The sequence below is a fragment of the Alloscardovia macacae genome (assembly GCF_002259705.1).
In the GTDB taxonomy this organism is placed as follows: domain Bacteria; phylum Actinomycetota; class Actinomycetes; order Actinomycetales; family Bifidobacteriaceae; genus Alloscardovia; species Alloscardovia macacae.
In genome coordinates this window covers 56,921-172,263 of record NZ_MWWT01000005.1, presented here as the reverse complement: position 1 = coordinate 172,263, position 115,343 = coordinate 56,921, and the positions used below count along the sequence as shown (strand labels likewise).

92 protein-coding genes and 3 tRNA genes (2 of these 95 running past the window's edge) are annotated in these 115,343 nt (G+C 54.9%); 20 read left to right on the top strand and 75 right to left on the bottom strand.

The genetic code is table 11. The features are described 5' to 3' along the window. From ALMA_RS03525 to ALMA_RS03515, 3 genes are all read right to left on the bottom strand, one after another. Positions 1–3,295, bottom strand: partial view of a UvrD-helicase domain-containing protein gene (locus ALMA_RS03525; RefSeq protein WP_158520648.1) — the 5' portion only. Its footprint begins 779 nt before the window's first position; only the first 3,295 of its 4,074 coding nucleotides appear in the window; it begins with the start codon at positions 3,293–3,295; the stop codon falls past the left edge of the window. A gap of 1 nt (position 3,296) precedes the next feature. Beyond that, positions 3,297–7,331, bottom strand: coding sequence for a PD-(D/E)XK nuclease family protein (locus ALMA_RS03520; protein ID WP_094726636.1), 4,035 nt, complete (start codon positions 7,329–7,331; stop codon positions 3,297–3,299). A 282-nt stretch (positions 7,332–7,613) separates the two neighbouring features. Beyond that, positions 7,614–8,054: a holo-ACP synthase gene (locus tag ALMA_RS03515; protein ID WP_244568849.1), complete on the bottom strand. Its 441-nt coding sequence runs from the start codon at positions 8,052–8,054 to the stop codon at positions 7,614–7,616. 105 nt (positions 8,055–8,159) lie between these two features. Between ALMA_RS03515 and fucO the strand changes: the two genes are divergently transcribed. Beyond that, a complete protein-coding gene (gene fucO, locus ALMA_RS03510) occupies positions 8,160–9,317 on the top strand; it encodes a lactaldehyde reductase (protein ID WP_094726385.1) in 1,158 nt (385 codons plus the stop codon). 182 nt (positions 9,318–9,499) lie between these two features. Here the strand turns inward: fucO and ALMA_RS03505 are convergent, their stop codons facing one another. The 7 genes from ALMA_RS03505 to ALMA_RS03475 form a co-directional block, all read right to left on the bottom strand. Beyond that, positions 9,500–13,792, bottom strand: coding sequence for a mucin-binding protein (locus ALMA_RS03505; protein ID WP_158520647.1), 4,293 nt, complete (start codon positions 13,790–13,792; stop codon positions 9,500–9,502). A 357-nt stretch (positions 13,793–14,149) separates the two neighbouring features. Continuing rightward, positions 14,150–17,365, bottom strand: a complete 3,216-nt coding sequence (locus ALMA_RS03500; RefSeq protein ID WP_158520646.1) for a mucin-binding protein — start codon at positions 17,363–17,365, stop codon at positions 14,150–14,152. A gap of 434 nt (positions 17,366–17,799) precedes the next feature. Further along, entirely contained in the window at positions 17,800–18,303 is a 504-nt protein-coding gene (locus tag ALMA_RS08050) for a hypothetical protein (RefSeq protein WP_148140245.1), read from the bottom strand. 263 nt (positions 18,304–18,566) lie between these two features. Next, positions 18,567–28,112, bottom strand: coding sequence for a type I polyketide synthase (locus ALMA_RS03490; RefSeq protein ID WP_094726381.1), 9,546 nt, complete (start codon positions 28,110–28,112; stop codon positions 18,567–18,569). Between the two features lie 38 nt (positions 28,113–28,150). Continuing rightward, positions 28,151–29,767 (bottom strand): acyl-CoA carboxylase subunit beta, encoded by a 1,617-nt coding sequence (locus ALMA_RS03485; RefSeq protein WP_094726380.1) that lies wholly within the window; start codon positions 29,765–29,767, stop codon positions 28,151–28,153. Next, positions 29,768–31,726, bottom strand: a complete 1,959-nt coding sequence (locus ALMA_RS03480) for an ATP-binding protein (protein WP_094726379.1) — start codon at positions 31,724–31,726, stop codon at positions 29,768–29,770. It lies immediately after the preceding gene. After that, positions 31,723–32,484 (bottom strand): biotin--[acetyl-CoA-carboxylase] ligase, encoded by a 762-nt coding sequence (locus tag ALMA_RS03475; protein ID WP_158520645.1) that lies wholly within the window; start codon positions 32,482–32,484, stop codon positions 31,723–31,725. Before ALMA_RS03475 ends, ALMA_RS03480 begins: the two co-directional genes overlap by 4 nt. Positions 32,485–32,690: 206 nt before the next feature. Between ALMA_RS03475 and ALMA_RS03470 the strand changes: the two genes are divergently transcribed. Together ALMA_RS03470 and ALMA_RS03465 are read left to right on the top strand one after the other, a co-directional pair. Further along, the gene (locus ALMA_RS03470; protein WP_158520644.1) at positions 32,691–33,293 is read left to right on the top strand and encodes a biotin transporter BioY; all 603 of its coding nucleotides are present in this window, start codon (positions 32,691–32,693) and stop codon (positions 33,291–33,293) included. A gap of 118 nt (positions 33,294–33,411) precedes the next feature. Beyond that, positions 33,412–34,722 (top strand): PucR family transcriptional regulator, encoded by a 1,311-nt coding sequence (locus tag ALMA_RS03465; RefSeq protein WP_094726376.1) that lies wholly within the window; start codon positions 33,412–33,414, stop codon positions 34,720–34,722. Between the two features lie 207 nt (positions 34,723–34,929). Here the strand turns inward: ALMA_RS03465 and ychF are convergent, their stop codons facing one another. From ychF to ALMA_RS03445, 4 genes are all read right to left on the bottom strand, one after another. After that, the gene (gene ychF, locus ALMA_RS03460) at positions 34,930–36,015 is read right to left on the bottom strand and encodes a redox-regulated ATPase YchF (RefSeq protein ID WP_094726375.1); all 1,086 of its coding nucleotides are present in this window, start codon (positions 36,013–36,015) and stop codon (positions 34,930–34,932) included. Between the two features lie 95 nt (positions 36,016–36,110). Further along, positions 36,111–36,902, bottom strand: a complete 792-nt coding sequence (proC, locus tag ALMA_RS03455; protein WP_094726374.1) for a pyrroline-5-carboxylate reductase — start codon at positions 36,900–36,902, stop codon at positions 36,111–36,113. Positions 36,903–36,915: 13 nt separating this feature from the next. Continuing rightward, on the bottom strand, positions 36,916–38,280 hold the full coding sequence (locus tag ALMA_RS03450) for an alpha/beta fold hydrolase (RefSeq protein WP_094726373.1): 1,365 nt from the start codon (positions 38,278–38,280) through the stop codon (positions 36,916–36,918). Between the two features lie 38 nt (positions 38,281–38,318). Beyond that, the gene (locus tag ALMA_RS03445; RefSeq protein WP_094726372.1) at positions 38,319–39,239 is read right to left on the bottom strand and encodes an exonuclease domain-containing protein; all 921 of its coding nucleotides are present in this window, start codon (positions 39,237–39,239) and stop codon (positions 38,319–38,321) included. Positions 39,240–39,354: 115 nt separating this feature from the next. Here ALMA_RS03445 and ALMA_RS03440 point away from each other — a divergent pair, with 115 nt between their 5' ends. From ALMA_RS03440 to ALMA_RS03430, 3 genes are all read left to right on the top strand, one after another. After that, the gene (locus ALMA_RS03440) at positions 39,355–40,329 is read left to right on the top strand and encodes a response regulator transcription factor (RefSeq protein ID WP_094726371.1); all 975 of its coding nucleotides are present in this window, start codon (positions 39,355–39,357) and stop codon (positions 40,327–40,329) included. 583 nt (positions 40,330–40,912) lie between these two features. Further along, the gene (locus ALMA_RS03435; RefSeq protein WP_158520643.1) at positions 40,913–42,130 is read left to right on the top strand and encodes an ROK family transcriptional regulator; all 1,218 of its coding nucleotides are present in this window, start codon (positions 40,913–40,915) and stop codon (positions 42,128–42,130) included. 83 nt (positions 42,131–42,213) lie between these two features. Next, on the top strand, positions 42,214–42,420 hold the full coding sequence (locus ALMA_RS03430; protein WP_148140244.1) for a hypothetical protein: 207 nt from the start codon (positions 42,214–42,216) through the stop codon (positions 42,418–42,420). Between the two features lie 195 nt (positions 42,421–42,615). Here ALMA_RS03430 and ALMA_RS03425 read toward each other — a convergent pair whose 3' ends face one another. After that, complete coding sequence (locus tag ALMA_RS03425) at positions 42,616–43,938, bottom strand: O-acetylhomoserine aminocarboxypropyltransferase/cysteine synthase family protein (RefSeq protein WP_094726634.1); 1,323 nt, start codon at positions 43,936–43,938, stop codon at positions 42,616–42,618. A 268-nt stretch (positions 43,939–44,206) separates the two neighbouring features. Here ALMA_RS03425 and ALMA_RS03420 point away from each other — a divergent pair, with 268 nt between their 5' ends. The 4 genes from ALMA_RS03420 to ALMA_RS03405 all read left to right on the top strand — a co-directional run bounded on the left by ALMA_RS03420 (position 44,207) and on the right by ALMA_RS03405 (position 48,632). Further along, positions 44,207–45,079, top strand: a complete 873-nt coding sequence (locus ALMA_RS03420) for a pyridoxamine kinase (RefSeq protein ID WP_094726368.1) — start codon at positions 44,207–44,209, stop codon at positions 45,077–45,079. A gap of 185 nt (positions 45,080–45,264) precedes the next feature. Then, positions 45,265–45,714, top strand: coding sequence for a YraN family protein (locus ALMA_RS03415; RefSeq protein WP_211278331.1), 450 nt, complete (start codon positions 45,265–45,267; stop codon positions 45,712–45,714). Then, a complete protein-coding gene (locus tag ALMA_RS03410) occupies positions 45,711–47,333 on the top strand; it encodes a YifB family Mg chelatase-like AAA ATPase (RefSeq protein WP_158520642.1) in 1,623 nt (540 codons plus the stop codon). The genes ALMA_RS03415 and ALMA_RS03410 overlap by 4 nt, the downstream gene beginning before the upstream one ends. 51 nt (positions 47,334–47,384) lie before the next feature. Then, positions 47,385–48,632 carry a DNA-processing protein DprA gene (locus tag ALMA_RS03405; RefSeq protein ID WP_094726366.1) on the top strand — a complete coding sequence of 416 codons (1,248 nt, stop codon included), beginning with the start codon at positions 47,385–47,387 and terminating at the stop codon, positions 48,630–48,632. Here the strand turns inward: ALMA_RS03405 and ALMA_RS03400 are convergent. The 3 genes from ALMA_RS03400 to ALMA_RS03390 form a co-directional block, all read right to left on the bottom strand. Continuing rightward, positions 48,589–48,909: an MGMT family protein gene (locus ALMA_RS03400; RefSeq protein ID WP_094726633.1), complete on the bottom strand. Its 321-nt coding sequence runs from the start codon at positions 48,907–48,909 to the stop codon at positions 48,589–48,591. The two genes, ALMA_RS03405 and ALMA_RS03400, sit on opposite strands and share 44 nt — an antisense overlap. Positions 48,910–49,030: 121 nt before the next feature. Continuing rightward, positions 49,031–49,714: an LOG family protein gene (locus tag ALMA_RS03395; protein WP_094726365.1), complete on the bottom strand. Its 684-nt coding sequence runs from the start codon at positions 49,712–49,714 to the stop codon at positions 49,031–49,033. Between the two features lie 3 nt (positions 49,715–49,717). Further along, positions 49,718–51,079 (bottom strand): Na+/H+ antiporter NhaA, encoded by a 1,362-nt coding sequence (locus ALMA_RS03390; RefSeq protein ID WP_094726364.1) that lies wholly within the window; start codon positions 51,077–51,079, stop codon positions 49,718–49,720. Between the two features lie 272 nt (positions 51,080–51,351). Here ALMA_RS03390 and ALMA_RS03385 point away from each other — a divergent pair. Together ALMA_RS03385 and ALMA_RS03380 are read left to right on the top strand one after the other, a co-directional pair. Beyond that, positions 51,352–51,425: transfer RNA gene (locus ALMA_RS03385), tRNA-Arg, on the top strand. A gap of 176 nt (positions 51,426–51,601) precedes the next feature. Continuing rightward, positions 51,602–51,675 (top strand) — tRNA-Arg (locus tag ALMA_RS03380). Between the two features lie 177 nt (positions 51,676–51,852). Here ALMA_RS03380 and tsaD read toward each other — a convergent pair. From tsaD to rpoB, 12 genes are all read right to left on the bottom strand, one after another. Next, a complete protein-coding gene (gene tsaD, locus ALMA_RS03375; RefSeq protein ID WP_086107044.1) occupies positions 51,853–52,899 on the bottom strand; it encodes a tRNA (adenosine(37)-N6)-threonylcarbamoyltransferase complex transferase subunit TsaD in 1,047 nt (348 codons plus the stop codon). 45 nt (positions 52,900–52,944) lie between these two features. Further along, positions 52,945–53,499, bottom strand: coding sequence for a ribosomal protein S18-alanine N-acetyltransferase (gene rimI, locus ALMA_RS03370; RefSeq protein ID WP_094726363.1), 555 nt, complete (start codon positions 53,497–53,499; stop codon positions 52,945–52,947). Further along, positions 53,499–54,374, bottom strand: a complete 876-nt coding sequence (tsaB, locus tag ALMA_RS03365) for a tRNA (adenosine(37)-N6)-threonylcarbamoyltransferase complex dimerization subunit type 1 TsaB (protein ID WP_244568848.1) — start codon at positions 54,372–54,374, stop codon at positions 53,499–53,501. The genes rimI and tsaB overlap by 1 nt, the downstream gene beginning before the upstream one ends. Positions 54,375–54,406: 32 nt before the next feature. Beyond that, positions 54,407–55,003, bottom strand: coding sequence for a tRNA (adenosine(37)-N6)-threonylcarbamoyltransferase complex ATPase subunit type 1 TsaE (gene tsaE / locus ALMA_RS03360; RefSeq protein ID WP_094726631.1), 597 nt, complete (start codon positions 55,001–55,003; stop codon positions 54,407–54,409). A 5-nt stretch (positions 55,004–55,008) separates the two neighbouring features. Beyond that, a complete protein-coding gene (gene holA / locus ALMA_RS03355) occupies positions 55,009–55,995 on the bottom strand; it encodes a DNA polymerase III subunit delta (RefSeq protein WP_094726362.1) in 987 nt (328 codons plus the stop codon). Positions 55,996–56,058: 63 nt separating this feature from the next. Continuing rightward, complete coding sequence (locus ALMA_RS03350) at positions 56,059–57,819, bottom strand: ComEC/Rec2 family competence protein (protein ID WP_094726361.1); 1,761 nt, start codon at positions 57,817–57,819, stop codon at positions 56,059–56,061. After that, a complete protein-coding gene (locus tag ALMA_RS08310) occupies positions 57,803–58,567 on the bottom strand; it encodes a ComEA family DNA-binding protein (RefSeq protein WP_158520641.1) in 765 nt (254 codons plus the stop codon). The genes ALMA_RS03350 and ALMA_RS08310 overlap by 17 nt, the downstream gene beginning before the upstream one ends. Before the next feature lie 206 nt (positions 58,568–58,773). Then, positions 58,774–61,812: a leucine--tRNA ligase gene (gene leuS / locus ALMA_RS03340; RefSeq protein WP_094726630.1), complete on the bottom strand. Its 3,039-nt coding sequence runs from the start codon at positions 61,810–61,812 to the stop codon at positions 58,774–58,776. Positions 61,813–61,993: 181 nt separating this feature from the next. Then, on the bottom strand, positions 61,994–62,932 hold the full coding sequence (locus tag ALMA_RS03335; RefSeq protein WP_158520640.1) for a transporter substrate-binding domain-containing protein: 939 nt from the start codon (positions 62,930–62,932) through the stop codon (positions 61,994–61,996). A gap of 52 nt (positions 62,933–62,984) precedes the next feature. Beyond that, complete coding sequence (locus ALMA_RS03330; protein WP_094726358.1) at positions 62,985–63,923, bottom strand: magnesium transporter CorA family protein; 939 nt, start codon at positions 63,921–63,923, stop codon at positions 62,985–62,987. A gap of 199 nt (positions 63,924–64,122) precedes the next feature. Further along, entirely contained in the window at positions 64,123–68,172 is a 4,050-nt protein-coding gene (locus ALMA_RS03325; protein ID WP_086107036.1) for a DNA-directed RNA polymerase subunit beta', read from the bottom strand. Between the two features lie 180 nt (positions 68,173–68,352). Then, a complete protein-coding gene (rpoB, locus tag ALMA_RS03320) occupies positions 68,353–71,925 on the bottom strand; it encodes a DNA-directed RNA polymerase subunit beta (RefSeq protein WP_094726357.1) in 3,573 nt (1,190 codons plus the stop codon). A 288-nt stretch (positions 71,926–72,213) separates the two neighbouring features. Here rpoB and ALMA_RS03315 point away from each other — a divergent pair, with 288 nt between their 5' ends. From ALMA_RS03315 to ALMA_RS03305, 3 genes are all read left to right on the top strand, one after another. Then, a complete protein-coding gene (locus ALMA_RS03315; protein WP_094726356.1) occupies positions 72,214–72,873 on the top strand; it encodes a TetR/AcrR family transcriptional regulator in 660 nt (219 codons plus the stop codon). Positions 72,874–72,899: 26 nt separating this feature from the next. After that, positions 72,900–74,381, top strand: coding sequence for an MATE family efflux transporter (locus ALMA_RS03310; protein ID WP_094726355.1), 1,482 nt, complete (start codon positions 72,900–72,902; stop codon positions 74,379–74,381). A gap of 169 nt (positions 74,382–74,550) precedes the next feature. Next, positions 74,551–75,120 (top strand): NADPH-dependent F420 reductase, encoded by a 570-nt coding sequence (locus ALMA_RS03305; protein ID WP_086107032.1) that lies wholly within the window; start codon positions 74,551–74,553, stop codon positions 75,118–75,120. A 114-nt stretch (positions 75,121–75,234) separates the two neighbouring features. Here ALMA_RS03305 and ALMA_RS03300 read toward each other — a convergent pair whose 3' ends face one another. From ALMA_RS03300 to ALMA_RS03275, 6 genes are all read right to left on the bottom strand, one after another. Next, positions 75,235–76,743, bottom strand: coding sequence for a galactose-1-phosphate uridylyltransferase (locus tag ALMA_RS03300; RefSeq protein WP_094726629.1), 1,509 nt, complete (start codon positions 76,741–76,743; stop codon positions 75,235–75,237). Continuing rightward, complete coding sequence (locus ALMA_RS03295) at positions 76,743–77,834, bottom strand: phosphotransferase enzyme family protein (protein WP_094726354.1); 1,092 nt, start codon at positions 77,832–77,834, stop codon at positions 76,743–76,745. The genes ALMA_RS03300 and ALMA_RS03295 overlap by 1 nt, the downstream gene beginning before the upstream one ends. 104 nt (positions 77,835–77,938) lie before the next feature. Beyond that, the gene (gnpA, locus tag ALMA_RS03290) at positions 77,939–80,110 is read right to left on the bottom strand and encodes a 1,3-beta-galactosyl-N-acetylhexosamine phosphorylase (RefSeq protein WP_094726353.1); all 2,172 of its coding nucleotides are present in this window, start codon (positions 80,108–80,110) and stop codon (positions 77,939–77,941) included. Between the two features lie 25 nt (positions 80,111–80,135). Continuing rightward, positions 80,136–81,107, bottom strand: a complete 972-nt coding sequence (locus ALMA_RS03285; RefSeq protein ID WP_086107029.1) for a carbohydrate ABC transporter permease — start codon at positions 81,105–81,107, stop codon at positions 80,136–80,138. Further along, complete coding sequence (locus ALMA_RS03280) at positions 81,104–82,048, bottom strand: carbohydrate ABC transporter permease (protein ID WP_094726352.1); 945 nt, start codon at positions 82,046–82,048, stop codon at positions 81,104–81,106. Before ALMA_RS03280 ends, ALMA_RS03285 begins: the two co-directional genes overlap by 4 nt. Positions 82,049–82,247: 199 nt before the next feature. Then, entirely contained in the window at positions 82,248–83,555 is a 1,308-nt protein-coding gene (locus ALMA_RS03275; RefSeq protein WP_094726351.1) for an ABC transporter substrate-binding protein, read from the bottom strand. Between the two features lie 253 nt (positions 83,556–83,808). Here ALMA_RS03275 and ALMA_RS03270 point away from each other — a divergent pair, with 253 nt between their 5' ends. The 3 genes from ALMA_RS03270 to ALMA_RS03260 all read left to right on the top strand — a co-directional run bounded on the left by ALMA_RS03270 (position 83,809) and on the right by ALMA_RS03260 (position 86,718). Continuing rightward, positions 83,809–85,275, top strand: coding sequence for a glycosyltransferase family protein (locus ALMA_RS03270; RefSeq protein WP_094726350.1), 1,467 nt, complete (start codon positions 83,809–83,811; stop codon positions 85,273–85,275). Continuing rightward, positions 85,262–86,515: an ROK family protein gene (locus ALMA_RS03265; protein WP_094726349.1), complete on the top strand. Its 1,254-nt coding sequence runs from the start codon at positions 85,262–85,264 to the stop codon at positions 86,513–86,515. Before ALMA_RS03270 ends, ALMA_RS03265 begins: the two co-directional genes overlap by 14 nt. A 114-nt stretch (positions 86,516–86,629) precedes the next feature. Further along, positions 86,630–86,718: transfer RNA gene (locus ALMA_RS03260), tRNA-Ser, on the top strand. A gap of 41 nt (positions 86,719–86,759) precedes the next feature. On the opposite strand, the gene ALMA_RS03255 is transcribed toward ALMA_RS03260, so the two are convergent. The 39 genes from ALMA_RS03255 to ALMA_RS03065 form a co-directional block, all read right to left on the bottom strand. Continuing rightward, positions 86,760–87,725: a tRNA pseudouridine synthase A gene (locus ALMA_RS03255; RefSeq protein WP_211278336.1), complete on the bottom strand. Its 966-nt coding sequence runs from the start codon at positions 87,723–87,725 to the stop codon at positions 86,760–86,762. A 153-nt stretch (positions 87,726–87,878) separates the two neighbouring features. Then, positions 87,879–88,370 carry a 50S ribosomal protein L17 gene (gene rplQ, locus ALMA_RS03250; protein ID WP_086106522.1) on the bottom strand — a complete coding sequence of 164 codons (492 nt, stop codon included), beginning with the start codon at positions 88,368–88,370 and terminating at the stop codon, positions 87,879–87,881. A 166-nt stretch (positions 88,371–88,536) separates the two neighbouring features. Then, the gene (locus ALMA_RS03245) at positions 88,537–89,532 is read right to left on the bottom strand and encodes a DNA-directed RNA polymerase subunit alpha (RefSeq protein ID WP_086106523.1); all 996 of its coding nucleotides are present in this window, start codon (positions 89,530–89,532) and stop codon (positions 88,537–88,539) included. 78 nt (positions 89,533–89,610) lie between these two features. After that, positions 89,611–90,009: a 30S ribosomal protein S11 gene (rpsK, locus tag ALMA_RS03240; RefSeq protein ID WP_018143440.1), complete on the bottom strand. Its 399-nt coding sequence runs from the start codon at positions 90,007–90,009 to the stop codon at positions 89,611–89,613. A gap of 90 nt (positions 90,010–90,099) precedes the next feature. Beyond that, positions 90,100–90,477, bottom strand: a complete 378-nt coding sequence (rpsM, locus tag ALMA_RS03235; protein WP_086106524.1) for a 30S ribosomal protein S13 — start codon at positions 90,475–90,477, stop codon at positions 90,100–90,102. 157 nt (positions 90,478–90,634) lie between these two features. After that, positions 90,635–90,751 carry a 50S ribosomal protein L36 gene (gene rpmJ / locus ALMA_RS03230; RefSeq protein ID WP_021618597.1) on the bottom strand — a complete coding sequence of 39 codons (117 nt, stop codon included), beginning with the start codon at positions 90,749–90,751 and terminating at the stop codon, positions 90,635–90,637. An 11-nt stretch (positions 90,752–90,762) separates the two neighbouring features. Continuing rightward, complete coding sequence (gene infA, locus ALMA_RS03225; protein WP_003827269.1) at positions 90,763–90,981, bottom strand: translation initiation factor IF-1; 219 nt, start codon at positions 90,979–90,981, stop codon at positions 90,763–90,765. 166 nt (positions 90,982–91,147) lie between these two features. Further along, positions 91,148–93,460 carry a DUF2207 domain-containing protein gene (locus tag ALMA_RS03220; protein WP_094726347.1) on the bottom strand — a complete coding sequence of 771 codons (2,313 nt, stop codon included), beginning with the start codon at positions 93,458–93,460 and terminating at the stop codon, positions 91,148–91,150. A gap of 29 nt (positions 93,461–93,489) precedes the next feature. Continuing rightward, positions 93,490–94,062, bottom strand: coding sequence for a LemA family protein (locus ALMA_RS03215; RefSeq protein ID WP_094726346.1), 573 nt, complete (start codon positions 94,060–94,062; stop codon positions 93,490–93,492). Between the two features lie 89 nt (positions 94,063–94,151). Then, positions 94,152–94,715: an adenylate kinase gene (locus ALMA_RS03210; protein ID WP_086106526.1), complete on the bottom strand. Its 564-nt coding sequence runs from the start codon at positions 94,713–94,715 to the stop codon at positions 94,152–94,154. A 9-nt stretch (positions 94,716–94,724) separates the two neighbouring features. Next, the gene (gene secY, locus ALMA_RS03205) at positions 94,725–96,050 is read right to left on the bottom strand and encodes a preprotein translocase subunit SecY (RefSeq protein WP_086106527.1); all 1,326 of its coding nucleotides are present in this window, start codon (positions 96,048–96,050) and stop codon (positions 94,725–94,727) included. Positions 96,051–96,204: 154 nt separating this feature from the next. Continuing rightward, positions 96,205–96,660 carry a 50S ribosomal protein L15 gene (rplO, locus tag ALMA_RS03200; protein ID WP_086106528.1) on the bottom strand — a complete coding sequence of 152 codons (456 nt, stop codon included), beginning with the start codon at positions 96,658–96,660 and terminating at the stop codon, positions 96,205–96,207. Further along, positions 96,660–96,845 carry a 50S ribosomal protein L30 gene (gene rpmD / locus ALMA_RS03195; protein WP_086106529.1) on the bottom strand — a complete coding sequence of 62 codons (186 nt, stop codon included), beginning with the start codon at positions 96,843–96,845 and terminating at the stop codon, positions 96,660–96,662. The genes rplO and rpmD overlap by 1 nt, the downstream gene beginning before the upstream one ends. Then, a complete protein-coding gene (gene rpsE / locus ALMA_RS03190) occupies positions 96,845–97,561 on the bottom strand; it encodes a 30S ribosomal protein S5 (protein ID WP_086106530.1) in 717 nt (238 codons plus the stop codon). The genes rpmD and rpsE overlap by 1 nt, the downstream gene beginning before the upstream one ends. Continuing rightward, a complete protein-coding gene (gene rplR / locus ALMA_RS03185) occupies positions 97,558–97,929 on the bottom strand; it encodes a 50S ribosomal protein L18 (protein WP_086106531.1) in 372 nt (123 codons plus the stop codon). The genes rpsE and rplR overlap by 4 nt, the downstream gene beginning before the upstream one ends. Continuing rightward, positions 97,930–98,469, bottom strand: coding sequence for a 50S ribosomal protein L6 (gene rplF, locus ALMA_RS03180; protein WP_086106532.1), 540 nt, complete (start codon positions 98,467–98,469; stop codon positions 97,930–97,932). Between the two features lie 17 nt (positions 98,470–98,486). Then, on the bottom strand, positions 98,487–98,885 hold the full coding sequence (gene rpsH / locus ALMA_RS03175) for a 30S ribosomal protein S8 (protein WP_086106533.1): 399 nt from the start codon (positions 98,883–98,885) through the stop codon (positions 98,487–98,489). Positions 98,886–98,957: 72 nt separating this feature from the next. Then, positions 98,958–99,143, bottom strand: a complete 186-nt coding sequence (locus tag ALMA_RS03170) for a type Z 30S ribosomal protein S14 (protein WP_086106534.1) — start codon at positions 99,141–99,143, stop codon at positions 98,958–98,960. Between the two features lie 3 nt (positions 99,144–99,146). Further along, positions 99,147–99,719: a 50S ribosomal protein L5 gene (gene rplE, locus ALMA_RS03165; protein ID WP_094726345.1), complete on the bottom strand. Its 573-nt coding sequence runs from the start codon at positions 99,717–99,719 to the stop codon at positions 99,147–99,149. Continuing rightward, on the bottom strand, positions 99,720–100,052 hold the full coding sequence (gene rplX / locus ALMA_RS03160; RefSeq protein ID WP_086106536.1) for a 50S ribosomal protein L24: 333 nt from the start codon (positions 100,050–100,052) through the stop codon (positions 99,720–99,722). It abuts the gene before it with no gap. Beyond that, entirely contained in the window at positions 100,052–100,420 is a 369-nt protein-coding gene (rplN, locus tag ALMA_RS03155; RefSeq protein ID WP_021618612.1) for a 50S ribosomal protein L14, read from the bottom strand. The genes rplX and rplN overlap by 1 nt, the downstream gene beginning before the upstream one ends. 140 nt (positions 100,421–100,560) lie before the next feature. Continuing rightward, complete coding sequence (gene rpsQ, locus ALMA_RS03150) at positions 100,561–100,827, bottom strand: 30S ribosomal protein S17 (protein ID WP_021618613.1); 267 nt, start codon at positions 100,825–100,827, stop codon at positions 100,561–100,563. An 18-nt stretch (positions 100,828–100,845) separates the two neighbouring features. Beyond that, on the bottom strand, positions 100,846–101,079 hold the full coding sequence (gene rpmC, locus ALMA_RS03145; protein WP_086106537.1) for a 50S ribosomal protein L29: 234 nt from the start codon (positions 101,077–101,079) through the stop codon (positions 100,846–100,848). Continuing rightward, positions 101,080–101,499 (bottom strand): 50S ribosomal protein L16, encoded by a 420-nt coding sequence (rplP, locus tag ALMA_RS03140; protein WP_086106538.1) that lies wholly within the window; start codon positions 101,497–101,499, stop codon positions 101,080–101,082. A 6-nt stretch (positions 101,500–101,505) separates the two neighbouring features. Further along, a complete protein-coding gene (gene rpsC / locus ALMA_RS03135; RefSeq protein WP_086106539.1) occupies positions 101,506–102,318 on the bottom strand; it encodes a 30S ribosomal protein S3 in 813 nt (270 codons plus the stop codon). Next, positions 102,318–102,677 (bottom strand): 50S ribosomal protein L22, encoded by a 360-nt coding sequence (gene rplV, locus ALMA_RS03130; protein WP_086106540.1) that lies wholly within the window; start codon positions 102,675–102,677, stop codon positions 102,318–102,320. The genes rpsC and rplV overlap by 1 nt, the downstream gene beginning before the upstream one ends. After that, the gene (gene rpsS / locus ALMA_RS03125) at positions 102,678–102,956 is read right to left on the bottom strand and encodes a 30S ribosomal protein S19 (RefSeq protein WP_086106541.1); all 279 of its coding nucleotides are present in this window, start codon (positions 102,954–102,956) and stop codon (positions 102,678–102,680) included. Positions 102,957–102,971: 15 nt separating this feature from the next. Continuing rightward, entirely contained in the window at positions 102,972–103,802 is an 831-nt protein-coding gene (gene rplB / locus ALMA_RS03120; protein WP_086106542.1) for a 50S ribosomal protein L2, read from the bottom strand. A gap of 34 nt (positions 103,803–103,836) precedes the next feature. Further along, positions 103,837–104,133 (bottom strand): 50S ribosomal protein L23, encoded by a 297-nt coding sequence (gene rplW / locus ALMA_RS03115; RefSeq protein WP_086106543.1) that lies wholly within the window; start codon positions 104,131–104,133, stop codon positions 103,837–103,839. A 5-nt stretch (positions 104,134–104,138) separates the two neighbouring features. Then, a complete protein-coding gene (gene rplD, locus ALMA_RS03110; RefSeq protein WP_086106544.1) occupies positions 104,139–104,792 on the bottom strand; it encodes a 50S ribosomal protein L4 in 654 nt (217 codons plus the stop codon). A 3-nt stretch (positions 104,793–104,795) separates the two neighbouring features. Continuing rightward, positions 104,796–105,446 (bottom strand): 50S ribosomal protein L3, encoded by a 651-nt coding sequence (rplC, locus tag ALMA_RS03105; protein ID WP_086106545.1) that lies wholly within the window; start codon positions 105,444–105,446, stop codon positions 104,796–104,798. Positions 105,447–105,458: 12 nt separating this feature from the next. Next, positions 105,459–105,767, bottom strand: coding sequence for a 30S ribosomal protein S10 (gene rpsJ / locus ALMA_RS03100; protein WP_006288664.1), 309 nt, complete (start codon positions 105,765–105,767; stop codon positions 105,459–105,461). Positions 105,768–106,360: 593 nt separating this feature from the next. Then, a complete protein-coding gene (gene adhE / locus ALMA_RS03095) occupies positions 106,361–109,021 on the bottom strand; it encodes a bifunctional acetaldehyde-CoA/alcohol dehydrogenase (protein WP_094726628.1) in 2,661 nt (886 codons plus the stop codon). A gap of 371 nt (positions 109,022–109,392) precedes the next feature. Then, positions 109,393–110,052: a TM2 domain-containing protein gene (locus ALMA_RS03090; protein WP_094726344.1), complete on the bottom strand. Its 660-nt coding sequence runs from the start codon at positions 110,050–110,052 to the stop codon at positions 109,393–109,395. Positions 110,053–110,229: 177 nt separating this feature from the next. Beyond that, positions 110,230–110,718 (bottom strand): 30S ribosomal protein S9, encoded by a 489-nt coding sequence (gene rpsI, locus ALMA_RS03085; protein WP_086106547.1) that lies wholly within the window; start codon positions 110,716–110,718, stop codon positions 110,230–110,232. 20 nt (positions 110,719–110,738) lie between these two features. Further along, positions 110,739–111,188, bottom strand: coding sequence for a 50S ribosomal protein L13 (rplM, locus tag ALMA_RS03080; RefSeq protein ID WP_086106584.1), 450 nt, complete (start codon positions 111,186–111,188; stop codon positions 110,739–110,741). A gap of 162 nt (positions 111,189–111,350) precedes the next feature. Beyond that, positions 111,351–111,947: an AbrB family transcriptional regulator gene (locus tag ALMA_RS03075; RefSeq protein WP_094726343.1), complete on the bottom strand. Its 597-nt coding sequence runs from the start codon at positions 111,945–111,947 to the stop codon at positions 111,351–111,353. A gap of 9 nt (positions 111,948–111,956) precedes the next feature. Beyond that, a complete protein-coding gene (locus tag ALMA_RS03070; protein ID WP_094726342.1) occupies positions 111,957–112,589 on the bottom strand; it encodes an IMPACT family protein in 633 nt (210 codons plus the stop codon). Continuing rightward, positions 112,589–113,890 (bottom strand): Mbeg1-like protein, encoded by a 1,302-nt coding sequence (locus tag ALMA_RS03065; protein WP_158520639.1) that lies wholly within the window; start codon positions 113,888–113,890, stop codon positions 112,589–112,591. Before ALMA_RS03065 ends, ALMA_RS03070 begins: the two co-directional genes overlap by 1 nt. Before the next feature lie 147 nt (positions 113,891–114,037). Between ALMA_RS03065 and ALMA_RS03060 the strand changes: the two genes are divergently transcribed. Together ALMA_RS03060 and ALMA_RS03055 are read left to right on the top strand one after the other, a co-directional pair. Next, on the top strand, positions 114,038–114,799 hold the full coding sequence (locus ALMA_RS03060; protein ID WP_094726340.1) for an acetoin reductase: 762 nt from the start codon (positions 114,038–114,040) through the stop codon (positions 114,797–114,799). Positions 114,800–115,213: 414 nt separating this feature from the next. Continuing rightward, positions 115,214–115,343, top strand: the beginning of a protein-coding gene (locus ALMA_RS03055) for a DHH family phosphoesterase (protein WP_094726339.1). It continues 1,589 nt past the right edge of the window; only the first 130 of its 1,719 coding nucleotides appear in the window; the start codon lies at positions 115,214–115,216; its stop codon lies beyond the right edge, outside the window.

Genomic DNA, 115,343 nt, shown 5'->3' with positions numbered 1-115,343 from the left:
CAGAGGAACTGTGTGCCAGTCCGAGACTCACCGCAGTAGCCGCCGCACGCTCAGCGATCTCACGCAAAGAGCCAGCTTCACCCGTATCCGTCAGAGTCTCATCAGAAACCAAACGAGCCGTCTGCTGGAGAGGGGTGGAAAGGTGAGGATGAATTGACCGAGGATGCGCGAACTCAGCAGATGCCACAGCCGGCACTGCAGTCTCGGACGCGTCGAAAGCAGCCTGCACGGTAGCTGCCGCATACTCAGCAGCATCCTGGCCCGCGAAAACGCCTAAAGGTGAATCGTCTAAACTTTCCGTTTCCACACATACTGCACCTTCAAGCCCCTTCAGATAGGTATACGCCTCCTTCCAGAACGCGGATACCTGAGATGGTGCGACTTTCTGGCACTTAGAGTCAGCAGGTCGAGAAGCATCCGCAGGGGTGTACCGAACGGGCTCATAGGCATCCGTCAGAGGGTCGTTCTGCGCACACGATGACGTCATGAACACATCTCGGCGAGCGCGTGTGACAGCTACGTAAATGAGGCGTCGTTCTTCCTCGAGAATGACCTGAGCGCTTTCTTCGCGAAGACACATAGCATTCGGAAGCTCATCTTCGTCACACCGAAGATTCCCGTCGATAACGCGCTCGAGGGAACGAGCATCCGGAACGAAGTGCTCGAACTCGTCCTTATCCGCAGCAAACCCATACAAAGCGTCACTCTGGGCATGCACCGGATACGGAACCGCAGTAGACTCAGTCAGCCACGTACGAGCCGTAGCTACATACGAACCATCCGATTCATAACCTCCCTCCTTCGGATCCGGGTCTATGATTTTCAAGCTCGGCTTTCGGCCCGATGGGAAGGTATCTCCATTCATGGCCGGAATGATGACGCTATCCCACTCCAGGCCCTTCGAATGGTGTATGGTGCACAGGAGAACGTCCGCATGCGCTGAGCCGATGATGGTAGGATCTGTGACGCCATCTGCGCCAGACGTCTTCCCCCCATCCACCCAGGAGAGGAAGCCAGCCAGTGTAGGCTTCTGACCTTCGGCCAGCTCGGTAGTGTAGCTCTGCGCGAGGTCTATGAAGGAGTCCACGCTAGAAACCGGGAGAGCGTCACGCACGGTGGCAGCAGCTGCAGAAGCAGCCGCAGAGACTTCTCCACTCTTCTCAGCTTTCTCCCGCTGAGCACTCTGACGAACACTCTGACGAACACTCTGAACAGTTCTCGTCAGGCCATACGCCACAGCCACGTCCACATCAAGCCCGAGTGCACATCCAGCAGTGCGCAGGACAGATTCGAGACCGGATACGACTGCTGCATTCACACGGGCGAGAGCATCCCCACAGCGCATAATCTGAGCCAGTCCAGCCGCTGATATACGCCCACTCGTCAGGATTTTTTCTCGTGCAGGGCCGTCCATGAGCAGGACGTCTGCGAGGCTGATGACTGGCTGGATCTTCCAGGCGTCATCACTCTCTCGGCTCGGCGCTTCCATCCCCACGGTGTCGAGAAGTCGCTTCTGCACACGCTTATTATATGCTGTCACAGTATCCGAGAATGCTTGCAAGTCTGCCGCACTCAGACCGAAGCGTGTACTCGCGAGGAGGTTCAGAACGGATACCGAGTCGCTATGATCTGCCACTGCGCGCAGCGTATGCAGCAGGTCTTTCGCATCCGGCCGCTCAAGCAGTGAGCTCACCCCATCCATCTGTACACGCAGCCCCGCCTTTTGAAGTGCTTCAGCATATTCAGCCATATGCATTTTCGTCCTGAGCAGTACAGCCACATACGGACCATCTTTTCTCGGTTTTCCGGCAGTTTCGCGCGCGGCATTTTCAGCTTTACTCTTCGCCACAGCCGCCTGAGCGTAGCGTACCACACCGTCGCGCTCCTGCTTCGCTGTGGCGTATGCCACTGCGGCCACGGACCCGGCTGCTGCTGGACGCGACTCAGTCTCATGAACACTGAGTTTTTTTACAGATACCTCGCCGAGCTTTATAGAACCTCGCCTTCCATATTTATCCACGTGTCCACGACGAAGTGGAGCTGTCAGCTCATTAGCCGTATCGAGTACGAGACGCGAATTACGCATAGACGCGCTCAGCGACAGCTCTTTCGCCAGAGGTACGTCCTTGAGGAATGTAGCGAAGGCTCCTGGAGCTGCTCCACGCCACGCATAAAGTGCCTGGTAGGGATCTCCCACAGCCGTCAGTGAAACGTTCTCTTCTCGCAGCGCTCCGCTAGGCGCGAAAAGCTGCACGATGAGGCTCGCCTGCACGCTCGAGGAATCCTGGTATTCGTCGAGGAAGACGTGCGAGAAACGCGCACGGTACTGCTCTCCTATCCACGGGAAGCGCTGGACGAGCTGCATGGTAGCTATGGTGAAGTCTGAGAACTGGGCCATACGCAGCTCGCGTTTCTGCGCGACGAATAGACGCACGAAACGCAAGTAGACCGAGCGCATTCGCGTGCTTTCGCGCAGCTCTATGAGGAAGTGCGCAAGGTAATCGCGCCCCTTATCATTCATCCATTTTTCGAAGCTTTTTACCGTTTTGCGTGCTGCTGCAGTCAGATCTTTTGCTTCTTTCCCAAAATCTGCCAATTCCCTCTCTTCTGGATATTCCTTCTTCACGATGGAATCCAGATGCGCGATGAAGCTCGCATCCCAGCTCTCCACACGGTCTATGGCCTCATCCATGGAGGTACACGTACCGTCGATAACGCTGGAGCCTATAGCTTCAGCAAGGTTCAGTACATTACTCGCAAAAGTAGAGAAGGTGCCGATGTCCTCGAGTCGTATCTTTTCACTCTCTTCATCATCGTCTGCCGCATTCGCCAGACCTACACGTTCTATCTCCTCATGAATAACATCACTCATGAGCTGGTACGCTCCGGCTTCGCTGAGTGGAGTAGCATTCGGGTCCACACCCACGAGCAAGCCATACTGGCGCACGATGCTCTGGAAGAAAGCATCATAGGTATAGACTTCTGGCTTCATGAAGGAAGTATCCACAGCCTCATCTGTGTCCCCCGCTTCAGCATCTCCATTCCCGGATGTAGCACGTTCCTTACTCACTGCAGCACTGACACGTGTAAGCAGCTCGGTAGCTGCTGCCTTCGTAAAAGTAAGGCCTAGTATCTTCTGCGGTTCTATACCCTCGCGGATGAGTTCTATGATGCGCTGGGTCATAGTAAACGTCTTACCTGAGCCTGCACCTGCTACGATGAGCATAGTCTGGTCGAGGCCAGCGTGAACGATGTCCGACTGTTCCTGTGTAAGGATGAGTTTCTGGTCTGCCATATTAAAGCCACTCCTCCATAACCGAGTTTTCTGCATTCGCGCATGCTGTGCAGATGTCCTTATACTTACAGTTTTTAGTATTATGCTCAGAATGAACCTCGTGCACAGTGATAGTCGGCGAGCGCAGTGCTGATGCTGCATAAAATACGCGCGCTATCATACTCAGCGCCCATAGGGTTCGGTCTGTATCCTGTGCTAAAAGTTCATCGGCTATCCGCTCATAGGCTTGTCTGCTTATACGATCGGTATCAACGAGTGCAGCTATCACATCTTGTTCAAAGGCCACCCCCTTCCAGAGCTTTGCTCTATGACGAGGGCACTGAGTGCGCGTCGCTGATGAAAACGCAAGGTGTCCATCTTCGAAAAGTGATGGCTGATACTTCATGAACCCTTCGCTATAAGAGAAAGCAGGAACATTTTCTTCCTTTACATCGAAAAGCACTGACATAGGTATATCTGGCGCCGTAGCGAGAAGTGCTGCACGCTCTTCTTCCGTATCATGCGCGCCACGCGACTTGTCAAAGACAAGTCCCAGTTGGTAGCACACGAGCTGCAGATTCGTGAATTGCTGCGCAAACCCATGACCTTTTTCCCCTGTTTTAAAGTCCACAAGATAGAAGACATTTCCATGCTCTTCAACTCGGTCTATAAAACCGTGCAACTGGACCTGAATATCAGAAGAGAAACCGGACGGCATACCCCCTACAAGAAGTTCCATGAGTGTAACAAAATCTTTACGGTTCAATGCGGAACGATCTGGTATCGAGTTATAGGCATAACGGATATCCTCGAGCGTAATAATCGCATCAAATTCCTTCTCTGTTTGTACTCCAGTCAGAGGTAAATACTCTCGATGTTTCTTTATATCAGTCGCTAAATCCACCTCATGCGAGTGCACAAAGTAGTGTGCGATGTTCGAGAAGATTTCGCTGGCTTGGCGATCATTCGTCACTTCTTTCAGATATGTGTCCACTCCGTCGTCGAGAGATGGTTCAGTGCGAAGCTTCTCATACTGCTCGAGCATGAGATGAGCCACGTGAGCTTCCACAGCACCAGCAGACCCCAGCTCCTTCATACCAGACTCATAGACATCCTGCGAGTCCAGACGCTCCTCAGAGCTCGCCCACTCGGCGACATCGTGGATGAGCGTTCCGAAGGACGTAGCAGTAGTATTCCCCTGAGGGCCAGAGAACTTCTTGTCGAGTCGGAAGCAGATAGGGCACCCCCACATGCTTTCTACTGCGGATGGGGATAAGCGTACAGGGGCATTATCCTGAGCTTTTTCCTTCTCGTCAGGCTCTGTAGTAAAGTTCCACGTCTGAGGATCCGCATCTGTATATCCCTGCTCTCTCAGGTAGACGAGCGCTGCGAGCGCATCCCTCCCTCGCTCAGAGAGTTCCTCTCCCCCGAGAGCTACTTCTTCACTCAGGGTCACTCGCGCCTGGCGAATGACGTCAGACACGTTCGAGAGTCCCTCAGCCTCATCTGCATTCTCATCATCATGCAGATGAACTACAGGTACATCCGTAAACTCAGCATCAGACAGACTACTCACCCGTTCGAAGACTTCTGGCATAAAAGTAAAGAGGAAGTCCGATGGCGCGTTTTCATCATCCCAGACAGCACTACAGTGGACGCGTTCACTCGCTCTCGTCATAGCCACAAGGAAGCTGCGCTTTTCTGCATGAAGTACATCGAGCATATGGTCACGCGGCCCTTTCGCACTGCTACCTGTCAGCATGAGATCTGCGAGGTCATCAGCACCGAACATGGTGTTTCGCACAGCGAGGTTCGGCCATGTCCCCTGCTGAAGTCCAGGCATCCAGACTTCTGCCCATGCACGTCCTGCAGTGGATGCTGGAGTCGTAATGGTCAGCGCTTCCTGGACTGGAGCGAGCTCAGCAAGCGAATCCGCAGCTATCTCGAGTCCCTGCACATGCCTCATAAACGCGGCGACATCCAGAACATTCGTCTTCTGATCTGCATAGTCGAAAAGACGCATGGCGCTATCCAGCCACGCATTATACGTCAGGCGCGCTGCGAAATCACTGAAGTCCAGAGCTTTGCTCTGCCACGTCTGTGCCACATCTGCTGCCTGCCACACATTCCAGAGCGTCATGATAGCGTCCGCTTCATTAGCAGCACTCGTACGAGCAGCGTCCACCATCCTCAGCATCCTCTCGAGCATCTGCATGTCCGGCGACTGCTGAGTATCCATGGCGTGAAGAAGGCTCAGAACCTCCTGCCTCGCTTCCTTACTACCCACGATAAGCAAAGCTTTGAGTGCACCTGAATCCATGCCACGGTCAGCTCCCCACTCATGACATATCGTGTCCCACTCTTCAGCAAGTTTTTCGAAAGCTTCCGGATTTTGTGCTACAGCCTGCTTGCTCTGGTATGCATGGACGACGTTTTCCACGGCATGCAGGAGTGCATCGATATGGCGGTCATTCATCTGATGATGAGGGCCTGCTTTCGCATAACTACGCCCGAATGGACTCGCAGCAAACTCGTGAATAAGAAGTGAAATGCGGCGTATGCTAGCCTCAAGCCCCTCATCCTGAACGCTCATCCGCCCGAGCTCTATGGGAGCAAAGAGACCCTGAACGACAGGATCTTCACTCAACGGTGTAGATACGTCGGAGAACTGAACTGGTATACCTTCCTGCTGTAGGCGCGCGCCGAGACTGCGTGCAGTCACATTATCGTGGACAATGATGGCCATATCATTCCAGCTACGGTTCTTTTCACCCCGCTCAGCCATAATTTGCCGCAGTAAGTACTCCGTCTCCTCCCGCTTCGAGTGGAAGAGATGACCGTCTGCAGACCCATCCAGAGCATGTGAAGTACGCACGAGAGAAGCATTCTCATCAGGGAACTTCTGCGCACGCTTCGGCAGTGGGATGTCCGTAGGATACTGTGCAGGAATGTTAAGAGCCACACGAGCTGCTATAGTTTCACGATAATTCAGATCTGCAGGATTACCATACCCACTTTCGAGGTCGAGTCTGGTAGCATGCAGATGAGCGAAATGCTCCGGAAGGAATCCCTCCTTCGACGTCACTTCAGTACCGCGTGATGCTTTATCCCATACGAAGTCCCCGAAAGCTCCACGGAAGCCGAGTACCGATTCATCCGGATTACCTAAGAGAACGAGTCGAGTTCCAGCCTTCTGCAGCTCACCTATGAGGAATGCCCCTGCTAGGGTGAGCTCCTGAGCATCATCCACGATGAGCAGTTTCGGAATGCTCCGCGTTATTCCCTCATCATCTCGCACGCTCAGTGCTGCCTCGCGCAGGAGTCGCGAAGCATCAAAGCGCGCTTCATCTGGATACAGCTTCCCTATCTCAGAAACATACTCTGCTCGCAGAGCATATGCCATGCGCAGCTGAAGAGCCAGATGCTCACTGTGATGCCGGCGCTGAGGATCCACTTCCCCCGTCTGCACCGCAGCGAGAATATCCTTTTCGAGAGTGTGTGAGGCTCCCAGTTCATTCATGCGCGCGAACATATCACGCAGCTGGAGAAGGAACACAGGCGTGATGTAGTTTTCGAAGAGGGAGAGCGTCGTAGAATCTTCCCCCGACCGAGTCCCCACAAAGTATTCCCGTAAGAGCATGCACGTTTCACACAGTTCACCCGTACGTGCGTGATGCGTATGCCGGTCGAAGATGGAATGCAGGACTGCTGTCTGCTCGGCACCATTCAGAAGGCGCGGTGCAGTCTTTCCCAGCAGCAGCTGGCGTTCCTGGAGAATGCGAAAAGCCACAGCACTGAGTGTGGTAGCTAAACGCCGCTGACCGGACACACGCAGCTCACGCAGAATGGTGCGGTTCGCCTCATCCGCTACCACCCTATTCGACACTGCGAGTGTCACGCACTCGGAACCAAACTTCCGCGCCCCTTCCACAGCCAGTGTGAGTGCGAGAGTGGTTTTCCCGCTGCGTGGTGCGCCGGTGATGAGAAAGCTTGCTTCCTCATTTTCAAGCGCTTCGAGAACCTGTTCCCGGACTGAGTTTACCGATGTCTTGTGCATCGTATCCTCCTTTTTCCTGCGACGATTTTTCTCGTCGCGACACACACCATCCTAGCAACTTGCTTTTGTCCTACGCTTATGCTATAGTATATATTTAGTGTATATAAAATCGGTTTTTCCTTGTAATTCCAAGGGTTGTAGCGCTACAAAGATTTTTCTTTATTTTTTCCGAGACACCACCACGCCGGCGTGTCGCATCTCCTCACGTGCCAGCTCGCCTCGATATCCGGATGCAGCTTCGCATTCGCTGTCCCCGCAACGTGGGCTGCACGTCCACGATAATCAGCGCGCGCATACGTCCTCCAGTATGACGACCGCGCTGGCCATACGTCCGTCATGACTGAGCGAGACGTGGATGCGCGGATTTTTTATACATTCTGTCAATTTCCCCTCAACCTCGCGCCCGAGCACGAGCGATGGTCGGTGACTATGATCACTGAGGATTTCTATGTGCGACCAGGGAAAATTATCCATAGTATACGGAGCCCCAGCAGAGCCCAGAGCGTGCGACCAGGCCTTCACAAACGCTTCCTTCCCCGCCCAGCGCACAGCCAGATGCTCCGCATACTCGCCGGACTCGCGCGCACGGCACTGCGCCTTTTCTCGTGCAGAAAAAAGCGCCTCAAAGCGTGTACCCGTGACCGCCAGCTGCTGAGCAAAAAGAGGAATATCCACGACGTCATGCCCCATACCCGCTATGTACGGAATATTCTGTATATCCATACGAATACTCTAGCGTAACCGCAAAAACTACGCGACACATCAGTCATCAGACGACACATCGCGCTATGATAGACAGTGCATATACCTGATACCAAAGGAGGCATAATGGTCTACCGCATGATATTTAACCAGGAATCGTACTTCGGACGTGGAGCTGTCCAGAACATTCCAGCAGTGGCGAAGGCGCACGGCTTCACGAAGGCGTTCATCGTCACAGACCCTACTCTCGCAGACCCGGCAGTAGGCACAGTGGAGCGCATCACGAAGATTCTCGACGAGGAAGAACTTCCGTATGAGGTCTTTACGAATGTGAAGCCAAACCCGCCTGTGGAGAACGTGCTCGACGGCGTGGAGAAGTTTAAGGAGTCGGGAGCGGACTTCCTCATCGGCCTGGGTGGCGGCTCGCCACAGGATACGTGTAAGGGAATCGGCATCATCGTGACGAATCCTGAGTTTGGCGACGTGCTCAGCCTCGAAGGCGTAGCGGATACAAAGAATCCATCCGTGCCTATCTTCGGCGTGCCGACTACGGCAGGCACCGCTTCGGAGACCACGATTAACTATGTCATCACGGACACAGCGAACCAGCGCAAGTTCGTGGCTGTGGACCCGCACGATATTCCTGTAGTAGCTTTCGTAGATCCAGACCTTATGGACGGCATGCCACGCGCACTGAAGGTGGCTACCGGCCTGGACGCTCTCACACATGCCATCGAAGGCTTCATCACACCTGGTGGCTGGGAGCTTTCGGACGCTCTGAGCCTCAAAGCCATAGAGATGATAGCGCAGAATCTCGCGAAGTCTGCCGAAGGTGACGTGCCAGCTGGCGAGAACATGGCCTACGCTTCATACATTACCGGCATGGCATACTCGAACGTGGGTCTGGGACTCGTACACGGCATGGCTCACCCTCTCGGCGGCCGCCTCGATGTGCCTCACGGCGTGGCGAATGGCATTCTGCTCGCACCTGTGATGGAGTATAACAAGGAGTACACGGGCGAAAAGTACCGCGACATCGCTCATGCGTTCGGCGTGGAGGACGCATACACGGGGGCGCTCGACGTGGTGCGCGACGAGGCTGTGCAGGCTGTGCGTGACCTGACCGCCACCCTCGGAAATCCTACGACCATCTCGGAAGTGGGCGCTACTGAGGCTGACCTCGAGCTTCTCGCGCGCGACGCTTTCGCAGATGTGTGCACGCCGGGAAATCCTCGTCCTGCTACTGAGGCGGATATTCTGGGGATGTATACGGCGCTGATGTAAAGTACGTTTTCAGATACTGCTATACTACGATATAGAAAAGTCCATTCTCGAACAGTCACCCGCCGGTGCGCGTGCCGTCTCACGAAGAGACGGCTAGAGAATGGACTTTTCTGTTTTGAGTGCGAGAGGGGAAGCGCACACGCGAGCTTCCCCTCTCACTTTTTGTCAATTTTTCCTCTGCCTTACGCGCGGCTCTTTCGAACGGTGAGCGCTATGCCTGCGGCTGTAGCCAGCAGGACCATGAGAGAGATGAATTGGATGTCCGTACCCGTGCGAGCCAGAGTGGAGACGCGGGTCTTCTGCGTGCCAGCCGGGCGAGTCTCAGCCCATGACTTCGGCTCATCCTTCGGCTGCGTCCGAATCTGTGCCTGTGGCTGGTCTGGCGTCTTTTCATACTCCACAGCAACCCTCAGAGCACTCGCCTCATCACCCGTCACCGTAAGCTCGGCAGCCCCCTGAGAAAGCGGCGTATACCCCGAGATAGTCAGAGCCGCTACAGCTGGCAGATCACCCGTCGACCAGGTACCAGAAGTCACGACCTCACCCGTGACGAGATTCACCGTATTCTCACGAGTCAGCTCTACCCTCTGCTCCACAGGATTACCAAGCTGGTCGCCCGTCTCCTTCGCGATGAAGGTCACCTCACGCGTCACCGTCTTCGACTCCTTCACCGTACCCGTGCCCTGAGGGTAGGAGACAGTCACAGGATTATCGCTCGCAGTGTCCCCGTTCACGTGGAGGGCAGCTACCTCCTTCACACTCGCAGCAGCATACTTCGCAAAGACTGGAGACTCGACAGCAGCGAGCGGCTCCGTCGACCACTTGCCTGGAGTCACCTGGCCGGTCACTTCATCGCGCACATTCGTACGCTTCAGCGTCACCTTCTGAGACACATTCTGCTTCTCATCGATAGACTTACCCGTTACCGCATCCACATACCTGATAGTACGGGTCACATCACGAGTCTCGTCTACTGGAGTCTTCACGTGATCATACTGAATGGTCACAGCGTCTGCATCTGCTGGATTTGTATCCAGAACACGCACAGCTGACACGCGCTTCACACTCGGATTCGTATAGTTCTTCACTTCTGGAGCATCCACAGCTGGGAAACTACGATCAGCATCAGTTACCGTCGACCATGCGCCTTCAGACAGAACACCCGTCGTAGCGTTGACCGTGTCGGTGCGCTGCCAGTTCACAGACTGCGTCGTATCCTCATGTATCTGCTTGCTCGTGTTTTCTGCGTCTACGTAGTGAATCACACGCTTGATCGTTTTCTTCTCCACGTTACCCACTGCTACCACGCGCTCTACAGGATCCTTACTACGCGACGTCGAATCCTTCGCTTCGATGCGACCCTGAGCATTCAGCGAATACGAAGTCGTTATCGTGTCTTCCCCGTTCACACCAGCTGTACGCTCCACCTGCTTCGCATAGTCGACAGATGGGTCAGCGACATAGCGAGTACCAAACGCTACAGGCTTCGTCGACTTCACATCCACAGGAACATACACGTATTCCACGACCACCGGGTCAGCAGACGAGATAGTCCCCTTCGCATTATCCGGAGTGACAGCAAGCTTAAAACCATCCACATCGAGCGCAGATGTCTCATACGAGTCACCCACATTCTTCTCCAGCTTCTGGCTCTGAACCGTACGGCGAGCATCCTGCGCATCGACCGTCACATAACGCACAGTGATATCAGCAGGAACCACCAGAGCACGCACACGACGAGACACCATCAGAGATGCACCATCTTCCACATCAGAAATCTGTGCAGGCGCAGGATCGGTAGACTCCCACGCATAGCCTTGCGGAGCAGACACTGGAGCCTGCATCGTCAGAGTACAGTCGCTATGCTTCCACACGTTCACAGTCTTGCTTGCCTCACTCTGTCCTTTCTTCACGCGAAGCGTGACAGGTACATCATCCTGAGTCGCGCACGAGAGCACACCAGTGAACTCCACATCAGCTGGAGCACCCTGAGCAGACAGTCCTTCGATACGCTGAGTCAGCGTCACAGGTACCTTCTCATTCGCATAGCTTATGGTCGCCTGAGAGGAGTTCGTTCCGGTCGTGTCTCCTTCGGACACGGTACTCGTGGTAAATGCTCCAGAGTCCACCGTCGTCGGAACTACACCAGACTTACCCACCAGCGACACTTCCAGCGCACCAGCAGCCGCCAGGCGTGGCACTGTACCTGTAATCAGCTTCTTAGCTGCATCCCACTTCAGGTCCGTAGGGCACACAGCGTCGCCCGAGACGACACGGCATGATGGCTGAGCATCTGCACTTGCGACGAAAGTGCGAGCTGGAGTCTGCACCTGCACAGCCACATTTTCAGCCGTTCCCACACTATTTGATATGCGGGAAACCACCGTCAGGTTCGTGTCTGGATCCGTCTGAGATACGCTACGACCATCACGCAGAAGATTAGTCTGCGAGGAGACATCGTTACAGGAAATCGTCGATGAGATATCGTCATTACCCCTGTACTCCGTGGCATTTCTCGTGTTATCCGGCATTTGGGTAAACGTGATTAACTTCATGGGGTATGATCCATTAGCGGGGCAGTCTACAGTTACCACTGCTTTAGTCGTAAAGACCAGAGCTGAATGGGCAGCTATATCTATGCTTTGCTCAGTACCAGACCGTGTCGGATATACCATCTCGTAGTACTTATGCTCCCAGTACCCTGTACCATTTTTTAACGGATAACCACTAGGGCATACTGCATTACCTTCAGTGGTACACGTAGTGACGTAATCAGCACTATATTTCGCGACGAGACTCAAGTATTTAGCTATCTTTATCCCGTTGACAGCAGTATCTCCATGATTCTCATAGCGCACGACATAGGTATGCTCTTTACCCGAGTAGACTGGCTGAGAATCGGTAGACTTTACGACACGGATATCAGTATTAGCGACTGTGCATCGAGTACCCAGTACATCGACATTCCGGTCTTTATACTCTGGTACTTCCTCTTTTACTGTGAGGGCTACACCCTTCTGTGATAACTCCTGATAATAGAAACCAAAGCCTGTAAATTTTGCTGGAATGCAGGAGCCAAAGTCAGCATCGAATTCGATAGTAAAGGCAAGCTTACCATGCACCGGTAAGTTCATAGACGAATCCGGAGAAACAAAGTCGAAGATACCTCCTGGTAATCCTCTCCAGTCCGACATACTGCGGGTCTTTCCATCTGCAGTCTCTGGACAGACTGCTCCGCCCTCTCCCACGCAGGAAAGTGAGTACTGCGCTCCAGGAGCAAAAGTCACATTAGAAGGACCATCTACACTTATCGGAAAACGTAAATTAGGGAGATCCACACCCTCGTCATTCGTCAGAGAAAAAGTATAGCGAACCTTATCTCCGCTATTTACAGGGGTTTTCACGGGATCCATATGTAAGGTCACCGTGGCTTTATCAGACAGAATCGTCGAGGCCCCTACGATGGCACCCTCTACCTTTTTCTCCATAAGAGTACTTGTTAATAATCCAGCTTTAAATGTCACTGGCACAGAAAGCTGTTCAGCTTCTTTCTCCGATGCGGTAGTCTGCATCTCGTAGCTGAACTCGTAAGTCAGAGAGTCACCTGAAGGAATGGAGACATTACTATCATATAGCTTAACTCTGTTTTCCATATTATGAGCCAGACCGTTTAGTTCAGACTCTGACACACACTGAGCCTTACCCGTAGGAGTACAGGAGAAGTTCTTTCGCAGGACCTTTACGCTTACATTACTATCGCGGCTGCGAGAAACGCCGAACTCTAAGCCAGCCGTAGCCTCAGCATCGACGATAGTGGCAGGACCACGATTCGTATAGGTTACTGTATAGCGACGGATTTCACCCGACTGAGTCTGCTCTTTATCCTGATGGACGTCGATGCTGACATCTGACTTCGTGTCTAAACTTACTTGCTGCTGTGCAGTATTACTCGATGGCTCCGAGTCTGTATCTCCGGCCTGTGGCTGTATGCTAACATCTACTGACCCTGACGGCATGAACGGATAGCGGCCCGTTACCTTATACACGAGAGTAGAATTCGCCGGAAGGTTTACAGTCGCACGAGCAGCCTTGTTATATACAGACGAAAGACCATTGAGATGATCGTCCTCTGCCGTAAGCTGTATCGTCGCAGGACCTTCAGCACCACCCTCGGCACTGACCTGCTCGATGTGCACAGCGCTAAACCGGTCTTTAAACTGCAGAGAGAAAGCTGCATTCTGCGCAGGCGCAGACGAAATATTACGCAGGATGACTCGCGCTTCGAAGTCGCTTCCTGCAGGCGCGCTCGACTGCAGGCCTTCCAGAGTAGCCGTCAGGTCCACAGTCTGACCTTCTGCACGCGCGACCGGAAGAATACCTGACACACAGGTCATTACCATAGCCACTACAGCCACGAGCGCCACGACTATCCCGCGTACGCCACTGGCGGAAGTGCCTCTTCTTAGAGCACTCATTTGCTCCCACTCCTTCTCAAAAAAAGCATATGCTTCGCTAAGCCCCACCACAGGCATACTTCTACCCGGGCGAGGTTCTGTTATACGAATATGAGTTATGTAATACCCGAGAAAATTGGGAACACCAGAAAGAAAAAAGCAGAAACGCGCGACGCCCTCTGCACTTTTCTCTAAAAGTGCACTCTCTCGAGTAGTGTCCACTATCTTCCGCCTTCGTGGACACAGCCTATATTACCCCCCCCCCCGCGGTCACATGCAGCACGTTTCGGCGTACTGTGTGCAAGCTCACACTCGATATATACGACGAGAGGGGAAGCACGCGTAAGGCGCTTCCCCTCTTGCCTATGTCAATTTTTCTTATTCCTTCGTATGTTCTCTCATCTTCATTTGGAGCGTGACTCCTGTCGCGGCCAGAAGGAGAATCATGACGAAACCAGTCGCGACGTTCACGCCTGTCTTCGCTAGTACTGGCTTCTTCTGAGGAGTGTCCGTCTTCACGGTCGGGACCTGAGTTACAGGCTCAGCTACAGGCGTATACTCGACTGTCACCTCTGTATCTTTTATCGCCTTCGCCTCTGGCACACTCTCGAGAGATGCCGTGTATCCATCGAGTGTCTCCACCGATAGCTTCGCGAACATGCCTTCAGACCAAACACCCTCCGACACTTCGCTCGTGGCCAGATCCTTCTCATTCACACGACTCAATTCCGCGGTCTGCACCACGTCATCCTTCAGCTTCTTGCCCGAAAGCTTATCGCGGAAGTGGATACGACGGGTGAGAGTCTTCGACTCTGCCACACTCTCATGCACATGATCAAACTCCACCGTCACCTCGAGATCCTCAGTAGCCTTGATTTCTGGAACCTCTGCCACGCTCGCCGTATAATTCACAATCGGATCTACAGTAAGCTTCGCGAACACACCCTCAGACCAGGCGCCCTCACTCACCTCGCTCGTAGCGAGATCCTTCTCATTCACGCGAGTCAGCTCCACAGTCTGAAGAGCATCATCCCTCAGCTTCTTACCCGTGAGCTTATCCACGAAATGGACACGACGCGTATGAGACTGCTTCTGCTCGACACTGACCACAGCATGATCAAACCAGACCGTAAACTCAGTATCCTCCGTCGCCGAAGAATCAGACAAGCCAGGCACATCCGCAATCGAACGCACATACCGCTCACTCGACGGAACACGCACCACAGGCCACACACCCGTCGACCACGAATCCCCCTCAAGCGCACCCGACTGAGCATTCACTCGAGCAGAATGCGTCAACTCCACCGAATCCTTCTGATCAGGCGCTACACTATCATTCGTCGCCCGATCACGGAAATGCACGATACGCATCACCCGCTTCATCTCGCGGTTCCCCACACCCACGACACGAGTCACCGGACGAGAAACCGTACGCTGCGCACTCGTCGACACGAGCTTTCCAGACTGTCGGTCAAACGCATACGAGGTCACTTTCTCAGACTGACCCTGCTGGCCCTCAGTCTTCACCTTCTGCACACCATATGCGAGGCTCGCATCCGGCTCATAGCGCGTCTCGAACTCTAGAGGCGACTGCTCAGTCGAATCCTTCGGAATATAATAGAACACCACACTCACAGAATCAGAGGGCACAGTTCCTTTCGCATTATCTGGCATAAATGCCAACCTATAGCCCTCAGGAACCTTCCCCTCATCCAAAGGCTTAGCCTCATACGAGTCACCCACATGAGTATCCAGCTTCACCGGATCGACAATATCAGACTGAGTATTATCCGCCTTCACCTGCACAAAGCGAGCAGACACATCACCAGCAGTCCACCCATACTCCACAGGAACATGAGCCGTATTATCCGTCGTATCCACATCACCCAATGCACTAATACTCGCAGTCAAATCATACGAGGCTTTCGGAAGATCCTTATCCGCCACCGCGACCAGCGACACATCCAGGCTTCCACCAATAGGTAAGAACGGAACACTACCCGTCATCGTTCCCTTATCAGCATCCCACTGCCAGTCAGACGGACACTGCGCACCACTATGTGCAACACACTGCGGCTTCACAGCAGGATCCTTCACACTCAACCCAGCAGTCGGAACTGTCAACGACAACGGCGCATTACGCACAAAACCAGCCGAATTACGCACCGTCGACGACAGTGTCACATCTTCACCACGCTTCGGAGAACGAGTCGAGGCAGAAGCAGAAATGGATGGAGAATTACAGATAAACGTAGTCTTTTTTTCTCCCGGTGTGTTATATGACTCATACCATTTATTCCACACGACATTACTCGTATATGTATCCACCTGTCCATCTGCGCGACATGGCGCTGAGATAGTACGCTTTATCGTGAAAACAAGCTTAGAATGTGCTGGCATAGCGAGCTTATTACCATCATTCCAGTCTAGAATCATACCTTGGTAATGATAATCGTAAACATCCGATTTCCTCAGATATGCGTTATAAATGTTATTCCCCGAAACGGTCTTTTCAGCGAATGGGCAGTGTGCCCCATTCACGCTCGTACACGAAATCTCGGCAGAATACGAATCTAAGATATCTGAAGATACAAACTTCTGCCCACTTTCTATATCTGCAGGAGAGTCTGTAGCATTTTCGTATTCGACAGTATATACCATAGGTTGTCCGAGAATAGGAAGAGAATCTGTAGCAGCAGTAGACTTAACTGTTATTTTAGGAGCAGGACAACTGTCCGCATCAAAGTACCCGAACATTTTATTATCGTATTCATGCCCCGGCTGCCTATGGTAATCAAAGCTACGTGGACCGCCCAGTTCAAAAGACGTATCTGTATGCCAGTCATAGAACGCCGAGTCAAGTGCAGCCTCGTATCCTACCCACTGAACTCCACACGGATAATTCATAGTGATAGCCACCGAAAGTACGATGCTACTATGAGCAGGAAGATTTACAGAATAGTTGCTTTTCTTTCCAAAAAGACTAATTCCCTTATGCTCCTGAAGATCTGCATTCAAATTTTCTGCTGGAATAGGCCTATCCGTATTATCTACCCACTCAGGGCATTTAGCAGTACCTGTACTGTTTTTACATGTTATGCGGTAATGCGAGTCATTTCTGTAGGTAGTCGATGAAACATAAAGCTGATCAGAAACAGGTAAGTCAGTATAGTCTCTATCGCTTTTATTTGTGAAAGTCACTTCATATTCGTGAGTGTTCCCAGATTCTCCAGACGGGATGTGCATATTCGGAGTACTTCTTTTTGCTGATACATCCACATCTTGATTCGGAATGCAGGAGGAACTCTTATCTATGGTGGTCGTTACTTCACCATGAATCACCCGTGATAACTGTTCTTCGATAGTTCCATTCTCATACCCGTTATCATCTCCCAGTCCCGGACCTATTTCATCATCAAATGGCGCTATAAGCTTTACTTTCACAGCATCATGCGGATACCCACAATCAATAGCAATTCTGCTTGTTACATTAAACGTTACAGAAGAATGAGGAGCAAGGGATATGCCCTGACTGATTACTATTCTATCTTCACGTCCCGCTCCAGGATCAAAGTAAGAATCCCAGTGTGGCATATATAACCCATTACCATCTAACACACCAAAATTTGCACCATATGTGCTCTCATATACTCCGCATTTTGCTGCACCTGTAGTGGTACAAGTACGAGTAATACGCATACTTCCACCAAGTGCATCCGTTGAACCATCCACTAAGAAATACGCTTGCACTGGTACTGACGTATACGACTCTTCACCATCGTTCGTATATGTAATCGCATACTTATTAGTGGAACCAGAAGCTACAGTAGAATTCGACTGTGTAATTTTGACAGAAACGTTTTTTGAAGATGTTAGAACACTATCCGCAGTGTCTGTATTATCAGAAATATTCGCATCAGTTTGACTAGAATTTGGATTAACCGTAGCTGTAATGTGTACTTGGTACGAGTTGCCTTCATAATTAGTATTATTGATTTGTGCTGGATAATTTCCATAGAGTGTAAAAACTATCTTTTTCCAGCAGGTAAGGTGAAACGTGCTGAAGGAGTATCGGGAATATAATAAGGCCTTTCCAATTCCTGCGGATTTTCGACATTATCGACATAGGAAACTCCATCATCGACATACGTATTCGCCATCCGTATATTCGAAAATTCTGCTAGCCGAGCTTCGCTCTGAATTTTCAATTTTAACTCAGCATTTTCAGCTTTTTCAGTACCTTTATTTTCTATAGTTATCTCGCGAGTAAATTCAACACCCATGAGTGCAGTATCTTGTTTCTGTATTTGTACGGAAAGATCCACACCAGTAGAACGTTCTTCTGTCCCCTCAGCAGCATGTGCCACCTCAGGACTCAAGCTCGGTACCGCACTTGAAATTGGACCAGACACCAGGCCCACTCCTAAAGTAGCCACTGCAGACATGACTGCAAGCGCCCTTCTATACATTCGAGTATGGCTACGCCATCCCCCAGATACACTCCTCCACAGGTTTCCATCTACGCGCTTCATAGTATCTTTCTCCTCATCGCGTTTATGTACTATAAAGTCTCTTCCGCCTCTGGTTAGTCATTCTACGAAGTTTCACCCCCCCCGCAACTCGAGGTCACTCGTGTCTCAGTAGGCTATGAAAACCCTGTATACGCGTAAAAATGGGGCTGGTAAAATCCCCATAGGAATCCTTACCAGCCCCATTTTTAGCTGACCTTCCTTACATTCGCTCGAATTTTCATCCGGAATCGAACTAGATTTCGAGCCTCACGCCACCTTCTTGCTTACTTCTCGAAGTACCCACTCTCCCCCAGCCGAGCCGAAGGATCGAGGAGCATGGCTTTCTCCACTTCATGCGCGTCGTACCTCTGACCTCCTCGAGAACCGCCACGAGAAGAATCCTCACGATACCTACGGTTATCTATCTGCTCATACAGCGCTTCTTCCCCGCGCATACCCCGCTCGAGGTGGCGTGCGCCTTCAGCGAGGCGTTCGTTTGCACGAGTACGCCATGCTTCGAGAGCTTCTTCACCATACGCAGCACGCACAGATGCTTCGAAGGCACCCGGATGGACGAGAGCGACGAATCCAGACACGTGTCCGAAGCCGAGAGAGGTGACGAGGCCCGCCTTCACGTCGCGACCGCCGTGCACATCATGACCGCCGTGACCGCCACGTCCGTCACTCCCCTCGCCGAACCCCACACGCAGCGGCTTCCTCAGCCACACCATGTGCTCATCGCGCTCAAGCTTCGGGTCCACCACGTCGAGCGAAGCATTGCCTGGAAGCACACCTGTCCTGAACACATCCGTCAGACCATGCATCTGGAAGACGGCCGCACCACCCTTTGCGTGACCCGTCAGGCTCTTCTGGGAGATGACGTACAGTGGGTTACCCACTGAGCGCCCCAGTGCCCGTGCCACGGTGTTATGCAGCTCCGACTCGTTCGGGTCGTTTGCATTCGTAGAAGTATCGTGCTTCGAGACCACGGCTATATCATCCACGCTCACACCCAGCTCGCCGAGCTGACGCGCCAGCACAGACTGAGAACCACCCTGAGCGGCTGCGAGCGCGCCGAGGCCAGGAGCTGGGATGGAGGTATGTGCACCGTCCGCGAAGGACCGCACGTACCCGACCACTCCCGCCACCGGCAGACCCAGCTTCATAGCGATGTCGCCGCGCGTGAGCAGCACGGTACCACCGCCCTGCGCTTCCACGAATCCACCACGGCGGCGGTCATTTGCCCGCGAGAAGAAGCGCGCGTCGATGCCCTTCGCATACATGTCAGCAGAATTGGCTGTCGCATTCATGTATCCGAAGCCATTTACCGACTCGGTGCCGATGTCATCGATAGCGCCCGCCACGACGAAGTCTGCCTTTCCGAGGCGGATCTTATCGTAGCCTTCTTCCACCGATACTGCTGCCGTCGCGCACGCAGATACTGGCTGGACCATGGATCCATATCCGCCGATGTACGACTGCATGACGTGTGCGGCCACCACATTCGGCAGAGCTTCCTGGAGTATGTCGCTCGGATAGTCCTTATTCAGGTAGCGCTCGAGGTAGAGCTTACGCATGGATGCCATGCCACCAAAACCTGTACCCTGCGTACTGGCCACCTGGGACGGGTGGACGGCCTGCAGGATTTCTGCTGGGCTGAAGCCTGCTCCTATAAAGGAGTCCACTGCGGTGACGATGTTCCATAGAGCGATAGGATCCACGTCTTCCACCATGGAGCTTGGGATGCCCCAGCGTGTCGGGTCGAAGCCACGTGGGAATTGACCTCCCACAGTACGCGTCATGACGGTGCGGCGCGGCACGTGTACGCGCGAACCGGCAGCACGCGTGACGAGCCACTCGCCAGACTGCTCATCGAAGTGCACGGAGGTCCGCTCGGCATCCGCGTCCGCGTATTCGCGCGCGGTCTTCTCGTCCGCCACGGCGAACGTGACGTCGTGGTCGAGGAAGATCTCCGCGGCATCCTCGTTCGTCCCATGCAGGAAATCCGCACCCATGCCGTCGTCGAATTCGCGGATACCGCTGCGCGCCACGACCTCGTCATGGAAGCGCTCCCAGATGTCCTCTTCCGGCACGAGAGCGCCGTCCGCGTCATACCAGCCCGGCTTCGGCGCATCTGCCCAGGAGATAAGACCCATATTCCACGCGAGCTCTATGACGCCCGTCGCGTTCAGGTCCACGCTGCCGTCCGCGCGAATGCCCAGCTCAGCTTGCAGGCGCGTGCGGCCGAAGCCCCACGTTCCCAGCTCGCCGATGTTCACGATGACCACTTCATCCTCCGGACGCGCGGTGACGTTCTGCCAGTCTGCCGCGTGGACGGCTGGCTGAGCAGGCACGTGTGGCGTCGGCAGCGCTTTGAGCTCGAGGGCGGCGGGAGCGTCCGACTTTTGTGCAGGTCGTTCCACGCCGCCCGCACCCTCCTCAGCCACACGCCGCTGCGCCTCAGCCCGCAGCCCACTGAGGTCCAGCTTCTGCGCACCGAGTCCGCCCGTGAGGTCCACGCTCAGCGCCCCGGATGCGTCCGTCAGCGCGCGCACGGCAGCTGCCCGCGCCTCACGCGAGCACAGCGTCAGCAGCTCGCGCGCCATCTCAGCGGTGGTATACGTGCGAATTCCGCGCTCTTCGACCACATCCACGAGCGGATCGTTTCCACCCATAAGCCCGGTGCCGCGCACCCAGCCGATGAGCGGATGCGCGAAGCTGACATGCTCGGACCAGTCACGCTCGGCCTGTGCTCGGCGCACGATGGCGTCGAAGGCGGCCTTCACCTCGCCATACGCTCCGTCACCGCCGAAGATTCCTCGGTTCGGAGAGCCTGGAAGGATCACGTGCAGACGGTGCGCGATGTTCGTGTCCGCTCCGAGCGGTGCGAGACCTGCTATGGCGCGCTCCACACCCCAGAGCATGAGCCGCGCCTGGGATTCGAAGAGTTCGCCCGAATCGGCGAGCGTGCCGTGCACAGGCGGCGCTGCGAACGGGAAGAAGAGCGTCGGGCTGAGCCCAGGCTTGATCACGTCAGTCGTCGCGCCGTGCGTTTCCTTCTGCTCGGACCCTATCCACGCTACGAGCGCGTCCACGTCGCGGAAGCTCGAGAGATTCGCTGGAACGAGCCAGAGCTTCGCGCCCGAGACAGCGTGCGCACGGTAGACGTCTTTCGCCCACTGCTTGACTGCCGGAGAGAAGCTGTGACTCGTGGCGATGACGCTCGCTCCGCCTTCGAGTAGTCCCGCGACGACCTCGCCCGCGATGGAGTGTGCGGACACGCCGGTGACCACGGCCACGTCATGCATATACGGCGCGTTCTGCTCGTCGAGCTGCTCGAGAGCGCTCTGCGCTATCGTCTCGAAGACGTCCTTCTGCTCGCCCGAGCTGAGGCCCGCGTACCAGCGCGCCTGCTCGGCTATGGTCTGGCCGAGGCCCGTAAAGTGATGCGCTGCTGCTTCAGCATCCTTCTCGTGATAGATGCGTGCGAGGTCTTCGCGCGCGCTCGCCCAGCGGTCGTCCAGGAGGATGGCTTTGCGTTCGTCGAAGCGCGGGCTGACCTGCTCCACCCAGTTCGCACCGAGTTCAGCTTCCACCGCCTCGATGAGCGCTGCGTCCGCGTTTTCGCTCGGCGTGCTTTCGGCTTCTCGGATGCCCAATTCTTCCAGAACCGTGCGAGCCATCGTCGCGAGCACTCCGTTTTCTCCGGTGACTTTCTCCGCGAAAGCATTCAGAGCTGCCGAATCCACCACAGCACCGGCCGCATTCGAGCTCGTCGAGGCGAGCGAAACCGTCACCCCACGGCGTGCAGCCACCTGCTGGACAGCCTGGTCGATGAGCTGATCAGCACCAGCAGCATTCGCTACCGCGTCGGTAGGCAGAGATGTAAGCTCTCCCCCGCGTGTGCTCGAGCCCTCGCGCGTGGCGAGGAGAATCTCAGCCGTCACAGCTGCCACCCAGCCCTCGCCGAGTCCCCATGCAGTGCTGACACGCTGAGCGATGCGCGTGGCCTTCACTCCAGCTGCGCCGAAGAGCGCGTGGAGGCGCTCACGGATGGCATCACTGAGCACAGGGCCAAACGCACTATAGCGTGGAGCCACCGACTGGACGATGCCGTAGAGTGCGCTCACACTCGCTTCGGCTGCGCCTTCCACACTGGCCACACCGAGCTCTGTGGAGATGTCCATAAGAAGCTGGTTACGCTTCGAGGAGACTCCGTTCGTGAGAGTATCTGTGGTGTCCGCATCGCCTATCTGATCCGGGCGGATCTTCGCACTGAAGGCCAGCAGAGTGGCGATGGCGTCCGCCGCAGTGAAGTGGATGTCTGCTACTGGCTCGGCGGAGGCGGCAGAGACAGAGGCGGACACTGGCGCTGGGGATACAGGAGCTACGTCTTCCTGCGGGGCCTCGTGCGCGACCTTCTCGGCGTCTTCTACCTCCACGTCCTGCGGTACGAGCGAATCCGCATCCGTATCCGTCAGGTAGACGCGAGACGCATCGCGGCCCACGTTCCAGACCTGTGTGGTCCGATGTGCAAAATCTGGAAGAGCGAGAGTGCGCGACCCCATATTCGCGAGAGTAGGAGCCTTCCCCAGCCCCACTTCCACATAGTTCTCCACACCCAGCGTGCCGAACAGCAAAGCCTGCGTCTCTATCCAGCGCACCGGAGAGGCAAATTGCCAGCTCAGAAGCTCGGTGAGCAGCAGACGTCCGAGCTTCTGCTCGTCTGCAGCATACTCAGCCCAGAGCGCGTCGTCGTCCAGCGCAGCCTGAATGCGCGCAGACGGCACGACGTCCAGAATAGAGCGCGCGAAGTCCTTCGTCAGCTCGAACGGACGCGCCACGAGATTCGGAATGTAGCGCCCCACGAGCACGGAATAATCCATATGAGCCGGAAGCAGCGCGTCCAGCTTATCGCGGAACTCCGGCACCCCGGACCGCAGCTTCGTAGAGTGGAACGGTACGTCGATGCCCGGAACATACATGAACGGACGCTTGCCGCCAGCCGCAGCTGCGCGCGCAGACGCATCGCGGTTCAGATACTCGAGACCAGCTATGGTGCCCGCTACGGCATACTGCGAGCCAGCGAGGTTAAAGTTCACTATCTCGAGGAACTCGCCCGACTCCTTCGCCACCTGAGCGATATACTGCTTCACCGTGGCATCCGTCACGCCGAACTGGTTCGGACGCAGCGCTCCCATGCGGTAATTCGAACGGCCGCGCGCATCGCGCTCGATGAGGTGATGCATAGTCGAGCCGCGGTGGAAGACGAGCTCCACCACCGTCTCCAGCGGGATAATCTGCGCGAACGCACCCAGCGCGTTATACTCGCCGAGCGAATGCCCAGCGAAGTATGCCGGCTCGAAGGTTACACCCGCCTCACGCATGCGCGCACTCTGTGCGAACGCTACCGTGGCCAGCGCCACCTGCGTAAACTGCGTAAGATTCAGCAGACCCTCTGGATGGCGGTACGTCACGCCCTTCGCGGTGAGCTCGGTAGGATTATCTCGTACGACGGTGAGGATGGAGAAGCCGAGCTTCTCACGCGTCACCTTATCCGCACGCTCCCAGACTTCGCGCGCTGCAGGAGACTGCGCGCGCTCGTCTAAGACCATGCCCTGGCTCTGCACGCCCTGGCCTGGGTAGACGTACGCGCTTACTGGTGGGCGCACGATGGCCGTGGCCACGGAGACGACGGTTTTTTCGCCAGATGAGCCGTTCGCACCGTCCGAACCAGATACGCGGCACGTCACCTCGAGCACGAGGCCGCCACGCGCCACCTTCCCCACGCGCTCCACGGACACTTCTACAGTGTCGCCCAGCTGTACCATGCCATACATGGCATATGTCCAGCCTTCCACCTGCCAGTGCGCGCCCTTCACATCCGTGCTCTGCACGGCATGCTGAGCCACAGCAGACAGCCACATGCCATGCACGATAGGTGCATTCAGACCGCTGACGCGTGCAGCACGAACAGACGTGTGGATAGGATTAAAATCTCCCGATGTGCGCGCGAAGGCAGTCATATCGCTCGGAGCAGTGACGGTGACGCGGCGCAGGAGACGGCGTGGAGTGTCCCGGATGTCGATGTCCGCGACCTGGGCGCCCGCGTCTGCGCTACCCTGTCCCAGTCCACCATATGGCGCTGCTGGCTCAGGAAGCGCGCTCGAATATGCTCGACCGCGAATGGCCAGGCGCTCGGTCTGACGCGCGACGAGAGTACCGTCAGCGAGTCGGTGCTCCACATGCACAGTGATGACGCGGCCCGATGCAGTTTCCTCGTACGCGTCTGCCCAGCTGGTGAGCTGAATGCGCTCGCCCGCATGCTCGAGCAGCTGCTCCTCGCTGACCGCGAGCGCGATGCTGTGGTCCAGATGCACAGTATTCAGCAGGCCTTCGATCACAGGCATGTCTCCCACGTACACGCTCCCGAGTGCCGCGTAAATGGCTGGCCAGGCCGGACCTACGAGCGCATCTGGAGCCAGTGCGCTCGGCGCGAGATTCTCCGGAAGGGCCGCTCCCGCGACTGCCCAGTGATCCATGCCGAGGTTCGCGCTGAAAGTGTAATCTGCGCGGACGGTTCCGTATGGATGCACATCATCCCTGTCTGACCTATCCACGCGTGGCAGCTCAGTGATTTCGTCACCGGTTATCGCGGTATGCCCCACGCCCGCGGTTCCGGCGAGCATGGCATAGACGTGCTCGCTCAGGCGTTCGGCATCCACCACCGGCATACGGCTTGGCTCAGATGGGTTCAGTTTCAGCGGGATGACGATGTTCCGCACGGCGTGCTTGGCTAGGCCACCGTCCGCGTCACCGTCCCAGTGCGTGTCGAGATGAATGTCAAGGTCGTAGCTGTCTGCAGTATCCGAAACCGCGCGGATTTCGTAATACCCGTCCTCTGCGCTCGAGCCGTAGGCTGGGTTCTCCATGACGTGGCCGAGCCAGGAGATAGTCGGCGCGTTTCGGATGAATGCGTCTGGCGTAGCGCTGTCCTGCAGGCCTGAGTAGAGCTCTGCTGGTTCCGCTTCTGCTTCGTCTGCGGCGCGCTGGACGCATGCCTGCTCGAAACGGCCGAGAATAGTGCCAATTTTCTCGTTCTTTTCAGTAATCCCTGCCACAGACACTGGTCCTGGGATAATGCGGACAGCATCCGCACTGTAGCGTTCATCTTCTGACTGCCACAGCTGGTCGCGCCCCCACCAGCGCAGCAGGTCACCGTCGATGACGGGAACGAACGGCACCGGCTTCGCGGATTCGTTACACAGCGCAGGAAGCCACGCAGCATCCGCAGGCGTAACCTTCAGAGCATCCACCTGTGGATAATGCTCGCGCAGGGATGCGATGGCCGTCGCTGGATTTTCTACGGTGTGAAGAGACGGGAAGATTGAGATAAAAGTCCCATGATCCACGTCCACCACGCGCGCCTCCACGCGCTGCAGCAGATGCCAGAAGCGCGTCGCATACGACGGATCCGCCCACGGGAAGCTGAGCGCGGCGAAACGCTCGGCCCACTGCGCATACGTCATATCCTCCGAGTCGCCGAAATACGGCTTCGACGTCTGGCCGATGGCCTCGATGACCTCCGCACGGCGCGCCTGAAGCTCCTCCGGATGTTTCTCCAGGTATGCGATGAGCCGTCCCGCGCGCGACGACGCATTCTCTATCTCGTAGATATCCGCGTGCAGATGCGACATACCCGACGAGACACCACCGATCTCACCGCCCGCAGGAACCCAGCGCTCAGCCGGAGCGAACGGATCCGCGCTCTGATCGCTCGTTTGAGCAGGAACGGACACGACGCCCGGCGTGGCCACGAGCAAATCCTTCACCTGCTCACTCGTATGCGCTTCCTTCGCTACCATAGCGGCCGTGCCCACGAGCACGCCATCCACAGGCATACGCGCCACACCATAGCCCTCTGACCAGCTTCCCGACATGTAATCCGCCGCGCGCTCAGGCGTGCCTATGCCACCGCCCACCACGAGAACGACGTTCCCCGTCTCACGAATCTGACCATAAGTCTCGAGGAGCATGTCATCGAGGCTCTCCCAGGAGTGGTGTCCCCCGGCGAGGCCACCCTCCACTTCCATGAGAATCTGCAAAGGCTGAACGGCACGCGCGATGCGCAGCACATTCTGAATCTGCGCCACCGTGCCCGGCTTAAAGCCCACATACGGGAAACCATCAGCCTGCAGAGAATGCACGAGCTCGACGCCTTCCTCGAACTCGGGGATGCCTGCGGAGATAATGACGCCGTCTATGGCAGCACCCGACGCGCGCTTTTTCGAGACGATCCGCTGCGTACCGAACTGGAGATTCCACAGATAGCGGTCCATGAACATGGTGTTAAATTCGATGGATCGACCCTCGTCGAGCAGCTCGTCGAGGTCTGCCATGTTCTGGTTAAAGATGTCTTCGGTCACTTGGCCGCCGCCAGCCATCTCAGCCCAGTAGCCGGCGTTTGCCGCTGCTGCCACGAGCTCGGCGTCCACCGTGGTCGGCGTCATGCCGGCCAGGAGGATAGGCGGGCGGCCCGTCAGACGCGTGAAAGCGGTGCTGATGTGGGTGGCCTGCGGCGTCCGTGCGTTCTGCGCGGTCTGAGTGGTCTGAGTGGCCTGCGTGACCCGCGCTGCCTGCGCAGTCTGCGAGGTCAAGCCCGTGCGGATGACGCGCGGCGCGAAGCGCGACCAGTCTGCCGTACGCTCGAACTTTTCACCGTCTGTGATGAGCTTCACGCGGTCTTCAGCACTAGCAGCCGAGACCACACCTGCTCCCGTACCATCCACGAGAGCGGTGGTGAGCTTCGCCATAGTGCTGCCCGGGCCGAGGTCCACGAACCAGAGGGCATCGGCGTTCTCAGACTGCGAAGTACTGTTCGCCTGAGCCACATCCGCCGCCCAGTCCACGTGGTCCACGAGCACATGCTGTGCGAGGCTGCGAGCGCGCTCCACGCTCGCAGCGCTCAGGTCACACTCCTTCGCCCAGCGCTCCACGAGGCCCACAGCCTCCGTCATGAGCGGGCTGTGGAATGGCGCAGTGACCTCCAGATACTCCATCTGTGGAGTAAAGACACTGCCACCACGCTTTTTCTCCTCACGCTGCTTCGCTTGCTTCGCACTTTCCCTCTGAGCTGCCGCCTGAACAGCTTCGAGATCTGCTGGATAGCCCGACAGTACGACGTGTGTGGCCGAGTTCTGCACTGCCACGGATACTGGGCCACGCAGTGCGTGCCCTGTGCCAGCGCGGCGGATGAGCTCGTCTGCCTGGGCACGCGTGATGCCCTTGATGGAGAGCATCGGCGTGGAGGTGTGCGCGGTGGCCATGCCGAGTGTGCGTGCAGTGCGTGTGGCTGCCAGGCCTATGAGACGCGCGGTGGCGAGGATAGTGGCGATGTCTTCGTCCGAACTGTCCGTACTCTCCGTCTGCAGTGTGCGCACCACCTCCACAGCGAGCATACCCTGCGAGTGGCCGAGCACTGCGCGCAGCTGTGGCGAGCGCACATCGAGCCCTAAGTCCATAAGGTCGAGCAGAACACCTATCTGTGCGGTGAGGATGCCTGGCACGGAGACTGCTGCTTCTGCGGCGCGTCCGAGCGTGAGCGCTGGGCTCGCATAACTGAGGATGTCCACGTCACGCCCCGTAATGGCGAGCGCGTCGGATGCCACCGGGCTGATGATCTGTGCCGAGCGCGTCAGGAGCTGCGCTAGGCGCTCGGTGACCTGCGGGTTTGCTTTGAGGTCCTCGAGCGTGTTCGTCCATGGGGTGGACTGCCCGCCGAAGATGAGAGCGTATGGTTCTGCGTTAAATCGGTTCATGAGGGAAGTCATAGGTATCCTTGTGTCGAGAGTGAGTGAGTGAGAATGGCTTACAGTGGCTGATTTCCGTGCTTGCGCTGGTGCGTGCGCCGACCGCGTTTGTTCTGAAGGAGCACGAGCGAACGTTCGATGGTCTCACGAGTTTGCGCCGGATCTATCATGGCGTCTATCTCGCCTTTTTCGAGAGACAGGTTTGCGTTCACCGTGCTTTTTTCGTAGTCCGCGATGAGCTGGGCGCGCACCTCGTCCACGTTCTGCCCGTTATCCTGAGCTTTTCTCAATTCTTTGCGGTGAATAATATTCACCGCTCCTGCGGCTCCGAGTACCGCTATCTGTGAGTGAGGCCAGGCGAAGTTAAAGTCTGCGCCCATGGACTTCGAGCCCATGACGATGTATGCGCCACCGAACGCTTTTCTTAAGATGACAGTGATGAGTGGCACGCTCGCATTCGCGTAGGCGTAGATGACTTTCGCTCCCCTGCGGATGATGCCCGCATGTTCCTGGTCACTGCCCGGCTTATATCCCGGCACATCCACGAGAGTAATGACAGGAAGATTAAACGCATCGCACAAGCGCACGAAGCGAGCCAGCTTTTCGGAGGCATCCACGTCCAGAATGCCAGCGCGTACCGCAGGCTGGTTCGCCACGATGCCCACACTCTGCCCCTTAATGCATGCAAATCCCACCACCACGGAAGGGGCAAAGAGCTCATGCACTTCGAGAAACTCTCCATAATCCACGAGACAGTGGATGACGTCCACCACATCATAGGGCTGGCGGTCACTTTCTGGGATAATGCTTCCTATGCGGCGCGCTGCTTCCTCTTCGGCATGGCCGTTTGAGTAGGGATACACCGGAGCTTTCTCTTCGCTGCTGTCGGGCAGATAAGCGAGCACTGTGCGTACATAGTCGATGGCGTCCGCCTCATCCTCGCCGAGGTAGTGCGCCACGCCAGATGTGGCATTATGGACATATCCGCCACCGAGTTCATCCATAGAGATCTGCTCGCCGGTGGCTGCCTTGACCACATCGGGACCGGTGACGAACATGTAGGAATTGTCCTTCGTCATGACGATCATATCTGTCAGCGCCGGACAGTACACCGCGCCACCCGCACACGGTCCGAGGATAAGCGAAATCTGCGGGATAACACCCGAGGCTTCGCACGTCTTCGAAAAAATCCGGCCGTACTGCGTCAGCGCGCTCACGCCTTCCTGGATACGCGCGCCACCCGAGTCGATGAGCGCGACGACGGGCACTTTCAGCTCCATGGCCATGTCCAGAAGATGGCAGATCTTCTGCCCCTCGGCCTCTCCCATGGTGCCGCCGCGCACAGAAAAGTCCTGCGCATAGACGCCCACTTTACGCCCGCGAATCATGCCGAAGCCTGTGACGACGGCGCTTCCTGCCACGCCAGCGTTAATATTTCCGCCGGCGAAGCGGCCCATCTCCACGAAAGAGTCGCGGTCGAACAGCATGTCGAGACGTTCGCGCGCGGTGTACTTTCCCTTCGGGTGCTGACGAGCGCGCGCATGATCTTCCGCATCATGAGCAAGCTGAGCCGCGCGACGGATTTCAGCACGCAGCGGCTGAGAGGAGTCCGTCTTTTCAGCTCCTTCGATGATGGAGGAGGATGCCCATTCGAGCCTGTCGAGAGTCGTAATCATTTATTTCTCCTCCTTCTTAGCTGACGTCGTACCTGCCGTCGTACTTGCCGTCACATCCACCTTCAGCAAGCCTTCACCCGCATCCACACCGTCTGCCGGCCCTACGTATATCTCCGAAATGACTCCAGCCACGGGCGCGTACACGTAGTTTTCCATCTTCATAGATTCGAGCACCACGAGGAGGTCTCCCTTCGAAACTTTCTGCCCCACAGCCACATTCACGCGAGTGACCACGGCCTGCATAGGAGCCTTGATCTCGCCATTCGAGCCGACGAGGCCACCATCTGCTGGATTCGCGCCCGTGCCTGAGCCCGAGCCAGCCCCGAGCACACCCATGCCCTTACCGCGCAAAGGCTGCGTGCGCCTCGAAGCGATAGGCCTGTGGGAGGTGGACACTGCAGCGATGACATACTCTGGCACGGATATCTTCATGCGACGGTCATCCACTTCCACCACGAAAGTGGTATTCGCCACATCACGCGAGCTGCCCAGCTGCGAGTTCGCACGAAGCGTGCCCAGCTCGCTCGGCTCGACGGAATTCACCTCCCGGTTCACTCCCCCACTCAAGCCAGCGCTCGCCGGCTGACCTGCCCGCGCTGCCTGCGCATGCGTATTCAGGAATGTCGTCTCCAGCCACTTCGTCGTCACGTTAAACTGTCCAGAGCGTCCCCGAGCAGTGAAGTCATCATGTGCGAAAATCTCGTCGTACAGTCCCACCGGCGTAGGCACGCCCTCGAGGGAGAACTCCGAAATAGCGCGATGCACGCGTGCCAGAGCGAGGTCTCGCGTGGCAGCCGTAACGATGAGCTTTCCCATCATGGAGTCATACTTCGGCGAGATAGTATCCCCCGCTGAGACTCCGAAGTCCACGCGGATGCCTGGACCTTCCGGGAAGTGAAGGCTTTCTATAACGCCCGAGCCTGGAGTGAGATTCTTCGCCGGATCTTCGCTCGTTATGCGTAGCTCAAAGCTGTGCCCACGCGTCGCCGCACGCCCCTGAACGCTCACCCCACCACCGTCTGCTATAACGAGCTGCTCGCGCACGAGGTCTATGCCGCACACTTCTTCGGATACCGTGTGCTCCACCTGCAGGCGTGGATTTACTTCGAGGAAGTACACATCCTGCTGCGCAGTCACCATGAACTCGCAGGTTCCCAGTCCCACATAGTCCGCTGCCTCGAAGAGACGCTGGGAGAAGAGATACAGCGTCTCTTCTACAGAGTCACTGAGGAATGGCGCTGGCGCTTCTTCGATGAGTTTCTGGTTTCGCCGCTGTACCGAGCAGTCGCGCGTGGAGTACACGGTAAAGTGACCTGCCGCATCTCGCCCGCACTGGGTTTCCACGTGGCGCGCTTCACTCACGAATTTTTCTATAAAGTATTTATCCAGATCCCCGCCTTGCAGAGCATCGTGGCTCATAAAGAAGGCACGCACATCATCTTCTGTGCGTACCACGGTTATGCCGCGCCCGCCGCCACCATCGGCACGCTTCAGCATAGCCGGGTAGCCATGCGTCGAGCAGAAGTGCAGCAGCGTGTGCACGTCCGAGACAGGCTCAGAGATGCCCGGGACAGGAGTCACCTGAGCACGCTCGGCGAAGCGACGCGCAGTTATCTTATCTCCCAGCTCGTGAAGCGCTTCAGGCCGTGGGCCCACCCAGGTCAGACCCGCGTCGAGCACGCGGCGTGCGAAGTCCGGGTTTTCGGACAGGAAGCCGTAGCCTGGATGAATGGCGTCAGCATGCGCGCGTTCAGCTATCTCGAGGATGCGTTCCACGTTCAGATACGTTTCGTTATACGTATCCCCTGGCATGTGGTAGGCCTCGCTGGCACGCTGAACGTACGGCGCGAGCCGGTCCTGGTCCGAGTAGATGGCCACGGTCTGGATACCCATCTCCTGTGCTGTGCGGATGACGCGTAGCGCTATCTCGCCGCGGTTTGCTATGAGCAGCTTCTTCATGCGTTTTCCCTTCCGAAGGTCTGTGCGTGGAGCACATCTCCCACGTTCACTTCGTATGCGCCGTCGAGCTCGAGGCGTGCGCTCGGCGTGATGTCTGTGGCTTTTCCTATGTGCGTGGTGCCGTCTGCGAGCTGCACACGCACGGCTCGTCCGAGTATGCAGCTTTCGTTTTTCGCCCGCGCTCTGAGTTCGTTCGCGTTCATGCGTGTGAGTGCTGCGTGTATTTTTCTGCCAATTCTTCCTCTGAGCTCCTCTCGCACATCCACGCTCTGATTCAGACTCGTAGCGGCATACAGACCGTCTAATTCTTCAGGCGCTGGAGCGCTGGAAAGGTTTAGTCCTATGCCCATGATGACTGCGAGAGTATCCGGGGTAGGCAGCTCCACGACTTCACAGAGGATGCCGCCGAGCTTCTTCTCGTTCAGGTAGAGGTCATTCGGCCACTTGAGGCGCACAGGAAGCTCAGGATCTATCTGCTCGCGAAGGGCGTCGAGTGTGGCGAGTCCTGCCAGCGTGGGGAGCCAGGAGCCCTGTGTCCCATACAGCCCTCGTGGCACTTCACATACATAGGATGCATAAAAATTCTGCGTATCCGAGCTCACCCACGTGCGGCCGAGGCGGCCGCGGCCTGCTGTCTGCATATCTGCGCTTACGATGGCTCTCAGGCCACTCGAGCCCTGCAGATGCAGGCTGGAGAGCAGAGTGCGCGCCTTAGTATTCGTGGAATCCACGACGTGGTAATGTTCGTTTACTGTCACATATTCTCCTAACAGACTTTATATAAATTACCAATTTTTTCGCCATTTGCCTAGAAAGATTCCTACAAAGTTTCTCTGGCGTTTCTTATAGGTTTCATACAACTATATTTTTTACTATGTGGGTTTTTCACACTTCGTCGTGCGCATTTTGTAGCATAACATACAAGTCTTTCATTTGTACTGACGCACTATCGAAGGAGAAAGAATTGTTTATCACCTCTAATATCTTTGCTCGTTTCCACAGTATATCGTGGGGAAAGTATGCGCTGTTCACTCTGCTTCTCACCGCAGCTGGCATGGCAGGAAAAGTGACTATCCCCGGAACCCAGGTGGGGATAACCATGCAGACTTTCGTCCTCATGCTCGTCGCGCTGAATCTCACACGTACTGAAGGTCTGAGCGTTCTGACCACCTACATCGCTCTCGGATCTGCTGGACTTCCCGTCTTCTCCGGAGGCATGAGCACCGCAGCACTGGTGGGTCCGAGCGCAGGATTCATCTGGGGCTTTATCCCCGCGCTACTCATCTGCGAAAAGCTCGCACGCTCCACACGCGAAAATACTCAGAGCCTTACTGTCCGTTTCCTCGGGTATAGCGCAGCGCTCACTGCCGGCATGATGGTCTTCCTCTACCTCTTCGGCGTCAGCGTGCAAAGTGCCATCACGGGCCTGAGCTGGACAGCACTGATGAGCGCATCCCTGGCGTTCATTCCACTCGACATCGTGAAAACACTGGTCGCAGTGGCTCTCACGTTAGGAATAAAGGGACTCGCGCGTACAGTGAGAACGCTGAAAAAGAAGCAAGAATAAAAATAAAAAGAAAATGGCCGGAAGAAAACTCTCCGGCCATTTTCGCGCAGAAATAGTATAAAATAAAAGGAGGAAGAAACTGCGACAGTTCACCGAAAAGACAGAAAGCGAGACGCTCATGATAGCACCGCCACAGCTCGATAATCTCGACACTCCTGCGCGCGCGGCAGTAGAACTCATCGTTAACGAATGTCTCACCGAATGCGCCGAAAAAACGGACTGGTACCTTACGCTCGGTGAAAATGAAGCCTACTATCTGCGCGTTATACTGCTGACTGCAGTAGCAGATTACATCACTTTCGCACGCGAGCACGCACTGAACACTGCTTACGACGAGGGTGTGTCTGCAGATGAACTCTTCACGCTCGCTCCGCTGGAGACGACCACGAAAATAACACTCGAAAACGTCATCGACGCTATCCGCATAGCAGTAAAAAACGTAGAAAAGCACGTCTCATCTTTCGCACCAGAAGGACAGGAAGCTGCCTACGTGCGTGCAGCCATGTACTTCTCACGCGAAGTAGCCTTCTCCGCTGCGCAAATATACAGCCGTGTAGCAGTAACGCGCACCATCTGGGACACACGCGACGAAGCATTCATCATCGAATCCCTCTTAAACTGCGACTACTCACCGTCCCTCCAGTCTCGCGTGGCGAACTTTAAATGGCAGCCAGACGAGAACTTCTTCGCCATCGTGGGAGACTTCGACACATCCTCCAGTCTGCGCTCCGGATTCGTTCAGGGCGACCTTAGAAACGCCGTCCTTCAGCTCGGCGGACAGGTGTGCATATCCTCACACGATGATTTCACCATACTGCTCATAGGCATGGGAGCAGAAAAGTCTCGCAGACCATTCCTCGAGCTCGCCGCTACACTCTTCGATGAGATTCCTACGGCTTGCATCGGCCCGACGCGCTCTCGCCTCGAAGGAGCTTCTGCCACTCTGCGCGCTGCACTAAACGGCTTTAATGCTCGCTTTGCTTATCCTGAGCATCCGAATCCTATGTTCGCAGAGGATTTGCTCGCTGAGCGCGCACTCTTCGGAGATGATGACGCGCAGCAGGAGCTCTATGAGAAGGTGTACCAGCCTCTCAAGCAGTATGAGCGTAAAACGCAGATACTCAGCACTTTACAGGCCTTCCTCTTCTCGGGGTCTTCTCTCGAACACACTGCACAGGTTCTGAATGTGCATCCAAATACCATACGTTATCGCTTAAAAAAGTCCGCCGAAGTAACCGAATGGGATGCGACGAACGCTCGCGAAGCCTATATCCTCACCACTGCCATAAAGATAGGTCGGTATAAGGATTCACTTCGCGAAGCAGAGGAACGTGCAGCAGCTGCTCGTGAGGAACGTGCTGAAGCTCAGCGCGAAGCACAGTCGGTGGCACGCACGCTCGAGCAGGTGATGGATCAGATGCGCGAATAGGTAAAGGCTACTCAAACGCAGAGTCATCCAGCCGCAGCACTATCCACGGTCATAAAAAGCCTCGGGCATGTATGACCGAGAACTCAAGACTTTACCCCATACGCCAGAGGGCAGCTAGCACCGTGAAAAGCACCAGCTGCCCTCTAGAAGAATGTGCAGGGAACGGTTCACCCGAGTTAAAATCCCCACATTATAGTCTCACGCCCATCACACGTTAAACTTAAACTCCACGACGTCGCCGTCCTGCATCACGTAATCTTTACCTTCGAGGCGCATCTTTCCTTCTTCCTTCACCTTCGCGTAGGAGCCTGCCTCCACGAGGTCGTCGAAGGATACGATGGCAGCCTTAATGAAGCCACGCTCGAAGTCCGAGTGAATCACGCCTGCAGCCTGAGGAGCAGTCCAGCCCTTATGAATAGTCCACGCACGCACTTCCTTCTCACCTGCAGTCAGGTACGTCTGCAGCCCGAGAGTGTCGAAGCCCACGCGCGCCAGCTGGTCGAGGCCGGACTCGCTCAGTCCTGCATCCGCAAGCATCTCGCGTGCGTCATCCTCATCCAGTTCCGTCAGGTCAGACTCGAACTGTGCATTCAGGAAGATGGCCTTCGCTGGAGCCACCATCTCAGACAAACGCGTCTTCAGCGCATCATCCGTCAGCTCATCATCATCCATGTTAAAGACGTAGATGAATGGCTTCGCCGTCAGCAGCTGCAGCTCACGCAGCTCTGCTGGGTCGATGCGACCAGCCTTCGCAGCCTGGTCGATGGTCAGACCTTCTTCGAGCACAGCCTGCGCCTTCTTCACCTCATCGAGGTACTCCGGCTTAATCTTCTTTCCACGCAGATCCTTTTCGAGGCGCGGGATAGCATTCTCGATGGTCTGCAGGTCTGCGAGGATGAGCTCAGTGTTAATGGTCTCGATGTCATCAGTCGGATCTACTTTACCGTTCACGTGGACGATGTCATCATCACTGAACACGCGCGTCACTTCGCAGATGGCGTCTGCTTCACGGATATTCGCGAGGAACTGGTTCCCCAGACCTTCGCCTTCCGAAGCTCCCTTCACTATGCCAGCGATGTCCACGAAGGTAACCGTAGCCGGCACGAGCTTCGTGGTATTCACGATGGGCGCGAGTGCTGCCAGACGCGCATCAGGAAGTGGCACTATACCCGTATTTGGTTCGATGGTGGCGAAGGGATAGTTCTCCGCGAGCACGTTATTCCGAGTTAATGCATTAAACAGTGTGGACTTACCGACGTTCGGCAGGCCCACGATTCCTATAGTTAAAGCCATACTTCTATCTTACCTTCTGCCCTACCGCGGCGTTTTCTGTGGTCGCGGACCCGTCCGCGCTGCCACCGCGCTTCTGGCACGCTTCTACCGCGAGCCTACCTCGAACTTTCCACAGCGTCGATGGCGCTGATCACGCTCCCCCGGAACCCCGTCTGCTCGAGCGCTGCTACACCCTGAATGGTAGTGCCGCCCGGCGAGCAGACTGCGTCCTTCATGACAGCCGGAGCGAGCCCCGTGCTCAGCTGGAGAGCACCCGTCCCTGCGATCATTCCTGCTGCGAGGCGATATGCCGTGGCGCGCTGGAGACCATACTTCACGCCTGCGTCAGCAAGCGCTTCCATGAACATGGCCGCATATGCTGGGCCGCACCCCGCCAGAGTTCCTGCCACAGAGACGTGCGCGCTGTCCACGAATTCGAGCGTCGAGATAGGCTCGAAGAGCGCGCGCACCGTCTCGAGGTCTGCATCTGTGAGCGTGTGCGCATCTTCTGCCACGACCACACCCTGGCCTATGGCTATAGGCGTGTTCGGAATAGTGGAGATATGCCGCGCGCCATCTGGAAGGAGTTCGTTCCAGAATGAGTTTAGCTTTCCTGCTGCCAGCGAGATGATGAGCTTTGTGGACCAGTCTACGTCCGCGAGGAACTCGCTGAAAATGCCTTCTATCTGGTATGGCTTAACCGCCACGATGAGTACGTCTGCTGCATCGACCACGTCGCGCGCTGTCCGCACTGCTTCTACTCCGCGCTGCTGCGCTTTATCCTGGAGAGCGTCGAAGTGCGCGGCACACGCGAGGATGCGCGCGTCTTCAGCAGTGTGCGTGGAGCGCCATCCGTCCACGATAGCTGTGGCCATGTTCCCAAATCCGAGGAATCCTACTGTCGTCATTCTGCTTCTTTCTTTAGAGAAGATTTTCGAGGTCGCCGAGACTGAGCGCTTCCTCATACAGGTGCTGGAAAACGTTCCCGCTTCTGGCTCCGTCATGCTCGAATTCGTTCGTCACCCACGCGTGAGAGTTCCCCACGCGTGAGAGCGTGTCGAGCTGGAGTCCGGAGTCCACGTACATGTCGTCGAAGTAGACGGCCGCGCGTAGAGGTACTGTATTTTCTGCCAATTTTTCCTCATCATAGACCTTCCCCCAGCTCGTGTCAGCCATGAGAAGATCCATAGCAGGTGCGAATGGACGTAATGCGGCGTCCTGCTCAAACATCTCCGGAAGAGCGGCTTCGCCTATGAGCATGAGTGGACGCGCGTCCTCGCTCATCGCTGGCGTGTCGCGTAAGACCTGATTCGCTGCCCAGGAAATTGGGCTTATATTCTCGTTCGCATAGATAAACTCCTGCAGAACCCAGTACAGCTCATCTCCATACGAGGTCGTCCGCGCGAACAGCTCCATGAGGAAGCCGTCGGTCAGAATACCGGACGCCTCATCTGCCGGGCTCGCAAACGCCGTATCCACAGTCCAGTGCATCCGCTCAAAGCTCGGCTTTATACCGAAATCTCCGCCCAGCATCTGCAGACGGCGCACACTGACCAGATCCCCGTTCGGGAGCTGAACCCCGCCCGAAGCGATGATGTCTGCGATGTGCGCGAGCTTCGCCTCATCCTCGGGATAGCGCGCGTAATACTGCTGAGTCTTCGTTATCATGCGCGGAACCGTGTGCTCGTAGACCTCACGCGGATTCATAGGGATGTGCGGAATACCACCCGTCACGAAACTCACCGCGAGCGCGTGTGGGAAGAGGGAAAGATAAGCCATGGTGAGGAAGCCGCCATAGCTCTGCCCGAGCGTGGCCCACTTCTGACCGCCGAACTGGGTCAGACGCAGATACTCGCAGTCATGAATAATGGAGTCCGCAAGGAAATTCTTCAAGAAGTCCGCTATCTGCCGAGCAGTCTCACCATTCTTCGTGCGCCGAGTGATGCTCGACGCATCCACGCGCGAGGACCGACCCGTACCTCGCTGGTCGATGAGTACCACACGGAAATGCTTTACAGCCTCAGCGAGCCACGGAATAGAATCCGCAGACATAGGCCGCGGCCCCATACCGCCAGGGCCACCCTGAAGGAAGAGAAGCAGAGGAAGCTCACGCTTCGCATTCTCAGCAGACGTCACCACACGGTAGAACAGCTGAATCTGCTCCCCGGCGAAACTCTCCTGCTCAGGCTCTTCTGCACCATCCTTCCACTGCCAGTGCAGTGGCACGTTTATCACATGATCATCCACGTGCAGCCCCGGCACGTAGTAGCGCGAAATATCTGTCATACCTCTAGAGTAGCGAGAGCGGAGGATGGGGATAGATTCTACGCAAACTCCCTACTCACTTCCCGCAGCGCGCGCATGAACTCATCCTCGTTCATGATGGATATGCTCACGCCACTATGCTGCAGGTCGAGTGCTTTACGCACTTTCGCCGAGCTTCCATCTGCCCTGTTCGGACCGACGAGGAGGATGTTCGTTTTTGTCGTCACTGCTGCAGATACTTCGCCGCCGAGGGAACATATAAGCGCTTCTACCTGTCCACGCGAGCCATAGCTCAGCGTTCCCGTGATGGCCACGCGCGAGCCACGGAGGAATTGACCTTTCGGCGAAATGTACGGCATGGCATACGCCTTACGACGGTCTATGCGCGGACGCTGCGAGCGCGGACTGCGAGTAGCAGACGCCGAGCGAGAGCCGTTCGCCATGATGTCCTCCACAGCATCAGCTCCGAACTCGTCGAGAAACTTCGCGTATACCTTCCCGCACACGACAGCATCCGCGAGCGCGTTATGATGATCGAACTCCTCATCCGCGTAATAATGGTCATACACGGGCTCTAAGCCGAACGAGTCAAGCTGACCAGACAGCAGGTTCCGAGCGAGCTTCAGCGTGCAGTGGCGCGGATTAGCCCATTCAGCCAAGCCGAAGTATGACGTCAGATGGTTAATAACCGAACCGTCAAACGGCATGTTATGCGCGACTATAGGGTCATCTGCCACAAACTCGCGCACATCCTCGATGATATCTGTCCAGAGCGGAGAGTGCGCGACATCCTCTACATGAATACCATGGATACGCACGTTCTGAGCCCAGAAGTCCCCATACTCGCGCGGCGGCTGAATGAGCGAGTAATACTCACCCAGCTGTTCGCCCTCAGCACTGAACCGTACCATACCCAGCGAGCAGGCGGACTCACGGTGTCCGTTCGCCGTCTCGAAGTCCAAAGCCACAAAAGAATGCATATCACTACTGTAGTCATCACGAGCGACGTACAGCGATCATGGAATCCCACAGAAAACTGTAAATCCCCCATACGGGTGATATCTTTCGAGGGATACTCCCTATAAATTAAAACTCGTGAATACTATAAACAAGAAGCAGGTCGCCGCACAGAAGCACGACCCGCAGCGGAGGCATATACCGACCGCACAAAACACGAAGAAAAACCTTAAGGAGGACACAGTGAAGACTCCACAGAAACCTATTCGCTTAGTCGTGGCGGAAGACCAAAAGCTCATTCATACTATGCTCACGTCGTTCCTTTCCAGTGAAGCAAACATAGAGGTCGTGGGCCATGCCTATAACGGCGACGAAGCTATCGAGGTGACACGAAGCGTGCACCCCGACATCGTTCTCATGGACATCCGTATGCCATTTACGAATGGGCTCGAGGCGACGCGCGCCATCATTACGGAGCAGGTCGAGGCGCTGAAGGTGGGACGGCCATATTCAGGACGGTCACGCTACCAGCATCAAGCACATACTGAAGGAGCGTCTGCTTCTTCAGTTTCTTCCGCCTCTTGCGCTTCACCTACCGAGCTACACCATCTGCGCTCGAAGCTCGACACAAAAGTGATTATTCTGACGACGTATAATAATCCTCGGTATCGCTACCTCGCGCACGATTTCGGCGCAAGCGACTTCCTACTTAAGGATGATGATCCGAAAGACGTCATTCACACCATAGAAAGCGTCTATACCGAAAGTCCCGACGCCCCACATATGTTCGATAACATAGGAGCTCCACGGTCTTTAGTTATTCCCGAATCCCTAGACATTAAACGTTTCCGCCAGATTCCAGAACTTGCGAGCATTACAGACCGAGAACGTGACGTTATCCTCCTCATCGCTGAAGGCTATACGAATAACGAGATAGCGAAGACACTTCACGTGAGCCTCGAAACAGCAAAAACGCACGTTCATAACATTCTACGAAAGATTCATAGCGAACGCCGCGCACAGATAGCTACATTCGCTCACGAAAATGCCCTCATGTATAAATACGATTCGTTCGCGCCGAGCGGTATACAGCACGAGCATGAGCGGCTCTAACACAAGGAAGCACCATTCAAAGAAGTACTGACCGAAGAAGTACTGACCGAAGAAGTGCCGCTCGAGAAACTAAATATTCGCTAGGACGTTTCCTCGGGACACATTCTCAGGAACCACTCTCAGGGACCGCTCTCGAGAGGAAGCTCCTGAGAGCAATACGCGGTCTTTCTGCCTGGTCAGGTACGTTCTGTCCGTGCGTACCTGACCAAGCAGAAAAGCCTCTAAGGTCTGGCTCTTCGGGTGTTTGCGTGGGGTGGTTTGACGGCATCTAGCCGAATGACTTGACTCGGGTGAAGGATCACGAACAGTATGGAAAATCGAGAAAAACCACTTCTTAGTTTCTTAGTGGATCTGAGTGGATCTGAGTGGATTCGACTATGTCTGAGTACTCTAGAGAGTCATTACCCAGGATTTGAGGAATACCGGCTCGATGCACATGGTCAAAACCACTCATGATAGCGTTCCCATTTTAAAAAAATCCAGGCTGCGAAAACTAACAAAACGATAAGCGTACTATAGTATGCCTTCAAGCAGACGATACCATGCAGTTCCTCATATCCCCTGCTATGCTACAGTGCATAGTATGAGTGTGCATTCCTTAAGCCCCACAGAACATGCAGTTCTGCGCGCTATACTACGCCATGACGGCGTGTCGCGCAGTCAGCTAGCAGAACTCGTCGGCGTAAGCATGCCCACCATAGCCTCTGCTTTAAAGACCCTAGCTGAGCATCGTTACGTCGTCCAGTCTTCCGGCGCGCATGCCTCGACAGGAGGAAGGCGCTCTGACGCATATTCCTTCGCATACTCGCGCTGCATCTGCGTGGGGGTGCTCGTCAGCAAAGGAACAGCGCATCTGCTCGCTATGAATCTGCGTGGAGAAGTCTCTTCTCGTTCCGCCCTGAATCTCGACGACTTCGGTACAGCGAATTTTTACGATAATCTCGCCCTAGCCATAGAGTCCTTCGTATCATCGAGCCACATAGATCCTCGCCATTTACGTGGCATAGGCGTGACGGTAACATCTCTAGCAGCTCTCGACGAAGCGAGCGAGAACCGACTTCGTCATGCCATCGAGTCGCGCCTGCACTACCCTATCCGCATTATGCGAGAGCCCTTCGCACTCGCTGCAGCAGAAACGCTCTTTCACCCCGATATACCGGACGCAGCATGCATATATCTTAATGCGACGATGAGTAGTGCATTCATCCGCTCGGGACACTATGTACGTTCTGCTACGTTCATCGAGCACATGACGCTCTATCCGGCAGGATATTCTCTCAGCTCGGAACACCAAGCAAACATACGCGACATATCCTTTTCTCCTCGACCAGAAGCTCCGACTTCATCGAATCATCGTTGTTCCTGTGGACAGTATGGGTGCGCACAGATGTTCTGCAGCGCTCAGGCATTACTACACTCTGTCGCCACCGCCATTCCTGGCACATTCAGAATATCGGGCACATCCAGCACAGACGTCTACACTTTTATTAACGCCATGCGCGATGGAAGCTACACGCATACGAAGGCTTTTAACACCTACCTCGACGCACTCGCCCAGCTTATTCATAACATTCGGATGGTTCTTCCCGTTCCCATCATCCTCGGAGGCGAAGTAGCTCGCTACTTCGATAGCTCTGACCTCGGCGACATTCGCTCCCGAGTTCGTAGCCTAGAGCCTTCTCTAGGGTTCTCTCCGAGTAATTTTACTATTCTGAAAAGTGCTTGTGCTCCCGATCAAGCCATCATGGGAGCAGCCTATGTCCTCGCGCAGGATTATCTGGACTCTCTGCTACATTCGTAGATAATTTACTGGTATCTTCGGATACGTCACTTCACGGATGAAGACACGAGATGAAGAAATCAGACGAGAATAAAGGAGTTACGATGACGACGATGTTCCTGCTCGCTGCAAACACTACCCTTACAGATACTTTAACCGAATCTAGCTGCCTGCTTATCACGTTCAGCATGGCAGGCCTCTTCGCTGTACTCAGCTTCGGAGCGCTCCTCTTTGCTGCGCGCATAGCAGGACAGAAAAACAGAGCATCCGAGTGCGAAGCGGAAAACTCCACTGGCCCTATGGAAGGCTAGGAGTACGAAAAAGAGCGAATAGTGAGCAGATTCTCAGTGCAGAAGTCTACCGAGAATCTGCTCACCGGCACGAGGTTTGTCTACTCCCAGGACCACTTAGGACTCCCAGGACACCTAGGACGCCTACGACGCTTAGGACGCCTAGGAAAAACCGCCCTCTATGCACGCTACGCTAACTATCTCATCTGCGAAAAGCTACTCTAGCCCAGCTTCGCGAACTGCATCGAATCCCCTCTGAAGGTCCGCGAGGATATCGTCTATGTGCTCCGTGCCTACAGAAAGGCGGATGGTGGCCTGCGAGATTCCCTGCGATGCGAGCTCTTCTTCCGTTTCCTGCGAGTGCGTGGTGGATGCAGGATGAACCACGAGGCTTTTCACATCAGCTACATTCGCGAGGAGACTGAACAGCTGTAAGTTATCGATGAATACGCGAGCAGCATCCTTTCCGCCTTTAATATCGAAGGTGAAGATGGAACCTGCTCCCTGTGGGAAGTACCGTTCATACAGTGCATGGTCTGGTCGGTTCTCTATGCTCGGATGGCTTACGGACTCTACTTCTGGAACGCTCTGAAGGTACTTCACCACTTTCAGAGCATTTTCCACATGTCTCTCTACACGTAGCGAGAGAGTCTCAAGTCCCTGAAGTAGGATCCACGCATTAAACGGCGAGATGGCCGCTCCCGTGTCGCGCAGGATAATAGCACGAATGCGTGTGACAAATGCAGTTCCTCCGAGAGCTTCATAGAAGTTCAGCCCATGATAGCTACTGTCTGGCGTCGTGAGAGTAGGGAACTTTCCTGGTACTTCAGCCCAGTTAAACTTTCCTCCTTCCACGATGACACCGCCGAGAGTAGTCCCATGCCCGCCTATGAACTTCGTCGCCGAATGAACCACGATGTCAGCCCCATGTTCGAGCGGACGGAAGAGATATGGTGTAGCGAATGTGTTATCCACGATAACGGGCACATGATGGCGGTGTGCTATCTGGGAGATAACCTCGAAGTCTACGAGGTCCGCTTTAGGATTACCGAACGTCTCAAAGAAAACGAGCTTCGTATTCTCCTGAATAGCTTCCTCGAAGTTCTGCGGGTCAGAAGGATCGACGAAAGTAGTCGTCACCCCGTTTCGCGGTAGCGTGTGTGCGAGAAGGTTATATGTGCCTCCGTATATGTTATTCGCTGCGACGATGTGGTCTCCCTGTTCCGTAATGTTCGACAGCGCGTAGAACACTGCAGATGCTCCCGACGCTACTGCGAGAGCAGCAGTACCACCTTCAAGCGCAGCGATACGCTTTTCGAAGACATCCTGAGTGGAATTCGTCAGGCGTCCGTAGATATTCCCCGCATCCGAGAGGTTAAAACGTGCTTCTGCGTGGTCGAAATCGTGAAAAACGTAAGATGTGGTCTGGTAGATAGGAACTGCTCGAGCATCACTGGCAGGATCTGCCTGCTCCTGACCCACATGAAGCTGAAGAGTTTCGAAGCGATAGTTCTGAGGATTATTCTGGGCGTTCGTCATAGTGGCGTCCTTTCCATAGTCCATAAAGGTAAGGGCTTTCAAGCCCCTGAGTAAGTCGTGTGATGCCCACTGTACGGGCTTAGTGTGCTGAACACACGCAGGTTCTTATCACGTTTGCTTATAACCTCTTATCAGTGAGAGCTTTTCTGCCATTTCACGGACTAATACGCGTAGTGGAAAAATTGATCTCACTCAGCTACGCTTACAGGAGAGACATAAACAGAGGGTTTCCGCGAAATGCGCGAACCCCTACTCAAGGAGAGATAGTATGACCCATGCCACGCTGTACCAGCGCAACCCCCTCTACGTTCCACGCGTCGCAGCAGTTCACGATATGTGCGGATACGGAAAATGCTCGCTGACCGCCGCCATTCCTATACTGTCTGCAGCCGGCTGCGACGTTTGCCCTGTACCGACGGCGCTCTTTTCTGCACATACTCTCTATAAGACGTATACCTTCCATGACACGACAGACATCCTGTCTGCATACCTCGACGCATGGAAGGAGGAGAACGTCGACCTTGATGCCGTGTACTCCGGCTTCCTCGGCTCGCCTGCTCAGGTGGATCTCGTTCAGCGACTCTACAGCGAGTACCCTCATGCACTTCATCTGGTCGACCCTGTGATGGGTGACGCCGGTAAGATGTATCCGACGTATACTCAGGAGCTCTGTGACGCGACGAAGCGCCTGGCAGTCGGTGCGGATATCCTCATGCCGAACCTTACCGAAGCATCTATACTGACGGACACAGCGTATCCTGGTCAGAATATTTCTGATTCTCAGGTGGACTCTATTCTCGACGCACTACTCGATCTCGGTGCACATAACGTCGTTCTTAAGGGCATAGACCGCGAGGACGGCACTCTGCGTAACTATGTCGCGACAGAGTCTGGACACTCAGCTGAGAAGATAGAACTCGTGCACGAGAAGCTTCCGTACATGATTCATGGCACTGGCGATACGTTCGCTTCCTCACTGTCTGGCGCTGTGCTCGCTGGTAAGCCTCTCGATGAGGCTGCACATATAGCTGGCGAGTTCGTGCGTAGCGCTATGGAGTCTACTCGTCATCAGCCTCACTTCGAAGAGCGTGGCGTCAGCTTCGAGCTCGTGCTCGGCGAGCTGACCAGACTCGTGAAGTAAGTTATCCTCAGGAGGGTGCGTTCTGCATGTTCTACATGCGAGTGCACCCTCCTTTTTTGTGAATAATTCCGAGTTTTCCGCCAATTTTCCCGTAGATAACCCGTCATTTCGACACGCATATTCACATCTGATAACAACTGTCGTTTCAGCTCTACTTTTCGTGAATTCTGTGCTGAAATATTCCTATGACTACTACATCTACACTCCTTCCACCTGATTCAGGTGATGACTCCACTCGTGGCCGCGCTCCACTACGTCCATCGAGTACGCTCGGTCGATTCGGCGAAAACTATGCCTGCGAGTATCTCACTGCGCTCGGCTGGAGCGTACTCGACAGAAACTGGTACTGCAGGTTCGGCGAGATAGACATCGTAGCTCTTTGTCCTGAAACGGGCGAGATGAAAGTACCCGTCCTCGTTTTTATCGAAGTAAAGACGCGTACCTCTCGCGCCTACGGTGACCCGCTCGACGCCATCACTCCTACAAAATGTGTCCACCTGCGCAAAGCTGCAGTGTCATGGATGGCTCAGCATCATGCGCAAACTCCTCGCCTCGTACGCTTCGATGCCATAGGAATCATCGTTACTCGAGGTACCGTTACCGAACTCACGCATGTGAGGAGGATAGGATCATGAACATAGGCCAAGCTCTTACTGCATCCGTCAGCGGGCTCACCGCTAACACCATCACTGTGCAGGCATTTATTACACCCGGACTTCCTACCTTCACCATGGTCGGCGCGAAGGACACTGTGCTTCTCCAAGCACGCGAGCGCGTTCGCGCTGCATGTAAAACGACAGGGCTGAGCTGGCCGAAGACACGCATTACAGTGAATCTTTCTCCAGCATCACTTCCAAAGTATGGAGCCAGCTATGATCTGGCCGTAGCTGCATGTTTATGCAGTGCTATGCGATGTGTAAATCCTTTCGCTCTGGATGATACCTTAGTCCTCGGCGAGCTCGCTCTCGATGGCTCCGTTCTTCCGATTACTTCTGTGCTTCCCATCGTCTCCCACGCGTTAGCCACCGGTATACAGCGCATTATTCTTCCAGAAGCGAATGTGCCCGAAGCGCGCATTCTGAGTGATGATTCGCTGAGCATCCTCGGCGTGAAGCATATTCAGGATCTCTTACGCATTCTGGGAGCTTCGTCGAATACTATAGGACTTCCAGTCTCATCCTCCCCTAGTGTCACTACTCAGCCGACTCAGAACGAGGCAGAACAGCGGTATTCTTCTCTCACTGATGGTTCTTACCAGTTCCTCGATACGGCGTCTCGGGATTTCACCGATGTTATAGGACATGAGGACGCAAAATGGGCACTCGAGATAGCAGCAGCAGGCGGTCACCATGTCCTAATGCAAGGACCTCCAGGAGTGGGAAAGACCATGCTAGCTTCACGTCTTCCTTCCATACTCCCAGACCTCACCCACGAAGAAGCCATAGAAGCAGCATGTATCCGTTCCTCACTAGGACTGCCAGTAACATCTCCTCTCGATGTGACAGCTCCCTTTCTTAATGTTCATCATAATGTTACTCTCGCGTCCTTTACCGGAGGAATCCAGGGAGCTACCATCAAACCTGGAGCTATGACGCTCGCTCACCACGGTATTCTCTTCCTCGATGAAGCTCCTGAATTCGAGCGAAACGTGATGCAGGCATTACGTACACCACTTGAGACTGGCTTTGTCACTGTGACGCGTCTACGTGGAGCCGTCTCCTATCCGGCGCAGTTCCAGCTTATCCTCGCACAGAATCCCTGCCCGTGCGGACATCTATGGAGTACGCATGGCGAATGCACATGTACTGCGCAGGAGCTACGTCGCTACCGTCAGCGCATTTCCGGTCCCATCCGAGACCGCATCGATATTAAGCTCGACGTTCCTCCAGTTCATTCTCTCGCTGCACCTGCAGCTTCGTCGGACACGTACAGCCCGCTTCTCGGTACACATGCCCACTGGGATAGTGAACATATGAGAGAGACTGTACGCCTCGCCAGAGAACGCTCAGCATACCGCTACCAGAATCTACCATGGTCCACGAATGCTCACGCCGATGCGTCATGGCTTATGCGCCAGACTCCACGGTCTCTTCTTACTGCCGTAAATGCACTTCTCAAACGAGAAGAGATTACTGTACGTGGCGCACATAAGATTCTTCGCATCGCGTGGAGCATATCCGACCTTCTCGGTAAAGGACATCCAGATGCTGATGATCTTTCTGCAGCTCAAGCACTCTACCTTCCTGGAAACTAGTTCATTATTATCCATCACGTTACTCGTCCTCATTATTCTCAGGAGATTCTCATGATTCCTCTCACTTCCACTGCACTCGCCCACGCTATGCTCACTGCTGCTGCACGAAGCAGCGATGTCGCTCTGAGTTACCTATCTCTCGATTATGAAGAAGGCCCACTCGGCTTACTCGAGCGTCTACGTTTTATGAGCAAACAGTATGCACATACGGGAACTCTTCCTCGATGGAATGACCTGTATGACTGCCTTCTTCAGCGCCTTCAGCACATTTCTGAAGACACTTCCCCTCACGCAGTGCGCAAACACCTAAACAATTCCCTCCATCACTGGGTCAGTAACCTCACTCGATATGAGGACATGAGCCTTACAGCACTCTCCAGTATGCTCACGAATAACTATTCGTACTGGATTATAGACCGAATGAGTCCACTGTGGCCTGCACAGCTTCGAGACCTGTATCTGAACACAGAAGACTCCTGCCCACCTCTGTGTTTATGGGGAGTAGGAGACCCTCAAGTTCTCACATCCTGCGACGAACCCTATGGGATTATAGGCTCCCGCTCTGTAAATTCTTATGGCCGCCAAGTAGCTTTCGAATGTGCGAAAGATGCGGCACTTCATGGACACCTCGTCATCTCCGGAGGAGCACTCGGTGGAGACGCTGCAGCTCACTGGGGCGCACTTGCTGCTCTCGACATCACGGATACACCGGGGAAAACTGTATCCATTATGGCTGGAGGACTCAAACACATAGGCCCTGCTCAGAATAACACACTGTTCCAGCGCATCACCGATTCTGGCGGAGCTATTATAAGCGAGATGACGCCCGACACTATCCCCGATTCCTACCGTTTCCACGATAGGAATCGGCTTATAGCAGCATACTCATCCACTCTTATTATCTCTCAAGCACAGCTGAAGTCTGGAGCTATGAATACTGCTAAATGGTCAGCGCAGATGAATCGCCTCATCTACGCTGCTCCAGGGAATATTAATACCCCGTATAATGCTGGCTGTAATAACCTCATTCATGAGGGAAAGGCAAATATTCTCCCCTCTTGCACGAATCTCGACAGCATCACTGGACATCATGAAGTGCATGATGCACCTATGTCACAAGCGCAAGAGAGTCAGGATAATAAGAAGGGGAATGAAGAGATGAGCGAAGATACTGAAGTACTTCCTGCTGAGAGTAATCTGAAGCTTTATTCGAAGAAAAACGCCGAGGAGTCTGCATCTCCTACTTTTTCTCCTTCTAGCCCATCCTCCACTGATAGCGCTCTAGAATTACTCTTCTAATTCCGTCATCATGAGTAGTGAATTCTACTCCCTCTTCGCTCAAGCGCCGGAACTGTTCTTCTGGTCCGCCGAAAGCAAAACCGGGAGCGAGAGCGCCATCCTTAAAAACCACACGATGGCAGGGCACTATCCCCGGATAGGGATTCGAGTGAAGAGCATACCCTACGAACCGAGCACTACGTGGCGCCCCTATCAGCGCAGCCACCTGCCCATAGGTGACCACACACCCTTTCGGAATCTGCTGTACTACATGGTACACGCGTTCTGAGAATGACATACTATCCTCTAAGAGAAAGGAGCCCATATCGATTAATTTCCTTTTATCTTCCCTCTCATAAACGTGCTGGTGGGCAGGTAGCTCAGAGTGGAGCTACCTGCCCACCAGCATATCTTCAGCCTTATATTCTCTGCTGCTGCGAAGTGACTATGCGTACAGCTTCTTCGAGGTCATCAGTAAGAATAAATCTCTGTACATCTTCTTCTTTAATTTTTCCACTCTTCATCACTGTGTTTTTAAGCCAGTCTATGAGTCCTGACCAGTAAGCCACTCCGACGAGAACTATAGCTCGCGGACTCGTCTTATGAGTCTGAACAAGGGTCTGAGCCTCGAAGAGCTCGTCCAGAGTCCCTACTCCTCCGGGCAGAACTATGAGTCCATCCGAATACCGTATGAACATGGTTTTTCTCGTAAAGAAGTAATGGCAGTCCATAGATATAGTCACATACGGATTCATACCTTGTTCATGCGGAAGCTCTATACCTACACCTACAGAAGTTCCACCCGCTTCATACGCTCCACGGTTTGCAGCCTCCATAGCGCCTGGACCTCCACCAGTAATCACCGCGTATCCACGCTGCGCGAGAAGCGTTCCGAGCTTCCTGCCCTGCTCGTATTCCTCACTTCCTTCGGTTATACGAGCTGAGCCGAACACACAAATAGCGGGACCGACGTCTCTGAGTAGAGAGAAACCTTCGCGAAACTCACTTCGAATACGCTCTAACCTCTGAATATCCGAGGCTGCATCTCGCTGCGCGTGAGTAAACCCCTCGATATCTGTATCGAATTCTCTCGTAAATGGCATCTACTATCCCACCTTCCTTGTAGAAGAAACCGATTGGTTCGAGACTGTTTTTATCTGGCTCTTTCTCGCATAGGCATTCGACTGGCGCTGGAGTAGGTATGCAGCTATACAGGCAGACAGAAGCGAGCCGATGAGCACTCCGAACCGCGCTTCATTACTCAGCTCTGCTTGATGATATGCTAGGGATGCTATGAGGAATGACACTGTAAAACCTATTCCGCACGCGGCAGAGATAGGGAGTAAATCCCTCACACGAAGACCTGCAGCAAGCTTCAGCTTCAAAATGTGAGTAGAAAAACACGATGAGCACAGAATTCCTACCGGTTTGCCTATAACCAGTGCAGCTATGACTGCTATGACCAGAGGAGAAGTAAACAAGTTCCACGACAGAACATCGAAGTGAATTCCTGTAGCAAAGAGCGCAAAAATAGGAAGTGCGATAAGAGCAGAAAGTGGCTCTAACTTATGAAGATAGCGGGCAGCTCTCGCATCGTGTTCACTTCCCAGAGGGCGCGATGGCGTGAGCAGTCCTGCAAGCACACCAGACAGCGTAGGATGTACTCCAAGCTCATGCATGCTATACCACATCACAAAACCTGCGAGAATAACCAAAGCCCATGGAACTGTGTCTCTACGAATAGACCATGTCCATACAGCAGCACCTATGATAATACCACACGCCCACCATCCGTTATGCAGCTCAGAAAAGAAGAGCGCTATGACTATAATCCCGAGAAGATCATCTACCGTAGCTAAAGTCATCAGGAACGCTCGCAAAACGCCTGGAAGAGCTTTAGCAAAAAGAGCTAACACTGCGAGAGAGAAAGCTATATCCGTAGCGGATGGGATAGCCCAGCCATGCGAAACCACATCGAACGGGAAAACTTGACCATTCGCCACTGTCTCCACTCCCCCCGTCACAGAAGCCCATCCGAAAGTCACTGCGAGGAATATTAAAGCAGGAGCTATCATCCCCCCTACAGCCGCTATCATAGGTACAGCAGCTGCACGAGGATTCGACAGGGATCCTGTAGTAAGTTCCTGCTTTAGATCCAGGCCGACGACGAGGAAGAAGATGGTAAGCACACCATCTTGCACCCACTCATCTACAGTAAGATGAATATGGAGGAGCGGCACACTAATGACGAATTCTCTTATGCTTTCGAAGACATGGAACGTAAAAGGCAGATTCGCAAGGAGAAAACCCACGAAAGCAAATCCAAGCATAATAAGACCAGAAGTTCTATCCGATTCAGAGATACGCTTCGCGTTCGCTATAAACGAGTTCCACCATGAGTCTCCTCCCGACAGAATCTTTGTCTTATTCTGATGCTTCTGCTCTGAGCCTCGAGCATTCTCTGCCATAGTTACCTCTGCAATCACTACCCTAGCGCATTTTCTTTACTTCTTATTTTATCGTATCCCCTCACGGGTGAGTCGCAGAGCTTATAGCCAGAATATCGGAATAAGCTCAGGAAAGTCTCTACTGTGCTATCATGCGCTATCAGCGATACACAGGAGAGAAAACGAAAAGCTGAGTGAAACTTTCTGAGACACGCCGGCTTGCATCTATAGTATAAACATGAGTATCATACATAAGTTACTTGAAATAAGATTTATTCATAATTTCAAGGATTGCGCCGATAGCCCAACGGATTAGAGCATCTGACTACGGATCAGAAGGTTGCAGGTTCGAATCCTGTTCGGCGCACAGATAAAGCCCCGACACAGTTCGGGGCTTTCGCATACAGTTTCCACTCATATAGTTTCCACACATTCCAGCCAGCTAACACCCACACCCTAGCACAAAACGACACGCCGACTTGCACGCACAGCATAGTGAGGGTTAATATATACAAGTTGCTTGAAGGTAACTCTTCAAGGATTGCGCCGATAGCCCAACGGATTAGAGCATCTGACTACGGATCAGAAGGTTGCAGGTTCGAATCCTGTTCGGCGCACAGATAAAGCCCCGACACAGTTCGGGGCTTTCGCATATCAGATTTCGGATTAGATTTCGGAATGACTGCGCTATCATGTAGGTACCGCTCACCGCTAAGGCGGACTGGCGTGGAGCCAAAGTTCTCCTCGCCAGTCCGCCTTAGCCTAGTTCCACCAGTCGCTCCCTGCTCCTAGTCCTACTCCATGCAGATGGTATTCAGGCTCATCGAAGAATCGATAGAAAAGTCCATACTCGACGGTTTCACGCCAGCGCTAACCAGATTCGACCCCAGCATAGCTACCATGGCACCATTATCTGTACATAGCTTCAGCTCAGGGATACGCACATCGATACCGTGGTCCACACCAGACTGACGAAGGGCCTCGCGCAGCTGCGAGTTTGCGCTAAATCCACCACCCACGATGACTGTATCAGCCCCGAACTTTTCCGCAGCAGCCATCGTCTTCTTTGACAGTACCGTAGCGACAGAGTCCGCCAGCGCAGCGCAGACATCGTCGACAGGAATCTCATGCCCCTTAGCACTTTCTGACTCTATCCACCTGGCTACAGCAGTCTTTACACCCGAGAAGCTGAAGTCATATGGATGAGCTGCAGCTGCTTTCCCTTGAGTGAGTCCTTGCGGCACGCGTAGCGCATGAGGGTCACCACTTTGCGCATGACGGTCGATATGCGGTCCACCTGGATAAGGGAATCCGAGCAAACGAGCCACCTTATCAAAGCACTCTCCCGCCGCATCATCCAGCGTCGTACCTATCACTGACACATCTGTAGCGATATCCCCCACACGCAGAATAGACGTGTGACCGCCAGAGACGATGAGCGCGAGTGTATTTTCTGGAACGTCTCCAAACTGAAGCTGTGTCACTGCCACATGTCCTATGACATGATTAATACCATAGAGCGGCTTATTCGCAGCCCATGCGAGAGATTTTGCTCCAGACACTCCCACCGCGAGGCATCCTGCCAGTCCGGGTCCTGCAGACACTGCTATAGCATCCACATCACTGATGTCCATCTGTGCATCTGCTAATGCCTGAGATACGACGGGCACAAAAGCCTCTGCATGCGCACGCGATGCTATCTCAGGGATTACTCCACCATAGCGCGCATGCTCGTTCATCGAGGAAGCCACCACATTCGACACAAGAGTCTTACCGCGTACCACAGCTGCTGCAGTCTCATCACACGTAGATTCTATTCCTAAGATTACTGGTTCACTCATATTCCTTATCCTCATCACTCTTCAGACTCGTACACTTCAGATTCATTATTCCGGAATGCTAAAACCTACAGGATTCCCTCGTACTGATTCACCAGCACGAAGTACACAGGCCATGACATAAGCATCCTTATTCTCCGGCTGATAGTACCTTTTGCGTAGTCCTATCTGTTCAAATCCTGCTGACTTATATACAGCCAGAGCAGGCTCGTTATCTGTGGCCACTTCGAGAAGCATACGCCTAGCACCGAGAGAACGTGCCTTTTCTGTGAGTATGCCCATCAGCGCAGTCCCTACGTGCCGACCTTGATAGGATGACGCTACACCTATGGTCATGATCTGAGCATCCTCGCCATCAAACCATATCCCGGCATATCCTATCACGCTCTTCTTATCTCGAGCGACAGCATAATATCGTGAAGACGCCTGCAGCTCCTGCTGGACTGCAGCTTCGCTCCATGCACCCAGACCGAAGAGCTCCGTTTCGAGCCTCGCTATAGTCGTCACGTCCTGCTCATCGACGTCATCAAGGTTCAGCCACTCATAAAAGAGAGGCAGCTCCTCAGCGAGGGAATCTTCCTTGTTCGCCCTATCCTCGGCCATTACTCTTTTCCACCCACAGGAATAGAGAGCTCGGTCTGCCCCAGTATATGCTTGCTCGGCGCAGGAATGGTCACATCTGGACGACGCAGATATAGCGGCTCTGTGCTCACATCTTTACCCTGTATCTGACGCATCACCGCAGCTGCTGCGAAAATCCCCAGTCCAGCAGCACCTGCATCGTGAAGAACGGATTCTTCCCGTACCTCCCCCACCGGAAGTGACTGCCAGGACGTAGCGTACTTCACGGCACCATGTCCTATAACGTCCACGACTGTATCAGAACTTTCATCAGAGAGATACATGTCTAGTACGCCATGAATCTTCTCAGCGATGTGGTCAGCCGGGGCTATATCCATAGGGAGCACTTCACGTCCTGTATCATCATACAGAGCATAATAGAGCTGCTTACGCCGGGCATCGTTTACCGCCAGGGTATAATGCACCACCAGATTATCCTTCTCATGGCCAGCGAACTGCATCATATTTGCTCGCTCTATGCGATTCCACGTGCTCTGTACGTCGAGGACATTCATTCCGAGAAGTTCAGCCCCCATAGCATAAGCCAGCGCACGGGCCGCGACTATTCCTGCTCTCAGCCCTGTAAAAGGTGCTGGACCTGTACCGACCACCACGCGCTGAATATCTGCTGCCTGAAGTCCCGCTTCATCGATGACCTGAGCGATGCATGGCTGGAGAAGTTCCACATGCGAGCGCGAATCTGCTTCATAGACGGGAGTATATCCCACGACTCCCACAATAGCTCCGAACGACGTATCGATAACCAGCGTCGGCGAGCTATATAGGCTCGTCACCACGTCTGCATCGAATCCCATGTGAAGGGCTTGTGCCATATGTGCTGCTTCTATATGTGTCATACGTTTTCCGTTATCTTCTTTTGTGTGATGCTTTACCATTTTTGAGCTATGGACTCGAGCCTCGACTGCCAGGATAGTCCCACCGCACGCAAAGTCACTCGGCGTGTACCATTACTCGTGAGTTCATCTGACGCACATGGACTTTCTTCATTATCCACACTGCGGTCTATGTCTATCTCGAGGCGCTCAGGAGCGAGTACTGAAGCCATCATAGATCCCCATTCGATGAGGATAACCGTATCATCGTCCGGCGCCTCGAGAATCTCATCCAGACCGAGTGACTCGAGCTCATCGAGCAGCCTGTTGACTGCATTCTGTGAACCACTATACATAGCGTCATCATTATCAGAGCCTGGAAGACGGTAGGCATCCACATGAACGAGATGAGCGTGCAGTCCCCCGCTAAAGCGCCCATCCATTTCTCTCGCGATGGTAAATGTAGGAGATACTACGGGTTCATCTATCTGAAGCCCCGTTCCTATGCCCTGAGTAAAAGTAGTCTTTCCCGCTCCTAAAGGCCCCGAAAGCACGACGACGTCAGATCCGTGAAGTGCCCCTGCTACGAGCTCTCCTAGATGCTGCATATCCTCAGCAGTAGGTACGTCTACTCGGAGAATTCCTTCAGCCATCTGCATCACGTATTCATTCCTTCCACTGTCACACGTCCTTGGGATGCTATGCATTCTATGGTTTTTTCGACTGCATAAAGCGGATCAGTGCCCGACGTTTTACACTGTTCATCTGCCCACGCGCACATCTGTATGGCACGTCCGAGTCCAGTAGACGTCCAGCCACGGAGATGCGCTTTGGCTTTGTTATATACCCACGTATTTGTCATATGGGCATCGTCTTTACTCACTTGCCCAGACTCTACAGCTGCCACTTTCGCTATGGATCGTAAATTAGACGCGAGAGCACCGAGAATGGCTATCTCAGCTATACCCTGCGCTACAGCATTACGCATATCTACCACGGCTCCAGCTACATTACCTGCCAGAGCCTTATCTGCCACAGCGAATCCTGTCACCTGAGGATTATTCAGCATATACAGCGAGACAGTCTGAGCCGTAATAGGATTCTCGTCGAAGTCCATGCACAGCTGATGGCACATGGCTGCCATCGCTCCTGTCTGCCCAGAGAGTACTCCTGTCAGGAGTACTATGGCATCCGCCGTCATAAAACGTCCATAGCGTTCGCACTCACCAGTGATGAACGACTTATAGTCTCTGTCATTTTTCAGCTGAGGTACAGAGATGATATTCGCCCCCGCTTTCTTTAAGCGGTTCACATGCCCCATGCCCTTCTGCCCAGGATTCTTCCGGCAGATGACGACGGAGTCTCCTCGAGTACGGTTTTTGTGCTCGAGAGAAAATTGTTCTAAAGCGTCAGACAAACTATCTGAGCAGTTCTCGAGGTTATCCACGAGAACGATAGCGCCATCCGAAAAAAGGGACGGACTGGCTGCCTCGATGAAGTCATACGCACTCGCGGAACCTGCATCGAGGTCCATGCGTTCCATGTCAGGCAGTTCAGCGCTCATGTCATGAAGAAGCTTGCTGAGCATCTGGCCATTGAGATACTCATCTCCTCCATTCACCACATATACTGCACTCGACCCCATGCTTCCATTCCTTATCCTAGGCTGTCCGAAAACTATCTTAGTCTAACCGCTACCTGAATGCTCCTAGCGGAACATGTCAAGCGTTTCCTTCCACCACGCTACCCAGCGCTCTTTCACAGGCTCACGGTATTCGCGCTCATACGCGTGAGCATCTGCATACCACGCCCAGAACCGCCACACCACACCCCCACTGACGAGAATAACCATATAGCCCACTCCGAGCTGCCACGGACTCATATCCACCTGTGCATAAGGCCAGGAACTCACCCAGTATGCAAGCATCACCATCAGAGATGTGCACTGGCTCGATACCCACACGCACGCATATCCGAGTACCGGAACGCACCACGAAAAAACGAGACCGAGAAGACCACATACCGTGGCCACATCCATAGGCACAGCGATGAGTACGTTCGCCACGACAGCATAGACCGGGATGGATGGGGATATAAGTAACGAGATAGGAAGAGTCACCACATGTGCGGCCAGAGTCACCGCGCACGCCCCTGCGAGACGGTGAGGAAGAAAGTGCTCAAGCCCACGCGTTATCCAGCCGCTCCAGAGGATGATACCGAGGACAGCTGCACACGAGAGAGAAAAACCCACGCTGAGCGCATAGGATGGGTCCACGAAGAGAAGACAGAGGATAGTCCAGGACAGCGCGGATACGGAATCTGCTCTCCTACCGAAGTAGACGTACCCAGCGCTAAAAAATCCCATGATAAAGGCACGCAGAATGGAATCTGAGGGATACATGATGATGTAAAGGAGTATGTCTGCAGCTATCATAGCGGCAGCGCGAAGCACTCGAGGCGCGCGCATACGCTTCATCACCCACGTGACGAGGCTGACAGCGAGCGCGAAATGTCCACCAGACACGGCGAGCACATGCATGATCCCCGCCACGCGGAAAGCTTCTTTTATTTTCTTCGCTTCGCGCGCGACGGTTTTCCTCGCAGACGCACCCGAGGACTTCCCCGAGGTCTTTCGCACTATGTTCGTGCCGTCCGGTGAGACTTCGTCAGAACCTTTCTGTGTAGTCGTATCGCTTCCTGGATTTTCTAGAGAACCGGAGGGGGATGACGAGGACGAGATAATGGCCGTCGACGGATTTAAGACATCATGTCCCATTACTCCCATCGTCACGCCAGGAACGAGAATGGCTCCCTGCGTATCCAGGCGCGATGTCTGGTCGAGAAATCGCGTATGGAGGTGCTCGACGAAGGTGTCGAGCATGGATGCTGGCTTTATGCGTTCTGCATGATCGAGATGGAGCACCCAGGCACCTCGACCATACGTCGAAAACTGTATACTTCCGCGGATATTATACGTAGCTCCACGCTGGAGTACGCAGTCCGTCGGCGAGCGCGCGAATATCCGCATGGTCCGCCTGCTTCCTTGTGCTATACCACGTACTGTAAGTTCCTGTGCTGTGGCTTCCACCGAACAGGTGAATCCGCGCAGAGACGAGGCGAGCAAAGGACTCGTGATCGTCACGCGTGCACTCACAGTCTGGGCATGCACTGTGCTGAGCTCGGACTGGATGTCCGCTCGGCTGAATGCATCCTGTACGACACAGCTGCACAGCACACTCAGGATAACGCATGCGTAGAGCATGCTGAGCTGAGAGATATGCTGGAGCGGTGCGAGGAGAGGATTACTCAAGGGGAGCATGCAGAGCACTACACCCATGAGGCTGAGTAGTCCCACTCCCGTCAGCAGGACTGCATGCGAGACGAGACCGGACAGAGTTAGTGCGGCTGTGGTCCATGCGAGCAGTGCGGCGAAGAGGATGCGGATATCATGCTTACTGAACGCGAACATGGTTCCTCATCTTTTCTAGCGTTTTCGTACCGATTCCGGATACACGCGTGAGCTGGTCTATGCTCGAGAATGCGCCGTGCGCCGTACGGTAGTCGAGGATACGCTGTGCTGTGACGGGGCCTACACCCGGTATCTGTTCCAATTCTTCCTTACTCGCAGTATTCACATTCACGCCCGCAGCCTCTGGAGCGGACACAGGCGCTGGGTCTGCAGATGGTGCAGCCGGTGCAGATGGTGCAGCAGGTGCTGAAGCGCCCTGCGGCTGAGGCAGTGCCAGAGACTGAGCCGGAGCTTCCACCGGAGTCTGCGGTGCAGGCGCCTGTTCTTTCTTCTCTTCCGAGGCTGCGATAGCGACGCTATGCACAGCAGGAGTATCCAGACGAGAGATATTCACAGCCTGGATGAGAAGCAGAGTCAGACTCGTGCTGAGAGCGAGGATGAGAATAAGTATGGCTACAGCGCCATAGAGCGGAGAACCGAGCACATGAGGAAGCCTATATCTGCGTCCAGATGCGTGTTCAGAAGTGACACGTCCACGAAAGAGCGCGGTCCACAGTGATGAAGAGCCAGAAGCTGCATGCCTGCGGCGTCGATCTGCACCAAATGAGGCACTCGATGATGAACGCGCAGCACTGTCAGCCTCTACTCGCCCTGGAGCTAGAGCTCCCCGTACGAGCAGGCTGTCTACACTGTCTGTCGGAGAAACAGTGCGCAGTTCCTGAAGAACGTCATCTGTGGATAGTGTCATACTCCTACCCTGCCATATTCTTCCTGAGATGACGAGCGTGAGAAGCATATGTGACCCGATGTGGATAACCGTGTCATATATAGGAAGATAACCTCCCAGTTATCCCCATATCGTACAGACGAGTCGAACATCCATACGAAAAGTCATACGAAAAGTGGGCCACTTTCCGAAGAAAGTAGCCCACCCACTTTTTAGCAGTTCATAGATTATTCACCCGGAACGATGGATACGATGCGTGGAGCCTTCACGATGACCTTACGTGGGGCCACTCCACCGAGACGCTCGACGATGCTCGGCAGTGCCAGAGCCTGTGCTTCGAGCTCTTCAGCACTAATGTCTGTGCTAACCTCGAGCTTTCCACGAACCTTACCCTTAATCTGGACTACTGCAGTGACAGTATCGTGTCCCACGAATCGCTCATCTGCCACTGGCCATGGCGCATTCGAGAGAGACTTCTCATGACCAAGCTTGCTCCATAGCTCTTCGCAGATGTGTGGAGCTATAGGCGCGAGCATGAGAATCAGTGGCTCGACGGCTGCACGTGGCACACCATTTAGAGACGTGAGGTGATTATTCAGAACGATGAGCTTCGATATGGTCGTGTTTGGACGCATATTCTCCATCTCTTCGGTTACTGCCACGATGGTGTTATTCAGAAGCTTTGCTGTCTTTTCATCCAGCTCATCTTCCGTCACCACCACTGCACCGGTTTCTTCGTCGATGACGTTACGCCACAGACGCTGTAGGAAGCGCTGAGAACCGATAACATTTCGCGTGTTCCATGGACGAGACTCATCCAGCGGCCCCATGCTCATTTCGTACAGGCGGAAGGTATCTGCACCATACTCGTCATACATGTCATCTGGGGTAATAATATTCTTCAGGCTCTTACCCATCTTACCGAATTCACGGTTTACCTTCTGACCATTCCACTCGTACTCGACGGACCCATCCGCTCCTGGCACTTCGTCCACCTCTGCTGCAGGCACATACTGTCCGCGCTCATCCGTATAGGCGTAGGCCTGAATGTATCCCTGGTTAAAGAGCTTATGGAATGGCTCTGGAGTGCTCACCACACCAAGGTCGAAGAGTACCTTATGCCAGAAGCGCGCATACAGAAGATGCAGAACTGCATGCTCCACACCACCGACGTAGAGGTCTACACCGCCAGATTCGCCAGCGGTCGCATTATGGTTCGCTCCCAGCCAGTAGTCATACTCGGCAGAAGACACCATGGCATCGGAGTTCTTCGGATCCGTATAGCGCATGTAGTACCAGCACGATCCTGCCCACTGCGGCATGGTATTCGTATCGCGACGGTACTGGCGTGGACCGTCCCCGAGGTCGAGAGTCACATTCACCCACTCGGTGTTACGGCTCAGTGGAGCTTCCGGTTCTGTATCACTATCCATAGGATCATACGTGCGTGGGCTGTAGTCTGGCACATCTGGCAGATTCAGTGGCAGCATGCTATCTGGGATAGTGTGCGCGACTCCCTCCTCATCGTAGACGATAGGGAATGGCTCACCCCAGTAGCGCTGACGGCTAAAGAGCCAGTCACGCAGACGGTAGGATACGCTTCCGCGTCCTACTCCCTGCTCTTCGAGCCAGGCGATAGCTGCGGCAGTGGCATCATCCACGGCCATACCATTAAGGTCCAGCTTCACGCCACCCACATGTGTGGAAGAGACGGAAGAATTGACCACAGTACCGTCATGAGACGTGTACGCCTTCTGTCCCACGTAGTCTGCCTCAAGCGTCTCACCAGACTCAGCAGACGGCTCGACCGTATAAATCACAGGCAGGCCGAACGCTGCAGCAAAGTCATAGTCGCGCTCGTCTCCACCAGGCACGGCCATAATAGCGCCCGTTCCATAGCCCATGAGAACGTAGTCCGAAACGAACACAGGAATCTGAGCGCCCGTAATAGGATTCACAGCATACAGACCAGAGAAGAAGCCCGTCTTCGCGCCGTTATCGGCCACGCGGTCCATAGCCGTCTTCGCCATAGCCTGACGGCGGTACTCGCGCACAGCCTCACCTAACGACGCATATCCACCGCGCCATGCCTCAGGTACATCCTCAGCCCATTCTGCTGGAACATGCTCGAGGAGCGGATGATCTACCGCTATAACTGCGAACGTCGTACCGAACAGAGTATCTGCGCGGGTCGTATACACCTCAAGGTCTGCAGACTCTGAGCCATCAGACACCGGCACCTCGAAATGCACAGAAGCACCGTGAGACTCACCTATCCAGTTACGCTGCATAGACTTTACCTTATCTGGCCAGTCTATGGTGTCGAGGTCTTCTATCAAACGATGCCCATAAGCAGTAATGCGCATGGACCACTGGGACAGCTCACGCTGGAAGACAGGATAGTTTCCACGCTCCGAGCGACCATCCGCTGTCACCTCTTCATTTGCGAGCACAGTCCCCAAGCCTGGGCACCAGTTCACTGGAGACTTCGAGACGTAGGCGAGACGGAACTCATTCAGCACAGCATCCTGCTGCTTCGCGCTCAGCTCATTCCATGCAGCACCAGCAGCCACATCGTCAGACTCGACGCGAGGAACTTCCACGGTACCCGCAGAAAGCTTCTCCACGAGCTCACTAATAGGTCGCGCAGAACCGCGACCGCCGTCTGCGCGCACGAAGTTCTCGTCATACCACGAGTTAAAAATGCGCGTGAAAATCCACTGCGTCCAGTGCACATATTCTGGCTCGATGGTAGCGAAGGAACGACGGTTATCCAGGCTCAGACCCATACGGTGGAGCTGACGACGCATATTTGCTATATTTTCTTCCGTCGTAATGCGCGGATGCTGACCAGTCTGTACTGCGAACTGCTCAGCTGGAAGACCGAATGCGTCATAGCCGAGAGCATGAAGAACATTCTCACCCTTCATGCGGTGGTAACGCGAGACCACATCCGTAGCTATGTATCCCAGAGGATGTCCCACATGCAGACCACGCCCAGATGGGTATGGGAACATGTCCATAACAAAGTACGGCTTACGGTCTCCTGCGAGATTCCCCTCGCCATCAGTCATATCCCCCTCGACATTCGCTGCCCAGAAGGTACCCTCTGTATCCCACTTTTCCTGCCAGTGTTCTTCTATCTTCTGCGCCAGCTGGGCATTATAACGCCACTGTGGTTCACCGGACGATGCGCTAGTTCCAGCCGGTTCGCTGGCCTGCGCTACAGAAGCAGCCGCTACGGCTTCCTGATTCGCATTTTCCATGTTTTTCTCGCTTTCATACGCTTTCACACGGGGATAGAAGTGAATCCGAGCACAGTTTTCACCAGCTGGCTGCATCCTATCCGTAGAGGATTTCTTGAGGTCTTTCGTAAGCTTCTACACGAGCTTATGGAAGCAAAACTACTCCGATTATCGACGGTCACGTGGACTTTAGAGGTATATTTTAGTCGTATTTCTCACGTGGTGGTTCTGAAATCTGCGGAGCTTTCATCTGACGGATGGTAGCGCTCGACGTATCTTTCTGCAGTTCGGAGAAGAAACGCGTCCACTGTCCTTTCGAGACAAGATCTCGCAGTTTATTCTGTATCTTCGCCCACAGGCGTACATCGCCCTGCGGCACACTCACACCGTAGGAAAGAGTAGCATTCTCCACCTCGTGCAGACGAAAACTCTGTCCTTGAATGGAGTGGGCGAACTGCTCGAGTACTATCTCACTGCCCACCACAGCATCCACTGTTCCAGTCCCGAGTGCTGCCATGCACTGGCTGTAGGTATCCTGCTCGAAGTTCTGTGCTGTCTGGTGACTAAGCTCCTGGACACTCGTGGCTGTGGCTGCATCAGGATATTCGCCTCGCACGGTGCAGACACGCTTACTCCGTAAAGATTCGAGGGTAGCTAAATCCTCGGATGCAGGGCTAACCATAATACCCAGAGGCGCTGTAAGGTAAGGCCCGGAAAACTCTACCGCATGCTCCCCTTCCCCAGCAGAGGTCTGCGAATACTGGGATACGCCCACTACCATATCCACTTTCCCTGTGGAAAAAAGGAGATTCTGGTTCTGGTCAGTCACGTCCACCCAGTTTATCTGACGCTCCGAGTATCCGAGGTCGAGCGCTAATTCTCGCGCGATGTCCGCATGGAATCCACTCACACCATGACCCCCACTACGTGTAGCATCGACTCCTCGCTGTGAAAAGCTCATTCCCGGCTGATCGAAAGCGACTCCTATGTTTATAGTAGGACCTACGACGTCACTAACCTGAGCTTGCTGCACGCTGCATCCTCCGAGGAGAATGAGCGAGACAAGCATGAGCACGAGAGCACTGAAAAATAGAGGCTTCTGCATAGTCTGCCGTACATGAGTCTGCCGTGTACGAGTCATACGCTCACACCCCATCTCGACTGAACATATCTCTCTATATCCCTACATATCTCTACTTAAAGCGATTCGATCGTGTGAAAATCCACGCAGCGAGCACGGACAGGAAGACGGACAGCGCGATGGCTATCCAGAAGCCCCACGGCGAACTCGTCAACGGCATATCCACGAAGTTCATACCGTACAGCGAGAAAATCATCGTCGGAATAGCCATGACGAGCGAGATAATGGTAAAAATCTTCATGACATTATTCACATTATTCGACACGATGGTTCCAAACGCTTCGGTCATGCCCTGTAGAACGGACTGGTAGATGCTCGCCATCTCGATAGCCTGCTTATTCTCCGTAATAACGTCTTCCAGCAGGTCCGCATCATCTTCGTAATAGCGGAAGCGCTGTAGATTCGTCAGCTTTTCGAGCACCACTTCATTCGACTTCAGCGAAGTCGTAAAGTACACCAAAGACTTCGACAGCTCCATGAGCAGCAGAATCTCACGGTTCGCCGTCGAGTGCTGCAGACGGTTTTCCAGCTTATCGCTCTCCCGGTCGATGATACGCAGATAGCGCAGATACAGCGATGCATTCCGGTACAGCACCTGCAGAATGAAGCGTGAGCGCATAAACGTATTAAATCCGCGGATAGTGCCATCCATAAACGGATGCAACAGCAGCGTATCTTCCATACACACGGTAACGATGAGTTCATCCGTGACGATGATGGACAGTGGGATAGTCTCATACCAGTCTCGCCCACCGCGCTCTTCTACCGTAGGAATATCCACGATGACCATGGTATACGTTTCTTCCACATCCACGCGCGAGCGCTCTTCATCATCAAGCGGTGCGCGCAGGTCTGCGAGGTCTATCTTGCATTTATCTGCTACTTCTGCCAGTTCCGCGTCAGTAGGCTTTGTGAGGTTTACCCACGATCCGCGTTCGGGGTGAGATATCTGCTCGGTTCGGCCGTTTACAGTACTAAATATACGCATCATAACTCATCACCCCTATCCGCTCTTCATCCACCGTTTCGCGCATGTATCGTTCTGCTGTGTCGCAGTCCAATTTTTCCGCTTCTACTACTGTACGCTACTGTAGGGAAGTTCGTGACGCGCCGATAAATAAAAAAGGAGCGTGCTGCGCATTCGCACGCAGCACGCTCCTGAACGCTTTTCAGCACATCAGCCAGACGCTTTATGCCTCAGCCGAGTTATCCCCGAGATCGAGGCTTCCGAGGTCTCCAAGACCGCCGAAGTTCGAATCAGAATCACCCAGGAAGTCATCCGGGTTCATGTCCTGTCCGAGGTTGAGGTCACCGAAGTCCAGGGACTCGAAGTCCACATCGGAGAAGTCCGCGTCACCCAGGCCAGAGAAGTCCGCACCCATATCTGCATCCAGGCCGAAGCTTGGATAGATGGTGTCGCGGATGGCCTTATCTGGCTCCACGGTCACATTACGGTAACGCGACAAACCGGTACCAGCTGGGATGAGCTTACCGATGATCACGTTCTCCTTCAGACCCTTCAGATCATCGATCTTCTGGCTCAGTGCTGCTTCCGTGAGAACACGTGTGGTCTCCTGGAAGGATGCCGCAGACAGCCAGGACTCGGTGGCCAGAGATGCCTTCGTGATACCCATGAGCACTGGACGACCCGTAGCAGGCTTCTGGCCAGCAGCCACAGCAGCCTTATTTGCTGCGCGGAAGATCTGCTGGTCTACCAGCTCACCTGGAAGGTACTTCGTGTCGCCAGACTCGATGACGGTGACACGACGCAGCATCTGGTGCACGATTACCTCGATGTGCTTATCGTGGATATCCACACCCTGGCTGCGGTACACGTCGTGCACGCCTTCCACGATGGATACCTGACCAGCACGAGCGCCGAGGATGTCCGTAATCTTCTTAGGATCGACAGAACCTTCAGTCAGCTGAGCACCAGCTTCCACGTGCTGTCCATCCTGAACGATGACAGGATTACGGCGAGATACTGGGTACTCCACCACGTCCGAGCCATTATCTGGAGTGAGGATAATCTTACGACCAGTCTCATTATCTTCGATGCGCACGGTACCAGCGTCGGAAGCGATAGGAGCTTCACCCTTAGGGTTACGCGCTTCGAAAAGCTCAGCCACACGAGGAAGACCCTGCGTAATATCCGAAGCAGATGCCACACCACCGGAGTGGAAGGAACGCAGTGTCAGCTGCGTACCAGGCTCACCGATGGACTGTGCTGCCACGATACCCACAGCTTCGCCGATGTCCACGAGACGATTCGTGGCCAGGGACCAGCCGTAGCACATCGCGCACACGCCATCCGTAGACTCGCAGGTCAGTACGGAGCGTCCGGAGACAGTCTCCACACCGTGAGCCACGAGGTCACGCAGGACATCCATGGACAGAGCATCGCCACGCTTATACAGAACGGTCTGACCATCTGCAGGGTCCACCACATCAGCTGCGAGGATACGCGAGTATGGGCCACCATCCGCATTCTTTACGAGTACGAGGTTACCCTCAGCATCGCGCTCAGCTATCTGCATAGGCAGACCCTTACGGGTGCCGCAGTCGAGCGAACGAACGATGACGTCCTGAGACACATCCACGAGACGACGAGTCAGGTAACCAGACTCTGCAGTACGCAGTGCGGTATCCGCCAGACCCTTACGTGCACCGTGCTGGGAGATGAAGTACTCGAGCACGGACAGGCCATCACGGTAGTTCGACTTCACTGGGCGGGCGATGGTCTCACCCTTAGGATCTGCCACGAGGCCGCGCATACCGGCGATCTGGCGAATCTGCATCCAGTTACCGCGAGCACCAGACTGAACCATGATGTTCACGTTATTATCGTCGTGGAAGTTCTCCTGCATAGCCTCAGCCACCTTATCGGTGCACTCAGTCCACAGGTTAATGAGCTCCTGCTTACGCTCTTCTTCCGTCAGAAGACCGAGCTCGAACTGGTCGTTTACCTTACGAGCCTGCTCTTCGTAGGAGGAGACTATCTCCTGGTGGTTACTTGGAGCCACGATATCAGAGAAGGCCATGGTCACACCAGACCAAGGTGCTCGAGTGAAGCCGAGATCCTTGAGCGCATCCAGCGTCGCTGCCACCTGCTGGGTGGAGTAGCGTGCTGCGATGTCATCCACGATGCCCGAGAGCTTACCCTTCGCGACCTGTTCGTTCACAAATGGGTAGTCCACTGGCAGGGTCTCGTTAAAGAGCATACGACCATACGAAGTAGCGAAGAGCACAGAACCATCTGCGAAACGCTCTTCCTTCGCCGTGGTCACGCCACCCTCGACTGGGTCGAGGATCTCTATCTCACGAGGCTCCCAGTTCGTCGGAAGAACGAAGTCTTCTGGCTGGCGGATGAGGATTTCTGCCTGCATGTCTATCTCGTGGAGGTCCAGAGCCATGCGCGCTTCAGCCATAGAACCGAAGACACGTCCCTGACCCTTCGCGCCCTTGACCACGGTGGACAGGTAGAACAGACCGATGATCATATCCTGGGAAGGCATGGTCACGGTGTGTCCATCTGCAGGCTTCAGGATGTTATCCGAACCCATCATGAGCGAGCGTGCTTCTGCCTGAGCTTCAGCGGACAGCGGCAGGTGTACTGCCATCTGGTCACCATCGAAGTCTGCGTTAAATGCTGCGCAGGCCAGTGGCGGCAGATGGATAGCCTTACCTTCGACGAGCACTGGCTCGAAGGCCTGAATACCCAGGCGGTGCAGCGTAGGTGCACGGTTCAGCAGTACTGGATGCTCAGCGATAACCTCTTCGAGCACATCCCACACTGCCACGTCACCACGGTCCACGAGGCGCTTCGCGCTCTTCATGTTCTGGGAGTATCCCTTATCCACCAGACGCTTGATAACGAATGGCTTAAAGAGTTCCAGAGCCATGGACTTCGGCAGACCACACTGGTGCATGCGCAGGGATGGGCCCACCACGATCACGGAACGGCCCGAGTAGTCTACGCGCTTACCCAGAAGGTTCTGGCGGAAACGACCCTGCTTACCCTTGAGCATGTCCGAGAGAGACTTCAGAGGGCGGTTCGACGCACCCGTAACTGGGCGACCACGACGGCCATTATCGAACAGGGAGTCCACTGCCTCCTGAAGCATGCGCTTTTCGTTATTCAGCATAATCTCTGGAGCACCGAGCTCGATGAGACGCTTCAGGCGGTTATTACGGTTAATCACACGACGGTAGAGGTCGTTCAGATCCGAGGTAGCGAAGCGGCCACCATCCAGCTGCACCATAGGACGCAGGTCTGGAGGGATTACTGGGATAACGTCCAGAACCATAGCGGCTGGGGACTTACCGGTCTCTACGAAGGAGCGTACGACCTTCAGACGCTTCAGAGCGCGAGCCTTACGCTGACCGGTACCGGTAGCGATGGCATCCTGCAGCTCTTCAGTCGCAGCATTCAGGTCGAAGTCCAGAAGGCGCTGACGGATAGCTTCCGCGCCCATGCAGCCTTCGAAGTAGTCACCGTAGCGATCTTCCATCTCTCGCCACAGGTCCACGTCGCCTTCCATGTCACCAGGCTTGAGGCTGATGAACTTATCCCAGACAGCAGTCAGACGAGCGATCTCGTCATCATACTTCTGACGAATGCTGCGCAGTTCGCGCTCAGCGCTGCTGCGAAGCTTCGCCTTCGCTGGGGACTTTCCACCTTCAGCTTCGATTTCTGCCACGTCCTCTTCCAGCTTCTTCGCGCGAGCATTCAGCTCGATGTCGCGACGCTGTTCGAGACGCTTGATCTCCACTTCGAACTCGTCGGTCAGGTCTGGCATATCCTGCTGACGGGTCTTTTCATCTACCTTCGTGACCATGTATGCTGCGAAGTAGATGACCTTTTCCAGGTCCTTCGGAGACATATCCAGAAGGTAGCCGAGGCGCGATGGCACGCCCTTAAAGAACCAGATGTGGGTTACTGGTGCAGCCAGCTCGATGTGGCCCATGCGCTCGCGGCGTACGCGAGAACGGGTTACTTCCACACCGCATCGTTCGCACACGATGCCCTTAAAGCGCACGCGCTTATACTTACCGCATGCGCACTCCCAGTCGCGAGTAGGTCCGAAGATCTGCTCACCGAACAGGCCGTCCTTCTCTGGCTTGAGGGTACGGTAGTTAATGGTCTCTGGCTTCTTCACTTCGCCATGAGACCAGCCACGAATCTCGTCAGCGGTCGCTAAACCGATTCGTACTTGATCAAATGCATTTACGTCCAGCATTTAATATCCTGTCTTGTTCGTTCCTGTTACGTCTACTTATATCTGCTGAGTGCATCACCCGGCTGCTTTCCGCGTGCGGCGTCCTCGTTCGAGGTCCGCGTAGGACGCGGAAGCAACCGAGTAAAGCTTATTTCTCCACTCCTCGCGCGTGATCTGCGCCAGGAGGAGGAAGAATTGACCTTAGGCCTGGAACTCGGTCACAGGTGCAGCTGCCGGCTCTTCGTAGCCTGCAGACGCATCTGGACGCGTGCCTATGTTAAAGCCGAGATCATCAGTAGCGGATACCGGGTCGCTGTCCTCTTCCTTCATGTCGATGGCCACGCCTTCGGCGTTCAGCACTTCCACATTCAGGGACAGGGACTGCATTTCCTTAAGCAGAACCTTGAAGGATTCTGGGATACCAGCAGATGGCAGGTTATCACCCTTCACGATGGCGCCATACACGCGTACGCGGCCGTCCACGTCATCAGACTTCACGGTCATCATCTCATGCAGGGTATGTGCGGCACCGTATGCTTCCAGTGCCCACACTTCCATCTCACCGAAGCGCTGTCCACCGAACTGTGCCTTACCGCCCAGAGGCTGCTGAGTAATCATGGAGTATGGACCTGTGGAGCGCGCGTGGATCTTATCATCCACGAGGTGGTGCAGCTTCAGCATGTACATGTATCCCACGGAAATAGGCTTACCGAATGGTTCACCCGTGCGGCCGTCGAAGAGCTGAGCCTTACCGTTTGCGCCCACCATGTGGTCGCCGTCGCGGTTCGGCAGCGTGGTGGAGAGCAGACCGTTCAGGACGTCTGGCTTCACACCATCGAAGACTGGGGTAGCTACTGGAGTGCCAGGAGCACCCTTCTCAGCACCTTCTGGGATGTACTTCTTCCACTCTGCCTCCAGGTTAGGATCGAGGGAGATATCCCAGCCAGACTTCGCGATCCATCCGAGATGGAACTCGAGAACCTGACCCACGTTCATTCGCGAAGGCACACCCAGTGGGTTCAGCATGATGTCCACTGGAGTACCGTCTGCGAGGAACGGCATGTCTTCTTCTGGCAGAATGCGCGAGATGACACCCTTATTACCGTGGCGACCTGCGAGCTTATCACCCTGCGTGATCTTACGATGCTGAGCGATGTACACGCGAATCATGTGGTTTACGCCGGTAGGAAGCTCGTCGCCATCCTCTTCAGCATCTTCACGGCTGAGTTCCTTAATACCGATAACGGTACCAGTCTCACCGTGAGGTACGCGCAGCGAGGTGTCACGCACTTCGCGGCTCTTCTCACCGAAGATAGCACGCAGCAGGCGCTCTTCAGGAGTCAGCTCGGTCTCACCCTTCGGAGTGACCTTACCCACGAGGATGTCTCCTGGCTCTACCTCAGCACCGATGCGGATGATACCGCGGTCGTCGAGGTTCGCCAGAGCGTCTTCACCCACGTTTGGCAGGTCGCGCGTAATTTCTTCTGCACCGAGCTTCGTCTCACGGGCATCGATCTCATACTCTTCGATATGGATGGAGGACAGGGTGTCATCCTGGACGAGGCGCTGCGAGATGATGATAGCATCTTCGTAGTTATAGCCGTTCCATGGCATGAAAGCCACGAGCAGGTTCTTACCCAGTGCGAGCTCACCCTGGTCGGTCGCAGGACCGTCAGCCAGAACAGAGCCAGCTTCCACGCGGTCACCCTCATTTACGAGTGGGACCTGGTTATAGCAGGTGGTCTGGTTCGAGCGCTGGAACTTCACTATCTTGTAGGACGACTGCGTGCCGTCATCGTTCAGCGTGCGAATCATGTCACCGGAGACGTAGATAACCACGCCATCCTTCTCCGCCTTCACCACGTCACCCGAGTCCACAGCTGCACGCCACTCAGTACCAGTACCGACCAGTGGGCGCTCGGACTTGATCAGTGGCACAGCCTGACGCTGCATGTTCGCGCCCATAAGTGCGCGGTGACCCTCATCGTGCTCGAGGAATGGGATGAGCGAAGCACCCACGGAGACCATCTGACGAGGAGAGACGTCCATGTAATCCACCTGGGATACTGGCACATCCTCTGCTTCAGCATTCGCATCGCGGACGAGTGCTTCCTTCGTCAGGAAGCGGCCGTCTGCATCGAGCTTCTGGTTCGCCTGTGCGATGAAGTGCTCGGACTCCTGGTCTGCGGTCATGTAGACCACATCATTCGTCACCTGACCATCGACGACCTTACGGTATGGAGTCTCGATGAAGCCGAATGGGTTCACGCGACCGAAGGTAGCCAGCGAGCCGATCAGACCGATGTTTGGTCCTTCAGGAGACTCGATAGGGCACATACGGCCGAAGTGAGACTGGTGTACGTCTCGCACTTCCATGGATGCACGGTCACGGGACAGACCGCCAGGACCCAGAGCGGACAGACGACGCTTATTCGTCACGCCTGCCAGTGGGTTATTCTGATCCATGAACTGGGACAGCTGAGACGTTCCGAAGAACTCCTTAATCGCTGCAGCCACTGGACGGATGTTCAGCAGAGACTGTGGAGTGATGGCTTCAGCATCCTGAGTGGTCATGCGCTCACGAACCACGCGCTCCATACGGGACAGACCCGTACGCAGCTGGTTCTGAACGAGCTCACCGACCTGGCGGATACGGCGGTTACCGAAGTGATCGATATCATCCACATCCACGCGCAGTTCTACAGCTTCGCCGTTACGCATACCTGGGAAGGTAGCCGCACCAGAGTGCAGGCTCACGAGATACTTAATGGTGGCGATAATGTCTTCGCGAGACAGGGAGCGGTCGTTTACATCCGCTTCGAGGCCCAGCTTGTGATTTATCTTATAGCGCCCCACGCGCGCGAGGTCATAACGCTTCGTATTAAAGTAGAAGGAGTCCAGAAGATTACGTCCTGCATCTGCTGTAGCAGCGTCGTTCGGACGAATCTTGTGGTAGAGGTCCACGAGAGCGGCATCCTGGTCTACCGTGGTATCTTCCTGCAGAGCCTGCATGACCAGTGGGTAGTCCTTAAATGCTTCCGCTATCTCGGAATCCGTCATGCCGATGGCCTTCAGGAAGACGATGGCAGACTGCTTACGCTTACGGTCGATGCGTACGCCAAGGACGTCCTTCTTATCGATTTCGAACTCAAGCCATGCACCACGACTAGGGATTATCTTTGCGCCGAAGACTTCCTTATCAGAAGCCTGTACAGCCTGGCGGTCGAAGTACACACCAGGAGAACGCACGAGCTGAGAGACGATAACACGCTCCGTGCCACCGATGATGAACGTACCGTGAGGAGTCTGCAGTGGGAAGTCTCCCATGAAGACCGTCTGGGACTTGATTTCACCAGTGTCGTAGTTCGTGAATTCTGCGTTTACGTACAGAGGTGCAGAATAGGTATAATCCTTTTCCTTGCATTCCTGCACGCTGTGACGTGGATACTCGAAGTAAGGGTCAGAGAATGTCAGAGACATGGTCTGCGCGAAGTTCTCGATAGGCGAGATTTCGCTGAATACTTCTTCTAAGCCAGAAGTACGAGGAACGGTGAATGTGCCGTTCTTCTCATCTTCTGCGACACGTGCCTTCCAGCGTTCGTTACCGATCAGCCAGTCAAAGCTGTCTGTCTGTACGCCGAGGAGATCTGGCACTTCGATAGGCTCACGGATGGAGCCAAAGTTTACGCGGTCAGTAGCCTTACGCAGCTTGATATCATGCTCATCTGCGCGTGCTATTACTGCCGTCGCACTATTGCTATGTGTAGCAGCCAAGGGGAATTCCTTACCATTCGCTGTATAATATTTCCTAGTATCAGCGCGATGCTCGGAGCCGCTATATACACCTGCATCGTTCGCTGTGACGCCCATGCCCGCAATATGACACAAGTTTTAACTTAACCATTTTACGCAGGATTCATTCCGAAGTCAAGTTTTTTCGCCCGTTTTTCCGCTTTTTTACGCGGCGTGTCGCTTTTGCGCTTTCCTTCATACTTTCTGAATGTCCATTTTCGCTTGTCCTCCGCTGGAGTCATCAGCCACGACACCGGTAAAATTGACCATATGGCCGAACAGACTCACTCCCCACGCTGGCAGCGCACGCATGCCGCCATCCAGTACGCGTACACGCAGCTCATCCTCACCACATCTCCTGAACGCATCACCGTGGCAGAACTGACAGCACATGCACGCATCCACCGCAAGACGTTCTACCCGCACTACTCGAGCATCGAGGACGTCTATGCCGAATGCGTGCGCATCATCTCTGATGACATGACGAGCCATCTGACCGCACTGCCGAGACCGTTCGACTACTATGATCTCTCGCGCATTATGTTCGAGTACTATACCTCCACGCCCACCATCGAGCATATCTTTACGAGCCCACATACGCGGCGCATGGCAGACGACATCATCGCCCAGAACACGCTCATCAGCCGCAGCATCTATAACCCGTACCGAAACTTTACACCAGCCGAGCAGGAGCTTATAAACACCTTCGTCGTCTACTCCTCCGTGAACGTGTGGCGGCGCTGGGCACTGTCCGGAAAGAAAGTCCCCATGTCTCAAGCCATCACACTCCTCGGACGACTCATCGAGCACGGCATAGCAGACCTGCGCGCACCATACGAACCAGACCAGGATGCAGCCATCGCCACTTACTTCGCGCCGGCTACCCCATCGACCGCTCCTTCAGATTCAGACAGCAGCAGCGCGGGCTAGCGTTTCTGGTACTCTAGAATATCGCTATGAGAATAAAATCCCCGCGGCCCTTTCCGAAGTCACCCCTGAAGTCGTTCCCGAAATCAGCTGAACTTCTCCACCAGCTTCAGTCCGGCGATACCCTGAGCATACGCCGCAGCATCTTACTGGTCGTTCTGCTGTCCTTACCTACCATCGCAGCCCAGCTGTCTTACATCATTATGCAGTACATCGACGCTGCCATGGTGGGACACTTAAGCACCACAGCCTCGGCATCCATCGGGCTCATCTCCCCCGTAACGTGGCTGTTTAATGGACTGTGCACTGCGCTGACCGCAGGCTTCGCCGTCCAGATGGCACAGCGATTCGGCTCGCGCGACCAGAAGGCTGCACGAAGCATCATGAAGCAGGGTCTCATCGTGGGACTGCTCTTTTCTGGAGTGCTGGCCATCATTACCGTGGCGCTCGCCTTCGTTCTGCCGACATGGCTGGGCGGAGCGCCAGACGTGCGCGCGGGATCGACGGCATATCTCGCTATCTTCGGCGTGTCGCTTTTCGCTCTGCAGATGACCTCCATGGGAAGTTCCATGGTCCAGAGTTCGGGGAATATGAAGCTTCCGAGTCTCGTCAGCATCATCATGTGCATCTGCGACGTCTTTTTTAATTCTCTTCTCATCTTTCCTCCGACCACCTATTCTGTCCTTGGGCTTTTTTCCATGGCCTGGCCTGGCGCTAACCTCGGCGTGGCGGGAGCATCCCTCGGTACAGCGCTCGCCGAAGCTGTAGGGGCTGGCATCTATCTGTGGTTTATGCTGGTACATTCCACTGTTCTGCGCCGCCGCCGTGGAGAGCATCTGCGGTTTAGTCGTATCATCGTCATGACCGCGGTAAAAATCAGCACACCTGTGGCCATCGAAAACGCCGTGACGAATAGCGCTCAGGTGGTCAGCACGCGCATTATTTCTCCTCTGGGCACCACGGCTATCGCCGCAAATGCGTTCGCTGTGACCGCCGAGAGCATCTGCTATCAGCCAGGCTTCGGCATCGGTTCTGCTGCCACCACCATCGTGGGACAGTCCGTCGGCGCGAAGCAAAAGCGCATGGCACGGCGTTTCGTCTGGCTGTCCATCGCACTCGGCATGGCCACCATGACCACCGCTGGTATCCTCATGTTCATTTTCGCCCCTCAGATGATCAGCATGCTCTCCCCCGACCCTGTTATTCAGGATATGGGTGGCGCGGCGCTGCGCATAGGCGCTATCGCTGAGCCGTTCTTCGCGGCATCCATCGTCGCATCTGCAGCTTTGCGCGGTGCGGGAGATACGCTGGCGTCGAGTATTTTCACCGCGGGTACCATTTGGGCCATCCGCGTGCCGCTGTCCATTATCTTCTGCCCGTTCATGGGTATTAACGGGTACTGGCTGGCTTCAGTTATTCAGTGGTGGGTGTGCGGCGCGCTGTTCCTGTGGCGCGTGAAGAGCGAGGTGTGGCTGAAGCGTTTGGATACGCCACGCGGCCTGAAAAAATAAGCTTTCTGCTGCTTTTTCTGTCAATTCTTCCACCTCCTTCGCGGTCCTCTATTCGCTCTGAGCATAATCCTCCGCAGACGGCAAAAAGCTGTAATAAGATTACTTACATCACGATGTAATCGTTTCGGATACATCACGGAATTATTCTCTACAGTAAAGGAGTCCTCTCGTGGCTAACATCACTATCTTCGGTCAGGGTACCATGGGTAAGGCTATCGCCAGCATCTTCACCGATGGCGGTAACACCGTAAACTTCGTCGGTAAGGAAACCGACGCCGAGCTCAGCGACATCGTCGTACTGGCTACCCCATACGCAGCCGCAGAGTCCATCATCGCGAACTATAAGGATGCACTGAAGGGTAAGATCCTCGTCGATATCTCGAACCCGGTGGACTTCTCCACCATGGACAGCCAGGTCACTCCAGCTGACAGCTCTGCCGCTGAAGAGATCCAGAAGCTCGTTCCAGATACCACGGTAGTGAAGGCTTTTAACACCACCTTCGCCGCTACTCTCGCTTCGAAGAAGGTCGCAGATTCTGCTACCACCACCGTGCAAATCGCTTCGGATGACGAGGCAGCGAAGACTCGCCTCGCTGAGCTCATCCAGGCTGGTGGCCTGAAGACCATCGACGCTGGCGCTCTGAAGCGCTCTCGTGAACTCGAAGCATTCGGCTTTCTGCAGATCACTCTCGCTATCCGCGAGCAGATCACCTGGATGGGTGGCTTCGCAGCTCTGTAAAAATTTCTCTCTTTCTCACGTAAATGGGGGCAGGATAAATCCTGCCCCCATTCGCTGAGGGGTGAGACAGGCCGCACGACCCATCTCACCCCTCAGTTTTCTGCATCCCGCAGGCTAGAGCTTCTCGAGTTCTATGCCCTCCACACTCCCCACGAAGTTCGCTAGATCCTCCTTCGTCGGGAAGACGGACGTATTCTCGAGGATACGGTAGCAGACACTTCCCAGCTCCTCTCGGATAGCGGCACGCACCGTGTCACGGTCACGTTCCTCCAAAGTCTCCACGAGCTCCTCCCACTGTGGAGCAAACTCAGCTATCTCCTCAGGCACAGCATCATCGCCTCGTACGAGCGCCTCCTCCAGCACAGCGAGCTGTCCCACCAGACGCCCCGGCAGGATGAAAAGTCCCTGTGCTTCGATGAGCCCTATCGGCTCTTGCTTGACCGGATAGTACTGGGGATGCGCATGGAAGATGCCATCAGGATACTCGTCACTCACCGCGTTATTCCGGAAGATGAGACTCATCTCGTAGCCTCGGTCCGTCACGATGACACTTGGCGAGAGCGAGGACTGTCGAGCTCCCGACTCGTCATACGGGTGGATATGGAAGGCATCATTCTCATAGACTGCCCACGCAGCGCGCAGGAGTTCACTTACTTCGAGCACTTCTGAGCGCAGGCGTGAGACCACGCGCACGGCGCTTCCCGGCCAGTCGAGCACTTCGAGTGTCACATCCTCATATCCATCCACGCGGTATGCGCGCAGCACTCGAGCTGTGTGCATAGGGAGAAGCTGACCGCCACCCTGGTAGTGGTCATGCGCGAGAATGGATCCTCCTATGCGCGCGAGCGCAGCATTACACCCGATGAAGTATCCCGGGAATCGGTCCACGAAGTCGAGGAGATTCCCCATGGTCTCTTTATCCACCTTCATCGGCGTGTGCTGAGCGTTCACACAGATGCCATGCTGGTAGAAGTACCCGTATGGAGAGAACTGCCAGAACCAGTCGCGCCCACCGAGCTCCACAGGAATGGTGCGCAGCGTGCGCTTACCAGCACCACCCGCTCCCGCAAAGCCTTCATTCTCATGACAGATAACGCACTGGGGGTATCCCCCAGCTCCAGCGTTCCCCGCGGCAGCTTTTTTCATATTTTTAAACTCAGGCTTCGCCGTATTAATGGTCACCACGAGCCCATGGGATTCGAAGTGCGGATTCGTCTCCAGCTGCTTCCTGTGCACACTGCCGTTCGCCGCACACAGATCATACAGCCAGTTCATCGCATCGATGGACGAGTCTTCGCGCTCTATCTGCTCGAAGTACGCTGTCACGAGAGCTGGTGATGGACTGAGCACATTCAGCACACGGTCTGCAAAGCTCGCCACATCGTCCTCAGCCACGAGTCCCGCCTCGAGTGCATCACCCACCAGAGCGACGAGGGCCGACGACACGTCCATCTCCCCGGTCCCATCGAGGGCTCCAGAAGGGGAAAATTGACGTATATCCAGCAGCTCCATCAGCTGATTACGCGCATAATCCACATCAAGCGGATCAAGCTCGAGCTGATCTATAGCGCACTCGAGCAGCGCGTCGATGTCACGGCAGGCAGCATCACACGCGTTCTCCATCATGCCGTCTCCTCCATCACCGCACGTACAAGCGCATCAGCAGCTTCCTGCTGCTCTTCCATCTCGCGCACGAGCTGAATCTGCGTGCGAGCGCGCACGAGGTTATGCTCCGGATACTTCGTCGCGAAGTAGACGTCTCCAGCCAGATAATCAGCAAGGAAACGCATACCGCACTCGGCCGTCATGAGTTGACCAGAGAAAGCGAGAAGCTCCGCCTCCCGCTCGGTAATGTCCGCGCGCAGCGCTCCCACGAAACCGCGCGTATACGCCTCGAAAAGCTCGAGCGAGAAATGAACGAGGGACAGATCCTTCTCATCCTCGAGAGCTGTGGACGCGCCGAAACGAATGCAGTCGCCGAAATCGAAAAGCAGAGAGCCCGGCATGACCGTATCGAGGTCGATGATGGCACGTGGCTCATGCGTGGACGCGTCGAAAAGAATGTTATTCAGCTTCGTATCATTATGTGTCACGCGCAGCGGCAGCGCACCCGAGGCGAGCTCATCCATGACGATGCCGTAACGCTCGCGGCGCGCGAGGAAGAAGTCTATCTCCTCCTGCACACCCGCTGCACGTCCGAGCGGATCAGCCTCGAGAGCCGCACGGAACTGCTCGAAACGCGCCGGCGTGTCGTGGAAGTGTGCGATGGTTTCACTCAGCAGACCTGCGTCAAACTGCGCAAGATCCTTCTGGAAGACGCCGAATGCCTCGCCCGCCATACCGAAAACCTCTGGGCTCGGAGACTGATCATAGGACATCGTATCCTCGATGAAATCGTACACACGGAACGGTTCACCGCCGTCCTCTACATACGTGCGCCCATCGTGCGTGCGTACGAGGCTGAGCGTCCCTTTTCCGCGCTCCGCGAGGAAGCTCGTGACGAGCTCGATGTTCCGCATAAGATTTTCCGTATCCGGGAAGATGCTCGTGTTCATGCACTGGAGGATATAGCGCCGCGCGCTCGTGACCACGAGATACGTGACGTTTATATGCCCACTTCCGTACGGCTCCACGCTGAGCACGTCCCCCTCGAGCGCGAACTGCGCGAGCACGCTGCGTAGCGTCTCCTGTGAGATTTCTGAATGATTCGACATCGTACGTCTCCTTTTTCTTCTGCTTGTCTCAATTTTCGCCCGGTGGCGGCGAGTCATCTGTGTCTCGCCGCCACCGCGCTTCATCTATCCGCGTCTCACCGCGCCTACTCGTGTCTCCACACCATAGCGCTCGGTTCGAGTTCGAAGCTCTCCACCGTACCATCAGCCCGGCGCACATCCGTGGCCTGCGCGCGGTCGGTGTTATTAATCACACAGAAGAGCTTCGCCTCTGGATAGTGCGCTACTTCGCACTCCGGATTCGTGGAGCTCCACGCGTCATACTTCTCCTCATTATGGCTTGCATAGAAGAGCACACGCTCGAGCAGACGAGCATTCAGTGCGCAGTATGGCAGGCCCGAGATGTACACTCCGCGACCAGCGCCATATTCGTTCGCCACCAGCTGCACTTCTCCCCCGCGAGCACTGAGCACCGTCACGCCTTCATGGATAGGATACGTGTTTAAAATAGGCTCGCCGAAGTCTATCTCATAGTCTTCTGGAACATCACGCGTGATGAAGTGCTCGCTGCGCGGCGTCGTCTGAGGGAAGTACTTATCCACACTGAGCGTATGGAAGCGTTCTTCATCTACACCGAGCACATCAGCCAGCTGGAAGAAGCGCCCCTGACGGTTCACCGAGGATGGTTCACCCACGCCCACGAAGGCACCACCAGCGCGTACCCATGCGCGGATGATTTCCACGAGGCGAGGATTCTCCCACACGTCTCCACCCGAGAAAGCAGTATCCACTGGACCGCCGTTAATAAGCACGTCGATATCCTCGTCGATGCCATGCTCGAGGATATCCTCGAAGCTGATGAAGCGCACGTTCACACGCATGCCCGAGAGCGCTTCGAGAATGCCATAGTACGAATGCGTCTGCTTATTTGGCAGAGCATGCGCCACAGTGAAGGCCATCCATGAGCGCTGCGCGCCCCAGCAGTTCACGAGAGCTACCGTCAGAGCTGGCTCAGCAGCAGCACCGTTCGTATACTCGTGGAGCGTGCGGAATTCGTCTGCGATGTGTGTGACGGTATCCACAAACTTCGGGAACTTATTCGCCAGAGACAGGTAGCCGCCATATCCCATGCGCGAGATAGGGCTCCTCAGGATAGCGCGGCGCGCCTTACGCCAGTTATCCAGCCCCTCGATGCTCGGATCATTCCCCTCATAGAAGGTATCCGGGAAGAAGTACGGCAGGAAGCGTCCTTCTGTATAACGCACGCCTGGGATATCCGCTATCATGCGCAGCGTGGTTCCATCTCCCACCGACCCCACGACGGCGTCGAGCTCGAGCTCCTCGAAGCCCTTCTTATACGGCTCGGTTCCTATCCACTGGTCGCCCAGGAACATCATGGCTTCTTTTCCATGCGCATGCGTATCCTGAACGAGACGCTTCACATTCGCACGCACGAAGGTGGTCAGGAAGTCATTCCAGTCACGCTGAGGCTTGCGCGGGATACGCCACGCAGAGTTATAGCTGCCCATGTCTATGAAGTCTTCTGGACGCAGACGGTAACCATACTGTGCCTCGAAGTCGTCCAGAGCCTTCGGAGAGACAGTGCACGCCGAGCCAAACCAGTCCACCACCTTTTCCCGGTGCTTGTTATCGAAGAGCAGCGTGAACTGGTAGAAGAAGGTGGTAAAGCGCACCACATCCGTCTGCGGATTATCCTTAAGCCACTGATGGAAAGTCTCGAAGACGAATTCGCGCGTCTTCTCATGGTAGATGTCGAATGGAATCTCGTGTTCCTTATCCCCCCAATCATTCGTGAGGTGATTATACATCTCCACCGGATCCCAGATAATGTACGCGAGGAAGGACACCGTGTATTCATGCATCGGCGTGACCTCATCCACGTGCACCGTGCCATCCTCCACGTTCACGCTCCACAGCTCCGGCGCCACGACTTCGCCCGTCGTGCGGTCGATGACTTCCCAGTAGCGGTGCGGATCCACGTCATAGTTCACGCTGAGCTGCTCCTCGTAGAAGCTTTCCATAAGCGCGATATCCACGCTCGTGCTTTCCGCGAGGATACGGTTCGTCAGCAGGTAGACTTGCGGTGTTTCGTCCATATGCAGGCTGATCCACTCGTTATGGGCACGCGTCGGGAAGTACGCGCTGTATATCTTCTTTCCGAGTGCGAGAACGTCCGCGTCTAGGTGCGTGCCGTCACTGTTTCGTACGGCATCTGCTCCCCAGAGTTCTGCCAATTCTCCCGTCTCCTTCGCGTAGTTCTCCTCGCTCGGGATAGTAAAGCGACCTGTGGTAGTCATGTATATCTCCTTTATATAAAATTCCTTATTCCTTCACTGCACCAGCCGAAAGTCCCGACTGCCAGTAGCGCTGCAGTCCCAGGAAGAGCACGATGAGCGGAAGCACGCCGAGCAGCGCACCCATCATGAGCGCACCCTTTTCGTTAAAGGTAGCGAGAGATGCCATACCGTACAGCCCCAGTGTGATAGGCTTCAGGCTTTCATCCGTGAGCATCATCAGCGGCAGAAGGAAGTTATTCCAGGCCCCTACGAAGAGGAAGAGGAAGATGGTCACCATAGCTGGCGAGAGCAGGCGCAGAACCATCGTAAAGAAGATACGCGCCTCGCCTGCTCCATCGATGCGTGCAGCTTCGAGCAGCTCATTCGGTACAGAGCTCTGCGCATATACGCGCCCGAGGAAGAAGCCAAACGGTGAAACAGAGCATGGAATGATGACTGAGAGTACCGTATTCGTTAAGTGCAGAGAGTGGAAGATGGAGTACTGTGGAATGGTCAGGAGAGCCGCTGGCATGAGCATGCACCCCATGACGATGCCTATGGCCACGCCCTTCCCCCTAAAGTCGAACTTCGCGGTAGCATATCCCGCCATCACCGCGATGACCGTCCCCACTGCTGCTGAAACTCCTGAATAAATAAAGGAGTTCAGCACCCACTGCCAGAAACGGTTCTGTGTCCAGCCGAGCAAGGATGCATAATTCTTCGCCACGGCATTCGCTATCTCTCCCGGACCCACAGCGAACCATAGTCCGTTCGTACTCACGAGTTCTGACGGACTCTTCGTCGAGGCTATTACTGCCCAGTAGATAGGGAAAAGGAAGTACAGCAGAGCGAAGACGAGGATAATCCAGGTCAGTCCCACCACTGGCTTCGACGGCTGCATAGAGCGCGGAAGGTCATGAGCCGCCTTCGCACGAATGCGTTCTGCCTTACGGCGAGCACGGGCCTGCTCACGAGCGCGCTGCTTATCTGTCATCTGTGCATTCTGTACGGTACTCATGATTCATTCACCTTTCGTTCCGCCATAATGTAGACCATAGCGAGAAGTCCAGCGATTATAGCCATCACTATAGCTATAGCCGAAGCCGGCCCATCCCCGCTCGGAGTGATACTTCCCTGCGAAGTGTTCAGTGCCATCATCATCGGCGTGTAGGATTTCGAGATACCCGGGTCGGCTATCTGCATGATCTGCGGCTCGTTAAAGAGCTGTATGGTGCCCACGATGGACAGCAGCATGGCCAGAAGCGCAGCACCGCGTACGCTCGGAAGCTTCACCTGCATGGCTATCTGGAAGCCATTCGCTCCATCGATGCGTGCAGCCTCATACAGGTCATGTGGAATGGCCTGAAGCGCCGCGAGGAAGATGAGCATGTTATATCCTGTGTACGTCCAGGTGGTGATGTTCGCCATAGACAGCAGGACGATGTTCCCTGAGTAGAAGTTCACGGGAATGCCCAGAGCTGCCAGCCCCTTCGCGATAGGAGAAATCTGCCCGTTATACAGATAGACCCAGATGAGGGACGCCACGACTCCTGGTATAGCGAAAGGCAGGAAGTAACCGAGCCTAAAGCCCGTCACGTGCTTCACGATGTATGAGTCGATAAGCATGGCCAGAGCCAGTGCCGAGATAATCATAAAAGGCACCTGGATGACAGTGTAAAGAACCACGCGTCCCACACCCGTCCAGAATTTATCCGACGTAGCAGCGTAAATGAAGTTATCGAGTCCGACGAATTTATGAACGAGCTCACCTCCACCGTAAGCTCCACCGCCTTCGGATATCTCACGGAAGAAGCTCGAGTAAATAGCCCAGCCTATAGGCAGGATAAAGACGAAACTAAACAGGACGGCGAATGGCGTCATAAATGCCCATCCTGTGATGTTCTGGCGCTTGGTAGAGAAGCCACGCACCTTTTTCTGTGTATGTTTTTGTGCGGTCATGATGATTTACCTCACAAGGGGAAAATACTGGTATATATACTCTGCATCGAAGCACGTCCACGTGCTTCAGTATGTCTCATGTGGAAAAAGCCCGTAGACTCTTCTCGAGCGAGGAGTATATCTCTCCTGCTGGCCCTGGGGCACTGAGAGGGTCTACGGGCTTTTGACTTATGGAGTATGTGCGCGCTCAGCGCACTGCTTACTCAGCGACGGACAGCTTCAGGTTCTTCAGCGTGTCCACAGATGTGGTCTGAGCCACGGAGAAGATGTCTGCTACCTTACCAGAGCCATCTGCAGCCTTCGCAGCAGTCTCCTTCATAGCAGCACCGACAGCCGAGTAGCCTGGGATGAAGTTAAAGTCGCCCATGTTATTATTCGCAGCGACGAGCTCCTTCATCACATCCTGGCCACCGTAGAACTTCGACCATGCATCTGGAGTCTTCGCGGTAGCAGTAGTAGCCGAGACGATGAGACCCTGCGTAGTGAGGTCTTCCACCTGAGTGTTAAACCAGTCGAGGAACTTCATGGCTTCCGCCTTATGCTTCGTGCCCTTCAGAGCTACGACACCAGAACCACCGTCTGGACCAGTCTTACCCTTGTTACCGAACCAGTCACCCAGCTGAGCTACCTTCCAGGTGCTCTCGCCACCACCAGCGGAATCCATGATGAGTGGAGCTTCCCATGCAGCACCTACAGTACCGATGAGCTTACCATCCTTCAGAGCTGCATCGAAGCTCGGCTCCCAGCGAGGATTCACGAAAGCGCTCTTCGCATCGATCATCTTCTGGAAGACATCTGCCACAGCCTTCGAACCATCCGTGTTCGTGTTCACGTTCCACTTATCGCTCTTGACGGTATACCATGGCGAGGATGCACCAGCAAGACCAGTGAGCATGTTACCGGCTTCATCAGCCTGGAAAGACATGATGTACTTTCCAGCAGCAGCTGCCTTCTGCGCGGATGCGAGAAGCTCATCCTGAGTCTTCGGCACATCGATGCCCAGCTCCTTGAATGCAGCTTCGTTATAGTAGTACACCAGTGGACCGCCATCCTGTGGCAGACCGAAGGTCTTACCATTCAGCTGCATGAGGCTGTATGCACCAGCAGAGAAGTCCTTCTTATACTGGTCCGCTTCTGCAGTCACGTCTTCGAGGACACCCTTCGTGAATGCTTCTGGCACTTCTGCATAGCCGAGCTGTGCGAGATCTGGAGCCGTACCAGCCTTCACATCTGCTTCGAGCTTCTTCATCATGTTCGACGCTTCGCCGGCATACTTCGTAGCCTTCACCTGAATGTTCGGGTTCGCAGCGTTCCACTTCTTCACGATTTCATCTACCTTCGTCATGCCTTCCTTATCTGGCAGACGGTGCAGATACGTGATTTCTACCTTCTCATCCTTAGAACCACTGGAAGAGGATGCGGACGTAGATCCGCAGCCTGCCAGAGCCAGAGCCATGACTGCCAGTGATGCTACACCTGCGACGAGGTGCTTTCCTCTTGTGTTCATTCCTTTCCCTCCTTCGGGACGGTAGCCGCGCCCTCGCGACGACTTGTGTATGACTATACCATAGAAAAAAATAATTTGTCAAGGTGTCGAACAATTATCCTTTTCTTCTAGTCTTTTCACCAAAAATGGAGTAAACTAGAGTACATATCGCGGAGAAATCTCGCGCCGTCTGCGAATTTCTCCACACACCGTACGAACTTACCTTATCTGCCGGCGTATTCAGCGTGTGCAGACCCTACAGAAAGCAAGGACGATGACGACCTATTACTTTTCGACGCTGCATGGGAATGACTCCTCAGCTGGAACACATCACGACACGCCGTGGTCTTCTCTATCCCAGATCACCGGCGTGTCGCTCCAGCCAGGAGATGCCATCCTCCTCGAGCGCGGAAGTGACTTTACAGGTCAGTTCCTGCACTTATCTGGCGTGGCAGGAACGAGCGACACGCCGGTCATCATCTCAGAGTACGGAGACCCAGACCTTCCTCTGCCGCGCATCGACGCACGTGGAGATGGCATCTGGTTCGAAAACTACGGAGCACCCATCGGTGGCGCTCCTCATAAGTACTGTGGAAATGTCTCCACCACTCTCCTGCTGAAAGACTGCAGCTACATCGAGATAAGTCTCCTCGACATAGCGAATTCCTGCGAGCCGACAGACGGCCGCCCCTATAACGCCATCGAGGCCATGGACCGCACGGGCATAGCTCTTATAGCTCAGGATGGTGGCACCATGCGCCACGTGCACATCGACCGGGTTCATGTCCATGACGTGGAGGGGAATGTCTATAACAAACACATGGCAAACGGCGGCATCTACGCCATAGCCCACTTCCCGAGCGATCCAGACACTGTCCTGACAAACATCGCGCGCTTCGATGACATCCGCATCACCCACTGCACTGTCCAGCGCACACGTCGCTGGGGCATAGCCGTGGGATATACCGCATATCTGAATTACATCGACCACGGCGAGCGCGACGCCGCTACAAGTCAGTGGACGAATGTGTTTGATTATGGTGATGGACGAATGGACCACGAAACTCTTCAGACGTATGGCGCGACGAACGTACGGATAGAAGAGAACGTGGTAGAAGACGCGGGCGGAGATGCCATCACCGTCATGTACTGCGACACGCCGTATATCCGCGCGAACGTCTCGAGACGTGCCGCGCGAGACATCTGTGACACTGTCTATACCGCCACTCAGAACGATAAAGTAGCAGCCGCCATCTGGCCGTGGCGATGTAAGGACGCTCTCTTTGAATATAACGAAGCGTACGACACGCTGAATGCGGACTGCGGAAATGGCGACGGCCAGGCGTGGGACGCGGATTTCGGCGACGGCACTGTATACCGCTATAACTACTCCTCCGGAAATTCAGGGGGAACTGTAATGTTTTGCAATGAAAAAGCAGTGAACTCGCAGTTCTATCATAACGTGGCCTACCATGACCATGTGGGAGCCATAGATATACCGCGAAATCCAGATGCGTACGTCCACCATAACGTATTCATTCTGGCGGACGACTGCGAGCCTTTACGCACCCACCGTGCTGACGGCGTGGCGCGCATCGAGGAGAATATTTTTGTCAACGACGCCCGAATGCCCTATGATTACCTGTGGCACCCGGACGGTTCGGACATCACCTGGTCTCGTAACCGATTCCAGGGTTTTATAAGTAAACCAGACGAAGAGGGTAATTATGAAAGAAGATGACGTTCTTCTGCGCGAAGCCGCAGAAGAGGGTGCTTTGGTCGGCCCGCCTGGTATGGGCGAGCTACACTCCACTGGCACTTCTGCCAGCGCGAATGGCTTCGGCTTCTCCTCCGTCCTCGAGACGGAAGGCATGAAGGCCGATCCTACGGATGTGCGTATTAATAACCGCATAGCCATCTTTAACATCCTGTTCCCGCATGGGGCACTCTCCCGCGCACAGGTGAGCCGCCGCATAGGCCTTTCGCGCGCATCGGTGTCGGAAGTGGTAGCTTCCATGATCGACGAGCACATTCTCACAGAGAATGGTCGAAGCACGGAAAGCGTGCCAGGACGGCGCGGTAAGCGCGGCACCCAGATAGAGATAGATACAAACTACTGGAACATCATCTCGCTGGACCTGTCTCAGGAGTTTGTCATCCAGGGTGTCGTTTCGAATCTCGCTGGTCAGATTCTCGCACGCGCCGAGATATCCATAGCCTCTCCGAAGGATGTAGATGTGGATATCGTGGTCGAGCTGTGCCGCAAAGTCATCAGTAAGGCTCCAGGAAAGATATTTGGCATAGGCATCGCTGTGCCCGGCGTGGTAGACAGTACAGGCACTGTCATCGACTCGCGTAACCTCGACTGGAATAACGTGCCGCTGGCGAGCATTATTCAGGAGACCTTTAACCTGCCGTGCACCGTCGATAATGACGCTAACTGCGCACTGCTCGCCGAACGTTTCTTCGGCGACGGCGAGCCGAACCTCATCTTCATCCAGATATCGATGGGCATCGGAGCGGGCGTCCTCATTAATGGCAGCATCGTCTCCGGCACGAATAACGCTGCAGGTGAGATAGGTCACACGATTATCGACGATGACGACACGCCGTGCGTCTGCGGCAAGCACGGCTGTCTCGAGGCCTCGCTGTGCGTGCCTGCACTACGCGCGCGTTTCGGCGATCTTTCCGCCGGGGATACGGATGGGCGCTCCGATATACTGCGCGACGCGGGTGAAAAGCTCGGAAAAGCGCTGTCCATGTCCGTGAGCCTGCTCGATGTGACGGACATCGCCATCTACGGCCCGGCAGACATCGTGAACGACACGCTCATCGACCGCGCATCCGAGGTAGTGAACGAACGCACCATGTCCGTAGTACAGCCGCGCCCTGTCCGCGTACGGCGCTGCGAGTTCGGCGATAACATCGTTATGCAGGGCGAGACGACGTGCGTTCTACAGCACGTTCTGCGCGCCATTTAGTCGTGTGCTGGGCTGTGAGTTGATGTCAATTTTCTCGCGACTCGCCGTATGCCTCCTCCATGGACTTTTTCGTGAGGGTATGGCATAATAGTCGAGTTGCTTATAAAGCGACGTGGATGATTGTCCGAGCGGTCGAAGGAGCACGACTCGAAATCGTGTGAGGCTAAACACCTCCAAGGGTTCAAATCCCTTATCATCCGCCACAAAAAATGTCTCAGAAGTACATACTTCTGAGACATTTTTCTTACTCTTCTAAAGTCCTCACAGCACGAATAGCATCAGCCCGCTGAGCCAGGAGTGCATCCGACGGATAGTTCACCCGCTCGAGGGTGAGTCCACACGCTGGAGCTGGCCCAGTAAGACCTTCGCGCTGCGGATGTGCCACTTTCTCGTGGAACCAGGATACGGTCTTCTTTCCTCGCCCCACGGCTATGCTGGCACCCACGAGCGAGCGCACCATGTTTCGAGCAAAGGCATCTGCGATGATAGTAAACGTGAGCAGTCCTGACTCCGCAGCCCGAATGCCATATGCCACACCTGCACCAGACGACGGAGCAGCCCCTACAGCCTGAGTGGCACTCGCCTGAGCTCCCCCACCATACACGCCGTCCGGGGTCAGCAGCATATCGGGAACACGCTGCCACGCAGCATACTTCACCTCGCGAATGGTGGTGCCCCCAGGATTTGGCAGAGCGAACGATCCGAAATCATGTAATCCCACAGTGGAACTCACAGCCTCATTCATGGCGTGTACATCCAGCTCATCATCCACTCGCAGCACCATCCGAGCCAGACGCGGATCTCGCTGTGCGCTAGCATCTGCTACTCGATACACATACACCCTGTCAGAAGCCGAAAAACGCGCGTCAAAACCCTCAGGAGCAGGTTCCAGAGAAAATATACTCATATCCCCTGGAACGACGCGAGACACACGCCTAAAGAGCGCCTCAGAGGCACTTACCCCTGTCATGTGTCCTATGGCGCGCTCGAGAACCTCTTCCGCCACATCGACATGGCAGACCTGCCCCACTGCATGCACACCCGCGTCTGTACGGCCAGCCACAGTGACCTGAACCTCCTCAGGAGAAAGGCGTAGTATCTTCGCGAGGCCAGCCTCCAGCTCACCCTGAACAGTGCGCTGGCCAGTCTGGCGAGCCCATCCATGAAATTCCGTGCCATCGTAGGCGAGATCTATCCTCAGTCGCATAATACGTTCATTCTAGCGTAGGAGGCTTACTGTGCCACATCTCGAGGAGTAACCGCCGTACACGCACGAATTGACAGATAAAAAGAAAGTCCGCATCCCGTGCCTTTCAGCACGAAACGCGGACTAACTAAGCGTACGAAACGCTACGAGCAGAAACTACTCAGCAGCTTCTTCCGTAGCTGGAGCTTCCTCTACAGGAGCCTCTTCTACTGGAGCAGCTTCTTCAGCCTTCTCCTCGGCTACCTTTACTGCAGCTTCCGCTTCCTTTACAGCAGCCTTCTTCGGGGATACTGGTTCGGTCACGAGCTCGATGATAGCCATAGCAGCGTTATCACCCTGACGTGGAGCTATCTTCACGATGCGGGTGTAGCCGCCCTCGCGCTGTTCCATCTGCTCAGCGATAACGGTGAACAGAGCGTGAACGACGGACTTGTTACGGATCACGCGCATCACACGACGGCGAGAGTGCAGGTCACCACGCTTTGCGAGCGTGATGAGGCGCTCTGCGAGTGGACGCAGACGCTTTGCCTTAGGCAAAGTGGTGGTGATACGACCGTTCTGGAACAGGCTGGTAGCCATGTTCGCCAGCATAAGGCGCTCGTGTGCTGGGCTAGAAGCCAGACGTGGGCCCTTCTTTGGTCTTGGCATGTTATTCTCCTTATCCGGCACAGGTGGGCATACGCCCGAACATCCGTGCTGGGTTTACATTTACGACGGTGAATTCTTCTTTCCTGAATTCGACGACGCCAGCGATGCACCCGCCGTCCTGCTTTTGCATGCTCATGCACAGAGCAGGACGAGCGAAGCGCGAGGCTTACATATCGTCTGGAGTGAAGAAAGTGCCACCTTCGAGATCTACTGGGTTAAAGCCGAGCGGCGAAGCCTTCAGGGAAAGACCTCGAGCTTCGAGCTTTTCCTTCACTTCATCGATGGACTTCATACCGAAATTACGAATGTCAAGCAGATCCTGCTCCGTGCGCTTGACGAGCTCGCCTACAGTGTGAATACCTTCACGCTTGAGGCAGTTATACGAGCGCTGTGTCAGGTTCAGATCCTCGATAGGAATCTCGAGTTCTGGGTTTGCTTCCTCTACGACAGGAGCAGAACCCACCTCGATACCTTCAGCTTCCACATTCAGCTCGCGAGCCAAGCCGAAGAGCTCTACCAGAGTGGAGCCTGCGGATGCTACAGCGTCGCGAGGAGTGATAGCCTGCTTGGTTTCGACGTCGAGGATGAGCTTATCAAAGTCGGTACGCTGATCCACACGGGTAGCCTCGACCTTGTAGCTGACCTTGAGCACTGGAGAGTAGATGGAATCGACTGGAATACGGCCAATCTCATCGCCTTCCTGCTTGTTCATCTGAGCTGGTACGTAACCGCGACCACGCTCTACAGTGAACTCGATCTCCAGTTCGCCATCTTCTGCGAGAGTCGCGATGTGCAAATCTGGATTAGCGACGACGACGCCAGAGACTGGGGTGATGTCACCCGCAGTCACTTCGCCCTCACCCTGCTTATGCAGGTAGATGGCTACTGGCTCATCGTATTCACTCGTGAGCACAATCCCCTTAATATTCAGGAGGATCTCGGTGACGTCTTCCTTTACGCCTGGCAGAGTGGTGAACTCGTGAAGCGCGCCGGAGATACGCACCGATGTCACTGCAGCACCAGGAATGGAGCTCAGAAGCGTACGACGCAGCGAGTTACCCAGCGTGTAGCCAAATCCTGGCTCCAGCGGAGTAAAGGTGAAGCGTGAACGCTGAGGATTTACTACTTCCTCTGTCAGTGACGGACGTTGTGCGATAAGCACCTTCGTATCCTTTCAGCTTAAGATCAGTGTGCACTTCCTGATCTTCGCGGGTTGGACTAATAATGGTCTGTCTTGTGCTCAGACGCGGCGGCGCTTTGGTGGGCGCACACCGTTATGTGCCTGTGGGGTGACGTCGGAGATAGAACCGACTTCGAGACCCGCAGACTGGAGGGAACGGATAGCGGTTTCGCGACCGGAACCTGGACCCTTAACGAATACATCTACCTTCTTCACGCCGTGCTCCTGTGCCTTACGAGCAGCAGCTTCAGCTGCCATACCTGCTGCGTAAGGGGTGGACTTACGGGAGCCCTTGAAGCCTACGTCACCACCGGAAGCCCAGGAGATTACTGCTCCGGATGGGTCCGTGATGGAGATGATAGTGTTATTGAATGTGGACTTAATGTGCGCTTGGCCGACTGGAACCGACTTGCGGTCCTTACGACGAGGCTTGCGCGTGGCCTGCTTTGCAGCTGCCATGAGAGACCCTCATTTCCTTATAGCTATTAATTCTTAGCGCTACGTATCTTTCAGCGATGCATGCCCGTGAGCACGCGTGGCTCAAAGGTCTTACTTCGTAGCCTTCTTCTTTCCAGCAACCGTGCGCTTTGGACCCTTACGAGTACGTGCGTTAGTCTTGGTACGCTGGCCGCGCACTGGGAGGTGACGGCGGTGACGCATACCCTGGTACGAATTAATCTGAATCTTACGACGAATATCTGCATCGATTTCGCGACGCAGGTCACCCTCGATCTTATAGTTTGCTTCGATGTAGTCACGAAGCTGGATGAGCTGTTCGTCCGTGAGGTCCTTTACACGAATGTCTGGAGAGATACCAGTAGCTTCGAGTGTCTCCTTAGCGCGAGTGCGTCCCACACCAAAGATATAGGTGAGAGCGATCTCGATGCGCTTCTCATTAGGGATGTCGACTCCGGCAAGACGTGCCATCTTCGAATTCCTTTTCTGTTCAACGGGGGTCGTGCACTAAATCTTCCACGGGATGTGGCTCAAGCCTCCGTACTTGAGGTTCAGAAGTGGTTTCTTCGTGTCGAGGAAACTTTTCTGTGATTTAGCGCCTAATGGTGGTCGCTGAGACCTGTAACTCCTAGCCCTGACGCTGCTTGTGGCGTGGGTTAGCGTTGCAGATTACCATTACGCGACCGTGGCGGCGAATCACGCGGCACGAGTCGCAGATACGCTTTACACTTGGGCTAACCTTCATGGGTTTTTCCTTTACTTGTAACGGTATGTAATACGACCGCGAGTCAGGTCGTATGGGCTCATCTCGAGCACCACGCGGTCCTGCGGAAGGATACGTATGTAATTCTTACGCATCTTTCCAGAGATCGTAGCCAAAACGATATGCTTGTTCTCTAACTCGACACGGAACATAGCATTCGGCAAAGCCTCTACTACCTGTCCTTCGACTTCGATAACACCGTCTTTAGCCATGGGCCTCTTTTCTCGCTAGATTACTAGAGCATTTTCTTATGAAAACACACCAACTCATAAGAATAGCAGAATGCGCGGACGAGCGTGTTCCTCTCTCCGCGCATTCTGCATGTTCTTTTCGTAAGGTCAATTCTACCTCACCTAGATGACGACTCTATCGGAACGTTTAGCGTCCGCCAAAGCTTCCGCCTCCAGCACCGAAACCTCCGCCACCGAAGGATCCACCACCCGAGCCAAAGCTTCCGCTACCCGACCCGCCGGACGATGGGTTCGTCATAGCCGTGTGCAGATCCGACTGGAAAGAGTTCAGAGAGGAGTTAAAGGAGTCCATAAAGCCATCGAAGCTCGAGAAGTCTGGCGAAACTGCGAAGTTCGGCTGTACGCCTCCTGACAGAGTACCCGTATCTACCTCGCTGTCACTACCGAAACCATACCCGTATCCATATCCTGGGTACCATGGCATCCACATCCAGTGCATCGGAGAGTACGAAAGGGCTCCGATTCCCGCATCCTCGAGCTCGTCTCCTGGCGTGCTCAGCACCGTCGTTCGCATGGCATCTGCTACTTTCTGACTCATGCCGAAAGCCGCAGCATACACGAGATAGCGATCCCACAGAATCATATCCTCGATACCGCGGTCGCTGAAGTCACTAAAATCATCGAGGTAGCGAGCAAGCCCGTGGACCTGTCCGACGAGTTCATCCTCAGTATCGGTGAGCACGACATTCGAACCGTAGGATGCAGTGAACCCTGCAGCAAATGCGACCAGCACAGCAGCGATGAGGGACACCGCGAAGTACGAAGTCTGCATACCGAATGCGCCCACAGCCAGTACATAGAACACACTGAGAAGGAGTGGGAGCCCATGCATGGTGAATGGATTCTTCGCTAAGCCCAGAACAGTAAACTCTCTGGAGATACTCCCATACATGTTCTGCACATGCTCTGCTCGTGTCTTATCATACTGCTTCGAGACTTTTCGAATATCCTGGTCGCTGATGACACGTGTCCCTCGCTTCTGAGAGATGTCCTGCAGCACGGTGAGCAGCGTGCGCTCCGAGTCACTGAGATAATGCGCATCGGTGAAACCGTACTCGAAGGATTCTTCGGAGAGGATATACGTGATGGAGGCGTGTTTCTTCGTCACAGCCTCTTCCATCTTCTCGCGAATCATGAGCGCTTCTGAATTCCCCGTGTTCGTACTTCCACCGCGTGTAGCATCTTCGAGGAGTGCGGAGATATATTCTTCTGATGCATGGTCCAGTGTTCCCGACCTATACTTCTTCGCCGCTCCTGGAAGAATGTACAGCGCTTTTTTCGAGAGCAAAGACAGCATGGTGGCACTGAGAGCCCGCTGAGTGACGCTCTCCTTCTTCGGGTTTTCACCCTGAAGAACTGCATAAAGCTGTGCTGCAGCTGCTGGAGATAGCGGTACAGACTCACGGAAGTACTCGAGAGGTCCCGTATAGCGCGTGCGCCGCCTCGTAGAGAATGCACCTGTGATAAGCCAGAGTATAAGAAGTACTCCGAGAACGAGAGCCGCGAGCATGACGATGATGCGTGTACGCGCCTGCTGCCTGAGTGTATCCTGCCACTGGTTTAAGCGCTGGCGTTCATCATTCTGGATATCTGCCACGCTTAGCGAAGAGTCCTGCCGCATTATCTGTGAGGCATAGTCTGCATTCGAGCTCTTCTCGAGAAGAATAAAGGATACGTAAGCTCCTGCAGGAATGCGGTCTGCACTAAACTGCATAACCTGCTCCGAGGTCTTCCTCGTCTGCCCGTTTCCTTCGTAATGCATCCAGGTCCAGTTCTCGCTGGCATCGTCAGGATAGGTAATCGTTCCCTCGAGATGGCGGATAGGAATCTCATTATCCGTGGCTACCGGATACCACGCAGCATACACGCCATCCTTGAGTGCCTTCGCCACGTTCTTCCATGTCATGGAGATGGTAAAGGTCTGTGTACTCTCATCCGTGACGGGGATATTCCATCCGAGCTCCACGCGCGTGGTCTGGCTGCGCTGGTTCGAGACAGCCAGAGCAGAAGACTGCGTGATATCCTCATTATTCTCCGTATTTCTCAGATACCATGTCTTCGCAGCCTGAGCATCCCAGTTTTCCACAGGAATCTTTTCCGTATCTGTGTCGGCGAAACTGGCACGCGTATAGTTCTCCCCTGTCGTATCATTTTTTACGGAGATGTCCTCGATGTTCGTGAGCTGATCACTGGAGAGAGTATATGCCTGAAAGAGCTGACGCCACGGACGGTCACGGTCGCGCATCTGAACCGTCACTGTCTGAGTGATGTGCATGTCCCCATTATCTTTAAGCTGCGCATCATACTTCAGAGCACTGTAGGACAGGTCGCCATCCTGATCATTCATATACTGAATGAATCCGAAAATAAAAGGCACGCCCACTGCCACGACGAGCGCCGTGACGAGCCCCACCATGAGGGCATGCATCTTCTTTTTCATATCTCTCTCCCTGTATCAGCTACACGCTCTTAGAACTGAACCTGAGGAACCGTGCGCTCCGTTTCAGAAGCTTCGAAGAACTGAGCCTTTTCGAAGTGGAAGAGACCAGCGATGATATTCGTAGGGAACATCTCTACAGCATTATTCAGCTTCAGGACCACATCGTTATAGAACTGACGAGCATATGCTATCTTCGACTCAAGCTCCTTGAGCTGATTCTGCAGGTCGATAAAGTTCGCATTTGCCTTCAGCTCTGGGTACGCTTCAGCTACGGCGAGAACATTCACAATTGCCTTATCCAGAGCGCCTTCCGCCTGAATACGGTCTGCTACACTCCCCGAGCTCGCTGCAGACTGTGCAGCTGCACGTGCCTGAGTGACAGCAGTAAAGACAGACGACTCGTGACTCGCATATCCTTTCACGGTATTCACGAGATTCGGGATGAGATCCGAGCGCTGCTTGAGCTGAACATCGATCTGAGACCAGCCATTTGCGACACGGTTCCGTAGTGCCACAAGAGAGTTATATGCACTAGCTACCCACAGTGCGATGAGGACTATGACGACGAGGGCTATGAGCCACGGTATAAAAGTAGTATTCATAATGCCATTATACAGGCAGAGAAATAAAAAATGGGAGGGGCTTACGTGTCGTACGTAAGCCCCTCCCCTAGAGGAATTCGTCCGAAGGTTTACTTCGTCAGTTCAGCGATGATATTCGCCTGAATGGCATCTATCTCGCCCACACCGTTAATGGACACGAGCTGTCCACGCTCGGAATAGATGTCCAGAAGAGGAGCAGTCTCCTTCGCATACACGTCAAGGCGTGTAGCGATAGCTTCTGGAGTGTCATCAGCACGGCCTTCTATCTCAGCACGCTTCATCATGCGCTCCATGAGCACATCACGGTCAGCATCCAGAGCCACGACAGCGTCCAGTGGAGTACCCAGCTCAGCGAGCATGGTATCCAGTGCCTCTACCTGAGACGCGTTACGTGGGTATCCATCCAGAATCCAGCCATTCTTCACATCATCCTGAGCCAGACGGTCCTTCACGATGGAGTTCGTCAGCTCATCAGGAACGAGCTGTCCCTTATTAATGAAGGCCAGAGCCTGCTTACCCAGCTCCGTCTCATTCTTAATGTTATAGCGGAAGATATCTCCCGTAGAAATGGTAGGAATACCGAAGTGCTCGGCAAGCTTCGCAGCCTGAGTACCCTTACCTACGCCCTGAGGGCCCATAATCAGCAAACGCATAATTTATCCTTACTTTTCTTCAGCTTTATCTGCCTCGATGTCGAGGAAGCCTTCATACTGGAACTGCTCGGTCTGTGCACGAGCCTGACGCAGCGTATCGAGGCCCACACCTGCGATAATCAGGATAGTGGTGCCGCCGAAAGGCAGACGTGAACCCAGAGCCAGCGCTAGGATGAGGACAGTTGGGATTAAGGCGACGAACAGCAGATACACCGCACCGACCGTATTCAGACGGTTAATGATGTAGGTCAGATACTCACTCGTCGCACGGCCCGCGCGGATACCCGGAATAAAGCCGCCGTACTGCTTCATATTATCTGCAGTCTCGTCCGTGTTAAACGTAATAGACGTGTAGAAGAACGTGAAGAAGACGATCATGAGCGAATACAGACCGATGTACCAGAGCGACGTGGTATTCGCCAGATTCAGGTTAATCCACTGCACCCAGGACGCGTCCGTGCTGCCGAACTGTGCGACCAGAGTAGGGATAGCCAGAATAGACGACGCGAAGATAGGTGGAATAACGCCCGACATATTCACCTTCAGAGGAAGGTACGTGGATGTACCGCCATACATCTTACGGCCGATCATACGGCGCGTATACTGAACCGGAATACGGCGCTGCATGAGCTCGACGTAGACGACGAAGATGAGAACGACCAGAAGCGTGCCGGAAACGATGCCGAACTGCGTCCACTGACCGCCCACATAGCCGATATTCCAGAGCTGTGGCAGGAAGCCCGAGCAGATGGACGTAAAGATGAGCACGGACATACCGTTACCGATACCCTTATCCGTAATCAGCTCAGCCATCCACATGACCAGACCCGTACCACCAGTCATGATGATAATCATGAACAGAAGGTTATGAACGGAGCTGTCTGGGATAATCTTACCTGTAGCAGCAGTGCCGAAGAGTGCACCCGTCTGCGCAGTCACGAGAATCGTCGTGGACTGCAGGAATGCCAGACCGATGGTGAGGTAACGAGTGTACTCCGTCAGCTTCGCTTCACCGGACTGACCCTCCTTATGGAGAGCTTCAAAGCGTGGGATAACCACACGCAGAAGCTGCACCACGATGGACGCCGTAATGTACGGCATAATGCCGAGGGCGAAGACGGACAGCTGCAGCAGTGCGCCACCCGAGAAGAGGTTCACCAGCGCGACGAAGTTCTCTCCACTCGACGCGTTACGAACGGTGTCGCTCACGACCTTGTAATCGATACCAGGAGTCGGAATAGACGCACCGATGCGGTATATAACGACGATGAGTATCGTGAATAAAATCTTGTTGCGTAGCTCCTTGGCTCGCAATGCTTGTATAAGCGTTCTCACTGAATTCCTCCTGAAGTGTCTGGTTTTAGAGACACACTGAAATCTACTATAACAAAAGATAAGGTCCTTGGCACGTTTCCGTGTCAAGGACCTTACGAATCAGCTCGAATTTCGGGGATGTGCCCGCACGGACACATCCCGTCATCTGAAATTCTTACTCGGCGATAGAACCGCCAGCTGCTTCAATCTTAGCCTTTGCAGATGCAGAGGACTTTACACCAGTGATGGTGTATGCGGCGGATACTTCACCGTCGCCGAGCACCTTTACAGGCTGGTTCTTACGAACGAGGCCTGCGTTCACGAGTGCTTCTACGGTAACTTCGCCACCATTAGGGAAGTGCTTCGTCAGGTCATCGAGATTCACGACCTGGAACTCCACCTTGAATGGGGACTTGAAGCCACGGAGCTTAGGAAGGCGCATGTACAGTGGAAGCTGGCCACCTTCGAAACCAGGACGAACCTGATAGCGAGCCTTCGTGCCCTTCATACCGCGACCCGAGGTCTTACCCTTGGAGCCCTCACCGCGACCCACGCGGGTCTTCGACTTCTTCGCACCAGGAGCTGGGCGAAGGTCATGCATCTGAAGGATGTCGACTTCGTTATTTGCCATTAGTCTAGCTCCTCCACTACGACGAGATGACGAACCTTCTGGATCATACCGCGGTATACAGGAGTATCCTCACGCAGTACAGTCTGGTGAATCTTACGCAGACCGAGGGAGTGGACATTATCCTTCTGTACCTGGGTAGAACCTACGAGGCCCTTCTTCAGGGTGATCTTAAGCTGCTTAGCCATTACTCACCATCCTTTGCTGCCTGAGCTGCTTCTTCACGTGCCTTGCGAGCCTCTTCAAGACCCTGTGCACGCTCACGAAGGAGCTGATCTGGAGCTACCTCAGCGAGCGAGAGGTCGCGGCGAGCTGCCACTTCTTCTGGCTCTTCGAGCTGCTTCAGAGCTGCTACAGTAGCGCGAACCGTGTTAATGGCGTTACCCGAACCCATGTCCTTCGACAGAATGTCGGTGATGCCAGCGCACTCGAGTACTGCACGTACTGCGCCACCGGCGATAACACCAGTACCTGGTGCTGCTGGGCGCAGGAGCACAGTACCTGCGTTCTGGTGACCGATTACTGGGTGAGTAATGGTACCGCGTACGCGTGGTACGGTGAACATGTGCTTCTTCGCGTCGAGCTGTCCCTTCGCGATAGCAGATGGTACTTCGTGAGACTTTCCGTAGCCTACGCCTACGGTGCCGTTACCGTCACCGACTACGACGAGAGCTGCGAAGCTCATGGTGCGACCACCCTTGTTTGTCTTGCTGACGCGACGAATGGTTACTACGCGATCGAGAAGCTCGTCGCGCTGTTCGTTACGCTCACGGCGGTTACGACGCTCTCCACGACGGCCTTCACCGCGGTTCGAGCGACGGCCCTTGCGCTCTTCAGCTGCTGGAGCCTGCTCGGTAGTCTGAGTTTCTTCAGCCACGTTGATTTCCTTTTCGTTATCGCTCACAGCTGCAGACCTCCTTCACGTGCGCCGTCTGCTACTGCAGCTACGCGACCGTGATACTTGTAGCCACCACGGTCGAAGACGACAGCAGTGATACCAGCTTCGAGAGCCTTCTTAGCGACGAGCTCACCGACGCGCTTTGCAGCTTCGACCTTCGTACCTTCGAAGGTACCGAAGTCGTTATGCAGAGTGGATTCGCTCACGAGGGTTACGCCCTTCGTGTCATCGATGATCTGTGCCACCATGTTACGGTTCGAACGGAAAACTACGAGACGTGGGAGCTCAGCGGTGCCGGAGATCTTCTTGCGAAGACGTGCGTGACGGCGCAAGCGAGCAACGTTCTTGCCCTTACCAAAAATCTTAACCGTCATTTACTTACCAGCCTTTCCAGCCTTGCGGATGATGCGCTCATCTGCGTACTTGATGCCCTTACCCTTATATGGTTCTGGAGCACGAAGCTTACGGATGTTTGCAGCCACCTGGCCCACAGCCTGCTTATCGATACCCTTAACCAGGAGCTCGTTCGCATTCACGACTTCGAATTCGATGCCTTCTGGAGCTTCCACATTAATGGTGTGGGAGTAACCCAGGAAGAACTCGAGATTCTTACCCTTAGCGACGACGCGGTAACCGGTACCGACGATGAGAAGACGCTTGGTGAAGCCCTGAGAGACACCTTCGACGATGCCTGCTGCGAGGGAACGAGCCAAGCCGTGCTTAGCACGGGTAGGACGTGCATCATCTTCAGGGGTGAAGATAACGTGTCCGTCTTCTACAGAAGCAGAGATACCTGCTGGGATCTCGAAGGAGTCAGTGCCCTTAGGACCCTTAGCCTGGAAGATGCTTCCGTTAATAGTGATTTCTACTCCAGCTGGAACAGCGATAGGGAGCTTACCGATATGTGATGCCATAATTCTTTAAGCCCTCCTTACCACACGTAAGCGACGATTTCGCCGCCGATGCCCTTGTCAAGGCATTCCTTCTGAGTCATCAAACCAGAGCTGGTCGAGATAATAGCGATGCCGAGGCCACCAAGTGGCATAGGCAGTGCGTCGCTCTTAGCGTAACGACGCAGGCCAGGCTTCGAAACACGCTTAATACCCTGGATGCTCTGTTCGCCGTGCTTACCATACTTCAGAGTAATCTCCAGAGTCTGGCCTACACGAGCTTCTTTCGCTGCGAAATCAGCGATGTAACCCTCGCGCTTGAGGATTTCGGCGATATGTGCCTTAAACTTCGAGTATGGCATGTCCACGGTCTCGTGTTTTGCCGCACTCGCATTACGCAGACGCGTGAGCATATCTGCGATTGGATCTGTCATTGTCATTTGGGCTGATGCCCTTCCTCGTCGTGGTTTCCGCCGCCGGATAACCCGGCCGCGGACCTTCAACGTCGATTTTTACCAACTGGACTTCGTTACGCCTGGAAGCTCACCACGATGAGCCTTCTCGCGAAGGCAGATGCGGCAGAGACCGAACTTGCGATAAACGGAATGAGGTCGACCGCACACTTCGCAGCGAGTGTATGCACGTACTGCGAACTTAGGCGTGCGAGCAGCCTTGTTCTTCAGAGCTGTCTTAGCCATCTCTTAGTCCTCCTTGAATGGGAAGCCGAGGTGCTTGAGCAGCGCCTTACCTTCCTCATCGCTCTTAGTCGAGGTCACTACAGTGATATCCATACCACGGCGGTGATCGATGGTGTCTGGATCGATCTCATGGAACATGGACTGTTCGGTCAGACCGAAGTTATAGTTACCATTACCATCGAACTGGTTAGCGTTAATACCGCGGAAGTCGCGGATACGTGGCAGAGCCAGGGTCAGAAGACGATCCAGGAACTCCCACATACGGTCACCACGCAGGGTGACGAACGCACCGATAGCCTGACCTTCACGAAGATGGAACTGTGCTACAGACTTCTTCGCAAGGGTAATCTTTGGCTTCTGGCCAGTGATAGCAGTAAGGTCGCGTACTGCGCCTTCGATGAGCTTCGAGTCGCGAGCTGCGGCACCGACACCCATGGAGACGACGACCTTCTGTACACCAGGTACCTGCATAGGATTCGAAATGTTAAATTCCTTCTCCAGGGCAGGAACGATTTCTTCCTTGTAACGAGCCTTCAGACGAGGAGTTGCAGGAGCCTCGATAGTTACGTCGCTCATTTACAGCTCCTTTCCGGACTTCTTAGCCACGCGTACGCGGACGCGCTTGACCTTACCATCACGTGCTTCTTCCTTCACCACGACACCCACGCGAGTAGGCTGCTTGGTTTCAGGATCGATGAGCATCACGTTCGAACGGTGAATAGGCGCTTCCACAGATACGATGCCGGACTGCTGTCCCTGCACAGTAGCGCGGATGTGCTTCTTCACGATCTGTACGCCCTCGACGATCAGACGATCGTTAGGCAGTACACGCTGGACGGTGCCTTCTGCGCCGCGATCCTTACCACGGATAACCTTAACGAGGTCACCCTTCTTGATCTTAGCTACCATTAGATCACCTCCGGTGCCAAAGACACGATCTTCATGAAGCGCTTGTCGCGCAGTTCACGACCTACTGGTCCGAAGATACGTGTGCCCTTTGGTTCGCGGCCGTTACCGAGGATAACAGCAGCGTTCTCATCAAACTTGATGTAGGAACCGTCTGCACGACGACGTTCCTTCACTGTACGGACGACGACAGCCTTGACTACGTCACCCTTCTTTACCGAACCGCCAGGAATAGCATCCTTAACGGAGGCGACGATCACGTCGCCGATTCCGGCATAGCGTCGCTTCGATCCACCGAGCACGCGAATTGCCAGGATTTCCTTAGCACCCGTGTTGTCGGCGACATGAAGTCGCGATTCTTGCTGAATCATTGATTCTCCTTAGCCGAGCTGGTCCTCCCCGCACACCCGGTAACCCCGCTGGCAGGAGTGCTATACTCACCCGAAAGTGAGCAGGAAGCACCCCTCCCCCAAGAGGCTACCAGGTGTACGCGGAGCCTTGCCGAACTTATTTACTTAGCACGCTCGACGATAGCGTTGAGACGCCAACGCTTCGTCTTGCTCAAAGGCCTTGTCTCCATAATTGTAACAAGATCGCCGACATGTGCGTCGTTGTTCTCGTCATGGACCTTGACCTTGCTGTTGCTACGTACTACCTTACCATACAATGGATGGGTAGAACGCTGCTCCAACTCAACGGTAATCGTCTTGTCCATCGCCTCGGACACTACGTATCCAGTGCGGACCTTACGATCGTTGCGTTCCAGCTTTTCAGCCATGTTAACTCCTCAGATTTCTTATTCCTGCACTGGGGACTCGGTGATACCGAGTTCACGTTCGCGAAGAACAGTGTACATGCGGGCGATATCACGCTTGACAGCCTTGATGCGAGACGCATTTTCCAGCTGACCAGTGGCGTTCTGGAAGCGAAGGTTGAAAAGTTCTTCCTTCGACTTCTTGAGGAAGTCCTCAATCTCTGCGTTAGTCTTCTCGTTCAAAGTCTTGATCGAGTAATCCGTAGCGTTTGCCATTTAGTTGTCACCGCCTTCACGAGCTATGATGCGGCACTTCATAGGCAGCTTATCGACTGCACGACGAAGTGCTTCACGAGCAACTTCCTCAGAAACGCCTGAAATTTCGAACATAACGCGTCCTGGACGTACATTAGCCACCCAGAACTCAGGTGCACCCTTACCGGAACCCATTCGAGCGCCGAGAGCGTGCTTCGTCAAAGGACGATCTGGGAAGATCGTGATCCACACGCGGCCACCACGCTTGATGTAGCGGGTCATAGCGATACGTGCAGCTTCGATCTGACGGTTGGTAATGTAAGCAGGAGCAAGAGCCTGAATACCGAAATCACCGAAAGCGATCTCGTTACCGCCCTTAGACATACCCGAGCGCACTGGACGGTGCTGCTTACGGTACTTGGTCCTCTTTGGGATAAGCATTCTCACTTACTCCTTTACTTCTGCAGTTTCAGCTGGTGCTGCAGGAGCTTCGGCCTGAGCTGGAGCTTCCTTAGCGCCGCGCTGTGCAGCTGCACCACGGTTGTTACGACGTGGACGGCGGTCATTCGAGCCACGGCGAGAGCGGTTGTTCTGCTGAGCCTGCTGCTCTTCGAACTGCTTCTCGGTCATGTCGCCCTTATAGATCCATACCTTCACGCCGATCTGGCCATAAGTCGTGCTTGCTTCGAAGAAACCGTAGTCGATCAAAGCACGCAGAGTCTGCAGTGGCACACGGCCTTCACGGTAGAACTCAGAACGTGCGATTTCCGCACCACCGAGACGACCGGAGAGCTTAATGCGGATACCCTTAGCGCCTGCACGCATAGCATCCTGCTGAGCCTTACGCATAGCGCGACGGAAGGTCACGCGGTTAGCGAGCTGCTCTGCGATGGACTGAGCCACGAGCTGAGCGTCGATAGCTGCATTCTTCACTTCGAAGATGTTCAGCTGTACCTGCTTACCGGTAATCTTCTCGAGCTTAGCGCGTACGCGATCAGCTTCTGCACCACGACGGCCGATGACGATACCTGGACGAGCAGTGTGGATGTCCACACGCACACGGTCACGGGTACGCTCGATGACGATGCGGGACACGCCTGCACGCTCGAGGTCCTTCGTCATAGCCTTACGAATCTTATCGTCTTCGAGAACGAAATCGCGGTAACGTTCGCCCTTCTTCGTGGAATCAGAGAACCACTTCGAACGGTGATACTCGGTTACGCCGAGGCGGTAACCAAATGGATTTACCTTCTGGCCCATTAGCGTGCACCTTCCTTATCTGCGACGATGACCGTGATGTGGGAAGTGCGCTTGTTAATGCGACCAGCGCGGCCCTGTGCACGTGCACGGAAGCGCTTGAGGGTTACCCCCTCGTCGACATACGTAGCTGCTACTACCAGTTCGTTCTCACGGAATGGTTCGTTTGCCTGTTCTGCCTTTACGCGAGCGTTAGCTATCGCGGACTCGAGTACCTTGAGTACTGGAGTGGAAGCAGCCTGTGGAGCAAACTTCAAAATGGTGATGGCTTCGGTCGCCTTCTTGCCGCGGATGAGGTCCACGACGCGGCGAGCCTTGCGTGGCGTCACGCGAACGTGACGAGCAATTGCCTTAGCTTCCATTTAGCGGCGTCCCTTCTTATCATCCTTAACATGGCCCTTGAAAGTACGCGTAGGAGCGAACTCTCCGAGCTTGTGACCTACCATCGCTTCAGTAACGAACACCGGCACGTGGTTGCGGCCGTTATGAACCGCGAACGTGTGACCGATGAAGTCTGGGGTAATCATCGAACGACGAGACCAGGTCTTGATGACGTCGTGAGTACCCTTTTCGTTCTGAGCGTCGACTTTCTTCTGCAAGTGGGCGTCGACGAATGGGCCCTTCTTGATGCTTCGAGTCATCTCTTCGACACTCCCTTACTTGCGGTTCTTACCGTTAGGACGACGACGAACAATCATCTTGTTCGAAGCCTTCTTAGGACGACGAGTACGAACCTCACCCTTACCCCATGGGGATACTGGTGGCTTACCACCGCGGGTACGACCACCATGTGGATGGTCTACTGGGTTCATGGACTCACCACGCGTGTGAGGGCGCTTGCCCATCCAGCGTGCACGTCCAGCCTTACCGAGCTCGATGTTTGCGTGCTCGGAGTTACCTACTTCACCGATGGTGGCGCGGCATGCTGCTTCGACGTTACGGATTTCTCCGGATGGCATACGAAGCTGTGCGAGGTTACCGTCCTTAGCCACGAGCTGTACAGATACGCCTGCAGAGCGAGCGATCTTCGCACCGCCCAGTGGACGCAACTCGATGGCGTGCACCACGGTACCGGTAGGAATGTTCGCCAGTGGCAGGTTATTACCTGGCTTGATGTCAGCCTGTGGACCAGTCTCGATGGTATCGCCCTGCTTGATGCCTTCAGGAGCGATGATGTAGCGCTTCTCACCATCTGCGAAGTGCAGAAGAGCGATGCGAGCAGAACGGTTTGGATCGTACTCGATGTGCGCTACCTTAGCTGGTACGCCGTCCTTGTCCCAGCGCTTGAAGTCGATGAGACGGTACTGACGCTTGTGTCCGCCACCACGGTGACGGCTCGTGATGCGACCGTACGAGTTACGGCCGCCAGTCTTGCTGAGCTTACGCAGCAAGGACTTTTCAGGCGTGGAACGCGTAATCTCCGAGAAATCAGAGACAGATGCGTTACGACGGCCTGCAGTCGTTGGCTTATATACGCGGATAGCCATAATGTGTTTTAATCCTAACTTTCTCGGCTATTGCTTAGTTACCGAAGATGTCGATGGTCTGACCTGCAGCGACGGTGACGATAGCACGCTTCTGGGAAGCACGCTGACCGAAACCAGTGCGAGTGCGCTGGCGCTTGCCGATGCGGTTCAGAGTGTTCACGCTGGTAACCTTAACCTTGAAGATTTCTTCTACAGCCTGCTTGATCTCGATCTTGTTCGCCTTTGGTGCCACCACGAAGGTGTACTGGCCACGATCAGAGTTCATGTAAGCCTTTTCGGAAACTACTGGCTTGATGATGATGTCATGTGCTGTCTTATGAATAGCGACCATGGAACTTAGGCCTCCTTAGCGGTCTTAGCAGCCACGAAAGCGTCGAAGGCGTCCTGAGTAAAGACGACATCTTCAGCGGTCACGACGTCATAGGTGTTCAGCTGATCCACGAAGAGCACGTGCACATAGGTGAGGTTACGAACGGACAGCCATTCGGTGATGTTCTCACGGGACACGACTACGGTGGTGAAGCGGTTCTCGACCACGGACAGAGCAGCCTTAGCAGCCTTCGTGGATGGAGTCTCGCCCAGACCGAAGTTCACGACGTGTACGCGACCTGCGTTAAAACGATCAGAAAGCACGTAGCGCAGAGCTGCTGCCTTCATCTTCTTAGGGGTGCGCTGCGAGTAGTCACGTGGTACTGGACCATGAACTACTGCACCACCAGCGAACTGTGGAGCGCGGATGGAACCCTGACGAGCACGACCGGTGCCCTTCTGCTTCCATGGCTTCTTTCCACCGCCGGAGATACGAGCGCGGTTCTTTACAGCATGGGTGCCCTGACGAGCAGCTGCCAGCTGAGCGATAACCACCTGGTGTACGAGTGGAACGTGTGCACGCACGACGTCCTGCTCGATGCCGAAGAGCTCTACTGGAGCTTCGACGGTGCCAGCTGCATTACCGTTAGCATCGGTGATGTTCAAAGTTACGTTTGCCATACCTTATGCTCCCTTCACTGCAGTACGTACGACGACGAGAGCGCCCTTAGGTCCTGGTACAGCACCCTTGATAGCGATGACGCCGTTTGCTGCGTCGGAAGATACGACGGTGAGGTTCAGCGTGGTGTGGGTGTCATGACCCATGCGACCAGCCATGCGCTTACCCTTAAGGATGCGCGATGGAGTAGCGCATGCACCTACAGAACCTGGACGACGCTCGTTCTTGTGAGAACCGTGGGTACGACGGTAGGACTTGAAGCCCCAGCGCTTGATGGTACCAGCGAAGCCCTTACCCTTGGTGGTGCCCGTCACATCGACGACAGCGCCATCTGGGAAGATCTCTGCAGTCAGTTCCTGACCTGGCTCGTAGTTCTCTACGTCCTCGGTGCGGAACTCGACGAGGTGACGACGAGGGGTAACGCCTGCCTTAGCAAAGTGACCAGCCAGTGGCTTGGTGACCTTGTTTGGGTCGATAGCGCCGTATGCTATCTGAACAGCCTTGTAGCCGTCAGATTCCTCATTCTTCACAGCTGTAACGACGTTCGTATCTACTTCTACGAGCGTCACTGGAACGAAGAAACCGTTCTCATCCCACATCTGAGACATGCCGAGCTTGGTGCCGAGCAGTGCCTGACGATTGTTATTCGAAGTCATTTCTCCCCTCCCTTACAGCTTGATCTCGATGTTTACGTCTGCTGGCAGATCGAGACGCATCAGAGAATCAACTGCCTTAGGAGTTGGGTCTACGATGTCGATAAGACGCTTGTGCGTGCGCATCTCGAAGTGCTCGCGAGAATCCTTATACTTATGAGGAGAACGAATAACGACAAACACGTTCTTCTCGGTAGGAAGTGGAACTGGGCCTACTACAGTAGCGCCTGCGTTCGTGACCGTCTCGACTATCTTCTTAGCCGACTGGTCGATGACCTCATGGTCATAGGACTTTAGCCTGATGCGGATTTTCTGTCCCGCCATTCGCCGTCCGCCCTTTCTTGCGATCGATACATTTCCAACCTGTTTAGAGCACTAACCGGCGTCATTCGCCTCATGGACGAATCCCCATCAGTGCGTAGCTAGCGGCACTTACCGCTGCCACGCTCGCTATTTCAAATATTAAGCATAAAAGCATGCGAGCCTAAAACAGGCAACTCATCTATTTAACCAGAACCCCTACCCGAAATCATCCGGGCGTGTCGCGTTTTCTGCGTGACAGAAGACGCTCACCCAGAGAGGATAATCGTGTGAGAAAACCGGGTCTGGTGTATGAGTACGTGTTCACAGTACACGAGCCCTGGGATATTACCAGCTGACGAGCACGCCCGCGCGTGTATTGAGTGTCATGTCTCGCTCCTGCTGCCTTCGAGGTCAATTCTTTCTCTTTCTTATGAGCCCGCTTGAGAAGAATTGACCTCCCGCGGGCAGCTGCCGCACCACTCACGAGCACGCACACGCCGAACGCCGCGAGTGCGTACACCCGGAAATACACTCATCGTCTCTCCTTACACAAAACGGGCGGTCTACGCCGAACCGACGCACACCGCCCGAAAAATGGACTACGAAAAGCAGCCTTATGCAGCCGCAGCCGCAGCACGCTCAGCGCGCAGCTTCTTACCCTCGGCCTGAGACACGCCATAGTATGCCGCTATAGCGATGTCCTTCATGTCCTCGATCTGAGGAATGCGCGGGTTAGCAGGGGTGCACTGATCTTCGTACGCACGCATGCCTATCTGGTCGAGCACAGACCAGAAGTGCTCTTCGTCCACGCCTGCAGCCTGGAAGGAGCGGTCCATGCCCAGCTTATTATCGCGGTAGTCTTCCACAGCGCGAGCGAGGTTCTCCACACCTTCTTCAGGCGTGGCAGCAGGCAGACCTAGCTGCTTGGCGATGTCCTGGTAGCGCTCAGGAGCCACGTACTTGTCATACTTCGGCCAGCTGATAGGTTCCAGAGGAGTCTGACCATTATAGCGGATGACGTATGGCAGCAGGATGGAGTTGCATCGACCGTGCGCCACGTGGCACAGTGCGCCGATGGTGTGCGCCATCGAGTGGCACATGCCCAGGAATGCCGAGCCAAATGCCATGCCCGCCATAGTCGCAGCGTTATGAACCTTCTCCTGAGCCTGAGGGTTCGCCTGACCCTGGTTCACCGAGTCGGCGAGGTTCTCCCACAAGAGCTTCACGCCGTGCAGCGCGAGACCGTCCGTGAAGTCATTCGCATACGCAGACACGTAGGCTTCCATAGCGTGGGTGATGGCGTCGAAACCAGAATCCGAAGCCACGCGGCGAGGCTGCGTGCGCGCGAGGACTGGATCCACCACTGCCACAGATGGCGTCAGCGAGTAATCCGTAATAGGATACTTGATACCCGTCTTCGTATCCGTAATCACAGCGAACGGAGTGACTTCCGAACCCGTACCCGAGGTGGTCGGTACGCATACGAGCTTCGCCTTCTTCCCCAGCTCTGGCAGGCGGAATGCGCGCTTACGGATGTCGAAGAACTTCTCGCGGATGTCGCGGAACTCGATTTCTGGGTGTTCGTACAGCAGCCACATAATCTTCGCCGCATCCATAGGCGAACCACCGCCGATGGCGATGATGGTATCTGGCTGGAACTCGTCGCGCATCATAGCTGCACCGCGTTCCACCGTCTCGATGGATGGTTCTGGCTCGACGTAATCGATGATGCGCCACTCCACTTTATTCAGACGCTGCTGGAGCTGAGCGATGGCCTTATCGATGATGCCGAGGTCGAGGATGACCTTGTCGCACACGAAGACCACGCGGTTCACGCCCACCATGTCGCGCAGGTAGCGGATAGCGTTTGGCTCGAAGTACGTCTTTGGAGGGATCTTAAACCACTGCATATTATTATTCCTTCGTGCTACACGCTTCACGTTAATGAGATTTACTGCCTGGACGTTACCCGCGACGGAGTTACCGCCGTAGGAGCCGCAGCCGAGCGTGAGCGATGGCGCGATGGCATTATAGATGTCTCCGATGCCGCCGAGCGAGGATGGGGAGTTCCAGATGACGCGGCAGGCGTGCATGCGCAGGCCATACTCGCGTACCAGTGCTTCGTTATTCGTGTGGATGGCTGCCGTGTGGCCTTCACCATGAACGAGCATCTGCTCACACAGGACGAACGCTTCATCCTTATTCTTCGCGCGCAGCACAGCGTGCACTGGTGCGAGCTTTTCCATGGTCAGTGGCTCGTTTTCGCTCACCTCCGAGCATTCTGCTGCGATGATAACGGTATCTTCTGGGATAGTAATGCCCGCCTGCTCCGCGATCCAGTGTGGAGACTTTCCTGGCACCTTCGAGTTCAGAGATGGCTTCTTGCCTGTCTTCGCGAACTCGCCAGCAGTCACGCCGAACATGAACTGCTCGAGCTTCGCCTTTTCCTCACCTTCCACAAAGTACGTGTGGCGTGCCTTCAGCTTCTCGATGAGAGCATCATAGATGTCCGTGTGGGCGATGATGGCCTGCTCGGTAGCGCAAATCATGCCGTAGTCGAAATGCTTCGAGAGCACGAGGTCGTTTACTGCGCGGTCGAGATCCACATCTGCATCCACGTAGGCAGGAGCATTACCTGCACCCACGCCGAGAGCTGGCTTACCAGACGAGTATGCTGCCTTCACCATGCCAGGACCACCGGTGGCCAGGATGGTAGCCACACCTGGGTGCTTCATCAGAGCGCCCGTCGCTTCGATGGATGGGTGCTCGATCCACTGGATGCAGTCCTTCGGTGCACCTGCTGCCACTGCAGCATCGCGCACTATCTTCGCTGCTGCCTTCGAGCATTCCTGTGCGAATGGATGGAAGCCGAAGACGATAGGACAGCGCGTCTTCAGAGCGATGAGAGCCTTAAAAATGGTGGTGGACGTAGGGTTCGTCACTGGGGTCACGCCTGCTACCACGCCCACTGGTTCTGCTATCTCGGTAATGCCGTCCACATCGTTCTCGCTGATGATGCCCACGGTGCGCTGGTTCGCCAGGTGATGCGTGATGTGTTCGCACGCGAAGATGTTCTTCGTCGCTTTATCTTCCACCATACCGCGCCCGGTTTCGTCCACGGCGAGCTTCGCGAGCTCGAGGTGTGCGTGCAGTGCGTCGATGGACGCCTTCGCGACGATGTAGTCTATCTTCTTCTGGTCGAAGTTCTGGTATTCATCCAGTGCTACGAGTGCGCGCTGGACGAGCTCGTCTACTTCCTTCTCTGCTGGGGACATGGCAGGGGCTTCCTGAGCTGGTGCCTGTGCCTGCGTCTGCTCCTGTGGAGCTTCCTTAGTCTTCGCCACGAGTGACCTCCTCTGGTCGTGCTTTCACACGTCTTTTGTGTTATACCTCACAGCGTAAAGGACTTCGTTCCGACACGCAAATTCTCGGCTCGACTTCTGTAAAGTTATTTTATGAAAGTCCGTAAGACGTTCTTTTATGCCAATTTTTCCTCTTCTTCTCAGCTGGGCGAATAGAGAAAACGCAGGGTCCACCTAAGCGCCCTCTTTTGTGCCAAACGGCGCATTCCGAGAGTCTGTTATCTCTCAGAATGCGCCGTCGAGCAAAAAGTAAGAACCGAGGAGATTCTCCTGCCTACCAGTACCTAGTCCTGCAGCTCAAATCCCTGTGCGTCCTGGTGATACGTCGTTCCAGGAGCAGCCACGAGGATGAGAATGAACTCGACGAATGCCCATATCCCCGCGATAAATGGTGGAATGATGAGCAGCCAGCCGATGGTGCACATGAGAAGCTGCGCGATACCACGGCCGGTACGACCGAGGTAGAAGTTATGCACACCGAAACCGCCGAGGAAGAAGGCCAGTACAGCCGCTAGAACCTTATTCTTATTCCCCACGATGAGAGGCTGGCCCTGCATACCATACGCCACATACTGTGGCTGCGCCTGAGCATAGGGCTGCTGTGCATACGGACCTGCCTGAGGCTGTGCGTACTGAGGCTGACCATAGGGCACGCCCTGCTGCTGAGCGTACGGCCCCGACTGCGCACCCGCATACTGCTGCTGTGGTGGAACCTGTCCGTAAGGTGGCTGCTGGGGTGGCTGAGGCTGAGCATATGCCTGCGCGTACGGCTGCTGCTCATACGGCTGCGTAGCTGCTTCCTGCTGGAGTGCCGTCTGCTGCGGCTCCTGTGCCTGCGTCGGAGCTGAATCTGACGTCTCCGACGCTTCCTGCTGAACTCCGGCTTCTGGCACTGCTGGAGCTACTGGCTCTGACGGCTCATCATGCACATTCTGCTCGTCCATCTCTATCCTTCCTTTTTCGCCCCTCTGCTCTCTGCTTAGCCGAGAGCCTTCGAGAAGGGTTATCGTACCTCTCACTATAGCAAATGCCCCACTCCATACGATAACGATGGAGTGGGGCATTCGTCACTACTGAAGCACACTTCAGTACGAGGCGTAAAGCCGTAGAAAAAACAGGACTTAACGCTTCGAGTACTGAGAAGCCTTACGTGCCTTATGCAGACCAGCCTTCTTACGTTCCACAGCACGTGCGTCACGAGTCAGGAAGCCAGCCTTCTTCAGGGCTGCGCGGTTTGCATCACGATCGATAGCGTTCAGAGCACGTGCCACGCCGAGACGGATAGCACCTGCCTGACCGGTTACGCCGCCGCCGTCTACGAGTACGATCACGTCGAACTTGTTTTCGAGCTTGAGCAGAACGATAGGGCTGTTCACCTCACGCTGGTGCAGACGGCTAGGGAAGTACTCCTCGAGGGTACGACCGTTTACGGTCCACTTACCCGAACCTGGAACCAGACGCACGCGAGCGACGGCTTCCTTACGACGGCCAGTGCCGTAGCCAGGAGCGATCACAGACGTACCGGTACCAGCACCTGCGTTCGTTTCAGAAGTGTACGAAGTGAGTTCTACCTCGGTCTCAAGAACCGCGGAGCTTGCATTTTCAGCCATTGTGGATTCTCCTTTCGGTCCTACTTAGCCTGCTGAGAGACCTGGGAGATCTCTACTACCTGAGGCTGGTTTGGGGTATGTGGATGTTCTGCACCTGCGTACACGCGCAGACGACCGAGCTGAACCTTAGCCAGCTTGTTCTTAGGGAGCATGCCCTTAACTGCAGAACGAATGATGCGCTCTGGGTTCTTCTCCAGGAGCTCTGCATACGAATCCGCACGCAGACCGCTTGGGTAACCAGAGTGCTGGTAGAGATTCTTCGCCAGCTTATTGCCGCTCAAAGCAATCTTGTCCGCATTAATAACGATAACGAAGTTACCGCCATCAGCATGTGGAGCAAACGTTGGCTTATTCTTGCCGCGAAGCAAGTTAGCTACCTGTACCGACAAACGACCGAGTACCACGTCAGTAGCATCGATGATGTACCATTCGTGGCTCAAATCATGTGGCTTTGGAGTGAAAGTCTTCACTTGTATAACCTTTTCTTTCATTGTGTTCCAGATGCCTTATGACATCCTTTATCCGTGGGCTCCCTGAAAGTCCTAGTGAGCGAGTGGGAAAGCGCTTTCCTGGACCCCTAAGGGAAACACAACAATCTTTTATCCTACCCTATATCCGAGACGAGCGCGACTCTATACACGCCGGTCGAGCGCCGCTGCCGCAGCATGCGCCACATCCGGCACGGCATCCTCAGCCAGAGCGCGCAGAGTCTGCTCATCCGTCTGCGGATTTTCTGCCACAGCACGGCGCACCATAGCCGCCAGAACGCGCGGCGCCTTCGAGCCCTCTTCGGCTCCGAGACCTGCGAGATACTGGAGCACACGGACTTCCGTACGCGGATCTTCCGCTCCCTCCATACGCATACGCCACGTCGTCACAGGATTCATGAGCGCCTTCGCGCGCACCGATTCCTCGTCATCTTTCGTCAGGCGTCCCACGAGCCAGTCTTTCGACGAGGTATTCGCTGCGACAGCTTCACGCACCGATACGGCCGGATCCGTGGACAGCTTTACGAGAATGTTCGGGTATGGCATCGTTTCCGCGAGAAACACGCGATCGGCCTCAGGAGTATGCATATTCCCCGCGACGGCTTCGAGCAGAGCTGTGGCACGCGAGAACGCTGCGGCATCGCTCGCATCCGGCAGCGGTGTATGGCAGCGTGCGCTCAGCTCGCCAGCATCCTCAGTATGGCGTAAAAACTCGTATTCGGCACTCAGAGATTCTTGCATGGTTTCATTTTATTCCATCAGTGAGCCAAGTGCGCCACGTTCGGGTGTGACGCTCGCCTGGAAGGTCTGCTCGACGGCGTGTTCGAATTCGTCCACTTTCGTCAGCGGCAGCGTGCAGTGTACGGTGACGCGTTCAGCGAAGTTTTCTGTGTCAATTCTCCCTCCACACTGCCCTATCACCCGCGTCAGCAGCGCATGCTGCGCATACTCGACGGTGCAGGTGTAGTGCTGCGCCACGATAACGCTGCCCATATCCGCGAGTTTCAAGGCCTCTGAAGCAGCAGTGGAATATGCACGCACGAGACCACCCGCTCCGAGAAGGATGCCGCCGAAGTACCGTGTCACCGCGATGACCGTGTCTGTAGTACCTGACTGACGAAGGACCTGAAGAATTGGCCTTCCAGCGGTGCCGCTCGGCTCACCGTCATCGCTCATCCTCTCCTGGAACTGCGCCTCACTCGCGCCGAGAATAGCCGCAAAGCACACGTGCCGCGCCTTCGGATGCTCGGCGCGCACCTGCTCGACGAACGCCACAGCCTCGTCGAGCGAGGAAATGTGGCAGGTAGCTGAGAGAAACTCGGACTTCTTCTCCACAAGCGTGAAACGGGCAGGTGCAGACGGAGGGTTCACCACGGTCTGCACTACTGCTCACCGCCCTGCGAGCTCTGACCGAAGCCGAACGGCAGACGGCTGAGGAAGCCCTCGACCTGCAGAAGCGAACGATTGAAGCCGAAAATAAGCGAGAAGAGGTCACGGAACGCGGTGATAACCACGTCGCGCACAGCAGGGTCGGCCCCATACGCGGCCTGCCACATGACCGGACCGGCGGTGGACATATTCGAGGAAATCTCAGCAAACGAGCTGTACCCTGTGGACTCGAAAATGGCGAACATGGAGTCGATGACTTTACGACGAGTCGGAATGTCGAGCGAATCTGTCCACTGAACGTACGAATCAGCGATGTTCAGCGCGGTGGACGTCACGCTTTCCTCCGGAACGAAGCAGGCCGAGGCCACATCCACGTCCCAGTGATACATAAAGTGTTCATTAAAGCCACTCGCACTGCTGTGCACCACACTGTATGGCTCGCGACCCTTAAACATGAGGCCCACGAAGGAGTCCTGCGGAATGAGCTTCGTAATGCGCTCGGCGATGCGCTGGTAACCTGGCGTCTCCAGCAGGTCAGTGATGAAGCCCGGACCATCGAAGGTGTAGACATGCGCGATGTGCTTCTGGATGTCTTCTGGAACGACGGATGCCGCGTAGACGGCGGTATTTCCACCCTTCGAGTGGCCGGCGAGGATGAGTTCTCGGGACACCCCCGCATGACGCGCCATCTCCTTCACGTACTCCACTGCCGCGGTCTGTGAAGGAATCACCTTCTCGTAAGCGAGCTCGAAGTCTTCGCGCCATCCCACGAAGCTCGACTCCGTGCCGCGGAACGAGAGAACTTCTGTGCCATTCGGAAGGAGGAAGGTCATCGCGGCGAATTGCTTATCATTATGCCGCTCGTCGTTAAATTCATAGGTGAACTCCCCCACGCGCACGTCGCGAAAACGCGGCGAGGAGGTAAGCGCTGCCACGAGATCCACCATCATGTCTCGCGTCACATCCGTGGGGAAGATAGTCTCAAAGTCTTCGCGACGCCAGAACGCTTCAGTCAGGCTGACGAAGCGCTCCTCGTCACTGAGAGCAGCACGTGCGTCGAACGAGTACGCGGGGTCATCGCGGTGAAGCAATGCGGACCAGAGATTCGCCGGCGTACGACGGGTAGCCTGAGCGCACTTATACTCGTACAGTGCTCGCGTCACCTCGAGAGTAGGCACACAGCCGTCATCCAGCTGAGCGTACGAAAGCTGAGCGAGGATGGAGGCATCCACGTCGTTAAAAGGAACGGCATCAAAAGGTTCCAGCATGGTCTGCGCATAAGTGAGAATGTTCACAGAACTCATCCTAGCATCCGCTCGTGTACAGCGAAAAGCGGTGCTATTCTTCGTAACTGTGAACGCTCAAAGGAGCGCCCCATCATGAAGTGCATGGTGATACACACCGTGCGTGATGTTCAAAGAAGTTCGACGTCCAAGGAGGGCATGATGAAGGTAGCCATCGTTACAGGCGGAGGCCAGGGAATCGGCGAGGGAATCGTCAAGCAGCTGGTCGAAGACGGATTCGCCGTAGCAGTAGCGGATATAAATGTAGAAACAGCGAAGAAGGTCGCTGAAGAAGTAGGGAACGGCTCGAAGGGATACGCTGTAAACGTGGCATCCCACGAGGAAGTCCACCAACTCGTCGAAGACGTAGTAGCTGACTTCGGGCATATCGATGTCATGGTAAATAACGCAGGTATCTGCCGTATCGAGCCATTCCTCGAGCAGACCGATAAGGCTCTGGATGACCTGCTGAACATTAATGTGAAGGGTGCTTTCTACGGCACGTACGAAGCTGCTCACCAGTTCATTAAGCAGGGCACGAAGGGTAAGATTATTAACGCCTCGTCCATCGCTGGCCACGAGGGCTTCACCCCACTGGCGGCATACTCAGCCACCAAGTTCGCAGTGCGCGGCATGACGCAGACTGCTGCGAAGGAGCTGGCACAGTATGGCATTACCGTAAACGCGTACTGCCCAGGCGTGGTACTCACTCCTATGTGGGATGAGATAGACCGTCGCCTGGCAGAGATCAATCATGTTCCAGTGGGCGACAGCCTGAAGGCCACCCTCGAGGGCATCGCTCTGGGCCGCGGTGAGACTCCTGCAGATGTGGCGAACCTCGTCTCCTTCCTCGCGAGCGAGAAGTCTGACTACATCACGGGTCAGGCTATCCTCGTGGATGGCGGCATGCACTACGTCTAAAGCTGAAGACTTACAGCTGAATGCTGAAGCGGGCGGCGCTTTTCGGGGTTTCTCGGGAAGCGCCGCTTTGCGTGTGGTGCATATATGGGGGCGAGCGAGCGCGATTTAGCCACTTTCGGGCTAATCCCGCCATGCGTGTCGGGGGCCGTCTGGCAGTTTCGGGCTAATCCCGACGCGAGGTCTCGGAGCCCTCATGGGACCGCGAGACGAATCCCCGTTTTAAGCCGATTCTTCCCCATCCGTATCCGGTCATAGGTCAGTCGCGCGGAAAGCGAATGTCGAAATAAGCCCTAAAGTGAAAAACGAACTCAGCCTCTTTGTCGGAATTAGCCCAAAACTGATTGATCTACTGACCTCCTCCCGAGCTACACGCCCGTTCTTCCCCCTCGACCCGCGCGTGTAAAATGGCTGACCATGACCACCACTGAGAATGCTTCCGCCCCGACTCCCGCCCCGACTCCCGCCCCGACCCCCGCCCCGACCCCGTCCGCCACCCCACAGCCACAGAATCCCCAGCCCCACTCCCCACTCTCGCCGCTCGCCC

What these genes read in the sequence shown, in the direction of transcription:
- ALMA_RS03170 (WP_086106534.1), bottom strand. Translation starts at nt 99,143, where the DNA reads ATGGCTAAGACAGCTCTGAAGAACAAGGCTGCTCGCACGCCTAAGTTC.
- rplB (WP_086106542.1), bottom strand. Translation starts at nt 103,802, where the DNA reads ATGGCTATCCGCGTATATAAGCCAACGACTGCAGGCCGTCGTAACGCA.
- rpsM (WP_086106524.1), bottom strand. Translation starts at nt 90,477, where the DNA reads ATGGCACGTCTTGCCGGAGTCGACATCCCTAATGAGAAGCGCATCGAG.
- rpsQ (WP_021618613.1), bottom strand. Translation starts at nt 100,827, where the DNA reads ATGGCTGAAAAGCTGGAACGCAACGATCGTAAGGTCCGCACTGGATAC.
- rpsS (WP_086106541.1), bottom strand. Translation starts at nt 102,956, where the DNA reads ATGACTCGAAGCATCAAGAAGGGCCCATTCGTCGACGCCCACTTGCAG.
- ALMA_RS03270 (WP_094726350.1), top strand. Translation starts at nt 83,809, where the DNA reads ATGACGACCTATTACTTTTCGACGCTGCATGGGAATGACTCCTCAGCT.
- ALMA_RS03410 (WP_158520642.1), top strand. Translation starts at nt 45,711, where the DNA reads ATGAACATAGGCCAAGCTCTTACTGCATCCGTCAGCGGGCTCACCGCT.
- rpmJ (WP_021618597.1), bottom strand. Translation starts at nt 90,751, where the DNA reads ATGAAGGTTAGCCCAAGTGTAAAGCGTATCTGCGACTCGTGCCGCGTG.
- proC (WP_094726374.1), bottom strand. Translation starts at nt 36,902, where the DNA reads ATGACGACAGTAGGATTCCTCGGATTTGGGAACATGGCCACAGCTATC.
- gnpA (WP_094726353.1), bottom strand. Translation starts at nt 80,110, where the DNA reads ATGACTACCACAGGTCGCTTTACTATCCCGAGCGAGGAGAACTACGCG.
- rplR (WP_086106531.1), bottom strand. Translation starts at nt 97,929, where the DNA reads ATGACGGTTAAGATTTTTGGTAAGGGCAAGAACGTTGCTCGCTTGCGC.
- rpsH (WP_086106533.1), bottom strand. Translation starts at nt 98,885, where the DNA reads ATGACAATGACAGATCCAATCGCAGATATGCTCACGCGTCTGCGTAAT.
- ALMA_RS03425 (WP_094726634.1), bottom strand. Translation starts at nt 43,938, where the DNA reads ATGACGAACGCCCAGAATAATCCTCAGAACTATCGCTTCGAAACTCTT.
- ALMA_RS03295 (WP_094726354.1), bottom strand. Translation starts at nt 77,834, where the DNA reads ATGTCGAATCATTCAGAAATCTCACAGGAGACGCTACGCAGCGTGCTC.
- ALMA_RS03405 (WP_094726366.1), top strand. Translation starts at nt 47,385, where the DNA reads ATGATTCCTCTCACTTCCACTGCACTCGCCCACGCTATGCTCACTGCT.
- ALMA_RS03210 (WP_086106526.1), bottom strand. Translation starts at nt 94,715, where the DNA reads ATGCGTTTGCTGATTATGGGCCCTCAGGGCGTAGGTAAGGGTACTCAG.
- rplE (WP_094726345.1), bottom strand. Translation starts at nt 99,719, where the DNA reads ATGAGCGACGTAACTATCGAGGCTCCTGCAACTCCTCGTCTGAAGGCT.
- ALMA_RS03500 (WP_158520646.1), bottom strand. Translation starts at nt 17,365, where the DNA reads ATGCCACACTGGGATTCTTACTTTGATCCTGGAGCGGGACGTGAAGAT.
- ALMA_RS03060 (WP_094726340.1), top strand. Translation starts at nt 114,038, where the DNA reads ATGATGAAGGTAGCCATCGTTACAGGCGGAGGCCAGGGAATCGGCGAG.
- ALMA_RS03300 (WP_094726629.1), bottom strand. Translation starts at nt 76,743, where the DNA reads ATGGAGAACGCGTGTGATGCTGCCTGCCGTGACATCGACGCGCTGCTC.
- tsaE (WP_094726631.1), bottom strand. Translation starts at nt 55,003, where the DNA reads ATGGCTGAAGGAATTCTCCGAGTAGACGTACCTACTGCTGAGGATATG.
- ALMA_RS03450 (WP_094726373.1), bottom strand. Translation starts at nt 38,280, where the DNA reads ATGACAGATATTTCGCGCTACTACGTGCCGGGGCTGCACGTGGATGAT.
- rplP (WP_086106538.1), bottom strand. Translation starts at nt 101,499, where the DNA reads ATGCTTATCCCAAAGAGGACCAAGTACCGTAAGCAGCACCGTCCAGTG.
- ALMA_RS03330 (WP_094726358.1), bottom strand. Translation starts at nt 63,923, where the DNA reads ATGATGCGTATATTTAGTACTGTAAACGGCCGAACCGAGCAGATATCT.
- adhE (WP_094726628.1), bottom strand. Translation starts at nt 109,021, where the DNA reads ATGTCCCCAGCAGAGAAGGAAGTAGACGAGCTCGTCCAGCGCGCACTC.
- rplW (WP_086106543.1), bottom strand. Translation starts at nt 104,133, where the DNA reads ATGGTCGCTATTCATAAGACAGCACATGACATCATCATCAAGCCAGTA.
- infA (WP_003827269.1), bottom strand. Translation starts at nt 90,981, where the DNA reads ATGGCTAAAGACGGTGTTATCGAAGTCGAAGGACAGGTAGTAGAGGCT.
- rplD (WP_086106544.1), bottom strand. Translation starts at nt 104,792, where the DNA reads ATGGCAAACGTAACTTTGAACATCACCGATGCTAACGGTAATGCAGCT.
- rplC (WP_086106545.1), bottom strand. Translation starts at nt 105,446, where the DNA reads ATGACTTCGAATAACAATCGTCAGGCACTGCTCGGCACCAAGCTCGGC.
- rplV (WP_086106540.1), bottom strand. Translation starts at nt 102,677, where the DNA reads ATGGAAGCTAAGGCAATTGCTCGTCACGTTCGCGTGACGCCACGCAAG.
- ALMA_RS03395 (WP_094726365.1), bottom strand. Translation starts at nt 49,714, where the DNA reads ATGCCATTTACGAGAGAATTCGATACAGATATCGAGGGGTTTACTCAC.
- rpsJ (WP_006288664.1), bottom strand. Translation starts at nt 105,767, where the DNA reads ATGGCGGGACAGAAAATCCGCATCAGGCTAAAGTCCTATGACCATGAG.
- ALMA_RS03315 (WP_094726356.1), top strand. Translation starts at nt 72,214, where the DNA reads ATGGCCGAACAGACTCACTCCCCACGCTGGCAGCGCACGCATGCCGCC.
- tsaD (WP_086107044.1), bottom strand. Translation starts at nt 52,899, where the DNA reads ATGAGTGAACCAGTAATCTTAGGAATAGAATCTACGTGTGATGAGACT.
- ALMA_RS03310 (WP_094726355.1), top strand. Translation starts at nt 72,900, where the DNA reads ATGAGAATAAAATCCCCGCGGCCCTTTCCGAAGTCACCCCTGAAGTCG.
- ALMA_RS03520 (WP_094726636.1), bottom strand. Translation starts at nt 7,331, where the DNA reads ATGCACAAGACATCGGTAAACTCAGTCCGGGAACAGGTTCTCGAAGCG.
- ALMA_RS03220 (WP_094726347.1), bottom strand. Translation starts at nt 93,460, where the DNA reads ATGAAAAAGAAGATGCATGCCCTCATGGTGGGGCTCGTCACGGCGCTC.
- ALMA_RS03445 (WP_094726372.1), bottom strand. Translation starts at nt 39,239, where the DNA reads ATGCATTCTTTTGTGGCTTTGGACTTCGAGACGGCGAACGGACACCGT.
- ALMA_RS08050 (WP_148140245.1), bottom strand. Translation starts at nt 18,303, where the DNA reads ATGAAGCGCGTAGATGGAAACCTGTGGAGGAGTGTATCTGGGGGATGG.
- rplO (WP_086106528.1), bottom strand. Translation starts at nt 96,660, where the DNA reads ATGGCAAATAACGAAGTCGACATCCTTCAGATGCATGACCTTCGCCCA.
- ALMA_RS03435 (WP_158520643.1), top strand. Translation starts at nt 40,913, where the DNA reads ATGAGTGTGCATTCCTTAAGCCCCACAGAACATGCAGTTCTGCGCGCT.
- rpmC (WP_086106537.1), bottom strand. Translation starts at nt 101,079, where the DNA reads ATGGCAAACGCTACGGATTACTCGATCAAGACTTTGAACGAGAAGACT.
- rplF (WP_086106532.1), bottom strand. Translation starts at nt 98,469, where the DNA reads ATGGCATCACATATCGGTAAGCTCCCTATCGCTGTTCCAGCTGGAGTA.
- ALMA_RS03350 (WP_094726361.1), bottom strand. Translation starts at nt 57,819, where the DNA reads ATGTTCGCGTTCAGTAAGCATGATATCCGCATCCTCTTCGCCGCACTG.
- rpsC (WP_086106539.1), bottom strand. Translation starts at nt 102,318, where the DNA reads ATGGGCCAGAAGGTAAATCCATTTGGTTACCGCCTCGGCGTAACCGAG.
- fucO (WP_094726385.1), top strand. Translation starts at nt 8,160, where the DNA reads ATGGTCTACCGCATGATATTTAACCAGGAATCGTACTTCGGACGTGGA.
- ALMA_RS03275 (WP_094726351.1), bottom strand. Translation starts at nt 83,555, where the DNA reads ATGAACACAAGAGGAAAGCACCTCGTCGCAGGTGTAGCATCACTGGCA.
- rimI (WP_094726363.1), bottom strand. Translation starts at nt 53,499, where the DNA reads ATGGCCGAGGATAGGGCGAACAAGGAAGATTCCCTCGCTGAGGAGCTG.
- ALMA_RS03265 (WP_094726349.1), top strand. Translation starts at nt 85,262, where the DNA reads ATGAAAGAAGATGACGTTCTTCTGCGCGAAGCCGCAGAAGAGGGTGCT.
- ALMA_RS03515 (WP_244568849.1), bottom strand. Translation starts at nt 8,054, where the DNA reads ATGGATATACAGAATATTCCGTACATAGCGGGTATGGGGCATGACGTC.
- holA (WP_094726362.1), bottom strand. Translation starts at nt 55,995, where the DNA reads ATGGGGTCGAGTGCAGTATATGTGGTGAATGGAGGAGATGAGTATCTC.
- ALMA_RS03415 (WP_211278331.1), top strand. Translation starts at nt 45,265, where the DNA reads ATGACTACTACATCTACACTCCTTCCACCTGATTCAGGTGATGACTCC.
- ALMA_RS03420 (WP_094726368.1), top strand. Translation starts at nt 44,207, where the DNA reads ATGACCCATGCCACGCTGTACCAGCGCAACCCCCTCTACGTTCCACGC.
- ALMA_RS03390 (WP_094726364.1), bottom strand. Translation starts at nt 51,079, where the DNA reads ATGGCAGAGAATGCTCGAGGCTCAGAGCAGAAGCATCAGAATAAGACA.
- ALMA_RS03505 (WP_158520647.1), bottom strand. Translation starts at nt 13,792, where the DNA reads ATGAGTGCTCTAAGAAGAGGCACTTCCGCCAGTGGCGTACGCGGGATA.
- ALMA_RS03215 (WP_094726346.1), bottom strand. Translation starts at nt 94,062, where the DNA reads ATGAATACTACTTTTATACCGTGGCTCATAGCCCTCGTCGTCATAGTC.
- rplN (WP_021618612.1), bottom strand. Translation starts at nt 100,420, where the DNA reads ATGATTCAGCAAGAATCGCGACTTCATGTCGCCGACAACACGGGTGCT.
- rplQ (WP_086106522.1), bottom strand. Translation starts at nt 88,370, where the DNA reads ATGCCAAGACCAAAGAAGGGCCCACGTCTGGCTTCTAGCCCAGCACAC.
- leuS (WP_094726630.1), bottom strand. Translation starts at nt 61,812, where the DNA reads ATGGAAAATGCGAATCAGGAAGCCGTAGCGGCTGCTTCTGTAGCGCAG.
- rpmD (WP_086106529.1), bottom strand. Translation starts at nt 96,845, where the DNA reads ATGGCTAAGCAGCTTAAGATCACCCTGAAGAAGGGCCTCGTAGGTTCT.
- tsaB (WP_244568848.1), bottom strand. Translation starts at nt 54,374, where the DNA reads ATGACACATATAGAAGCAGCACATATGGCACAAGCCCTTCACATGGGA.
- ALMA_RS03485 (WP_094726380.1), bottom strand. Translation starts at nt 29,767, where the DNA reads ATGATTACGACTCTCGACAGGCTCGAATGGGCATCCTCCTCCATCATC.
- ALMA_RS08310 (WP_158520641.1), bottom strand. Translation starts at nt 58,567, where the DNA reads ATGACACTATCCACAGATGACGTTCTTCAGGAACTGCGCACTGTTTCT.
- ALMA_RS03090 (WP_094726344.1), bottom strand. Translation starts at nt 110,052, where the DNA reads ATGGACGAGCAGAATGTGCATGATGAGCCGTCAGAGCCAGTAGCTCCA.
- ALMA_RS03480 (WP_094726379.1), bottom strand. Translation starts at nt 31,726, where the DNA reads ATGAAGAAGCTGCTCATAGCAAACCGCGGCGAGATAGCGCTACGCGTC.
- ALMA_RS03490 (WP_094726381.1), bottom strand. Translation starts at nt 28,112, where the DNA reads ATGACTTCCCTCATGAACCGATTTAACGCAGAACCATACGCTCTCATC.
- ALMA_RS03285 (WP_086107029.1), bottom strand. Translation starts at nt 81,107, where the DNA reads ATGAGTACCGTACAGAATGCACAGATGACAGATAAGCAGCGCGCTCGT.
- ALMA_RS03400 (WP_094726633.1), bottom strand. Translation starts at nt 48,909, where the DNA reads ATGTCATTCTCAGAACGCGTGTACCATGTAGTACAGCAGATTCCGAAA.
- rplX (WP_086106536.1), bottom strand. Translation starts at nt 100,052, where the DNA reads ATGGTAGCTAAGATCAAGAAGGGTGACCTCGTTAAGGTTATCCGTGGT.
- rpsK (WP_018143440.1), bottom strand. Translation starts at nt 90,009, where the DNA reads ATGGCAGCTGCAAAGCAGGCCACGCGCAAGCCTCGTCGTAAGGACCGC.
- ALMA_RS03465 (WP_094726376.1), top strand. Translation starts at nt 33,412, where the DNA reads ATGATAGCACCGCCACAGCTCGATAATCTCGACACTCCTGCGCGCGCG.
- ALMA_RS03075 (WP_094726343.1), bottom strand. Translation starts at nt 111,947, where the DNA reads ATGCAAGAATCTCTGAGTGCCGAATACGAGTTTTTACGCCATACTGAG.
- ALMA_RS03430 (WP_148140244.1), top strand. Translation starts at nt 42,214, where the DNA reads ATGACGACGATGTTCCTGCTCGCTGCAAACACTACCCTTACAGATACT.
- rpsI (WP_086106547.1), bottom strand. Translation starts at nt 110,718, where the DNA reads ATGGCTGAAAATGCAAGCTCCGCGGTTCTTGAGACCGAGGTAGAACTC.
- ALMA_RS03280 (WP_094726352.1), bottom strand. Translation starts at nt 82,048, where the DNA reads ATGACCGCACAAAAACATACACAGAAAAAGGTGCGTGGCTTCTCTACC.
- ALMA_RS03325 (WP_086107036.1), bottom strand. Translation starts at nt 68,172, where the DNA reads ATGCTGGACGTAAATGCATTTGATCAAGTACGAATCGGTTTAGCGACC.
- ychF (WP_094726375.1), bottom strand. Translation starts at nt 36,015, where the DNA reads ATGGCTTTAACTATAGGAATCGTGGGCCTGCCGAACGTCGGTAAGTCC.
- ALMA_RS03335 (WP_158520640.1), bottom strand. Translation starts at nt 62,932, where the DNA reads ATGACTCGTACACGGCAGACTCATGTACGGCAGACTATGCAGAAGCCT.